Source organism: Mycobacterium sp. NPDC004974 (assembly GCF_053600815.1).
In genome coordinates this window covers 1-109,885 of sequence record NZ_JBSGAQ010000016.1, presented here as the reverse complement: position 1 = coordinate 109,885, position 109,885 = coordinate 1, and the positions used below count along the sequence as shown (strand labels likewise).

The 109,885-nt window shown below is 66.5% G+C and carries 121 protein-coding genes, 5 tRNA genes, 1 other RNA gene and 3 pseudogenes (1 of these 130 cut by a window edge); 61 read left to right on the top strand and 69 right to left on the bottom strand.

Annotated features, from left to right (window positions below; genetic code table 11):
- Positions 1–53, bottom strand: partial view of a DNA polymerase III subunits gamma/tau gene (locus ACWEFV_RS27910; RefSeq protein ID WP_450072547.1) — the 5' end (the start) only. The gene continues 2,059 nt to the left of window position 1, outside the view; the window shows 53 of its 2,112 coding nt (coding positions 1–53); it begins with the start codon at positions 51–53; its stop codon lies off the left edge, out of view.
- Positions 54–133: 80 nt separating this feature from the next.
- Between ACWEFV_RS27910 and ACWEFV_RS27905 the strand changes: the two genes are divergently transcribed.
- Positions 134–781: an MmpS family transport accessory protein gene (locus ACWEFV_RS27905; protein WP_450072546.1), complete on the top strand. Its 648-nt coding sequence runs from the start codon at positions 134–136 to the stop codon at positions 779–781.
- Positions 782–802: 21 nt separating this feature from the next.
- On the opposite strand, the gene ACWEFV_RS27900 is transcribed toward ACWEFV_RS27905, so the two are convergent.
- Both ACWEFV_RS27900 and ffs read right to left on the bottom strand, forming a co-directional pair.
- The gene (locus ACWEFV_RS27900) at positions 803–2,086 is read right to left on the bottom strand and encodes an aminotransferase class I/II-fold pyridoxal phosphate-dependent enzyme (RefSeq protein ID WP_450072545.1); all 1,284 of its coding nucleotides are present in this window, start codon (positions 2,084–2,086) and stop codon (positions 803–805) included.
- 35 nt (positions 2,087–2,121) lie between these two features.
- Positions 2,122–2,216, bottom strand: an RNA gene (gene ffs / locus ACWEFV_RS27895) — signal recognition particle sRNA small type.
- Positions 2,217–2,286: 70 nt separating this feature from the next.
- Between ffs and ACWEFV_RS27890 the strand changes: the two genes are divergently transcribed.
- The 8 genes from ACWEFV_RS27890 to ACWEFV_RS27855 all read left to right on the top strand — a co-directional run bounded on the left by ACWEFV_RS27890 (position 2,287) and on the right by ACWEFV_RS27855 (position 10,795).
- Positions 2,287–2,372, top strand: a tRNA-Ser gene (locus ACWEFV_RS27890).
- A gap of 83 nt (positions 2,373–2,455) precedes the next feature.
- Entirely contained in the window at positions 2,456–3,217 is a 762-nt protein-coding gene (locus tag ACWEFV_RS27885) for a hypothetical protein (protein ID WP_450072544.1), read from the top strand.
- 52 nt (positions 3,218–3,269) lie between these two features.
- Entirely contained in the window at positions 3,270–4,292 is a 1,023-nt protein-coding gene (locus tag ACWEFV_RS27880; protein WP_135459335.1) for a S1C family serine protease, read from the top strand.
- 3 nt (positions 4,293–4,295) lie between these two features.
- Entirely contained in the window at positions 4,296–5,831 is a 1,536-nt protein-coding gene (locus tag ACWEFV_RS27875; RefSeq protein ID WP_450072543.1) for a PucR family transcriptional regulator, read from the top strand.
- A gap of 74 nt (positions 5,832–5,905) precedes the next feature.
- Positions 5,906–7,156, top strand: a complete 1,251-nt coding sequence (locus ACWEFV_RS27870) for an NAD(P)/FAD-dependent oxidoreductase (RefSeq protein ID WP_450072542.1) — start codon at positions 5,906–5,908, stop codon at positions 7,154–7,156.
- A gap of 97 nt (positions 7,157–7,253) precedes the next feature.
- A complete protein-coding gene (locus ACWEFV_RS27865) occupies positions 7,254–7,718 on the top strand; it encodes a GreA/GreB family elongation factor (protein WP_450072541.1) in 465 nt (154 codons plus the stop codon).
- 25 nt (positions 7,719–7,743) lie between these two features.
- Positions 7,744–8,319: a TetR/AcrR family transcriptional regulator gene (locus ACWEFV_RS27860; protein WP_135459339.1), complete on the top strand. Its 576-nt coding sequence runs from the start codon at positions 7,744–7,746 to the stop codon at positions 8,317–8,319.
- Positions 8,320–8,692: 373 nt separating this feature from the next.
- Entirely contained in the window at positions 8,693–10,795 is a 2,103-nt protein-coding gene (locus ACWEFV_RS27855) for a P-loop ATPase, Sll1717 family (RefSeq protein ID WP_450072540.1), read from the top strand.
- A gap of 284 nt (positions 10,796–11,079) precedes the next feature.
- On the opposite strand, the gene ligD is transcribed toward ACWEFV_RS27855, so the two are convergent.
- Complete coding sequence (gene ligD, locus ACWEFV_RS27850; RefSeq protein WP_450072539.1) at positions 11,080–12,123, bottom strand: non-homologous end-joining DNA ligase; 1,044 nt, start codon at positions 12,121–12,123, stop codon at positions 11,080–11,082.
- 1 nt (position 12,124) lies between these two features.
- A complete protein-coding gene (locus tag ACWEFV_RS27845; protein WP_450072538.1) occupies positions 12,125–13,183 on the bottom strand; it encodes an ATP-dependent DNA ligase in 1,059 nt (352 codons plus the stop codon).
- A gap of 230 nt (positions 13,184–13,413) precedes the next feature.
- Between ACWEFV_RS27845 and ACWEFV_RS27840 the strand changes: the two genes are divergently transcribed.
- The gene (locus ACWEFV_RS27840) at positions 13,414–14,487 is read left to right on the top strand and encodes an ATP-dependent DNA ligase (RefSeq protein WP_450072537.1); all 1,074 of its coding nucleotides are present in this window, start codon (positions 13,414–13,416) and stop codon (positions 14,485–14,487) included.
- Here the strand turns inward: ACWEFV_RS27840 and ACWEFV_RS27835 are convergent.
- The 3 genes and pseudogenes from ACWEFV_RS27835 to ACWEFV_RS27825 form a co-directional block, all read right to left on the bottom strand.
- On the bottom strand, positions 14,484–15,338 hold the full coding sequence (locus ACWEFV_RS27835) for a hypothetical protein (RefSeq protein ID WP_135459343.1): 855 nt from the start codon (positions 15,336–15,338) through the stop codon (positions 14,484–14,486). The two genes, ACWEFV_RS27840 and ACWEFV_RS27835, sit on opposite strands and share 4 nt — an antisense overlap.
- Positions 15,339–15,390: 52 nt before the next feature.
- Positions 15,391–15,534: pseudogene (locus ACWEFV_RS27830) on the bottom strand (helix-turn-helix domain-containing protein); the annotation flags it as partial.
- A gap of 230 nt (positions 15,535–15,764) precedes the next feature.
- Complete coding sequence (locus ACWEFV_RS27825) at positions 15,765–17,066, bottom strand: carboxylesterase family protein (protein ID WP_450072536.1); 1,302 nt, start codon at positions 17,064–17,066, stop codon at positions 15,765–15,767.
- A gap of 70 nt (positions 17,067–17,136) precedes the next feature.
- Between ACWEFV_RS27825 and ACWEFV_RS27820 the strand changes: the two genes are divergently transcribed.
- From ACWEFV_RS27820 to ACWEFV_RS27795, 6 genes are all read left to right on the top strand, one after another.
- Entirely contained in the window at positions 17,137–18,309 is a 1,173-nt protein-coding gene (locus ACWEFV_RS27820) for a flavohemoglobin expression-modulating QEGLA motif protein (RefSeq protein ID WP_450072535.1), read from the top strand.
- On the top strand, positions 18,306–19,298 hold the full coding sequence (locus ACWEFV_RS27815; RefSeq protein ID WP_450072534.1) for an ATP-grasp domain-containing protein: 993 nt from the start codon (positions 18,306–18,308) through the stop codon (positions 19,296–19,298). The genes ACWEFV_RS27820 and ACWEFV_RS27815 overlap by 4 nt, the downstream gene beginning before the upstream one ends.
- A 51-nt stretch (positions 19,299–19,349) precedes the next feature.
- Complete coding sequence (gene gluQRS, locus ACWEFV_RS27810) at positions 19,350–20,231, top strand: tRNA glutamyl-Q(34) synthetase GluQRS (protein WP_450072533.1); 882 nt, start codon at positions 19,350–19,352, stop codon at positions 20,229–20,231.
- Positions 20,232–20,275: 44 nt separating this feature from the next.
- Positions 20,276–21,748, top strand: a complete 1,473-nt coding sequence (locus tag ACWEFV_RS27805) for an ABC transporter permease subunit (protein ID WP_450072532.1) — start codon at positions 20,276–20,278, stop codon at positions 21,746–21,748.
- Positions 21,745–22,509, top strand: coding sequence for an amino acid ABC transporter ATP-binding protein (locus ACWEFV_RS27800; RefSeq protein ID WP_450072531.1), 765 nt, complete (start codon positions 21,745–21,747; stop codon positions 22,507–22,509). The genes ACWEFV_RS27805 and ACWEFV_RS27800 overlap by 4 nt, the downstream gene beginning before the upstream one ends.
- A gap of 123 nt (positions 22,510–22,632) precedes the next feature.
- A complete protein-coding gene (locus ACWEFV_RS27795) occupies positions 22,633–23,778 on the top strand; it encodes an MFS transporter (protein WP_450072530.1) in 1,146 nt (381 codons plus the stop codon).
- Here ACWEFV_RS27795 and ACWEFV_RS27790 read toward each other — a convergent pair.
- From ACWEFV_RS27790 to tgt, 3 genes are all read right to left on the bottom strand, one after another.
- The gene (locus ACWEFV_RS27790; RefSeq protein WP_450072529.1) at positions 23,746–24,957 is read right to left on the bottom strand and encodes a saccharopine dehydrogenase C-terminal domain-containing protein; all 1,212 of its coding nucleotides are present in this window, start codon (positions 24,955–24,957) and stop codon (positions 23,746–23,748) included. The two genes, ACWEFV_RS27795 and ACWEFV_RS27790, sit on opposite strands and share 33 nt — an antisense overlap.
- 76 nt (positions 24,958–25,033) lie before the next feature.
- Positions 25,034–26,266 (bottom strand): cytochrome P450, encoded by a 1,233-nt coding sequence (locus tag ACWEFV_RS27785; protein WP_450072528.1) that lies wholly within the window; start codon positions 26,264–26,266, stop codon positions 25,034–25,036.
- 34 nt (positions 26,267–26,300) lie between these two features.
- Positions 26,301–27,545 carry a tRNA guanosine(34) transglycosylase Tgt gene (tgt, locus tag ACWEFV_RS27780; RefSeq protein WP_450072527.1) on the bottom strand — a complete coding sequence of 415 codons (1,245 nt, stop codon included), beginning with the start codon at positions 27,543–27,545 and terminating at the stop codon, positions 26,301–26,303.
- 66 nt (positions 27,546–27,611) lie between these two features.
- On the opposite strand from tgt, the gene ACWEFV_RS27775 reads away from it, so the two are divergent.
- Entirely contained in the window at positions 27,612–28,061 is a 450-nt protein-coding gene (locus ACWEFV_RS27775) for a lipoprotein LpqH (RefSeq protein WP_135459352.1), read from the top strand.
- On the opposite strand, the gene ACWEFV_RS27770 is transcribed toward ACWEFV_RS27775, so the two are convergent.
- On the bottom strand, positions 28,048–28,971 hold the full coding sequence (locus tag ACWEFV_RS27770) for a haloalkane dehalogenase (RefSeq protein ID WP_450072526.1): 924 nt from the start codon (positions 28,969–28,971) through the stop codon (positions 28,048–28,050). The two genes, ACWEFV_RS27775 and ACWEFV_RS27770, sit on opposite strands and share 14 nt — an antisense overlap.
- Before the next feature lie 137 nt (positions 28,972–29,108).
- On the opposite strand from ACWEFV_RS27770, the gene ACWEFV_RS27765 reads away from it, so the two are divergent.
- From ACWEFV_RS27765 to ACWEFV_RS27755, 3 genes are all read left to right on the top strand, one after another.
- The gene (locus tag ACWEFV_RS27765) at positions 29,109–29,603 is read left to right on the top strand and encodes a lipoprotein LpqH (protein WP_450072525.1); all 495 of its coding nucleotides are present in this window, start codon (positions 29,109–29,111) and stop codon (positions 29,601–29,603) included.
- Between the two features lie 106 nt (positions 29,604–29,709).
- The gene (locus ACWEFV_RS27760; protein ID WP_450072524.1) at positions 29,710–31,044 is read left to right on the top strand and encodes a PE-PPE domain-containing protein; all 1,335 of its coding nucleotides are present in this window, start codon (positions 29,710–29,712) and stop codon (positions 31,042–31,044) included.
- Between the two features lie 23 nt (positions 31,045–31,067).
- Positions 31,068–32,834 (top strand): penicillin-binding transpeptidase domain-containing protein, encoded by a 1,767-nt coding sequence (locus ACWEFV_RS27755; RefSeq protein WP_450072523.1) that lies wholly within the window; start codon positions 31,068–31,070, stop codon positions 32,832–32,834.
- On the opposite strand, the gene ACWEFV_RS27750 is transcribed toward ACWEFV_RS27755, so the two are convergent.
- From ACWEFV_RS27750 to ACWEFV_RS27740, 3 genes are read right to left on the bottom strand one after another with little or no spacing between them, the layout of a single operon-like run.
- Positions 32,831–34,537, bottom strand: coding sequence for a diol dehydratase reactivase ATPase-like domain-containing protein (locus ACWEFV_RS27750; protein ID WP_450072522.1), 1,707 nt, complete (start codon positions 34,535–34,537; stop codon positions 32,831–32,833). The two genes, ACWEFV_RS27755 and ACWEFV_RS27750, sit on opposite strands and share 4 nt — an antisense overlap.
- The gene (locus ACWEFV_RS27745) at positions 34,534–34,878 is read right to left on the bottom strand and encodes a diol dehydratase small subunit (protein ID WP_135459359.1); all 345 of its coding nucleotides are present in this window, start codon (positions 34,876–34,878) and stop codon (positions 34,534–34,536) included. The genes ACWEFV_RS27750 and ACWEFV_RS27745 overlap by 4 nt, the downstream gene beginning before the upstream one ends.
- Positions 34,875–37,094, bottom strand: a complete 2,220-nt coding sequence (locus ACWEFV_RS27740; RefSeq protein ID WP_450072595.1) for a propanediol/glycerol family dehydratase large subunit — start codon at positions 37,092–37,094, stop codon at positions 34,875–34,877. The genes ACWEFV_RS27745 and ACWEFV_RS27740 overlap by 4 nt, the downstream gene beginning before the upstream one ends.
- A 168-nt stretch (positions 37,095–37,262) precedes the next feature.
- On the opposite strand from ACWEFV_RS27740, the gene ACWEFV_RS27735 reads away from it, so the two are divergent.
- The 3 genes and pseudogenes from ACWEFV_RS27735 to ACWEFV_RS27725 form a co-directional block, all read left to right on the top strand.
- A complete protein-coding gene (locus ACWEFV_RS27735; RefSeq protein ID WP_450072521.1) occupies positions 37,263–37,697 on the top strand; it encodes a hypothetical protein in 435 nt (144 codons plus the stop codon).
- Positions 37,633–39,441 carry a peroxidase family protein gene (locus tag ACWEFV_RS27730; RefSeq protein ID WP_450072520.1) on the top strand — a complete coding sequence of 603 codons (1,809 nt, stop codon included), beginning with the start codon at positions 37,633–37,635 and terminating at the stop codon, positions 39,439–39,441. The genes ACWEFV_RS27735 and ACWEFV_RS27730 overlap by 65 nt, the downstream gene beginning before the upstream one ends.
- A 9-nt stretch (positions 39,442–39,450) precedes the next feature.
- Positions 39,451–39,789: pseudogene (locus ACWEFV_RS27725) on the top strand (nitroreductase/quinone reductase family protein); the annotation flags it as partial.
- A 238-nt stretch (positions 39,790–40,027) separates the two neighbouring features.
- Here the strand turns inward: ACWEFV_RS27725 and ACWEFV_RS27720 are convergent.
- The 3 genes from ACWEFV_RS27720 to ACWEFV_RS27710 form a co-directional block, all read right to left on the bottom strand.
- Positions 40,028–40,118: transfer RNA gene (locus ACWEFV_RS27720), tRNA-Ser, on the bottom strand.
- Positions 40,119–40,280: 162 nt separating this feature from the next.
- Entirely contained in the window at positions 40,281–40,736 is a 456-nt protein-coding gene (locus ACWEFV_RS27715; protein WP_135459363.1) for a nucleoside deaminase, read from the bottom strand.
- Positions 40,733–41,239: a tRNA adenosine deaminase-associated protein gene (locus ACWEFV_RS27710; RefSeq protein WP_135459364.1), complete on the bottom strand. Its 507-nt coding sequence runs from the start codon at positions 41,237–41,239 to the stop codon at positions 40,733–40,735. The genes ACWEFV_RS27715 and ACWEFV_RS27710 overlap by 4 nt, the downstream gene beginning before the upstream one ends.
- A 98-nt stretch (positions 41,240–41,337) precedes the next feature.
- Between ACWEFV_RS27710 and ACWEFV_RS27705 the strand changes: the two genes are divergently transcribed.
- Complete coding sequence (locus ACWEFV_RS27705; RefSeq protein ID WP_450072594.1) at positions 41,338–42,282, top strand: prephenate dehydrogenase; 945 nt, start codon at positions 41,338–41,340, stop codon at positions 42,280–42,282.
- Here the strand turns inward: ACWEFV_RS27705 and ACWEFV_RS27700 are convergent.
- Genes ACWEFV_RS27700 through ACWEFV_RS27680 form a run of 5 tightly spaced genes read right to left on the bottom strand, consistent with a single transcriptional unit; the run spans position 42,245 to position 46,306 of the window.
- Entirely contained in the window at positions 42,245–42,832 is a 588-nt protein-coding gene (locus ACWEFV_RS27700) for a putative glycolipid-binding domain-containing protein (RefSeq protein WP_135459365.1), read from the bottom strand. The two genes, ACWEFV_RS27705 and ACWEFV_RS27700, sit on opposite strands and share 38 nt — an antisense overlap.
- Positions 42,829–43,623: an ABC transporter permease gene (locus tag ACWEFV_RS27695; protein ID WP_450072519.1), complete on the bottom strand. Its 795-nt coding sequence runs from the start codon at positions 43,621–43,623 to the stop codon at positions 42,829–42,831. The genes ACWEFV_RS27700 and ACWEFV_RS27695 overlap by 4 nt, the downstream gene beginning before the upstream one ends.
- Entirely contained in the window at positions 43,620–44,285 is a 666-nt protein-coding gene (locus ACWEFV_RS27690) for an ABC transporter permease (RefSeq protein WP_450072518.1), read from the bottom strand. The genes ACWEFV_RS27695 and ACWEFV_RS27690 overlap by 4 nt, the downstream gene beginning before the upstream one ends.
- Before the next feature lie 3 nt (positions 44,286–44,288).
- Entirely contained in the window at positions 44,289–45,395 is a 1,107-nt protein-coding gene (locus tag ACWEFV_RS27685) for an ABC transporter ATP-binding protein (RefSeq protein WP_450072517.1), read from the bottom strand.
- A complete protein-coding gene (locus ACWEFV_RS27680; RefSeq protein ID WP_135460322.1) occupies positions 45,392–46,306 on the bottom strand; it encodes an ABC transporter substrate-binding protein in 915 nt (304 codons plus the stop codon). Before ACWEFV_RS27680 ends, ACWEFV_RS27685 begins: the two co-directional genes overlap by 4 nt.
- 155 nt (positions 46,307–46,461) lie before the next feature.
- Here ACWEFV_RS27680 and ACWEFV_RS27675 point away from each other — a divergent pair, with 155 nt between their 5' ends.
- On the top strand, positions 46,462–46,866 hold the full coding sequence (locus ACWEFV_RS27675) for a LapA family protein (protein ID WP_135459369.1): 405 nt from the start codon (positions 46,462–46,464) through the stop codon (positions 46,864–46,866).
- A gap of 3 nt (positions 46,867–46,869) precedes the next feature.
- On the opposite strand, the gene ACWEFV_RS27670 is transcribed toward ACWEFV_RS27675, so the two are convergent.
- A complete protein-coding gene (locus ACWEFV_RS27670) occupies positions 46,870–47,892 on the bottom strand; it encodes a phosphotransferase family protein (protein ID WP_135459370.1) in 1,023 nt (340 codons plus the stop codon).
- Between the two features lie 9 nt (positions 47,893–47,901).
- Positions 47,902–48,510: a histidine phosphatase family protein gene (locus ACWEFV_RS27665; protein WP_135459371.1), complete on the bottom strand. Its 609-nt coding sequence runs from the start codon at positions 48,508–48,510 to the stop codon at positions 47,902–47,904.
- A gap of 48 nt (positions 48,511–48,558) precedes the next feature.
- On the opposite strand from ACWEFV_RS27665, the gene ACWEFV_RS27660 reads away from it, so the two are divergent.
- Entirely contained in the window at positions 48,559–49,314 is a 756-nt protein-coding gene (locus ACWEFV_RS27660; protein ID WP_450072593.1) for an SDR family NAD(P)-dependent oxidoreductase, read from the top strand.
- A gap of 399 nt (positions 49,315–49,713) precedes the next feature.
- Here ACWEFV_RS27660 and ACWEFV_RS27655 read toward each other — a convergent pair whose 3' ends face one another.
- From ACWEFV_RS27655 to ACWEFV_RS27645, 3 genes are all read right to left on the bottom strand, one after another.
- Positions 49,714–49,920 carry a hypothetical protein gene (locus tag ACWEFV_RS27655; RefSeq protein ID WP_450072516.1) on the bottom strand — a complete coding sequence of 69 codons (207 nt, stop codon included), beginning with the start codon at positions 49,918–49,920 and terminating at the stop codon, positions 49,714–49,716.
- A gap of 364 nt (positions 49,921–50,284) precedes the next feature.
- Entirely contained in the window at positions 50,285–51,049 is a 765-nt protein-coding gene (locus tag ACWEFV_RS27650; protein WP_450072515.1) for an alpha/beta fold hydrolase, read from the bottom strand.
- Between the two features lie 38 nt (positions 51,050–51,087).
- Positions 51,088–52,284, bottom strand: a complete 1,197-nt coding sequence (locus ACWEFV_RS27645; protein ID WP_450072514.1) for a saccharopine dehydrogenase family protein — start codon at positions 52,282–52,284, stop codon at positions 51,088–51,090.
- Positions 52,285–52,394: 110 nt separating this feature from the next.
- Between ACWEFV_RS27645 and ACWEFV_RS27640 the strand changes: the two genes are divergently transcribed.
- Positions 52,395–53,975: a flavin-containing monooxygenase gene (locus tag ACWEFV_RS27640; RefSeq protein ID WP_450072513.1), complete on the top strand. Its 1,581-nt coding sequence runs from the start codon at positions 52,395–52,397 to the stop codon at positions 53,973–53,975.
- Positions 53,976–54,003: 28 nt separating this feature from the next.
- Positions 54,004–54,450 (top strand): hypothetical protein, encoded by a 447-nt coding sequence (locus ACWEFV_RS27635; RefSeq protein WP_450072512.1) that lies wholly within the window; start codon positions 54,004–54,006, stop codon positions 54,448–54,450.
- Here ACWEFV_RS27635 and ACWEFV_RS27630 read toward each other — a convergent pair.
- The 4 genes from ACWEFV_RS27630 to ACWEFV_RS27615 all read right to left on the bottom strand — a co-directional run bounded on the left by ACWEFV_RS27630 (position 54,404) and on the right by ACWEFV_RS27615 (position 59,032).
- On the bottom strand, positions 54,404–55,246 hold the full coding sequence (locus tag ACWEFV_RS27630) for a PaaX family transcriptional regulator C-terminal domain-containing protein (RefSeq protein WP_450072592.1): 843 nt from the start codon (positions 55,244–55,246) through the stop codon (positions 54,404–54,406). The genes ACWEFV_RS27635 and ACWEFV_RS27630 overlap by 47 nt on opposite strands.
- Positions 55,247–55,391: 145 nt before the next feature.
- Positions 55,392–57,269: an alkyl/aryl-sulfatase gene (locus tag ACWEFV_RS27625; RefSeq protein WP_450072511.1), complete on the bottom strand. Its 1,878-nt coding sequence runs from the start codon at positions 57,267–57,269 to the stop codon at positions 55,392–55,394.
- Positions 57,270–57,287: 18 nt separating this feature from the next.
- Entirely contained in the window at positions 57,288–58,160 is an 873-nt protein-coding gene (locus tag ACWEFV_RS27620) for an NAD(P)-dependent oxidoreductase (RefSeq protein ID WP_450072510.1), read from the bottom strand.
- Positions 58,157–59,032 (bottom strand): NAD(P)-dependent oxidoreductase, encoded by an 876-nt coding sequence (locus ACWEFV_RS27615; RefSeq protein WP_450072509.1) that lies wholly within the window; start codon positions 59,030–59,032, stop codon positions 58,157–58,159. Before ACWEFV_RS27615 ends, ACWEFV_RS27620 begins: the two co-directional genes overlap by 4 nt.
- A gap of 103 nt (positions 59,033–59,135) precedes the next feature.
- On the opposite strand from ACWEFV_RS27615, the gene ACWEFV_RS27610 reads away from it, so the two are divergent.
- On the top strand, positions 59,136–59,474 hold the full coding sequence (locus ACWEFV_RS27610) for a winged helix-turn-helix transcriptional regulator (RefSeq protein WP_450072508.1): 339 nt from the start codon (positions 59,136–59,138) through the stop codon (positions 59,472–59,474).
- A gap of 13 nt (positions 59,475–59,487) precedes the next feature.
- Here ACWEFV_RS27610 and ACWEFV_RS27605 read toward each other — a convergent pair whose 3' ends face one another.
- Positions 59,488–59,988 (bottom strand): metallophosphoesterase family protein, encoded by a 501-nt coding sequence (locus tag ACWEFV_RS27605; protein WP_135459379.1) that lies wholly within the window; start codon positions 59,986–59,988, stop codon positions 59,488–59,490.
- Between the two features lie 93 nt (positions 59,989–60,081).
- On the opposite strand from ACWEFV_RS27605, the gene ACWEFV_RS27600 reads away from it, so the two are divergent.
- Together ACWEFV_RS27600 and ACWEFV_RS27595 are read left to right on the top strand one after the other, a co-directional pair.
- A complete protein-coding gene (locus tag ACWEFV_RS27600) occupies positions 60,082–60,438 on the top strand; it encodes a Fe-S protein (RefSeq protein ID WP_450072507.1) in 357 nt (118 codons plus the stop codon).
- Positions 60,439–60,539: 101 nt separating this feature from the next.
- Positions 60,540–60,953 (top strand): hypothetical protein, encoded by a 414-nt coding sequence (locus ACWEFV_RS27595; RefSeq protein ID WP_450072506.1) that lies wholly within the window; start codon positions 60,540–60,542, stop codon positions 60,951–60,953.
- A 146-nt stretch (positions 60,954–61,099) separates the two neighbouring features.
- Here ACWEFV_RS27595 and ACWEFV_RS27590 read toward each other — a convergent pair.
- A tRNA-Arg gene (locus ACWEFV_RS27590) sits at positions 61,100–61,172 on the bottom strand.
- 37 nt (positions 61,173–61,209) lie between these two features.
- Positions 61,210–61,301: transfer RNA gene (locus ACWEFV_RS27585), tRNA-Ser, on the bottom strand.
- Positions 61,302–61,389: 88 nt separating this feature from the next.
- Between ACWEFV_RS27585 and hisC the strand changes: the two genes are divergently transcribed.
- The gene (gene hisC / locus ACWEFV_RS27580; RefSeq protein ID WP_450072505.1) at positions 61,390–62,475 is read left to right on the top strand and encodes a histidinol-phosphate transaminase; all 1,086 of its coding nucleotides are present in this window, start codon (positions 61,390–61,392) and stop codon (positions 62,473–62,475) included.
- Positions 62,472–62,933, top strand: a complete 462-nt coding sequence (locus ACWEFV_RS27575) for a DUF4334 domain-containing protein (protein WP_450072504.1) — start codon at positions 62,472–62,474, stop codon at positions 62,931–62,933. Before hisC ends, ACWEFV_RS27575 begins: the two co-directional genes overlap by 4 nt.
- Here the strand turns inward: ACWEFV_RS27575 and ACWEFV_RS27570 are convergent.
- On the bottom strand, positions 62,930–63,475 hold the full coding sequence (locus tag ACWEFV_RS27570) for a TIGR03086 family metal-binding protein (protein ID WP_450072503.1): 546 nt from the start codon (positions 63,473–63,475) through the stop codon (positions 62,930–62,932). The genes ACWEFV_RS27575 and ACWEFV_RS27570 overlap by 4 nt on opposite strands.
- Before the next feature lie 19 nt (positions 63,476–63,494).
- On the opposite strand from ACWEFV_RS27570, the gene ACWEFV_RS27565 reads away from it, so the two are divergent.
- Positions 63,495–64,310, top strand: a complete 816-nt coding sequence (locus ACWEFV_RS27565; RefSeq protein WP_450072502.1) for a crotonase/enoyl-CoA hydratase family protein — start codon at positions 63,495–63,497, stop codon at positions 64,308–64,310.
- Here ACWEFV_RS27565 and ACWEFV_RS27560 read toward each other — a convergent pair.
- Together ACWEFV_RS27560 and ACWEFV_RS27555 are read right to left on the bottom strand one after the other, a co-directional pair.
- Positions 64,297–65,205, bottom strand: coding sequence for an NAD-dependent epimerase/dehydratase family protein (locus tag ACWEFV_RS27560; protein WP_135459386.1), 909 nt, complete (start codon positions 65,203–65,205; stop codon positions 64,297–64,299). The genes ACWEFV_RS27565 and ACWEFV_RS27560 overlap by 14 nt on opposite strands.
- Positions 65,206–65,628 (bottom strand): hypothetical protein, encoded by a 423-nt coding sequence (locus ACWEFV_RS27555; RefSeq protein ID WP_450072501.1) that lies wholly within the window; start codon positions 65,626–65,628, stop codon positions 65,206–65,208.
- 46 nt (positions 65,629–65,674) lie between these two features.
- Between ACWEFV_RS27555 and pdxR the strand changes: the two genes are divergently transcribed.
- Positions 65,675–67,057, top strand: coding sequence for a MocR-like pyridoxine biosynthesis transcription factor PdxR (gene pdxR, locus ACWEFV_RS27550; protein WP_450072500.1), 1,383 nt, complete (start codon positions 65,675–65,677; stop codon positions 67,055–67,057).
- A 39-nt stretch (positions 67,058–67,096) separates the two neighbouring features.
- Here pdxR and ACWEFV_RS27545 read toward each other — a convergent pair whose 3' ends face one another.
- The 4 genes from ACWEFV_RS27545 to ACWEFV_RS27530 all read right to left on the bottom strand — a co-directional run bounded on the left by ACWEFV_RS27545 (position 67,097) and on the right by ACWEFV_RS27530 (position 69,700).
- A complete protein-coding gene (locus tag ACWEFV_RS27545; protein ID WP_135459389.1) occupies positions 67,097–67,585 on the bottom strand; it encodes a DUF1877 family protein in 489 nt (162 codons plus the stop codon).
- Between the two features lie 124 nt (positions 67,586–67,709).
- Complete coding sequence (locus ACWEFV_RS27540) at positions 67,710–67,859, bottom strand: hypothetical protein (protein WP_167858029.1); 150 nt, start codon at positions 67,857–67,859, stop codon at positions 67,710–67,712.
- Positions 67,860–67,919: 60 nt separating this feature from the next.
- On the bottom strand, positions 67,920–68,645 hold the full coding sequence (locus ACWEFV_RS27535; protein ID WP_135459390.1) for a cutinase family protein: 726 nt from the start codon (positions 68,643–68,645) through the stop codon (positions 67,920–67,922).
- 137 nt (positions 68,646–68,782) lie between these two features.
- The gene (locus ACWEFV_RS27530) at positions 68,783–69,700 is read right to left on the bottom strand and encodes an acyl-ACP desaturase (protein WP_450072499.1); all 918 of its coding nucleotides are present in this window, start codon (positions 69,698–69,700) and stop codon (positions 68,783–68,785) included.
- A gap of 245 nt (positions 69,701–69,945) precedes the next feature.
- Between ACWEFV_RS27530 and ACWEFV_RS27525 the strand changes: the two genes are divergently transcribed.
- Complete coding sequence (locus ACWEFV_RS27525; protein WP_450072498.1) at positions 69,946–70,965, top strand: linear amide C-N hydrolase; 1,020 nt, start codon at positions 69,946–69,948, stop codon at positions 70,963–70,965.
- Here the strand turns inward: ACWEFV_RS27525 and ACWEFV_RS27520 are convergent.
- The 3 genes from ACWEFV_RS27520 to ACWEFV_RS27510 form a co-directional block, all read right to left on the bottom strand.
- Complete coding sequence (locus tag ACWEFV_RS27520) at positions 70,962–71,795, bottom strand: MerR family transcriptional regulator (protein ID WP_450072497.1); 834 nt, start codon at positions 71,793–71,795, stop codon at positions 70,962–70,964. The two genes, ACWEFV_RS27525 and ACWEFV_RS27520, sit on opposite strands and share 4 nt — an antisense overlap.
- Before the next feature lie 73 nt (positions 71,796–71,868).
- A complete protein-coding gene (locus ACWEFV_RS27515) occupies positions 71,869–72,501 on the bottom strand; it encodes a hypothetical protein (RefSeq protein WP_450072496.1) in 633 nt (210 codons plus the stop codon).
- 102 nt (positions 72,502–72,603) lie between these two features.
- On the bottom strand, positions 72,604–73,620 hold the full coding sequence (locus ACWEFV_RS27510; RefSeq protein WP_450072495.1) for an AraC family transcriptional regulator ligand-binding domain-containing protein: 1,017 nt from the start codon (positions 73,618–73,620) through the stop codon (positions 72,604–72,606).
- A gap of 175 nt (positions 73,621–73,795) precedes the next feature.
- Here ACWEFV_RS27510 and ACWEFV_RS27505 point away from each other — a divergent pair, with 175 nt between their 5' ends.
- The 8 genes from ACWEFV_RS27505 to ACWEFV_RS27470 all read left to right on the top strand — a co-directional run bounded on the left by ACWEFV_RS27505 (position 73,796) and on the right by ACWEFV_RS27470 (position 79,076).
- Positions 73,796–74,053, top strand: coding sequence for a hypothetical protein (locus ACWEFV_RS27505; RefSeq protein ID WP_450072591.1), 258 nt, complete (start codon positions 73,796–73,798; stop codon positions 74,051–74,053).
- A 146-nt stretch (positions 74,054–74,199) separates the two neighbouring features.
- Positions 74,200–74,976: an SDR family oxidoreductase gene (locus ACWEFV_RS27500; protein ID WP_450072494.1), complete on the top strand. Its 777-nt coding sequence runs from the start codon at positions 74,200–74,202 to the stop codon at positions 74,974–74,976.
- On the top strand, positions 74,969–75,379 hold the full coding sequence (locus ACWEFV_RS27495) for a GlcG/HbpS family heme-binding protein (RefSeq protein WP_450072493.1): 411 nt from the start codon (positions 74,969–74,971) through the stop codon (positions 75,377–75,379). Before ACWEFV_RS27500 ends, ACWEFV_RS27495 begins: the two co-directional genes overlap by 8 nt.
- 225 nt (positions 75,380–75,604) lie before the next feature.
- Positions 75,605–75,913: a hypothetical protein gene (locus ACWEFV_RS27490; protein WP_450072492.1), complete on the top strand. Its 309-nt coding sequence runs from the start codon at positions 75,605–75,607 to the stop codon at positions 75,911–75,913.
- A 190-nt stretch (positions 75,914–76,103) separates the two neighbouring features.
- Positions 76,104–76,382 carry a hypothetical protein gene (locus tag ACWEFV_RS27485; RefSeq protein WP_450072491.1) on the top strand — a complete coding sequence of 93 codons (279 nt, stop codon included), beginning with the start codon at positions 76,104–76,106 and terminating at the stop codon, positions 76,380–76,382.
- A gap of 199 nt (positions 76,383–76,581) precedes the next feature.
- Positions 76,582–77,259 (top strand): hypothetical protein, encoded by a 678-nt coding sequence (locus ACWEFV_RS27480; protein WP_450072490.1) that lies wholly within the window; start codon positions 76,582–76,584, stop codon positions 77,257–77,259.
- On the top strand, positions 77,229–77,810 hold the full coding sequence (locus tag ACWEFV_RS27475; protein ID WP_450072489.1) for a hypothetical protein: 582 nt from the start codon (positions 77,229–77,231) through the stop codon (positions 77,808–77,810). Before ACWEFV_RS27480 ends, ACWEFV_RS27475 begins: the two co-directional genes overlap by 31 nt.
- Positions 77,811–78,560: 750 nt before the next feature.
- Positions 78,561–79,076, top strand: a complete 516-nt coding sequence (locus ACWEFV_RS27470; RefSeq protein WP_450072488.1) for a hypothetical protein — start codon at positions 78,561–78,563, stop codon at positions 79,074–79,076.
- A 409-nt stretch (positions 79,077–79,485) separates the two neighbouring features.
- Here ACWEFV_RS27470 and ACWEFV_RS27465 read toward each other — a convergent pair whose 3' ends face one another.
- Positions 79,486–79,653 (bottom strand): hypothetical protein, encoded by a 168-nt coding sequence (locus tag ACWEFV_RS27465; protein ID WP_450072487.1) that lies wholly within the window; start codon positions 79,651–79,653, stop codon positions 79,486–79,488.
- Between the two features lie 113 nt (positions 79,654–79,766).
- On the opposite strand from ACWEFV_RS27465, the pseudogene ACWEFV_RS27460 reads away from it, so the two are divergent.
- From ACWEFV_RS27460 to ACWEFV_RS27450, 3 genes and pseudogenes are all read left to right on the top strand, one after another.
- Positions 79,767–79,895 (top strand): annotated as a pseudogene (locus ACWEFV_RS27460) (hypothetical protein); the annotation flags it as partial.
- 230 nt (positions 79,896–80,125) lie between these two features.
- Positions 80,126–80,332 carry a helix-turn-helix domain-containing protein gene (locus tag ACWEFV_RS27455; RefSeq protein ID WP_450072486.1) on the top strand — a complete coding sequence of 69 codons (207 nt, stop codon included), beginning with the start codon at positions 80,126–80,128 and terminating at the stop codon, positions 80,330–80,332.
- A 72-nt stretch (positions 80,333–80,404) separates the two neighbouring features.
- The gene (locus tag ACWEFV_RS27450) at positions 80,405–80,731 is read left to right on the top strand and encodes a helix-turn-helix domain-containing protein (RefSeq protein ID WP_450072485.1); all 327 of its coding nucleotides are present in this window, start codon (positions 80,405–80,407) and stop codon (positions 80,729–80,731) included.
- A gap of 22 nt (positions 80,732–80,753) precedes the next feature.
- Here the strand turns inward: ACWEFV_RS27450 and ACWEFV_RS27445 are convergent, their stop codons facing one another.
- The 3 genes from ACWEFV_RS27445 to ACWEFV_RS27435 form a co-directional block, all read right to left on the bottom strand.
- Complete coding sequence (locus ACWEFV_RS27445; RefSeq protein WP_450072484.1) at positions 80,754–81,395, bottom strand: VOC family protein; 642 nt, start codon at positions 81,393–81,395, stop codon at positions 80,754–80,756.
- Positions 81,396–81,465: 70 nt separating this feature from the next.
- Positions 81,466–82,080, bottom strand: a complete 615-nt coding sequence (locus ACWEFV_RS27440; RefSeq protein WP_450072483.1) for a hypothetical protein — start codon at positions 82,078–82,080, stop codon at positions 81,466–81,468.
- Positions 82,077–82,547, bottom strand: a complete 471-nt coding sequence (locus ACWEFV_RS27435) for a hypothetical protein (protein ID WP_450072482.1) — start codon at positions 82,545–82,547, stop codon at positions 82,077–82,079. Before ACWEFV_RS27435 ends, ACWEFV_RS27440 begins: the two co-directional genes overlap by 4 nt.
- A 67-nt stretch (positions 82,548–82,614) precedes the next feature.
- On the opposite strand from ACWEFV_RS27435, the gene ACWEFV_RS27430 reads away from it, so the two are divergent.
- Together ACWEFV_RS27430 and ACWEFV_RS27425 are read left to right on the top strand one after the other, a co-directional pair.
- On the top strand, positions 82,615–82,794 hold the full coding sequence (locus ACWEFV_RS27430; protein ID WP_450072481.1) for a hypothetical protein: 180 nt from the start codon (positions 82,615–82,617) through the stop codon (positions 82,792–82,794).
- Complete coding sequence (locus tag ACWEFV_RS27425) at positions 82,788–83,102, top strand: VOC family protein (RefSeq protein WP_450072480.1); 315 nt, start codon at positions 82,788–82,790, stop codon at positions 83,100–83,102. The genes ACWEFV_RS27430 and ACWEFV_RS27425 overlap by 7 nt, the downstream gene beginning before the upstream one ends.
- A 285-nt stretch (positions 83,103–83,387) precedes the next feature.
- Here ACWEFV_RS27425 and ACWEFV_RS27420 read toward each other — a convergent pair whose 3' ends face one another.
- The 3 genes from ACWEFV_RS27420 to ACWEFV_RS27410 form a co-directional block, all read right to left on the bottom strand.
- Positions 83,388–84,071 (bottom strand): hypothetical protein, encoded by a 684-nt coding sequence (locus tag ACWEFV_RS27420; RefSeq protein ID WP_450072479.1) that lies wholly within the window; start codon positions 84,069–84,071, stop codon positions 83,388–83,390.
- 292 nt (positions 84,072–84,363) lie between these two features.
- On the bottom strand, positions 84,364–84,960 hold the full coding sequence (locus ACWEFV_RS27415; RefSeq protein ID WP_450072478.1) for a hypothetical protein: 597 nt from the start codon (positions 84,958–84,960) through the stop codon (positions 84,364–84,366).
- 6 nt (positions 84,961–84,966) lie between these two features.
- Positions 84,967–85,290 carry a hypothetical protein gene (locus ACWEFV_RS27410; protein WP_450072477.1) on the bottom strand — a complete coding sequence of 108 codons (324 nt, stop codon included), beginning with the start codon at positions 85,288–85,290 and terminating at the stop codon, positions 84,967–84,969.
- A 160-nt stretch (positions 85,291–85,450) separates the two neighbouring features.
- Here ACWEFV_RS27410 and ACWEFV_RS27405 point away from each other — a divergent pair, with 160 nt between their 5' ends.
- Both ACWEFV_RS27405 and ACWEFV_RS27400 read left to right on the top strand, forming a co-directional pair.
- A complete protein-coding gene (locus ACWEFV_RS27405; protein ID WP_450072476.1) occupies positions 85,451–85,870 on the top strand; it encodes a VOC family protein in 420 nt (139 codons plus the stop codon).
- 297 nt (positions 85,871–86,167) lie between these two features.
- Complete coding sequence (locus ACWEFV_RS27400) at positions 86,168–86,290, top strand: hypothetical protein (RefSeq protein ID WP_450072475.1); 123 nt, start codon at positions 86,168–86,170, stop codon at positions 86,288–86,290.
- Between the two features lie 117 nt (positions 86,291–86,407).
- On the opposite strand, the gene ACWEFV_RS27395 is transcribed toward ACWEFV_RS27400, so the two are convergent.
- The 9 genes from ACWEFV_RS27395 to ACWEFV_RS27355 all read right to left on the bottom strand — a co-directional run bounded on the left by ACWEFV_RS27395 (position 86,408) and on the right by ACWEFV_RS27355 (position 94,532).
- Positions 86,408–87,652: an AlbA family DNA-binding domain-containing protein gene (locus tag ACWEFV_RS27395; protein WP_450072474.1), complete on the bottom strand. Its 1,245-nt coding sequence runs from the start codon at positions 87,650–87,652 to the stop codon at positions 86,408–86,410.
- Positions 87,653–88,369: 717 nt separating this feature from the next.
- Positions 88,370–88,732: a hypothetical protein gene (locus ACWEFV_RS27390; RefSeq protein ID WP_450072473.1), complete on the bottom strand. Its 363-nt coding sequence runs from the start codon at positions 88,730–88,732 to the stop codon at positions 88,370–88,372.
- Positions 88,733–89,177: 445 nt separating this feature from the next.
- Positions 89,178–91,616: a hypothetical protein gene (locus ACWEFV_RS27385; RefSeq protein ID WP_450072472.1), complete on the bottom strand. Its 2,439-nt coding sequence runs from the start codon at positions 91,614–91,616 to the stop codon at positions 89,178–89,180.
- On the bottom strand, positions 91,609–91,791 hold the full coding sequence (locus tag ACWEFV_RS27380; protein WP_450072471.1) for a helix-turn-helix domain-containing protein: 183 nt from the start codon (positions 91,789–91,791) through the stop codon (positions 91,609–91,611). Before ACWEFV_RS27380 ends, ACWEFV_RS27385 begins: the two co-directional genes overlap by 8 nt.
- Before the next feature lie 83 nt (positions 91,792–91,874).
- A complete protein-coding gene (locus tag ACWEFV_RS27375; protein ID WP_450072470.1) occupies positions 91,875–92,171 on the bottom strand; it encodes a helix-turn-helix domain-containing protein in 297 nt (98 codons plus the stop codon).
- A gap of 65 nt (positions 92,172–92,236) precedes the next feature.
- Positions 92,237–92,755 (bottom strand): hypothetical protein, encoded by a 519-nt coding sequence (locus ACWEFV_RS27370; protein ID WP_450072469.1) that lies wholly within the window; start codon positions 92,753–92,755, stop codon positions 92,237–92,239.
- A 75-nt stretch (positions 92,756–92,830) separates the two neighbouring features.
- A complete protein-coding gene (locus ACWEFV_RS27365) occupies positions 92,831–93,607 on the bottom strand; it encodes a hypothetical protein (protein WP_450072468.1) in 777 nt (258 codons plus the stop codon).
- A 138-nt stretch (positions 93,608–93,745) separates the two neighbouring features.
- On the bottom strand, positions 93,746–94,069 hold the full coding sequence (locus ACWEFV_RS27360; RefSeq protein WP_450072467.1) for a hypothetical protein: 324 nt from the start codon (positions 94,067–94,069) through the stop codon (positions 93,746–93,748).
- Between the two features lie 100 nt (positions 94,070–94,169).
- Complete coding sequence (locus ACWEFV_RS27355; RefSeq protein ID WP_450072466.1) at positions 94,170–94,532, bottom strand: hypothetical protein; 363 nt, start codon at positions 94,530–94,532, stop codon at positions 94,170–94,172.
- A gap of 352 nt (positions 94,533–94,884) precedes the next feature.
- Here ACWEFV_RS27355 and ACWEFV_RS27350 point away from each other — a divergent pair, with 352 nt between their 5' ends.
- The 4 genes from ACWEFV_RS27350 (at position 94,885) to ACWEFV_RS27335 (ending at position 98,371) form a co-directional block, all read left to right on the top strand.
- Positions 94,885–95,610, top strand: coding sequence for a recombinase family protein (locus ACWEFV_RS27350; protein ID WP_450072465.1), 726 nt, complete (start codon positions 94,885–94,887; stop codon positions 95,608–95,610).
- A complete protein-coding gene (locus ACWEFV_RS27345; RefSeq protein WP_450072464.1) occupies positions 95,607–96,077 on the top strand; it encodes a helix-turn-helix domain-containing protein in 471 nt (156 codons plus the stop codon). Before ACWEFV_RS27350 ends, ACWEFV_RS27345 begins: the two co-directional genes overlap by 4 nt.
- Before the next feature lie 242 nt (positions 96,078–96,319).
- Entirely contained in the window at positions 96,320–97,789 is a 1,470-nt protein-coding gene (locus ACWEFV_RS27340) for a hypothetical protein (protein ID WP_450072463.1), read from the top strand.
- Between the two features lie 72 nt (positions 97,790–97,861).
- Positions 97,862–98,371, top strand: coding sequence for a hypothetical protein (locus tag ACWEFV_RS27335; protein WP_450072462.1), 510 nt, complete (start codon positions 97,862–97,864; stop codon positions 98,369–98,371).
- Here the strand turns inward: ACWEFV_RS27335 and ACWEFV_RS27330 are convergent.
- The 5 genes from ACWEFV_RS27330 to ACWEFV_RS27310 all read right to left on the bottom strand — a co-directional run bounded on the left by ACWEFV_RS27330 (position 98,368) and on the right by ACWEFV_RS27310 (position 101,636).
- A complete protein-coding gene (locus tag ACWEFV_RS27330; protein WP_450072461.1) occupies positions 98,368–99,786 on the bottom strand; it encodes a hypothetical protein in 1,419 nt (472 codons plus the stop codon). The two genes, ACWEFV_RS27335 and ACWEFV_RS27330, sit on opposite strands and share 4 nt — an antisense overlap.
- Positions 99,783–100,061: a hypothetical protein gene (locus ACWEFV_RS27325; protein WP_450072460.1), complete on the bottom strand. Its 279-nt coding sequence runs from the start codon at positions 100,059–100,061 to the stop codon at positions 99,783–99,785. Before ACWEFV_RS27325 ends, ACWEFV_RS27330 begins: the two co-directional genes overlap by 4 nt.
- A 182-nt stretch (positions 100,062–100,243) precedes the next feature.
- The gene (locus ACWEFV_RS27320) at positions 100,244–100,840 is read right to left on the bottom strand and encodes a hypothetical protein (protein WP_450072459.1); all 597 of its coding nucleotides are present in this window, start codon (positions 100,838–100,840) and stop codon (positions 100,244–100,246) included.
- A gap of 174 nt (positions 100,841–101,014) precedes the next feature.
- Positions 101,015–101,104: transfer RNA gene (locus ACWEFV_RS27315), tRNA-Ser, on the bottom strand.
- A gap of 19 nt (positions 101,105–101,123) precedes the next feature.
- Entirely contained in the window at positions 101,124–101,636 is a 513-nt protein-coding gene (locus ACWEFV_RS27310) for a MarR family winged helix-turn-helix transcriptional regulator (protein ID WP_135459397.1), read from the bottom strand.
- A gap of 67 nt (positions 101,637–101,703) precedes the next feature.
- On the opposite strand from ACWEFV_RS27310, the gene ACWEFV_RS27305 reads away from it, so the two are divergent.
- Positions 101,704–102,681, top strand: coding sequence for an NAD(P)H-quinone oxidoreductase (locus tag ACWEFV_RS27305; protein WP_450072458.1), 978 nt, complete (start codon positions 101,704–101,706; stop codon positions 102,679–102,681).
- On the opposite strand, the gene ACWEFV_RS27300 is transcribed toward ACWEFV_RS27305, so the two are convergent.
- The gene (locus ACWEFV_RS27300; RefSeq protein ID WP_450072457.1) at positions 102,678–103,874 is read right to left on the bottom strand and encodes a cysteine desulfurase-like protein; all 1,197 of its coding nucleotides are present in this window, start codon (positions 103,872–103,874) and stop codon (positions 102,678–102,680) included. The two genes, ACWEFV_RS27305 and ACWEFV_RS27300, sit on opposite strands and share 4 nt — an antisense overlap.
- 124 nt (positions 103,875–103,998) lie before the next feature.
- Between ACWEFV_RS27300 and ACWEFV_RS27295 the strand changes: the two genes are divergently transcribed.
- The 5 genes from ACWEFV_RS27295 to wzm are packed head-to-tail and all read left to right on the top strand — an operon-like array spanning position 103,999 to position 109,028.
- Positions 103,999–105,960 carry a DUF6541 family protein gene (locus tag ACWEFV_RS27295; RefSeq protein WP_450072456.1) on the top strand — a complete coding sequence of 654 codons (1,962 nt, stop codon included), beginning with the start codon at positions 103,999–104,001 and terminating at the stop codon, positions 105,958–105,960.
- A gap of 35 nt (positions 105,961–105,995) precedes the next feature.
- Complete coding sequence (locus ACWEFV_RS27290) at positions 105,996–106,511, top strand: bacterial proteasome activator family protein (RefSeq protein ID WP_450072455.1); 516 nt, start codon at positions 105,996–105,998, stop codon at positions 106,509–106,511.
- Between the two features lie 6 nt (positions 106,512–106,517).
- Positions 106,518–107,315 (top strand): galactan export ABC transporter ATP-binding subunit Wzt/RfbE, encoded by a 798-nt coding sequence (gene wzt / locus ACWEFV_RS27285; RefSeq protein ID WP_450072454.1) that lies wholly within the window; start codon positions 106,518–106,520, stop codon positions 107,313–107,315.
- Positions 107,305–108,201: a galactofuranosyltransferase GlfT1 gene (gene glfT1, locus ACWEFV_RS27280; protein WP_450072453.1), complete on the top strand. Its 897-nt coding sequence runs from the start codon at positions 107,305–107,307 to the stop codon at positions 108,199–108,201. The genes wzt and glfT1 overlap by 11 nt, the downstream gene beginning before the upstream one ends.
- Positions 108,198–109,028: a galactan export ABC transporter permease subunit Wzm/RfbD gene (gene wzm / locus ACWEFV_RS27275; RefSeq protein WP_135459404.1), complete on the top strand. Its 831-nt coding sequence runs from the start codon at positions 108,198–108,200 to the stop codon at positions 109,026–109,028. The genes glfT1 and wzm overlap by 4 nt, the downstream gene beginning before the upstream one ends.
- Positions 109,029–109,031: 3 nt before the next feature.
- On the opposite strand, the gene ACWEFV_RS27270 is transcribed toward wzm, so the two are convergent.
- On the bottom strand, positions 109,032–109,451 hold the full coding sequence (locus ACWEFV_RS27270) for a pyridoxamine 5'-phosphate oxidase family protein (RefSeq protein WP_135459405.1): 420 nt from the start codon (positions 109,449–109,451) through the stop codon (positions 109,032–109,034).
- Between the two features lie 83 nt (positions 109,452–109,534).
- Positions 109,535–109,885: MspA family porin (locus ACWEFV_RS27265; RefSeq protein ID WP_450072452.1), on the bottom strand; the 351-nt coding region annotated here is incomplete at its 5' end.

The window sequence follows — 109,885 nt, the reverse complement described above, 5'->3', positions numbered from 1 at the left end:
TGGCCAACGACTTCCGCGAAGCTTGCTGGCCGGTATTTGCGGTAAAGAGCCACGGGAGAAGGCTACCGACTCGCTCTGACGCAGCGTGTCGGCGCCTGCCCGCCCGGCGTTGTTACGCTCACCCCCATCGTCGATGCCCTTGGGGGGGATTCCAGTGAGCTACCCGCAGCCGCCCTATGTGCAACCGCCGTACGGCTACCCGATGCCGCCGACCGGGTACCCACCGGCCCCGCCGCCAACCAACAGCACAGCGATCGCTGCCCTCGTCTTCTCGCTGCTCATCTCGCCCGTCGGGCTCGTCCTCGGCTATGTCGCCCGTGGTCAGATCCGGCGCAACCACGAGGGCGGCGCCGGCCTGGCCATGGCTGCCATCATCATCGGCTGGATATGCACGCTGGCCTCGATCGCGATCGTGGGCGGCATGATCGTCGTGAGCGCGACCCGCACCGACACCTCCCCCGGTGCCGCTTCGGCCGGGACCAAGTCCAAGCACCCCGAGACGGGCATCCGCCAGCGGATCACTTACGAGGTCTGGGGCAACGGTTCCTCCGTCGACATCAACTACCTCGATCAGGACGCCACTCCGCAGCGCATCGACGGCGCGGCCCTGCCGTGGACGCTGACGCTGGAGTCCACCGGCCCCTCGGTCCTCCCCAACATCGTGGCCCAGAGCGACGGTGACTCAATCGGCTGCCGAATCACCATCGACGACAAGATCAAGGATGAGCGAACCAGCGACGGCGCCCACGCCCAGACCTTCTGCCTGGTGAAGCCCGGATAGTCTGCCGCGGCTTCGACCCCCCTAGTCGTCCAGCAGTGACTCGGTCGCCGCCAGCAGCGCGCAGGTGGCCAGGCCGTCGATCGCCTCACGCACGTCGGACAGCGACGGGAACGTCGGCGCGATGCGGATGTTCTTGTCCTCGGGGTCCTTGCGGTACGGGAAGGCCGAACCCGCCTCGGTGACCGCGATCCCGGCGTCCTTGGCCAGCGCGACGGTCCGCCTGGCAGTGCCGGGCCACACGTCGAGACTCACGAAGTAGCCGCCCTTCGGGTCGGTCCACGACGCGATCTTCGACTCCCCCAACCGGTCCTCAAGGATCTCGGCGACCAGGGCGAATTTGGGGGCGATCAGCTCGCGTTGGCGCTGCATCTGCAGGCGCACGCCGTCGGCGTCGCCGAAGAAGCGACTGTGGCGCAGCTGGTTGATCTTGTCCGGCCCGATCGTCTTCTTGCCCGCGTGCTGCAGGTACCAGGCGATGTTGCCCAGCGAGCCGCCCAGGAAGCTGACCCCCGCCCCGGCGAAGGTGATCTTGGAGGTCGAGGCGAATACCAGCGGACGGTTCGGGTTGCCGGCCGCTTCGGCCAGGCCCAGCACGTCGACCTGACGGATGAACTCGCCGGTCAGGGTGTGAACCGCGTAGGCGTTGTCCCACATCAACCGGAAATCGTTTGCTGCCGTTTGCATTTGGACGAGGCGCCGGACAACTTCCCAGGAATAGGTGGCCCCGGTGGGATTGCCGTACACCGGAACGCACCACATGCCCTTGATCGCCGGGTCGGCCGCGACGAGTTCCTCGATCAGGTCGACGTCGGGACCGTCCTCGCGCATCGGCACCGCGATCATCTCGATTCCCAAGGACTCGGTGATCGCGAAGTGGCGGTCGTAGCCGGGCGACGGGCAGAGAAATTTGATGACGGGTTCTTGCACCCAGGGCCGCACCGAGTCCACCCCGCCGTACAGCAGCGAGAACACGATGGCGTCGTGCATCATCTCCAGGCTCGCGTTGTTGCCCGCAATGAGGTTCTGCACCGGGATTCCGAGCAGCTCGCCGAAGATCTCCCGGAGTTCGGGCAGACCGTGCAGGCCGCCGTAGTTGCGGGTATCGGTGCCTTCGCGGTCACGGAAGGAGTCTTTTTCCGAGCCGGGCAGCGACAGCAGCGCGTTGGACAGGTCCAACTGCTCGGGGGCCGGCTTGCCGCGGGTCAGGTCCAGGTTCAGCTTTTTGGCCTGGAGCTCTGCGTAGTTGCGCTGTTGGAGTTCGTGCTGCGCGAGCAGATCGTCGCGGCCGAGGGACTGGAACGACACCGCGCGCCTTTCACAGAAGCTGAATGAACTGGAACGTAAGGGGACCCCGCGCACCCGCCAGAGCCCATTGACCCTTGCTGCCTTCCGGCCCTGGGGGAGTTCACAGGATGGACGCCGCGCGGGGTCCACAGCGAGTGTAATACCCGCCCCTATCCCCGGCGCGTACGGGACCGGTCCGGGCGTCAGTTAGGATTGCCGACGGAGGATTCGCCTAGTGGCCTATGGCGCTCGCCTGGAACGCGGGTTGGGTTAACAGCCCTCAGGGGTTCAAATCCCCTATCCTCCGCGCTCGGGTCCGGGGTGCGAACTGCTGAATCAACCCTGATCAGCAGTTCGCACCCCGGCCCAATTAAGTACCCGAGGAGGAGTATGGGCCGCACCGTCGCGGTGATCTGGCACGTGTCGTTTTCGATCGTGGCCGCCGGCCTGTTCTTCTTCTTCGTTCTTCCGCGATGGCCCGAACTGATGGGTCAGACCTCGCCGACGCTCGGGCTGATCCTGCGCATCGTCACCGGGGTGCTGATCGGTCTCGCGGCCCTGCCCGTGGTGTTCACCCTGCAGCGGACCAAGCGTCCCGAGTTGGCCACCCCGGAGTTGGCGCTGCGCCTGCGGACCGCCTCGATCTCCCTGCACGTCGCGGCGGCAGTGCTGATCGTCGGCACCGCGGTCTCCGAGATCTGGTTGTCACTGGACAGCTTCGGACCGTGGCTGTTCGGGATATACGGCGCCGCCGCAGCGATCGCCCTGCTCGGCATCTTCAGCTTCTACCTGGCGTTTGTCGCCGAACTGCCGCCCCCGCCGCCGAAGCCGGTCAAGACCCGCGAGAAGGCCGAGCGCCGCGGGCGCACGAAGGCCGGCGCCGAGGCCGAGGCTGATACCGATGAGGCTGCCGACGCGGACGAGGTCGAGGAGACCGAAGAGGCTCCCGCAGCTGACGCTGACGCAGAAGAGACCGAGGCTGAGCCAGAGGCTGAAGAAGGCGAAGCTTCCGAAGAGGCCGAAGAGGCCGAAGAGGCCACCGAGGACGAGGAGCCGGCAGGCGCATCTCTGCGTAACCGGCGGCCGTCCAGCAAGAGCGGCACCAAGCGGCGGGGCTTGCGCTCGCGCGGCGAAGTCGCCACCGAAGACTGACACACACACCAATCGCGTCGACATCGGGTTCTTGCCCAGCCAAGATGGGTACATGAGCAAAGTGGGCTCACATTCGTTCAAAGTGATTGTCGCGGCGGCCCTTGCCGCCGCGGCTGCCGTCGTCGCCCCGTCAGCACCTGCCGGTGCCGCACCCGGTGACCCGGAGGCCGTGGCCACCCAGATCGAACCATCGGTGGCGCGCATCGACACCCGAGTGGATTACCAGCAGGCCTACGGCATCGGCACCGGCATCGTGCTGTCCCCGAGCGGCGAGGTGCTGACCAACTATCACGTCGTCCAAGGGGCCAACTCGATCAGCGCCACGGTCGGCGGCCAGAGTTTCCCCGCCGACCTGGTCGGCTACGACCGTCAGAACGACATCGCGGTGCTGCAGCTGCACGGAGCAGCCGGGCTGCCACCGGCCCCGATCGGCGATTCGAGGGTGCTGGCACCGGGTCAGCCGGTGGTCGCACTCGGCAATGCCGGGGGCAGCGGCGCGCCGCTGACCCGCGAGATCGGCACCGTCAGCGCGTTCAACCGGACCGTCAACGCCGAAGACGAGCTGACCGGCACCAGCGATGAGATCAACGGGCTGTTCGAGTTCGCCGCACCGGTACGCGCCGGCGATTCAGGTGGCCCGGTCGTCAACGATGCCGGCCAGGTCGTCGGCATGACGACAGCCGCGTCGGTGAACTTCCGAATGGGTCCCGGCGGCAAGGGATTCGCGATCCCGATCAATGACGCGATGGGCATCGCCGGACAGATCCGCGCCCGCATCCCGTCACCCTCGGTGCACATCGGACCGCCGACCATGCTCGGCGTCGGGGTGCGCACCGCACAGCGCCAGAACGGCGGCGTGATCGTCCAGGACGTCATTCCCGGCGGTCCGGCAGAAGCGGCCGGCCTGATCCCGGGCGATCTGCTCACCAACATCGAGGGAGCCCGGCTGGATTCGGCCCGCACCCTGACGCTGGTTCTCGATCAGCACTACCCGGGCGACGTCGTGGGCCTGACGTGGCTGGACCAGGCCGGCCAGCAACGCACCGGCAAGGCCACGCTCGCCGCTGGGCCGTAATCCGTGGTCACACTGGACCGCCTGATCAACGTCTTGGGCGGCTACGGGGTGCGGCTGCGCGCCCCGGCAAATGGAACCTCCCCGGCGCCGCGCTCGACCGAGTTGCGCAGCGTCGTGATGCACGAACCCGGCCAGGTGATCGGCGACGTCCTGCTGGCGGTCGGGGCCTCCTCGGTCGCCGAGGCGGTGCAGTGGGCCTCGGCGGCGCGCGCCGTGGTGGTGCTGGTTCGCGGTGCGCACACCCCCGACGACGACGAGCCGGTCGCCGACGACCGCATCGCGGTGATGACGGTGGAACCCGAAGTCTCCTGGAGCGAGCTGGCGGCCGTGGTCTACGGCGTGGTACTGGAGGGCCGGGAGACCGAATCCGGGCGCGGCCCAACCGATTTGTTCGCGCTGGCCGACAGCCTGGCCGATGCGGTGGGCGGCTCGGTCACCATCGAGGACCGGCGCAGTTCGGTGCTGGCGTACTCGCGGCTGCAACAGCACGCCGATCCGGCCCGCGCCGAGACGATCCTGAGCCGCGGGGCACCGGAACGGCTCCGCGCCCTGTTCGAAGCCCGCGGGGTGTTCCGGCATCTGGCCGAATCCGACGAGCCGATATTCGTCGAAGGCGACGACGAACGCGGCCTGACTGGCCGGATGGTGGTGGCCGCCCGTGCCGGTCGCGAACTACTCGGCTCGATCTGGGTGACGTGTGCCGAGCCGTTGCCCGACGCGCGCCGGGCTGCACTGGCCGACGGCGCTCGCATGGTCGCCCTGCACCTACTGCGTTCACGCGCCAGCGCCGACCTGGAACGTCAGGTGGAGTCGGAACTCGTCATCCGCCTACTCGAGGGTGCCGCCGACGCCACCACGGCGGCCAGCCGGCTCGGTCTGCCGCAGACGCCGCTCCGCGTGATCGCGCTGCGGGCCCAGACCACCGACGAGCGGCACGCCGCGCTGCTGCTGGCATTCGAGCGAGCGACCGCCGGCTTCGGCTGGTCACGTCCCGGCCGCAGCGCCCTGGCCGGCAACACCGTCTACACCGTGCTGCCCGGCGCCGAGGCCGAGGCCGCCAGCAACTGGGTGACGGGATTACGCGCCGCGCTGCCCGAGCGGGTGACCGTACTGGCCGGGATCAGTGGTCCCGCCATCGCTGCTGAGCTGGCGCTGGCCCGCAGCGAGGCCGACGAGTGCCTGGCGTTGCACGAAGTGCGGCGTGAGGGTCCGGCGCCGGTCTACGACGAGGCCTGGGACGAGATCCTGCTGCAACGGCTTCGGATCGCGGCCCGCTCCGGCCGTGCCCCGCAGCGCGGTCCGGTCGCCGAGTTGCGGGCCCACGACCAGGCCCACGGCACGCAGTACGCGGGGACGCTACGGGCCTGGCTGGAGGCCCAGGGCGATCTGGCCGAGGCCGGCCGCGCACTCGGCGTCCACGAGAACACCGTGCGCTACCGGCTGCGCAAGATGGTCGAGCTGACCCAGCTCGACCTGGACGACGCCCGCAAGCGGTTGGCGATGATGATCGAACTGGCCGCCACTGAAGAATTGTCGTAGTTCGACAATCACACCCCTACTGTTTGTCGAGATCCTGCAAACGCGAAACGCCTGGTCGGCCTCACCATGGGGGCATGGATGGGCTGGAGCGTATTGACGGCGGACCGCGATCAGCGGTCGTCGTGGGTGCGGGCATCGTCGGCCTGTCCACGGCATGGTTTCTGCAGGAACGCGGGGTCGAGGTCACCGTTGTCGACCGCCGCGGCGTGGCGGCAGGCGCGTCGTGGGGCAATGCCGGCTGGGTTTCTCCGACGCTGACCATCCCGCTCAACGACCCGGCCGTGCTGCGCGATGGCCTGCGGTCACTGTTCGATCCGACCGCGCCCCTGCATATCCCGCTGACCTCGGGGCCCCGACTGCTGGCATTCCTGGCCCGGTTCGCCATGAATTGCCGGCTCTCGACGTGGACCAGGGTCGCGAAAGCCAATGTGCCGCTCAACGAGGAGTGCCTCGAGGCTTACGACGTACTGACATCCAACGGGGTATCGGTACCCACCACCGACGGCCCGATCACGGCACTGTTCGAAACCGCCCAACAGGCCGAACATCTCATGACCGAGCTGCGCCGGATGGCCGCGGTCGGACAGACCGTGACCGTGACCGGCCTGTCCGGTGAAACGCTGCGCCAGCATGTGCCGGTGGCATCGGCGGCGATCACCGCGGGCATCAACGTGGAGGGCCAGCGCTTCGTGGACCCGGGCCGGTTCGTGCAGGCCCTCGGCGATGCCGTCGTCGACAGGGGCGCCGAGTTGGTCATCGGCGAGGTCACCGACGTTCGGGCCGAGGGCGCCGGCGTGAACGTGGATATGGCGGATCGTTCCCTGTGGGCCGACACCGCGGTGATCGCCACCGGCGCATGGCTGTCGAAACTGGCCAAGCCCTGGGTCCGCACGCCGGTGCAGGCGGGACGCGGCTACTCGTTCACAGTGCCGGTCCACCACCCGATTCTCGGGCCCATCTACCTGCCTGACGCGCGCGTGGCCTGCACGCCGTACCAGGGCGGGCTTCGGGTGGCCGGAACCATGGAATTCCGTTCCCCCGACGATCCGCTGCAACCGCCCCGGGTCGACGCGATCGTCGCTTCCGCTGCCCCACTGCTCGACGGCGTGGACTGGGAGGCCCGCACCGACGTCTGGGTGGGCCCGCGTCCGGTCACCCCGGACGGGCGCCCGCTGATCGGTGAAGTGGCACAAGGCATCTACGTGGCGGGTGGCCACGGCATGTGGGGCCTGGCCCACGGCCCGGTCACCGGCCGGCTACTTGCCGAACACATCACCACCGGAAAACAACCCGAAGCCTTACGGGAATTCGACCCGCTGCGCTGACGGCCCACGACATTGCCCTGACGGGCCAACAAGCCGTCAGGGGCGGCGCGCAAGCCCGCCCCTGACGGCATATCCGCCTCATCGGAAGGAAACCACAATGACTGTCAGCCAACGTATTTGGTTGTCCCCACAGGCCTACGAGCGCCTGCAGACCGAGTTGTCGGCGCTGCGGGACCTGATCTCGACCGAAGCCCCGTCCGACTCGGACGAGAACCAAGTGGCTGTCCAGCGGGCCCGCCAGACCCGCATCCAGCAGATCCATGATCAGCTGCTCAACGCTGTGGTGGGCGAGACGCCGCCCGACGACGGGGTGGCCGAGCCGGGCATGGTGCTGACCGTGCGCTACGACGAGACCAACGAGGTCGAGACGTTCCTGCTGGGCATCCGCGGCGCCGAATACGGCGATCTGGAGGTCTATTCGGTGAACTCACCGCTTGGTGAGGCCATCGTCGGCGCGCGCCCCGGCGAGCAGCGCCACTACCCGGTACCCAGCGGCGAGGCTGTGCCCGTCACCCTGATCAGGGCGGTGCCGTTCGGGATGCACCTGTCAACCGCGGGGTAGGGTGCGCGCGCCTTACTCTGTCCGAATGGCAGGCGAACGCAAGGGCACGCCCGGCAGCTTGACCGCCGATGACTGGATCCAGGCCGGGTACGCCCTGCTCGCCTCCGACGGGATGCGGGCGCTGAAGATCGAGCGGCTCTGCGAGCAGATCGGCGCCACCAGGGGCAGCTTCTACTGGCACTTCACCGACATGAAGGGCTACCGGGCCGCCCTGGTGGCGTCGTGGAATGCGTTCCTGGAGCAGGACCGTCGCTCGCTGGCCGAACTCGAAGATCTGCCGCCGCGCGAACGGCTGTCGCAAATGATGAAGCAACTGCTCAGCCCGCAGCATTGGACCTTGGAACGCGCGATGCGGGAGTGGGCCAGGTCCGACGACGTCGCCGCGGCCAACGTGCGGGCGGCCGATCACCGGGTCCTGGTCGCCGTCACGAAGGCCTACCTCGACTACGGGTTCAGCCCCGAGGACGCGGCCCTGCGCGGCCAGGCCACTTTCGCGACGGGTATCGGGGTGCTGCATCTCATGGACTCAGCCGATGCCCTGACCGCCGCCGACCGCTCCGAACGATTCCTGGACCTCATGCTGGGGACACCCACGGCCTGAGGTCCACTACTTGGGATTCCCATCCTCGTCCCAGTTCTCGGCGACCTTCTTGCTCGGCTGCACCCGCGGCGGCTCGCCCGGCATCTTGGGATAGTTCGGTCACTTGAGCGTTGCACTGTACAGCAAGAATGCAGGTCGCCTACGCGCGTTGTGGGCAAGGTTATCTGCCCAGTCCTCAGCGACACGACACGCGACAAGTGCCTTCTGCAGGCATCCGTTCCCGGCGGGGCCCGCGCGTCCGGTACAGCATCGCGACCGTTTCAGACCCCGCTTCTCCTGGCCTCCCCTCCACTGCAGCGCATATCCACCGCAAGCGAATCCGCCACCGATTGAAATCGAGGCGAATAATCGGATTCTGAGATAAATTGCACGGATGGCGAAGAGGGCGCGATCGACAGACAGTAGAAGTCCTCGGCCGACATACTCTAGCAATACGGCCGGACCAGTTAACTTGCCTCGCAAGGCGTTGGACCGCATCCATCTTGGGCAATCATTCGCAGAGTACGACACCTATCTAACAAATCCCCAAGTGTACGTACAGACTGCCGCTCTGAAGGCTGCCTCCGATCACGACAACCCGCACTGTTTTTTCGTAGGCCGGCGAGGAACCGGAAAGACTGCAACTACACGCTATCTGCAAGACCGCGTGCAAAATCTGCGCCTAATCCGTCCGGAGATTTTCAGTCCGAGCAGTTTAACTCTACCGCTGCACGACTTCGCCGATGCGAACCAAAAGCCATTCCGTTCACTCATAGCCGCATTTAAGCGGGCCTTAGTAGACGAAATCCTGTTAGATCATTTTGGAAAGCCTTCGGAATCCCGCTCCATCCCTGATTTCGCCCGTAAAGAACGTGAGCGTTACGGCGACATGGATTTCGACATCCGCGTGCTTCACTTCATCGCCTCCTATACACGCGGTCTGCAGACCGAAGATGACATCGCATGGCTCACAGAAATGTCCGCAACGAAAAGCGCATTAAAGGCGGTGAATAATGCGCACATCCATAGCCCTTACACGATAGTTCTGGACGCCATCGACGACTTCTGGGATGGCAGCCAGCAGGCTGTCCTATACCTAACAGCATTAATGCACGCAGCACTCGAGGTGAACACACAGGCGGCAGCAGCCCGAGTCTTAATCTTCTTGCGCGAAAATATATTTGAGCGTGTCCGCGTTTTCGACAGCGAATTCTCACGGCTGGAAACTTGTGTCGTCGGGCTAGATTGGACACCCGCACAACTAGTGGAGATGATCGAGCGCAGGATAAACGCTCCCCTCAATAGTAAGCTCGCACTGGGGGGTACCACTTGGAACGCATTCTTCGAAGACGGCGATCACGCGAAGGAACTCATACTCGAATATTGCCAGCATCGACCTCGCGACGTGCTGACATATTGCACCCTGGCTCTTGACAACGCTCAAGGTAGCAAGCATTCCCAGGTGATGATCGAAGACCTGCAGGACGCTCGCCGGCGATTTTCGGACAGTAGGCTCAAAGACTTAAGCGATGAATATCAGGAAAACTATCCACAGATTGCGGTGGTACTCGAAAGCTTCTATGGCCTCGGCACCACATTTACGATCAATGCGATGGAGGACTTCCTCAATAAACTTCTGGACGATACTCAAGTCGTCTCTTCATGCAAAGAGTGGATTTACGAATACTCTACTGTCGATCGATTTACGCGCCTCCTCTACGACATCGGCTTCGCTGGCATTTTAGATAAGAAGTCCACACGACACAAAGCAGAGCCGATTTTCCGTTCACTGGGGCCGCGAGATACCACCCCCCCTCCGATTTCGATAGGCACAGAAGTCCGTATCCATCCGTCGTATTACGAGGCGCTCGATTTACAAGATGTGCTTGTCAGCAGTTTCACGGAAGGTCAGAAGCTACGTCGATCAGGAATGATCTTGGAGTTGCCTGGAGCACTCAATCCCGAAGAATACCGGGACAAGGTTAATGGATTGATCGAGACCCTTAAGTCGCTCCCACACGGGCGCGAAGGCGCGGACGCATTCGAAGATCTTGTCGGCGAAGTTCTTAGGCTCTGCTTCTACCGCCCCCTCTGTAATATAGAGGCTCAAGTCCGAGAAATTGATGGTACGATCCGGCGCGACTGGATGGCATCCAACCGGGCGAGCTTCGGATTTTGGGAAATGGCAAGGACGCGCTACAACGCCACGCAAGTAATCTTCGAATGCAAGAATTACTCAGAATTACAAGCCAGCGATTTTCAACAAGCCGCGTACTACCTGAACGACACAACTGGAAGATTCATTGTCATTGTGTTCAGGGGTGAACTGAAAAAGCATTATATGGAGCATATAAAGCGCACGGCCGGAAATAACGGAGTTATGCTGGTCCTGAATGAAAAGGACCTCAACGTCTTCCTGCGTCAAGCACGCAACGGAGTCACCAAGGACGACCACATACAGGATCGCTACGACCACACCGTTCGGGCAATCTCGTAGAAGCTGGCCTGGCGGAATCCCGAAGCGACGTGAGACATACGCCCTAGCTAGAGGGCCTGGCAATTGCACAATCGGCAAACGCTTGTCCGGCTCGTTCCAAGGAAAGAGGACGCTGGCAGTTCGAGGCGAGGCAGAGCGCGCCGGAGGGCGCACCCCAGGGGCGTCACTGTGCGGTCCGCCTTTCCTTCCACCCGAAGGGAGCGGTAGAAGCTACTCCGCACGATTCCAGCGTCTGAGGCACCGCCAGAAGTTATCGTGGGAGTGAGCATTGTGCTAGTCGGTCACTACTTGCGATTACCACTATCATCCCAGTTGGCCGCGACTTTCTTGCTCGGCTGCACCCGCGGCGGCTCACCCGGCATCTTGGGATAGTTCGGCGGGTACGGCAGATCCCCCAGGCCACGTTCCTCATCGGCGGCCACCAGGTCCAGCAGGGGCTGCAGCGACTGCTTCTTGTCGTCGATGCCGGCCCACGGATCAGCCCGTCCGGCAAGGAAATCCACTGCGGTGGTGATCGTGTAGTCGTCGGGGTCGGCGTCGCGCAGCTCATCCCACGACAACGGCATCGAGACCGTGGCGATCGGGGTCTTGCGGGCCGAATAGGCCGAGGCGAACGTGCGGTCGCGGGCGTTCTGGTTGTAGTCGATGAACAGCCGCTCGCCCCGCTCCTCCTTCCACCACGAGGTGGTCACCGCATCGGGGGCCCGGCGTTCCACCTCACGGGCCAGGGCGATCCCGGCCCGGCGCACCGCGATGAAGTCCCAGTCGGTCAAGATCGGCAGGAAGATGTGGACGCCGCGGCCGCCTGATGTTTTCGGATAGCCGACCAGGCCCAGTTCGTCGAGCAGCGGCTTGAGCACATCGCAGGCCACGCCGGCGGCCTCGGCGAACCCGGTGCCCGGCTGCGGATCCAGGTCGATGCGCAGCTCGTCGGGGTGCTCGGTGTCCGGGCACCGAACCTGCCAGGGGTGCAAAGTGATCGTGCCCATCTGCGCGGCCCACGCGATCGCGGCGGGGTGAGTCACCTTGAGGGCATCGGCGGTTCGGCCGGACGGGAAGGTGACGACGCAGGTCTCCAGGTAGTCGGGATGCTTCTGCGGGACCCGCTTCTGATAGATCTCCTCACCCTCGATGCCGTCAGGAAACCGTTGCAGATGCGTCGGCCGGTCCTTCAACAGCGCCACCATCCGGTCGGCGACGTGCAGGTAGTACTCCATCAGCTTGCCCTTGGTCCCGGCGGATCCGAGCTTCGGGTAATACACCTTGTCCGGGTTGGTGAACCGGACCTTGATCCCGTCGACATCGAGTTCGGTTGCCGGCGTTGCCATCTCAGCTGTCTCCCTCTAGGACGTCGTACAGGTCGTAGTTCAGCGGCACGTCGAGCTGGTCGAACGTGCAGCTCGCCGGTTCCCGGTCCGGGCGCCAGCGCAGGAACTTCACCGCGTGCCGGAAGCGTTGCCCGTGAACGGTGTTGCCTTCCATCTGGTCATAGGCCACCTCGCACACGCGCTCGGGGCGCACCGGAATCCAGCGCTTGTCGGCGGCCGAGTTCCAGCGGCTCGGGTCGCCCTCGCGGACTTCATCGCCCTCCCGCAGCGGCTCCAGGTCGGCCAGCAGCTTGACCCGGTCCTTCACACTGAACGAGGCTGCGCCACCAACCATCTGCAGCTCACCGTCGGCGCGGTAGAGACCGAGCAGGATCGAGCCGACGCCCTCGCCGCTCTTGTGGATGCGGTAACCGATCGCCACACAGTCGGCGTCGCGGTGGTGCTTGACCTTCACCATCTCCCGCTTGCCCGGCAGGTAGGGCCCGTCGAGCTTCTTGGCGATCACCCCGTCGAGCCCGGCCCCCTCGAAGGTCTGCAACCACTGAGCACCGAGTTCGGGATCGGTGGTGGTCCGCGTGACATGGCACCACTGCTTGGCGTTGACGGCGTCCATCAGCACCTCGCGGCGCACCCGGAAGGGCTCCTCGAGCAAGGCCCGGTCACCGGTGGCCAGGGCGTCGAATCCGATGAAGTGCGCGGGGGTCTGTTCGGCGAGCATCCGCACCCTCGACTCCGCCGGGTGGATGCGCTGCGACAACGACTCCCAGTCCAGGCGTACCCGGCCGTCGATCTCGCGGGGCACCACCACCTCGCCGTCGAGGACACAGCGGTCGGCGAGTTCGTCACGCAGCGCGTCGAGCAGTTCGGGGAAGTAGCGCCCGAGTTCCTTCCCGCTGCGGGACTGCAGCACCACCTCGTCGCCGTCACGGAAGGCCAGCGCGCGGAACCCGTCCCATTTCGGTTCGTAGGACCACACCCCGGCCTCATCGGGCACCTTTACCTGGGCTTTGGCGAGCATCGGTTCGATCGGCGGCACTACGGGTAGGTCCACGGGCTCCATCCTGGTTCATCGGGGTGTCATGGATCTAGACCGCCGCGCCGCCGCCAACTCATCGCACGGATCTGCGGAACAGTCCGGCGGCGGTTGGGACCAGTCACGCTCTGCTTGACGCATACCCGAAGGGGCCGCCTGAAACCCGGTACTCCCGCTCTTGCCTCGCGACTTGGCCGGACTGCGTAGCGCATACTGAATAGCCGCAAACTGAAAAGTTCACACCCAGATCCGGATCCATGCTGCTACCCGTGATGCCGCCCGTCTCGCCGATGCTGGCCAAGCCGGCAACGGTGATTCCCCCGGATGCGTCCTACGAACCCAAATGGGACGGGTTCCGCGCGCTGGTGTTCCGCGACGGTGACGAAGTCGAGCTGGGCAGCCGCAACGAGCGGCCGATGACCAGATACTTCCCCGAACTGGTCGAGGCAGCCAAAGCCGAACTGCCACCGCGGTGTGTCGTCGACGGCGAGATCGTCCTGCCCACCGACCGTGGCCTGGATTTCGAGGCCCTGCAACTGCGTCTGCACCCGGCGGCATCCCGAGTGCGCCTGCTGGCCGCACAGACACCGGCCTGCTTCATCGCCTTCGACCTGCTCGCCCTGGGTAACGACGACCTCACCGGGCGCCCGTTCATGCAACGCCGAGCCGCCCTTGTCGACGCGCTGGGTTCGGGTCCGTCCTTCCATGTCACCCCGGCCACCACCGATCTGCCGACCGCGCGGCGCTGGTTCGACGAATTCGAGGGAGCCGGGCTCGACGGGCTGATCGCCAAGCCGCTCACGCTCACCTACCAGCCGGACAAACGGGTCATGGTGAAGATCAAGCACCAGCGGACCGCCGACTGTGTGGTCGCCGGCTATCGGCTCCACAAGTCGGGCCCGGATGCGGTCGGATCGCTGCTGCTCGGGCTGTACACCGATGACGGTGAGCTGGCATCCGTCGGCGTCATCGGCGCCTTCCCGATGGAGCGACGCCGCGCCCTGTTCACCGAATTGCAGCCCCTGGTCACCGGTTTCGAGAACCACCCGTGGAACTGGGCCGCTCAGGTGGCCGCCGACCCGGATCTCGCGCGGCGATACGGCGGCGGCTCGCGCTGGAACGCCGGCAAGGACCTGTCCTTCGTGCCGCTACGACCCGCACGTGTGGTCGAGGTCCGCTACGACCACATGGAAGGCAGACGGTTCCGGCACACCGCCCAGTTCAACCGCTGGCGGCCCGACCGGGACCCGCGGTCGTGCACCTACGCCCAACTTGACCAGCCAGTCACCTTCCGGCTCAACGACATCGTCCCGGGCCTACTTCCCGACTAGTGGTGATCCGGTGGCTGCAGCCAGGTGGCGAGATTGCGGACGTAATCCTTGAACACCCCGAGAAGCGATGGATCGGACCTGATCTGCCAACCGGGCCGATCGGTGACGAACGACGGTGCCCCGCGGTCCAGGTCCCAGTTGTAATCGGCGAAATGGTGGAAGGTCGACTCCGCCACAGCCCGGCCCATCGGTCTGCCGTCGGGCGTGCGCTCACCGTCGAGCGCGACCGCGAGATTGAACCGCCTGCCGGTCGCGGCGCTGCGTCCCCGGGCCACCACCGTGGCGCACGGCACCCGGGCCGAGACCGAACCCTCATGGGGGTGAGCCGGGAACCACTCGATGCGGCCGCTGGCGGTCCGGGCCGTGCGCAGCAGCTGGTGCCCCGGCTCCTCGGCCAGCACCGGCTGATAGTCACCGTTGGAGCCCGAGTGATAGTTGGGCCACGAGATGTCCGGATTGTCCTGGTCGTCGCAGCGGGACACCGGGTCCACGCTGTCGTCGTGGAATTCGTTGACCTGCCCCAACGACCCCAGCCCCCGCAGGCAGCTGCCCAGGTCCTGATGATCGCGCGCGGTGAGCACCCCGCCGCCGAGCCCGCGGAACCGGCCGATCGCCGCACATTCGTCAGGCGTGAGTCCGTTGCCGACGTCGACGGCCAGCAGCCACAGCTGGTCGAACCCTAGCTCGTCGAGATTGCGGAGCACCGGATCCTGCGCAACGCCATCGGCCCGATTACGGGCAAGCACATCGTGCCCGTCCGCCCGTAACTCGGCGGCCAGCAGCGAGAAACGGCTGACGTCCCAATCGTCGGGATTCGCTGTGATCGTGGTTTGCAGCAGGATCGTCGCCATCCGATGAGCCTGGCTGCTCCGATGATGCTTCGGACCCTTGAAAACCCGTGGTTCAACCGGTCCAGGACACGGATCGCAGCTGCCTGCGTGACCGGACACCGAGCTTGACGAAGACGTTGCGCAAGTGCCATTCGACAGTGTGGGTGCTGATGAACAACTGCGCACCGATCTCCTGGTTGGTCAGCCCGTCACGGGCCGGATCGGCGGACAGGATCGAGCTCGGGGTCGGTGGCAACCGCCAACGTACGGTGCACTTCCCGGCGGTCGGCCGTGTCCGCCGCCCGGTAGGCAGCCGACCGGACCAGGGTTCGAAGTGCCGCGCATTCGCTGACGCGGCCACGCAGGGACGGGACTGCGCCCATAATCGCCGTCACACCACCGCGTCCGAATTTTGCCGGAACCCTACCAAGGGCTGTCTGTTCCGGCTCAGCCGAACCGCAACGACGGCGCGGGCAGTGATTCGACGCCATGATGAGCGAATTGCGTCCAGCGAGTGCGCATCTCGGTAGACAGCTGACTGTCGATTGTCCGCTGTGGGCCGAGCATCGGGGCGTCCGCCCAGGTCTGCGGTGAGCCGAACAGGAACGGCAACTCCATGCAATGGCAGGCGCCCAACGGGGCGTTGACCGGTGTCCAGTCGAATCGATAGGTGCCCACCCGGCCGCCGTGCGTCCGCCAGGCCTCGGCCAGTCGCTCAGCGGGGCTGGAGAACGCCTGTTTCGTGATCACCGCCGACCCCGCCCGCACGGCGAGACGCCCGAGGACCGGTACCCGGTTGAGCCTGGCCACCCGAGGGTCCATCGCCACGAACGGTGCGGCGTCGTCCTTGGTGTAGCCGATCAGCAGCTCGATGCGGCCCGCGGCGGCGGCGATGGCGGCGGGTACATCGGCGGGTGCCGGCAGCGGCCCCCGACCGAGCCGTGGTGCGAACGCAAGTCCACCAAGCAGGCCGTAACCCTGCGCGGCGGCGACCGCGGCGCCTTCCGCGGCGAGCAGTTGTTCGATGCTCGCCTCGACCGGATCGGCACCGGCGAGGGAGGTGGCCATCGCCGAGCCCATGGCATGGGCCATATCGTCACGCCCGTCGTCCAACTCCAGCGGGGCGCTCTGCAGGATCGCGCGGTGGAAGAGACCGATCGCGTCCTCACACAACATGAGCGACAGGACCGAATGCGCGCCGGCCGATTGACCGAACGCGGTGACATTGGTCGCGTCACCACCGAACGCCGCGATGTTGTCTTGCACCCAGCGCAGCGCCAGGATCTGATCGCGCAGTCCCAGGTTGTCCTCACCGGTCCCGGGTGGCGCCAGATAACCGAAGATGCCGAGCCGGTAGCTCACGTTGACCACGACCACGTTGCCGGCACGGGCCAGGGCACCGGGGTCGTACTTGGCCGACTCCCCGCTGCCCGCGACGTACGCACCGCCGTGAAACCACACCATGACCGGCAGCCGGTGCGCGTCGGCCGGGGCGGTGACGGTCAGCACGAGGCAGTTCTCGTTCGTCGTCAGGCCCGCGAGTGCGTCGCCCGCGACCCAGCTCAAACGCGACGGCCGTTGCGGGCAGGCCGGACCTGATTGCGTCGCGTCCCGAACCCCCGACCAGGCCGCGGGCGGCTCGGCGACCGCGAATCGCCTGACGGTGCCGTAGCGCACGCCCCGCGCGCGCACCAGCCCGTCTTGGTGTTCAACCTGGATCGTGCCGCCGGCGATTCTCCGCTCTGCCATTTCCTGAACGTTAGCGGGAACAGCTTCGAACACCGGATTGACCACGTCGCCAATTGGGTATCGATAGCAAGTGGGTCGAACTTCGCCCCTTTCGCAGGAAGCCCTGGACGTCGATGCACGTCTGACGGAGATCGATCGCGAGCTCAACCTCATGCTCAACGTCACTCCGATCAATGGAGCCGAGGCATGGCGGGGTTTCGCGCGCTCGGGGTTCGAGTCATTACCCGCCCTGCAGTCGAGACCGCTGGACTTCGACCCGGATCTGGTCAAGCGCGACCTCTACGACGTCGAGATCGAGCGAGTGGAGAACCCGGCACTCAACTCTCTCTTCCGTGGAAAACGCGACGAGATTGCCCGGCGGATCACCTTGCTCGAGGACCGCGGCACGTCGCGGTTCAGGTACGGCGCGCTGCAGCTCTACGGAGAACCGGACGACTCGCTGTGCACGACGGCTCGCTCATTGCTCGAGCTCATCGATCCGCCACCGATCACGTCGACCAGCGTCACCGCCACGGCATTCGCGGAGACGGCACGCGCGGAACTGGAGTCGGCCTATCCGCAGTTTCCCGTAGCGGTCGAAGTGCGGGACGACGTCGCCGATCTGATGGTGTCGTTCGGGAGGCTCTATATTCCTGCCACTGCCTCCTTCCGCGCGAACCGCGTAGAGCCACTGATCCAGCACGAGGTCGGGACCCACGTGCTCACCTATCGCAACGGCGAGGCGCAGCCCTTGGGTCTCCTGGCCGTCGGGCTCCCACTGTACGAGGAGACGCAGGAAGGCCTGGCGGTGCTGGCCGAGTACGTCGTAGGGGGGCTCGATCCCCGACGCATGCGCGTGCTCGCCGCGAGGGTCGTTGCCGCATCGATGATGCTGGCTCACGCGGAGTTCGTCGAGATCTTCAATCACCTGACCGACGCCCATGGCTTCGCACCCCGCACCGCGTGGTCGGTGACGAGCCGCGCAACATTCGGCGGAGGTTCGACGAAGGACATCATCTATCTGCGCGGTATCGAACGAGTCCTCGGGTACTTCGCCGAAGGACGCAGCATCGAGCCCCTTCTCGCCGGCAAGCTCTCGCTCGACCATGCGCCGCTCGTGGAGGAGTTGATTCAGCAAGGGGTTCTGGAACCGCCGCGGGCGCGCCCACGCTGGCTGTCCGCGCCCGGGGCGCAAGTGCGGCTCGAACGCATGCGCGGCGGCATGAGCCCCGCGGACCTACTCGAAATGGATGTGGCCGCATGAGGATTGCATTCCTGGTCAATCGCGCGGAGACCGAGGTCGACGAATACGCGACCACCCGCCTCGCGAAGGCGGCCGCCCTGATGGGCCACGAGGTCTGGTACGTCGGGCTGGGCGACGTCAGTATCGGCGAGCCCGACGGTCAGATCGGGGCGCACGCACGTCCCGGCATCGCCCGGGGTGAGGACACGCTGACCGCGTTCGTCGATCGCATGAAGGAGAGTTCGGCCGAGCGCATACGCATGAACGAGCTCGACGCCGTGTTTCTGAGGAACGACTCGGTCGAGGATCGGCAGGATCGGCCGTGGGCCAGCAGCTTGGGTTCCATGTTCGGTCAGCTGCTCGTGGCGCACGGCGTCACCGTGGTCAATGACCCCGCGGTGCTCATGCGTGCGGCGTTGAAGGTATACCTCGACGAGTTTCCGGCGCAGATCCGCCAGCGATCCCTGGTGACGCAAAACGTGGACGACGTCCGGACCTTCATCTCATCCGTGGGACGCTCCATCATCAAACCGCTGTGCGGCGCGCAGGGACGCAACGTGTTCATGATCGTCAGCGACGACGAGCCCAACTTGAACCAGATGATGGAGTCGGTGCTGGAAGACGGCTACATCTACGCCCAGGGATACGTCGAGGGCGCCGAGGACGGCGACATGCGGATCTTCCTGCTCGACGGAGAGCTCATCGAGGTCGACGGACATCCCGCCGCTTTCCGGCGGGTGCCGGAGGGGAACGACCCGCGAGCCAACATCTGCAAGGGCGGCACAGTTCAACCCGAAGAGGTCACCGAGAAGCAGCGCGCGGTGATCGAGGCGATGCGCGACAAACTCGCGCAAGATGGGATGTTCTTCGTCGGCATCGACATGATCGGCGACAAAGTCATCGAGATCAACGCCGAGAGTCCGGGCGGTCTGCAGGCGATGGAGCATCTGTACGGAGTCGACATCTGCCCGGTCGTGATCGAAGCGCTGGAGCGTCGGAGTAGTGCGTGAGTGGCGAAGGGCGACATCGGCCCTGGGAGCGCGATTAGCTAGATTGCGGGCGTGAGCCTCACCCCCGCCGGGCGGTTCGCGCCGAGCCCGTCGGCCGACCTGCACATCGGCAACCTGCGCACCGCGATGCTGGCCTGGTTGTTCGCCCGGTCCACCGGGCGGCGGTTCCTGCTGCGGGTCGAGGACCTCGATGACCGCACGTTCGCCGAGATCGGTACGCGGCAAGTGGCCGACCTGGCCGCGATCGGGCTGACGTGGGATGAGCCGGTGGAATGGCAGACGGGTCACCAGGACCGCTACGACGCCGTGATCGAGCAGTTGCGGGCGGGCGGACTGCTGTACGAATGCTATTGCAGCCGAAGGGATATCGCCCAGGCGCCGCGCGCACCACATGCCCCGGAAGGCGCGTACCCGGGCACCTGCCGGGACCTGACCGACACCGAACGCGCACAGCGCCGCGCCGAAACCGATCGCCCACCTGCGCTACGGCTACGCACCGACACGTTCGTCGGCACCGTCACCGACCTGCTGCACGGCAGCTACACCGGGATCATCGACGACTTCGTGGTACGCCGCGGTGACGGCGTGCCCGCCTACAACCTGGCCGTGGTGGTCGATGACGCGGCGAGCGGCGTCGACCAGGTGGTGCGGGGCGACGACCTGTTGAGCTCGTCCCCGCGCCAGGCGTACCTGGCCCGGCTGCTGGACTACCCCGAGCCGACGTATGCGCACGTGCCGCTGGTGCTCAACGAGGACGGCGCCCGGCTGGCCAAACGCGACGGCGCGGTCACCCTGGCCGAGATCGGGATCGAGCGGGCATTGGAGCAGATCAGCGCATCGCTGGGCTGGCCGGCCCTGGGCCTCGACGGCATGCTCGACCGATTCGACCCGGCCGCTCTGCCGCGGCATCCGTGGATATATCAGCCGGGCTGAGCAGAAACCTGCAGAACCTCCCGCACCCCTGTTAGCGTCCGGCGGTGCGCTCCCGACGAATTCCACTGCTGGGACTCCTGCTGATCTTCGCGACACTGATCGCCGCGTGTGGACCGAAGGCACCAGAGGCCGGCGGACCGTTGCAGGCCGGCGTGCTGCGGGTCGGCACCGAGGGGGTGTACGCACCGTTCAGCTATCACGACCCCGCCTCCGGCCAACTCGTCGGATACGACGTCGACGTCGCCCGCGCAGTCGCCGACAAACTCGGAGTCAGAGTCGAATTCGTCGAGACACCATGGGACTCGATCTTCGCCGCGCTCGAGGCCAACCGCTTCGACGTGGTCGCCAACGAGGTCACCATCAATGATGAGCGCAAGGCGAAATATGACCTGTCCGAACCGTATTCGGTGGGCGAGGGAGTCATCGTCACCCGCGCCGACGACGATTCGATCAAGACCCTCACCGATCTGAAAGGCAAGGTCGCCGCCGAGAACGCGACCAGCAACTGGTCGGAGATCGCCCGCAAGGCCGGGGCCCGGGTGGAAGCGGTCGAAGGATTCACCCAGGCCATCAAGCTCCTCAACCAGGGCCGGGTCGACGTCGTGGTCAACGACAGCATCGCCGTCTACGCCTACCTCGCCGAGACCGGCGACAAGTCGGTCAAGATCGCCGGGAACGTCGGGGCGAAGAGCGAACAGGGCTTCGCCGCCCGAAAGAACAGTGGGCTGTTGCCCGACCTCGACAAGGCCCTGGACGAGCTGCGCGCCGACGGTACGTTGGCCGCGATCTCACAGAAGTACCTCAAGGCCGACGCCTCCGGCACACCCACGGGATCCCAGGAGCTCAAGCAGCCGAAGTCGACGTGGGAGCTGATCCTGGACAGCCTCGGCCCGCTGGCCAAGGCCGCGATCACCATGACGATCCCGCTCACAATCGTCAGCTTCATCATCGGCCTGGTGATCGCCCTGGCAGTCGCGCTGGCCCGGTTGTCGTCGAACCGGGTGCTGAGCAACATCGCCCGGTTCTACATCTCGATCATCCGCGGGACACCGCTCCTGGTGCAGCTGTTCATCGTGTTCTTCGCGCTGCCCGAGTTCGGGGTGAAGATCGATCCGTTCCCGGCCGCGGTGATCGCGTTCAGCCTCAACGTCGGCGGCTACGCCGCCGAGATCATCCGCTCGGCGATCCAGAGCATCCCGAAGGGACAGTGGGAGGCGGCCGAGACGATCGGGCTGAACTACACCGGCACGCTGCGGCGCATCATCCTGCCGCAGGCCGCCCGGGTGGCGGTACCGCCGCTGTCGAACACCTTGATCTCCCTGGTCAAAGACACGTCGCTGGCTTCGACCATCCTGGTGACCGAACTGCTGCGCCAAGCCCAGATCATCGCGGCGCCGACATTCGAGTTCTTCGCCCTCTACGGCACGGCCGCGATCTACTACTGGGTGATCTGCCTGGTGCTGTCGTTCGGCCAGAGTCGCCTGGAACGCCGACTGGAAAGGCACATTGCGCGATGACCACAGAACGCGACGACCGGATCGTCGCCACCGATGTGCACAAGGCGTTCGGCGACTTCCAGGTGCTCAAGGGCGTGTCGTTCAGGGTGCCGCGGGGCACCGCGACCACCGTGATCGGCCCGTCGGGTTCCGGCAAGACCACGCTGTTGCGCACGCTGAACGCCCTCGATGTGGCCGACTCCGGGGTGATCCGGGTCGGTGACACCGAAATCGACTTCGCCAAGCCGGTTCCCAAGGAACAGCTGCGCGGCTACCGGGCGCAGAGCGGCTTTGTGTTCCAGTCCCACAACCTGTTCCCGCACAAGACGGTGCTGCAGAACGTCACCGAGGGCCCGCTGGTGGTGCAGAAGCGCCCGCGTGACGAGGTGGTGGCCGAGGCCACCGAGCTACTGGGGCAGGTGGGCCTGGCCGACCAGCAGGACAAGTATCCGTATCAGCTCTCGGGCGGCCAGCAGCAGCGCGTCGGAATCGCTCGGGCACTGGCGCTGAAACCCAAAGTGGTGCTGTTCGACGAGCCGACATCGGCGCTCGATCCGGAACTGGTCGGCGAGGTGCTCGCGGTGATCCGCGACCTGGCCGTCGAAGGCTGGACGCTGGTGATCGTGACGCACGAAATCCAGTTCGCCAGACAGGTTTCCGATCAGGTGCTGTTCACCGATCGCGGGGTGATCCTGGAGCAGGGTCCGCCCGCCGCGGTGATCGGCGACCCGAAAGAAGAGCGCACCCGCCAGTTCCTGCAGCGGATCCTGAACCCGCTCTAGCGGCCTGTTCGGCCACTCTCCCACACCGCGTGGTCCGATTTCCGCCAGCACCCCGGCGCGCGTGCTCATACCGTCACCGACATGACACCGCAGGCCGAAATACACCGAACCACCGTGTGGTTCATGACGATTGCCGCAGCGCTCGGCACCGCCGCCATCTACCCACTGCAACCGGCGATATCCGATGTCGCTGACAGCCTTGACATCTCGGTCGCCCAGGTCGGGATCGCCCTGGCGTGCGGTCCGGTCGGCTACTTGTTGGGGCTCGCGATGCTGGTGCCGCTCGTCGACCGGTTTCCGCCGAAATACATACTCGCAGCGCAGTTCGGCGCCTTGGCCGCGGCGTTGGCCGCCAACGCCGCAGCCGGTGCCGTGTGGATCCTTGGGCTCACGGTCGGGGTGATCGGTGCCTGCTCCACCGTCGGTGCGCAGTTGAGTTCGATCACCGCGCGCTTCGTCCCGGACGGCCGTCGGGCCACCGCGCTGGGCATTGTGACAGCGGGCATCTCGGCCGGGATCATCGGCGGCCGCATCGCCGGTGGGTGGCTGACCGACGTGTTGGGATGGCGGGGCGGCTTGGTCGTGTTCGCACTCGCGTGCGTCGTCGCCGCACTCGTCACATTGCGGACCCTGCCCGCCACCGCCGGTTCCGCCACGAGCGGCTACCTGGCGACGCTTCGCAGCCTGCCGGGCCTGTACCTGCGATTCCCGACGTTGCGCATCGCCGCGGTACGCGGCGCGCTCTGGTTTTTCGCATTCTGCGCGGTGTGGGCCGGCCTGGCCGTCGCGCTGGCTCAGCCGCCGTACTCATACTCAGCCGAGCGGATCGGCCTGTACGCCCTCGCCGGTCTATTGGGCATTGTCGCCACGCGCATCGCCGGGGTGTGGACCGACCGTGTGGGCGCACGACGAGTCATGATGGTCGGGTTGCTCATCGCCGCCTTCGGCGCGATCGCCCTCGGCGGGTGCCTGTCGAACCCGGTGGCCACCCTCGTCTGCCTGGCCGTGTTCGATGCCGGGCTGTTCGCCGCTCAAGTGGCCAATCAGAGCACGGTTCTGGCCATCGACCCGGCCGCGCCGGCACGGTTCAACAGCGCTTACATGGTGGTGTACTTCGTGGGCGGCAGCCTGGGTACCGCATTCGGCGCCGCCGCCGTCGGGTGGCTGGGCTGGCCGGTGACCGCGGCCGTCACCGCTGCGGCGATCGTGCTCGCGATACTGCTGACCGCCACCGGGCTACGGCGCGAGCTCCTTGAGGCCCCACGGTGAGCCGTAGTCCTTCAACAGATCCAGGAACGGCACCGCGTCGAACGCCTCCGGGCCCAGCACGCCGGCGCCGCTCCAGGTTCCGTTGGCCAGGAGTTCCAGCGCCACAACGGGATTGATCGCGGTCTGCCACACCACGCACTGATGCCCGTACTCGGCCATCGACCATTGGTTGTCGACGACGTGGTACAGGTACGTCGAGCGCGGGTTACCGTCCTTCCCGGTGCCCGTCACCCACAGCCCCGCACAGGTCTTGCCGTGCATCTGCGGGCCGAGCGTCGCCGGGTTGGGCAGGCAGGCCGCGACCACGTCGCGGGGACTGACCTGGACGGGGCCGACCGTGACATTGTCGGTGCGGTCGAGCCCCACCTTGTGCAGAGCCTTGAGCACATCGATGAACTCGGTGCCGAGGCCGTACTTGAACGTGGCGCGCTTGCAGTCCACCCATCGTGGCATCAACAGCACTTCCTCGTGCTCGACGTTGACGCATTCGACCGCGCCGATGCCTTCGGGAAAGTCGAAAACCTCTGGCTCACTGAATGGTTCGGTGACGAACCAGCCGCGGTCGGCCTCCCAGATCACCGGCGGGTTCAGGCATTCCTCGATCGTGGTCCAGATCGAGAACGACGGCGCGAAGTCGTAACCGTCGACGGTGAGGTTGGACCCGTCGCGGGTGCCGAGCTCGTCGATCTCGGAGAACAAATGATCGGCGGCGTAGCGCGCGAAGACATCGGAGAGCCCGGGTTCCACACCGATGCCGACCAGGGCCAGCCTGCCCGCGGCCTGCCAGTCGTCGGCAACCGCGAACTGTTCGTCACCGAGCTTGACCCCGGTGAGCTCGTAGGGCCTGTCGGGATGACGATGCGACAGGCTCATCGCCATGTCGAGGTAGTCGGCGCCACCGGCCAGGGCACCGTTGAAGATCGGCATCACGAACCGGGGATCGACGGCGTTCATCACGTGGGTGATGTTGTGTTGCCGGACCAGTGCGGCGACGGCCTCGGCCGAGCTCGCGTCCACCTGGGCGGCGCTGAACCGCGGGTCGCCGACCTCGTCGACCGCCGTGGCGGCCCGGGCCTCGTCGTAATCGCACACCACTATCTGCTCGAAGAAGCCGCGCCGGGCCGCGATCGCACAGAACGCGGCACCCACGCCGCCGGCACCGACCAAGAGGATCCGCATGCCGAAGAACCGTACCTACAGATTGCGGTTTTCGTCAGTGTTGGACGATTTCTTCGATGAATCCGTGGCAGATCGTCTAAATCTCCACGGATAACGTCGACATCCCTCGCAAGGTCAGGTTCGCCTTGTACACCGGGTCGGCAGCCAGGCGGGCCTGCGGGAACCGCGCGGTGACCGCCGACAGCGCCACCGACGCCTCCAACCGGGCCAGCGGTGCGCCCAGGCAGAAATGCGGGCCCTTGCCGAACCCAATGTGCCGGATGTTCTCGCGGTCCGGATCGAACTCGCCGGGCCGCTCACTGGCCGCCGGGTCACGGTGCGCGGCGGCCAGCAACAGCAGCATGGTGTCGCCGGCCGGGATCGTGATGTCACCAATTGTCATGTCATCACCGGCAATTCGGCCCACCAGTTGCACCGGCGGGTCGTACCGCATGGTCTCTTCGATGATCGCGGCCACCCGCGAGGCGTCCGCCCCGAGCGCGGCCCACTGGGCCGGATGGCGCAGCATCGCCAGCGTCGCGTTGGCGATCAGGTTGACCGTCGTCTCGTGTCCGGCGACGAGCAGCAGATTGCACGTCGCGACGATCTCGTCCTCGGTGAGCTGGTCCCCCGATTCCTCGACCGCGATCAGCCCGGACATCAGGTCCTCACCGGGAACACTGCGGCGGGCATCGATGAGCTCGCGCAGATAGTCGCCCAGCCATATCCCGGCCTTCATCTGCTCATCGAACAGATCCGAGGTATGACCGGTCAGGGCCAGGAACGGGTCCAGCGAGGCGGCCAGCAATCCCGAGGCGTGACTGAATTTCGGCTCGTCCTCGACGGGCACGCCGAGCAGGCGGCAGATCACCGCCACCGGCAGCGGGTAGGCCAGGTCGTCGATGGCGTCAAAACTCCCCCGCCTCTCGACGCCGTCGAGCAGGCCGTTCACCAGGTCGGTGATGTCGGGTTCGAGGGCCTTGACCACCTTCGGCACGAAGGCCTTGCTGACCAGCTTGCGCAGTCGAGTGTGATCGGGAGGGTCGAGGAACAGGAAATTCGTCGCGCCGCTGGGACGCGGCCCAGGCTGGGACTCGAGCTGCCGCTGGGCGATGGTGGAGTTGGTCCGGTCGCTGCGCGACGCCGGGTGTCGCAGCACCTCGTCACAGTCGGCGAACGACGTAAACACCGTGAGGTTGGACTCGGGTAGGTGCAGGGGTCCGAGCTCACGGATCCGGTTGTACGTCGGGTAAGGATCGGCCCGGCAGGCCGGGTCGAGCAGCTGCATCAGCAGGGCCTGCGGGGCTTGATCGTCGGTGACGGTCACCATCTACTTATTGTGCACGCGTAGAAGAAGCCGCAGTTCAACTAATGGGCACCCCGTAGTACCGCCCCAGCACGTGCGCCCGCAGCTCATCGAACTCACCGGCCACGATCGACGCCCGGATCTGGTCGACCAGCCGGATCACGAACCGCTCGTTGTGGATCGTGCACAGCGTCGCCGACAGCATCTCCTTGGCCTTGAACAGATGCCGGATGTAGGCGCGTGAATAGTTGGCGCAGGTGTAGCAATCGCATTCGGCGTCGATCGGGGTGAAGTCCCGCTTGTACCGGGCCCCGGTGATGTTGAACCGCCCCGTCGCCGAGTACACCGCCGCATTGCGCGCCACCCGCGACGGCGATACGCAGTCGAAGGTGTCGGCTCCGGCGGCCACCGCATCGAACAGGTCATCGGGCTCGCTGATCCCGAGCAGGTGGCGCGGCTTGTCCGCGGGCAGCTCACTGCTGACCCAGCCGACGATGGTCGCCAGATTCTGCTTCTCCAGCGCGCCGCCGATGCCGTAGCCGTCAAAGCTCAGCCCCTCGGCGGGCCCGGCCTCCTGCCCGATCGAGGCCAGCCCGCTCGCGGCCTGCCTGCGCAGATCCTCGTACTGGGCGCCCTGCACCACGCCGAACAGCGCCTGCCGCGGCCGCTCCGGCGACAGCCCCTGCAGCCGGTGATGCTCGACCAGACACCGCACCGCCCACTCATGGGTGCGCTGTACCGAGCTTTCCTGGTAGGCGCGGGTGTTGACCAGGGTGGTGAGCTCGTCGAACGCGAAGATGATGTCGGCGCCGAGCTTGTTCTGGATGCCGATCGACACCTCCGGGGTGAACCGGTGTTTCGAGCCGTCCAGATGCGAGCGGAACGTGACGCCGTCGTCGTCCACGACGGCCAGCCGTTCTTTGCCCTTGGCGATGATGTCGTCTTTCTGCAGCCGCTCGGTGTCCATGGCCAGGACCTTCTTGAACCCGACACCCAGCGACATCACCTGGAAGCCGCCGCTGTCGGTGAAGGTCGGGCCGGGCCAGTTCATGAACGCCCCCAGCCCGCCGGCCTCGGCCACGACGTCCGGGCCCGGCTGCAGGTACAGGTGATAGGCATTGGCCAGGACCGCTTGAGCACCAAGCTGTTTCATGGTCTCGGGAAGAACCGATTTCACGGTGGCCGCAGTGCCGACCGCGATGAACGCCGGAGTCTGGATATCGCCGTGCGGAGTGTGAATGGTCCCGACCCGACCGAGTCGGCCGGGCAACTCGGCCTCCACGGTGAAATACGGCTGGTCCACACCAGGTATTCAACCGGATGCTCGTCCGATTTCCGTCACGGGGGCGGACGCGACCATACTGCGGACGTGAATTTGGTCATGCGCCGCCCCATTGTCATTGCCACCGGATTTGCTGTGTGTCTGGCTGCCGTCGCCGGATGTTCGTCGCAGGAGTCGGGTTCTTCAGGTAAGTCCGGCCAGGGCCGGGTCACCTTCGGTCCCAACGACGCAGGCCCGGTCACCAGTGTCAGCTGCGAGACCAAGGACGGCCTGACCACGATCAGCATCGAGGGCAAGATGCCGGCCTCCATCGCGCTGACCGACGGTGAGGCCCCGGTGGTGCAGTCGGTGAACATCGGTGACGTGAACGGCGAGGGTTCGTCGCTGACCTATCTCTCCGGCCTGTCGGGTGCCCCGGTGGTGGCGGCGCGCGACGGCAAGGGCTACACCATCACAGGCACCGGCATGGGCATCGATCCCAACGAACCGAGCTCGCCGGTGGACATGCCGTTCGACATCGCGGTCACCTGCCCGTAGGTGAACGGCCGGCCAGGAACTCGACGATCGCCTCAGCGAGTTCCTCGCCGGCATCCTCCTGCAGGAAATGACCAGCATCGCGGATCACCGGATGGTCGATCCCCTGCGCGCCGCGCATCTCCCGCTTGAAGATGGGCGCCATGCCGCCGGTGATCGGATCACCATCACTGAACGCCACCAGCATCGGAGTCTGGCTGGCCGACAACACCTTCCATGCCGACCGGTTGGCGGCCGAGGCCGGATCGTCGGGCGAGGTGGGCACCAGGCCGGGCATCGCCCGCGGGCCCGCGCAGTAGGAGTCGTCGGGGAACGGCGCGTCGTAGGGCGCACGGACCTCATCGCTGACCGGGCGCCGACAGCCTGCCGCCACGAACCGCCCGACGTCGATCGTGGGCAAGTTCTGGATCGCGGTGCGGAACTGCCACCAGATTTCGGGCATCGGGATGTCGCCGGTGGGCAGCCCGGTGTTGGCGACAACGATGTTGGAGAACCGGTCGGGGTGTTCAGCAGCCAACCGCAGCCCGATCAGGCCACCCCAGTCCTGACAGACCAGGGTCACCCGCCGCAGGTCCAGCACGTCGAAGACCAGCGCCCGCATCCACTCGACATGGCGCGCGTAACTGTGGTCCTCGATGCGGGTGGGTTTGTCCGAGCGGCCGAAGCCGACCAGGTCTGGGCAGACGACCCGATGCCCCGCCCCGGCCAGTACCGGAATCATCCGACGGTAGAGAAACGACCACGATGGTTCCCCATGCAACAACAGGACCGGATCGGCATCGGGTGGGCCGTCCTGGACCCAGGCCACCCGCAGATGACCGCCATCCGCGTCATCGACATCGGAATACTCTGGCAGGTAAGCAAATTCAGGCAGATCGCAGAAACGGTCTTCCGGTGTGCGCAACGTCTGCATGACGCTGAACTTACGACCGCCCCGTCCCCATGGCGAACAATTCGCTCAAACCCACGCCCACGACCTGCACAAACTCCATACTTCTGCCTGACAGCCCGCCACTCATGACGGGCTGCGCAACCGTGAGGAGAGCAGTGGTGAAGCGTGAGTTCCTGGTGGCTGTAGGCGGCGCCGCGATCGTCGTCGCAGGCCTGTCTGGCTGTTCGTCGAGCGACAAGAAAGACACTTCCAGCGACACGAAAGCGACCGCGTCGGCGACCGCGTCGGTCGAGGCCGGCGGTGCCACGGCGACAACGGGCACGGGCACCGCCCGCGTCTCCATCGACGGCAAAGAGCAGAAGCTGGAGGGCACAGTCGTGTGTGCCACGGTCGCAGGCAATGTCAGCCTGTCCGTCGGACAAGGCATGTCCGGAGTCACCGCCACGCTCAGCGAGGGCGACAAGCCATCGGTGACCGCCGTGGCGTTGGGCAATATCGACGGCGTCAGCCTCGGCTACACCCCCGGCGTTCCCGGCGGCAGCGCAGAAGCCACCAAGGATGGCAACACCTACACGATCAAGGGCGAAGCGACCGGCGCCGGTGGAACGGGCATGGTTACCAAGCCTTTTGAGCTCGAAGTGTCCTGCCCCTAGCAGTTTCGTCATAACTAGCAAACATCTGGCATAGTGTGGGCCCGGACTGACCCCGGGCCCACGCTCCGTTCTCAGTCGTTTCCACCCGCACGATCTGAGGAGCACCGTGGCCACTCACCGTAAGCGCGCGCGTTCATCCGCTGCCGTGGTGGCCGGTGCCACCGCCGGCTTGGCGGCAGTCCTCACGTTCGGACAGGTCGCCGACGCGCTCGCGGCCACCCTGCCGGGCAACAACGCTGTCGTAGGGGTGGGCGGGGCAAGCGACACCAAGAGTGCGCGGATCCAGGACAAGTTTCTCGGCGAGTACGTTCCGTACAACAACAAGTTCGTCAGCGTCGATGACGACCAATACAAGGCCGTCGAATATTCGGCCTCGCTGCCGATCGATTCGGGTGTGGCTGACGGGCGCGCGCCGCTGATCCAGCAAGTGGGCGTCGCCCGCACCCAGGTCGGCCCCAACGGGACGGTCTACATCGTCGGCTACTCCGAGGGGTCCCTCGTCGCCGAGAATTACAAGCGCGAACTGAATGCCGGAACGGTGGATCCCGGCGGGAACATTGAATTCGTCTACATCGCGGCACCGACGGTTCCCAACGGCGGAATCTATGCCCGCTTCCCGGATCTGGGGCCGCTCGGACTCCTCGGGTTCACCAGCACCGGCGCGGCAGCGTCCACCCCCTACAGCCAAACCTTCGTCACCATCGAGTACGACCCGATCGGTGACTTCCCGGCCTATGCCAACCCGCTGTCACTGGCCAATGCCGCCGCGGGGTTCTTCTATCTGCACGGTGATCCGACCCCGGATGCCACCGGTCTGAACGACGCGGACGGGCTGTTGGTCAAGACCGTCCAGAAGCCCGGCGGGGCCACCGACACCTACATCCTGGTCAAGACCGAGCATCTGCCCTTGCTGCAGCCCATCCGGGACGTATCCACCGCGCTGAACACCACAGCATTCACCGAGCCGGTGCTCGGCGCGATCGAGCCGACACTCAAGCTCGGCGTCGATATGGGCTACACCGACCGTCACTACCAGAATGCCGACACGCCGACCCGCTTCTCGTTGATCACCCCACCCAAGCGGATTGCCGAGACCATCAACCAGCTGCCCGACGCCTTGCAGCAGGGCGCGGACAACTTCAGGAACGGATTGCCTTCTACCACATCGCCTTCGACGACGTCGGGACCCACCGAACGCAACGCGGAGAAGAAGGACATCCCCAAGGTCGTTGAGCCGAAAGTCGAGACCAAGGACGGGGCCTATGTCCCCAGGAAGCCGGTCAAACGCACCCCCGTACAGCGGCGCGACGACGTGGGCAACGCGGTGTCGGACGTGACGACGAACGTCAGGGATTCGTTCAAGCCGAAGCCAAAGCCGAAACAGGAGGCCAAGCCCAAGGCCGGGTCGGACCACGAGTCAGGCACCGACAAGGCCGCCTGACTCGCTGATGTCATGCTGGGAGCATGACTCAACGGCGCGCCTTGCTCTTGCTGCTGTGCCTGTTTCTCCCGATCGTGGGATGTTCCTCCTCTCCCGACCCGGCTGACCGCTTCGCCGCCTTCGCCGATGCCCTGCAGCGTAAAGACGCCGGCGGAGCAGCCGCACAGACCACCGACCCCGCATCCGCCGAGCCGGCAATCAAGTCGATGTTCGACGGCATGGGCGATGCCGCCGCGGTCAAGGTCAGCGCCGAACCCGAGGACGGCAACGAGTCCGGCGCGACGCTGAAGTATCAGTGGTCTTGGGGCGAAGGCCACGATTTTGCCTACGACACCACGGGTACCGCCACCAAGACCGGTGACGACTGGCGTATCTCCTGGACGCCGACGCTGTTGCACCGAGATCTGCGGGACGGCTTGAGGTTTCAATACAGCACCGACAGCGACCTGCAGACCCCGGTGCTCGACCGGACCGGTCAGCCGTTGATGACGTGGCAGACCGTGGGGGTGATCTCCCTGGACCGCGCCCACCTGGATTCGGCCGCCCCACTGGCCGCGCTGCTGGCCCCCTTCGATGCCACCACCACCGCGGAATCCATCGGCGCACAGTTCGCGTCGAACTCCGATGACCGGGTGACGGTGATGAAGTTGCGCGAAGACGACCTCTCAGCGGTGCGCGACCAACTGACCCAGGTTCCGGGTGTGACGGTGGCCGAGCAGGGTGAGCTGCTGACAGCCGACCGCCAGTTGTCCTCACCCGCCATCGGCGGGCTGGCGCAGCTGTGGCACGACCGGATCACCAAAGCCGCCGGGTGGTCGGTCTATCTGGTCGACGGGAAGGGCGCAGCCGCTCAGCGGCTGACCGCGCAACCACCGGCGCCGACCGACCCGATGCGCACCACGCTGGACCTGCGGCTGCAACTGCTTGCTCAACACGCGGTCGCCCAGGAGGCCCGGCCCGCCGTGGTGGTCGCGATCTCCGGCTCGACGGGCGGCATCCTGGCCGCCGCGCAGAACACCGCCGCAGATCCGCAAGGCGCCATTGCCTTTTCGGGTCTCTATCCGCCGGGCTCGACGTTCAAGACCATCACCACCGCTGCCGCTCTGGAAGCCAACCTGGCGACCCCGGACACCCCGGTGGCCTGCCCCGGCCGGTTGACGATCGAGAACCGCACCATTCCCAACGACGACGACTTCGACCTGGGGACGGTGCCGTTGGCGTCGGCGTTCTCGCATTCGTGCAACACCAGCATGGCCGCCCTGTCGGACAAGCTGCCGCCTGACGCACTGACCAAGACCGCCCGAGCCTTCGGCATCGGGGTGGACTTCACCATCCCGGGGCTCACCACGGTGACCGGCCGGGTTCCCAACGCGGACACCGCCGCCCAGCGGGTCGAGAACGGTATCGGCCAGGGAACCGTGACGGTCAGCCCGTTCGGCCTCGCGGTCGCCGAGGCGAGCCTGGCGCACGGCTCGACCATCCTGCCCACCCTGGTCGACGGCGACAAGGTGACCGCCGATACCCCCTCGGAGTCGCTGCCGGCCGCCGTCACCGGGGCACTGCGGGACATGATGCGCAAGACCGTGACCGAGGGCACCGCAAGCCAATTGAGCGATATCCCCGATCTCGGTGGCAAGACCGGCACCGCCGAGTTCGGCGACAACACGCACTCGCACGGATGGTTCGCCGGTATCGCCGGTGACATCGCGTTCGCCACCCTGGTGGTGGGCGGTGACTCGTCGACGCCGGCGGTGAAGATCTCCGGAGACTTCCTGCGGGCTACCGGTTAGCCGGCCGACAGGTGGACGAGGCCCGAGGCGACCGCAAACCGCGGGCCGTGCACCCCGTCGATGTTGGCCCGCCCCACCACAACTCCCAGGCTGCGCAGGGATTCGCCGACCGTGCGCAGCAGTTCGTCGTCGAGTGCTCCACCGCCGGCCAACACCAACGCGGTCGGTGGTTTCTCGAATGCGGCCAGGCAGCGGGCGATGTTGGCCGCCACGGTCTCCTGCTTGATCGCCAGCCGTAGACTGCGCCATTCCTCGGCCGCCAGCTTGGTGGAGAACGGCACCAACCCGGCGGTGCCGCGGGTGCACAGCCGGCCGATCGCGTCGGCCGGGGCCGGTGCGCCGAGGAACAGGCGTCGGCCGTCCTCCTCGTGCGCGACATGGGGCCCCTCGACCCGGATCGCCGGGGTGCGCTTGACCCGCTCGGCCAGTGCCCGCGGGATGTTCAGCATGCGTGCCACCGCGACGGTGATGGTCTCCCCCGCCCCCGCCGCCGTGACCGTGCGATCCGGGCCGATCAGATCGATGGTGCCGCCGCCGATATCGCACACCACCGAATCCGGCGGCAGCCCCGGTGTGGTGCGTGCACCCCGCGCGGCGGCCTCCGGCTCTCCTGCGATCGTGTGGGCCGGACGCCCGGTCAGCGCGGCAAGTGTCGTCGCGGCATCCTCGACATGATCGGCCGCCAGCAGTGCCACCACCGTGCCGCGGGCATCCGCCACGCCACGGCGCAGCCACGTTCCGCTGTCGAGGGCGGCGAGGTCGGTGAAAAAGGCGTCGTCGAGGGCGATCTCATGATCGGCGGTCGGGATGGAGCGCAACCGGATCCGCACCACACTGCCCGGCAGTTCGCGACGCAGGATCGCGTGGGCCTGCGCAGGCGAATAGCGCACAACTCGCCCATCGATCCGAAACTCGACGTAATCGTCGTCCACCGCAGGCGGTTCCGGCGCCTCGGTGCGCGCCGTCACGGCGATGGCCGGGGAATCCGAAAGTTCCCTGGTGAATTCGGCGACGTCGTGGATCTGCTCGTGGCCGAGTTCCAAAGCCGCACACAGCGCGATCGGATCTGCCAGGGCCCGGTAGGCGCGCCCCTCGGCCACCACCTCCACCGCGACGAGCACACCGGAGGCCAACCCGTCGAGCATCACCTCGTCGACCACCGGAAGGTCGAGCGGAATCCGGTTGCGGATCAACACCGCATCGTCCTGGGCGGCCAGTACGCCCTCGATGGTCCAACCCCGGGACACCGCGGCGGTGATCGCAGCCGCGGCGACCTCGAAATCGGTGTCGCCGTCAACCGAGACGATCACCGGACCGGCCTGCGGTTCATAAACCAGTTCCCGCAGCGGCACGTGCCGGCCGACGGCGTACCCCGTACCGGCCGGGGTGCTGGCATCGGGCTTGCGCAAGCTGCGCACCGGTGAGCGCGGCGACGGCGCCGGGGCCAGCGGGGCGGTTTCGGTGTCGACCGGCCGGATCGCCGAGAGCGCCAACTCATCGGCCCGAACCGAAGCGTCGACCTCGATGCGGTGCAGCAGCGCCGCCGCTCCCTCCAAGGAGTCCCGAGATCCCTTGCGGCCCCGGGTCGGCGTCTGGCCGTGGGCGATCGGCTCGACGGTGCCGTCGATGATTCGGGCCAGGACGATCTCGGTGGTGTGGTTGCCGACGTCGATGCCGGCCACGACGCGGGGAACCGACGTCACCGCAACAGACCCCGCCTGGCGTACACCACGGCGGCCTGCCGCACCAGCTCGGCACAGCGCGCCGCGCCGCGGGTCTCCAGTGACGCCTGCAACGCGTCGAGTTCGGCGGCCGTGGAGCGGTGCGGGCGCAGCGCCTCGTACAGGCCCATCACCTCTTCATCGTCGATGGTCGCCAATTCGGCTGCACGCAGGAAGTTCTCGGCGAGCTGCGGGTTGCCGTTCTCCTCGGCGACGACAGCCTGGTGCGCGAGCGTGGCCGGGTCCATCCGCAGATCCGACAGGTCCAGCTTGCCGTCGACGGCTGCTGCGACTGAAAACTTCTGGGCGGACTCCTCACTCATGCCCGCGTCACCTCCACCGTAACGGGCGCCTGGCCCGGTTCACTGGCCTCACGTTCCAATGCCACCAGGGCCACCGCGCGGGCGTGGTAGCGCGCCGATATCGACTCGTCGGTGCCGCCGGTCAGGATCGGCACCGGCGCCATACCCTTGGCGTGACGGGCGGCATTGCGGCCCAGCTCGCGATAGTTCCGCGCGGTCAACAGCGGAGCCACGCTGAACAGCTCCAGGTTGGCCAGCGGCGCCAGATCCCGCCGATGAATGAGCGCAGTGCCCTTGCCCTGCAATCCGATTCCGATGCCCGACCCGGACAGCTTGGCCGCGGTCAGGCCGATCAGGCCGACGTCGATGGTGGAACGCACCCGCACGAACCGCGGCACACAGCCCTCCTCCTCCAGCCCGGCGGAGAGTTGGCGGATCACCTCGCCGATCGGCAGGCCGCACAGGCTCAGCCACACACTGCGGCCCAACGCCGGGGACAACCCGATGACCACCTCGCGGGGATCGCTGCCCTGCCGGGCCGGTTCGAGGTCGGTGACGGTGATGTGGCCGGCATGCGCGGCCTGGTCGGCGGTGAGCTCGGCGCCGTTGCGCTGCTGACGGATGTTGTCGATCTCGGCCCGGCGCTCATCGGTCGGCGTGTAACCCGTTCCGGGACCGGTGTAGTCATTCGGGTCGGTGATCTTGGACAGCACCCGGAACTGCTCGTCGAAGATCGCCGAGGTCTGCAACTGGTCACCACGCAGACGCTCGGACGTGAGCCGCATGACGGCCTCGGCCTCCTCGTCGTAACCGGTGCGCTTCAGGGAGGCGACCACGTCGAATACCGTGAGCTGCCTGGCCTCGATGGCGTTGGCCGCTTCCGCGACGGCCTTCGGATCGCCGGGCGGCAGATCGCGTGACCCGTTGGCGACCACCACCTCCTCGATGTGGCTGTCGTCGAAATCCGCCAGACCCAGATCGCGGTACACCGCCTGCACGGCCGTCGCCGCCCTTCGACGGACTGCGGCCAGGTGCTCGGGCGATACCGTGCGCAGGCCGCCGTCGGCACCCCAATCCCGTTGCAAGACCAGGAAATCGTCCATGTCGTCGGAGTTGAAGTTGGACAGCGCGAACGCGTTGTCGTAGCGCGGGATCGAGCCGAAACCGGAGAAGATGAAGTCCGCGCCGGCCAGCAGCACCGGCAGGGTGTGGGCGCTGCGGCGGATGTCGGACTCGGAGATCAGGTTGTCATTGCCCGCGCACGACTCCAGATCCCGCATCATCACCATCAGGTTCTCGGCGAGCAGCTCCTTCATGCCCTCGGGCACCGAGGCCACCACACCGACCCCGTCGATGCCGCCGTTCTGCACACCTTGGGAACCCAGCGCCCGGGCCAGCGACACGCACCGCGATTCCAGGTACAGGATCGAGCATTTCTCGGCCGCACCCATCAGCACCTCGGCACCGCCGCCGCTGGTGACCCTCATCTTGAGCCCGCGCGACGCGTAGGCACTCGTCAGGATCGCCTTCGAGAACGGCGTGTCATCGCCGTCGACGAACACCTGCTCGGTGCCGTAGATGGAAATGGTCTCGGCGTAGCTGGTCAGCCCGCGCATACCGAGGCGCAGTTCCAGCGCCTCCTCGATCGCACACTGCGCCATCGCGCCCGGAGTCCCGACCTGTGAACCGATCAGCAGCGCAACGGCATTCGAGGACGCATCCCCGAGCACCGGCACCGTGGTCTCGACCTCGCGGAACCCGTAGGCCACCGCGCTGGCCGCGTCGGCGGCGATCAGCATCGGATCGTCGAGCTGGTTGGTGACGTGGGCCTGATTGCTCGGGGTGCGCCGGGCCCGCATCTTGGCCATCGCCATCTGGATCTCGACCGGCGTCAGTACGGCGATGACCCTCGCGAGTTTGGCCGGCGTGGTGCCGCCGATCAGCCGGACCACCTCGGCGCGCGGCACGTTGAGGTCGACGGTCTTGCGGGCCAGTTCGGCGTCGGACATGGCCATGGCCTCGGGCGCGGCGTCGAGGTCGAGGCCGTATCGGGCGATGAACTCGTCGATCACGTCGAAGTCGGCGGCGGCTTTGCCGTCCATCTCGATGACCTGGCCGTCACGCAGCACCAGCGACGGTTCCGGATCATGCGGGCTGCGCATCGCGACCAGGCCCAGCTCCGGGTTGGCCACACTGAACCCGTCGAGGTTCACCGGTTTCGCATCGAGGATCCGCATCCTGCCGAGGTAGGCACCGCCGTCATCCGCCACGCCGACCATTTTGCGTGACGAACGCTATTTGGTCTACCCATTACGCCTTTTGGTGTCAGACCCTCGACGAAGACATCGCAAAACAAGTAGCCGACTACTCATGCACCGGCGCCGGCGAACACCCAAGATCTAGACATGCTGAGCCCGACAGCAGCACGCACCGCACTCGCGGTGATCCGGATCATCAATGGCGCGACCGCCCTTGTGGCGCCCGAAAGACTGCTCACCCGACTGGGAGTCGACACCACCCGCGACCGTTCGGCGAGCTATCCGTTCCGGATGTTCGGCATCAGGACCGTGCTGATCGGGCTGGATCTGTTCCTACTGCGAGGCAGCGAACTGCGTCGGGCCGAGAACCTCGCCGTCCTGATCCATGCCACCGACACACTGTCGGCCGCCGTCACCACAGCCCGCGGCGATCTGCCGCGCCGTCACGGCGTGACGGCCACCGTCATCTCCGCAATCAACACCGCTCTCGCCATCGTCGTATGGAAAGGACGCCCCGATGTCACCTTGGACGCCACCCCCGAAGCCGTCACTGCCCACCAGGCTGTTCCTCAAGGCCACTGAGCTGATCGACCGCCGGATCGGCTGGGACAAACTGCCTCCGATACTGGGGATCTCGGTGCTGGTCGGGATCCGAGACGCGTTGCGCGAACACAACCTGTTCGACACCTATCAGGGCCGGCCACCGGAGGCACCGGCGCTGGTCCCGACCGAATACCTGACCGTCCGGACGGCCAACGGCTCCTACAACGACATTGCCGCCCCGTCGATGGGCATGGCCAACACCCGATTCGGACGCAATGTGCCGCTGAAGGAGGGCCGCGCCGAGCATATGCCGCAGCTGATGGATCCCAATCCCCGACTGATCAGCACAAAGCTGTTGCAACGCCGTGAATTCCGGCCGGCCACCACGCTCAACGTGCTGGCCGCGGCCTGGCTGCAGTTCGAGACCCGGGACTGGTTCAGCCACGGCACCGACGCCAATCGAATGCTGGAGATTCCCCGACCCGACGGTGACGACTGGCCCGAGGACACCATCAAGATCCCCGCCACGACCGCCGACCCCACGGCGGAGCGGAACGACACGACCTGCACGACTTTCCTGAACACCGAGACCCACTGGTGGGATGCCTCGCAGATCTACGGCAGCAACCAACAGTTCCAGGACTCCGTCCGCACCCATCGGGACGGCAAGGTGCGCATCGACGCCGACGGGTTCATCGACATCGACCCGGCCCTGATCGGCGCTGCCGGCGGCGCGGACGGGTGGTGGCTGGGCATGGAGCTCATGGGCACGATCTTCATGCGCGAGCACAACGCGATCTGCGACCGTCTGAAGGCGTCGTACTCGCACTGGTCCGACGATCAGCTGTTCAACAAGGCGCGGCTGATCAATGCCGCACTGATCGCCAAGATCCACACCATCGAATGGACCCCGGCGATCCTCGGCCATCCGACCCTGCAGATCGGCATGCGGGCCAACTGGTTCGGTTTGGCCGGAGAGCATGTCAAGGACTTGTTCGGCCGACTGAGTTCCAGCGATGTGCTCAGCGGCATCCCTGGTTCGACGACCGACCACCACACCGCGCCGTACTCGATCACCGAGGACTTCGTCACTGTCTACCGGATGCATCCGCTGGTTCCCGACGACTACGAATTCCTCAGCCTCACAACCGGAGTCGAGCCGCGCATGCTCACCTTCGGTGACATCCACGGCGGTGCGAACTCCCGCGGGGTACTCAAGAGCATGGGTGTGGCCGAAAGCCTGTACTCCCTGGGCGTCGCCCATCCCGGTGCGGTCACCCTGCACAACAGCCCGACCTTCATGCGGGACTTCCAGCGCACCGACGAGCACACGCTCGACATGATCGCCACCGACATCCTGCGTTCCCGCGAACGTGGGGTCCCGCGCTACAACGACTTCCGCCGCGCACTACGGCTGAATCCGGTGACGAGTTTCGATCAGATCAGCGGCGGCGACGCCGAGACGGCCGCCACGATGGCCGAGATCTACGGGGGCGACATCGAGAAGGTCGACACCACGGTCGGCATGTTCGGCGAGAAGCTGCCCGAGGGATTCGGATTCAGCGACACCGCATTCCGCATCTTCGTATTGATGGCGACCCGACGCCTGAAGAGCGACCGCTTCTTCACCGTGGACTTCACGCCGCGCGTCTACACCCCCGAAGGTATGGACTGGATCGACCGCAACGACATGACCTCGGTGCTGCTGCGTCACTATCCCGAGCTCGAGCCCTCGCTGCGGGGGCAACGCAACGCCTTCGCGCCGTGGACGCGGATCGAGTAGGGCTGCACCATGTCCGGCTCGCTCAACGGAATCCCCCGGGTCAACCTGGAGATCCGACCGCTGTGGAAGCGGGAGTTCTTCTGGTTGATCGGGGGCAAGCTGTTCACCACCGAGCGGGCCGCGGCGGTGTGGCGGCGGTTCGTCGTGTCGCTGGAGGCCCCGGTGCTGAACGCGAGCCGTGGGCGGATGCGGTTGAGCCAGGGCGTCCCCGTGCTCGTACTGACCTCGACCGGCGCACGCAGCGGCAAGAAGTTCGAAACCCCACTGGCCTACTTCACCGATGGCGATGACGTGATGTTGATCGCCTCCAACTACGGGCGTGACCGCCACCCCGGCTGGTATCACAACCTGCTCGCCCATCCGGAATGCGAGCTGCACATCGGTCAGCGGGTCAGACCGCGACCGGCTCTACACCCTGGCCACCGACCGGCTCAACAAAGGCTGGGGCGTGTACAAAAGGCGCACCGACGGAATCAGGACCATCCCGGTGCTGCGGTTGTCTCCCGATGGGCGGGCACTGTGACGACTGTGCAAGGGGACCCGAAACCAAAAACCCGCCACCTGCGTAAGCAGGAGGCGGGGCTTATGGCGGTGGCGGAGGGATTTGAACCCTCGGACGGGGGTTACCCGTCACACGCTTTCGAGGCGTGCTCCTTAGGCCGCTCGGACACGCCACCGTGTGGCAGCTTACCGGGCGAGCGCCGCAAGCCCTAATCGTGGCCGGCACGGGTGCTGATACGCGCTCTCAACCGGCGAGAGTGGATCTGTTGCGAAGAATCGGCCGAAAACTCGCAACCAATCCACACTCGGCGCGAGTTCGGGGCGCCACCGACACCCACTCACCGCTGGGCCGCGAAGAACTCCTCCAGCAGGGCCGCGCACTCGTCGGCCAGGACTCCGCCGACCACCTCGGGACGGTGGTTGAGCCTGCGGTCGCGCACCACGTCCCACAGCGAGCCGACCGCCCCGGTCTTGGGTTCCCACGCGCCGAACACCACCCGCGCCACCCGGGCCAGCACCAGAGCACCCGCGCACATCGTGCACGGCTCGACGGTCACCGCCAGCGTCGCGCCTTCCAGCCGCCAGCCATCGCCGAGCACCCGGGCGGCCTCGCGCATCGCCACGATCTCGGCATGCCCGGCAGGGTCCCCGGTGGCCTCACGGACATTGGCGGCGCGGGCCAGCTCGGTGCCGTCGGCGGCGAACACCACCGCGCCGATCGGCACATCGCGAGGACCGGCCGTCCGGGCAGCCTCCAGCGCCGCGCGGATCAGGGCGTCGTCAGAGGCACTCACCGACCGAGCCGGTCGAGCACCGCCGACAGCTCATCGGCGAAACCCATCTCGCGGGCGATCCGGCCGATCTGCTCGTCGGCGTACAGGTCGGTCTCGGACAGGATCACGCCGAGCACGTCCTCGTGCAGACCGATGTCGGACAGCACCGACAGGTCGCCCTCCTCGAACGGATCCGAGTCCTCGAGATCCTCTTGTTCGAGGTCCGCATCCAGGCTTTCCAGCGCCTCGGCGGCGATGTCGTAGTCCAGCGCAGCCGTCGCATCCGACAACAGCAACCGCGTTCCCGCAGGTGCCGGCCGCACGATCACAAAGAATTCGTCATCCACGTCGAGCAGCCCGAAGACCGCCCCGGCACTGCGCAGCTCACACAGCTCGGTCTCGGCCGCGGTCAGGCTCTTCAACGAGGACGAACGCATAGGGGCGCACCGCCACTTGCCGTCCTCCCGGACAACGGCCACTCCGAAGCCATCGGGCAGGTCTGCCGGCGCACGCTGTGCTCCCATGCCCGCCTACGGTAGTCGCCGACCAGCAATTTTGACAGGGATCACCTTCGGCCCCGGCACAGCCCGTATGCCAATCTTGATGCGTGACGAACACACCGGTGTGCGTGGTGGGCCTCGGCCTGATCGGTGGATCGCTGATGCGTGCCGCCGCCGGGACCGGCCGCGAGGTCTTCGGCTACAACCGGTCGATGGAGACCGTCGCCGCGGCAAAGTTCGACGGGTTCGACGCCACCGAGAACCTCGACGAGGCCCTGGGCCGGGCCGCTGACCGCAACGCGCTGATCGTGCTTGCGGTACCGATGCCGGCCATGCCGCAGATGCTCGACCACATCCGGCAGACCGCGCCGCTGTGCCCGCTGACCGACGTGACCAGCGTGAAGGGCGCGGTGCTCGACGAAGTGCGGCGGGCCGGCTTGTTGCCGAACTTCGTCGGCGGTCATCCGATGGCAGGCACCGCCCACTCGGGCTGGTCGGCCGGGGACGCCGCACTGTTCACCGGGGCCCCGTGGGTGGTCAGCGTGGACGATCACGTCGACGCTCGGGTCTGGTCCCTGGTCACCCAGCTGGCACTGGACTGCCACGCCGTCGTGGTACCGGCCCGCTCCGATGAGCACGACGCCGCCGCGGCCGCCATCTCCCACCTGCCACACCTGTTCGCCGAAACCCTGGCCCTGACCGCCGGCGAGATCCCGTTGGCCTTCGCCCTGGCGGCCGGGTCGTTCCGGGACGGCACCCGGGTAGCGGCCACCGCACCGGACCTGGTGCGGGCCATGTGTGAGGCCAACGCAGACCAGCTGCTACCCGCCCTCGAGCACGGCATCGAACTGCTGACCCGCGCCAAGGAAACGCTGGCAGCCACGGGTTCGGTGGCCGACCTGGTCGAGACCGGCCATGCCGCTCGGATGCGTTACGACAGCTTCAGCCGCCCCGAGATCATGACCACCGTGGTGGGCACGGACAACTGGCGGGCCGAGCTCGCGGCCGCCGGACGAGCCGGCGGGGTGATCAGATCCGCTCTGCCAGTCCTGGGTAATCAAGGATGAAGCCGTCGGGATCCACCGTGATGGTGGTGTCGGCGACCGGCGAGTGCAGCTTCACCGGGGCTCCGGGACCGGAGCTGCTGTAGCTGATGCTGGCGGTCTCCACCGAGAAGTCCGGCAACCGCACGTAGACCACCGGCAGGGTCATCGACTCAGCCCGCTCATGCAGGCCGGTCCGCCGGATCGGCAGCGCGTTGAAGAACGGGCTGAAGACGACGTCGACATCGAGCGCGCCGCCGAAGTCCGAGCGCTTGGTCTGGGTGTGGTCCTGCACCAGCCACATGTTCTCCTCGTCGCGCGCGATGGAGAGCTGGCGTTCCCGCTCGGCCAGCGTGACGCTGAGCGACAACCGCTTGGTGGCCCCGGTCTCGTCGGTGACCAGGTCATAGGAGGCCGAGAAAGCCGGGTGCGACGCGGTGGCGGCGGCCACAATCCGGCCGTAGGCCTTGATTCGCTTGCCCGACAGCTGAACCCGAACGGACTCCATCCGGGATACATCGTGCGCCCGCCACGTCAACACTGCTGGCCAGGCACGGTCCTTCTGGTCACTCACCCGTCTACCGTATGCGACGACACGCGGCCTTTGTAGCCGAGTCCGGAACTCCCGGCCGGACGCGACTCGAGTGCGATCTCGTCACCGAGCAACGGCTGGGGTAGGCGTCGCCCACCGATATTGCCGAACCCCAACCGGCCACTACCGGGCACCGACAACCACACCGCGAAGGCCAACGCGGCATCGAGAATCAAGGCCAGCGCCGTGACCATGAGCGCACCCACCAGCGCGATGTGGAACTGCCGCACCTTGATGCCGTCGATCAGATACCGGCCCAGACCCCCGAGGCTCGCGTACGCGGCGACCGTCGCCGTCGCCACGATCTGAAGCGTCGCGGTGCGCAGGCCGCCCACGATCAACGGCAGCGCGTTGGGCACCTCGACCCCGAACAGCACCCGGCGCTCGGTCATGCCCATCGACCGCGCCGCATCCACTACGGCAGGATCCACGTTCGCGATGCCGGCATAGGTCCCGGCCAGCAGCGGCGGGATGCCCAACAGCATCAACGCGACCGTCGGCGGCACCAGACCCAGCCCCCACAACAGCACCCCGAGCAGCAGCACGCCGAGCGTGGGCAGGGCGCGCAGGGCGTTGACGCCGGTGACGACGAGGAAGGTGCCGCGCCCGGTGTGCCCGATGAGCAGGCCGATCGGGATCGCGATCACCGCCGAGGCCAGCACCGCGACCACGGTGTACTGCAGGTGTTCGACGATGCGGGCGGCCAGGCCGGCGGGCCCGCCCCAGTTGGCGGCGGTGAAGATGAAGTCCAGTGCCTGCTGTAGGAAGTTCATGCGGCCGCCTTGATGCGCCGGGGCTTGCGGGCTACCCGAGTCCACGGCGTGATGACCTTGCCCATCAGCATGATCAGGCTGTCGATGACGACGGCCAGCACGAAGATCGCGATGATCCCGGCGATGATCTGGTCACTCTTGTTCGACTGGTAGCCCTCGGTGAACCAGGTACCCAAGCCGCCGATACCGATCACCGAGCCCACCGACACCATCGAGATATTGGTGACGGCGACGACCCGCAGTCCCGCGATCAACACCGGGATGGCGAGCGGAAGTTCCACCTTGAGCATCCGTACCAGCGGCCGGTACCCGATCGCCGTCGCCGCGTCACGCACCTGCTCGGGCACCGCGTCGAGCGCTTCGGGCACCGCCCGCACCAACAGGGCGGTGGTGTAAAGCGTCAGCGCCACAATGACATTGGCCTCATCCAGGATGCGGGTCGGGATGATCAGCGGTAGCACCACGAACAGCGCCAGCGACGGGATGGTGAAGATGACGCTCGCGGTCAGCGTGGTCATCCGCCGCAGTGCGGTGGTGCGCTGAACCGCTGCTCCCAGCGGGACGGCGATCAGCAGGCCCAGCACGATCGGCACCAACGACAACCGCAGGTGCACGACGGTCAGCACCCACAGGTCGTCGAGATGGTTGAGCAGGTATCGCATGGGCTACCCCAGCTCCGGGACGCGGCGCTGCTCCTTGAGTGCCTCGAGCACGTCGTCGGCGCGCACACCCCCGACGAGCTTGCCGTCCTCGTCGACCGCCACACCGAGCCCGCTCGGTGAGGACAGTGCGGAGTCCAGCGCCTGCCGCAGATTGCCGTCCGGCGGGAAGAAGGACCCACCACCGATGGTGCTGTCGTAGAGCTCATTGCCCTTGCGGTGCACCTCGACACCCTCGGCGTTGATCCACGCGAACGGTGTGCCGCATTTGATGACAAGCCGCCACTCTCCCGGGCTCAGGTTCAGCGCATCGATGCCGTCCTCGTCGACGTGCTTGATCTCGTGCAGTGGCAGCCCGCTGGCGTGGAAGAACTGCAGCCCGCGGTAACCGCGGTCGGCACCGACGAATCCCGACACGAGTTCGTTGGCCGGATTCGACAGGACGAACGCGGGATCGGCGTACTGCAGTAGGGCTCCGCCGCGGCCGAACACCGCAACCTTGTCCCCGAGCTTGACCGCCTCGTCGATGTCGTGCGTGACGAAGACGATGGTCTTGCGCAATTCGCTTTGCAATCGCAGGATTTCGGCCTGCAGATCCTCGCGGACCACCGGGTCTACCGCACTGAACGGCTCGTCCATCAACAGGATCGGCGGGTCCGCGGCCAGTGCGCGGGCCACCCCGACGCGCTGCTGCTGCCCGCCGGACAGCTGCGCCGGGTAGCGGTCGGCCAGTTTCGGGTCGAGCCCGACCCGTTCCATCACGCCGATCGCGGCCTTGCGGGCGCTGCGCCGGGATTCACCCCGCAGCACCGGCACCGTCGCGACGTTGTCGACCACCCGCAGATGCGGCATCAGCCCGGCACTCTGGATGACGTAGCCGATGCCGAGCCGCAGCTTGACCGGGTCGACCGTGCTGATGTCTTCCCCGTTGACCGTGAGGGTGCCCGAGGTGGGGTCGATCATTCGGTTGATCATTCGCATCGACGTGGTCTTGCCGCAGCCCGACGGGCCGACGAACACTGTCAGCGTGCCTTGCGGCACTTTCAGATTGAGGTTGTCGACGGCGACCGTGCCGTCGGGGTACTGCTTGGTGACGTTCTCGAAGGTGATCATTTGGTCACCGGCTTGTCGAATCCGTTTTCCTTGATCCATTTTTCGGCCGCCTCGTCGGGATCAACGCCGGCATTGCCCTCCACCGCGGTGTTCAACTCGATCAGGGCTTCGGTGGTGAGCTTGGCCGATACCGCGTCGAGCACGGTCTTGAGTTCATCGGACATCTTCTGCGAGGCCACCAAGGGAACGACATTGGCGGCCAGGAATACATTCTCGGGATCCTCCAGCGGCACCAGGTGGTACTGCTCGATCGCCGGTGAGGTGCTGAAGATGTTCGCGGCCGTGACGGCGCCACTGTTCAGCGCCTGCACGGTGGCCGGCCCGCCACCGTCACTGATCGCGACGAAGTTGACCGGCGCGATGTCCAGCCCGTACCGGGACTTCAGGCCGACCAGCCCCGTCTGGCGGGTCTGAAACTCCGATGGTGCACCGACTTTCACCTCGGCCGAATGCGCGGCCAGGTCCGCGACGGTCTTCAGGTTCCAGCGCTGGGCGGTCTCGGCGGTGACGGCGAGGGTGTCCTTGTCCTCGGCCGGGGACGGATACAGGATCGACAGGTCACCGGGCACGGCCTTCAGCAGCGCGATCAACACCTGGTCGGAGGTCGTGGCTGTCGCTTCAGCATCGAAGTACTGCAGGAGATTTCCGGTGTACTCGGGAATCAGGTCGATCGAGTGATCCTGCACCGCAGGCACATACGTCTCGCGGCTGCCGATTCCGAACTGCCTGCGGATCTGAAAGTCATTGGCCTCCAGAGCCTGGGCATAGATCTCGGCGATGATCTTGGACTCCGGGAAGTCAGCGGATCCGACCGTGATCGATTTCAGATCACCCGAGATAGGTCCGCCGCCCAGCGGATTGGAGCTTCCGCACGCCACCGCCAGCGGCACGATCAGGGCGAGCAGGGTCATCGCGATTGCCAGGGTTTTGCGCTGCACAGGCGCATCCTTTCGGCGACGGCGGCTGGACGATCAGCCTCTGACGACCCTAACGGCACACCCGACATGCCGCCGCGCTTTACCTCATGGTGGTTTGCATTGAGGCTTTGACGGGCAAAGATGTCAGTATGACCAGCGATCCGTCTGCATCGCCCGATTTGCCTGAGCCGACGCCGAATGTGCCGGTGCCACCGTCTCCCGACCCAGGCAAAGTCCCCGATGCCGGCAAGCCCGCCGCCAAGACAGGCAAGTCGGGTAAGGCCACCGAGCCCAAACTGACCCGCGCCGGGGCGCTGTGGTCAGCATTGATCCTGGGTTTCCTGGTGCTGATCGTGCTGCTGATCTTCATCGCGCAGAACACAGCCGCGGTCCCGCTCACCTTCCTGAGCTGGCATTGGTCGTTGCCGACGGGCGTGGCCATCCTGGGTGCCGCGGTGGCCGGTGGTCTGCTGACCGTCGCCGCCGGGTCGGCACGGATCTTCCAGTTGCGCCGCGCTGCCAAGAAGAACTTCAAGGCCGCCCAGCGCAGCTGACGCTCAACCCAGGGCGCGCAGTCCCGAAGCGATCGCCGGGGCCACCGCCGCGCCGACGCTTGAACTCCCCGGCGCTTCGGAACCCTGGCGGGCGCGGAAGTCGATACCGGCGGCGATGATCGCCGCCTTGAAATAGGCCAGCGCCATGTAGAAGTCCCAGTGCGCCAGCTCCTGGCCGGACTGCACCGAATAGCGGTTGGCCAGATCGTCGGCCGACGGCATCTGCGGTGAACTCCACGCCGCTTCCATGCTCAGGATCAGGTTGAACATCGGGTCGCGGTACACGCACATCAGCGCGGCGTCGCTCAGCGGGTCACCCAGGGTGGAGAGCTCCCAGTCCAGCACTGCGAGGACCTTCGTCGGGTCCTGCGCGTCCAGAATGGTGTTGTCGATGCGGTAGTCGCCGTGCACGATCGAGTTGCGGCTCTGCGCCGGAACCGAATCCGCCAGGGCCTGATGAAGGCGCTTGACGTCGTCATCCCGGGGATCGTCGGGCAGACGGACCAGGTCCCACTGCGAACCCCAGCGGCGCACCTGGCGTTCCAGATAGCCGGCGGGCTTGCCGAAGTCGCCGAGACCGACGGCGTCGGGGTCAACCGCGTGCAGGTCCGCCAGCACCCGGATCAGGGCGTCGACGCTGCTGCTGATCACCTGCTCGTCTCCCAGGGCGGCAAGCTCGTCGGCGCTGCGGACCACCTGGCCGTCGACGTTCTCGACCATCTGGAACGGCGCGCCGAGCACCGAGTCGTCGTTGCTCATCGTCACCGCGCGGGCGACCGGGACCGGGGTGCCGGCCAGCGCCGCCACCACCTTGTACTCGCGCGCCATGTCGTGCGCGGACGGGGTCAGACCGTGCAGCGGCGGACGCCGCAGCACCCACGCCGAGGCGTCGTCGGACACCCGGAAGGTGAGGTTGGAGCGGCCACCGGCGATGAGTTCGGCGCGGAGCTCACCGCTGCGGGCAATGCCCTCGGAACGCAGGTGCCGGTCCAGCGCGGCGAGGTCGAGGCCCTCCAGATTCGTCACGGTCACTGTTTACCACCGCACGTTTCGCGGCAGCAGGTCCCATACGTGCTCGGTGCCGTTCACCGAGGCGACGGCCAGCTTGCCCGAGCGGGACGACAGCAGCCGGGTGACCGAGGCGTAGTCGACGTGGAAGGACAGCAGCCGCTCGGTGCCCAGGATCTCGTGGAGCAGCACGTTGATCACGCCGCCGTGGCTGAACACCGCGACGGTGCCGTCATGGTCACCGGCGGCCACCAGGTCCTCGACGGCGGCATTGATGCGCGCCATGAAGGCGTTCTCGTCCACGCTGCTGGGCAGGTGCCCGCTCACCAGGCGGGCCAGCTCCTCGGGGTTCTCCTTCGCGATCTCCTCGATCGGCACGTAGTGCGACATGTCGCGGTCGTACTCGGCGAGCCGTTCGTCGACCTCGACCTGCAGCCCCAGCTCGGCGGCGAGCGGTCCCGCGGTCTGGATCGCGCGCCGCTGCGGGCTGCTGACGAGCCGGCTGACGGGGAACCGGGACAAGGCGGCGGGCAGGCGCTCCGCCTGCGCGATGCCTTCCTCGGACAGATCGGGATCGGACCCTTGACCGGGCTCACTGCGGAGCGGTAGAGCATGACGGACGAGAAGCAGTTGCACCGTGCCACCATAGGGCCGCGGTGCAGGACGGCCGGAGAGGGCTGCGACATGGGCTATGCCGACGAACTGTTCGACCTCACCGATCGCGTGGTGCTGGTCACCGGCGGCAGCCGCGGGCTGGGCCGGGAGATCGCGATGGGAGCCGCGCGCTGCGGGGCCGACGTGGTGATCGCCAGCCGCAACATGGATTCCTGTGTGGCCGCGGCCGAGGAGATCACCGCGGCCACCGGTCGCGCCGCCCTGCCTTATCAGGTGCACGTGGGCCGGTGGGATCAACTCGACGGTCTGGTTGAGGCCGCCTACGAGCGGTTCGGCATGGTCGACGTGCTGGTCAACAACGCCGGCATGTCACCGTTGTACGAGTCGCTCGGTTCGGTCACCGAGAAACTCTTCGACTCGGTGTTCAACCTGAATCTCAAAGGGCCGTTCCGACTCTCGGCGCTGCTCGGGGAACGTATGGCGGCCGACGGCGGAGGCGCCATCGTCAACGTCAGCTCGTCCGGGTCGCTGCGCCCCGACCAGTACATGCTTCCCTACGCCGCGGCCAAGGCCGGGCTGAACGCCATGACCGAAGGGCTGGCCAAGGCGTTCGGTCCGACCGTGCGGGTCAACACCCTGATGGCCGGGCCGTTTCTCACCGACATCAGCAAGGCCTGGGACATGGCCGGTGAGCCCTTCAGCCACCTGGCCCTTGGGCGGGCCGGCAATCCGCCCGAGATCGTCGGCGCCGCACTGTTTCTGATGTCGGATGCGTCCAGCTTCACAACCGGTTCGATCCTGCGGGTGGATGGCGGCCTGCCCTGAGGCGTGATGACCTCACCGTGAGTTGTCAGTCGCCACTCCGAAAGCAACCCAACTAAGTCGACTTTTTCGGGGGAACCTCACTCACGCAAGGCGGTTCAACGAGGCGACCACCTCGACCCGACCCTTCCCCAGCCCGGCGACCAGCGTCGACATATTACTACCGGTCGGGTACCCCGCCGAGGTCATGGGCCCAGAGCTTGCACTTCCGCCGTCGCACTATACGAACGTATTTCATACGGTCGTTTCTGCTACGATCGATTATGTTATGAACTATTGCCACATGGAGAACATGGGACCTCGCCCGAGAACGGAACAGACAATGACCGCAACATGTCGAACCACCGCGCCGCAGCATGCCGCCGACACGCCTTCCGGAGGACAACGCCGAGCAGACCAAGATCACCCCGTAGCGGCGGTAAACGACAGGAAGGTCCGAACCAGGATCCCCGCGGTCTTGCTGGCGACTCTCTGCAGCACGATGTTGGCCTCCGCGGCCTTGACGGCGGCACCGACAGCGGCCTCGGCCCCTTGCACCTTGGATCCGATCACCGGGGTCTGCTGGTCGGAGAATAGCCCGAGCAACAGTTTCGGAGGGTCGGCCAACATCCCCTGCCTGCCAGGGCGTTTGGGGCTGTGTATGGGCGCTCTCCAGAACACGCCGGTTCCAGGTTCTGCGCTGCAGACGCATCCTCCAGCCGGGCCGGCGCCGCGATCGGGACCTAATGGCAGCGGGCCGTAGCGAGGCGGACGCTGCCGGCTCCGCAACTCCGGACATACAACAATCGCCGCAACCTCTACAAGGAGAGTGTTGCGGCGTTTGTGTCAGCTATAGGAGTGATCAGTGCTGATCGTTGGAGTCAAGGGACAGTGGGGTTTTCCCGCGCGGACCGCCAACAAAATTGAGAAGTTTGCAGCACACGGCGTGGACGAAGTGATCAATCAAACCCGTGAGATCCCTGTCTGCATGGCATCATTCAAGCACCGCCGACGTCCAATGCAGAACGATGCGGGCGATCAGGCCCGGGTCGTCCAGCATCGGTACGTGCCCCACGTCACCGACGAACCTCCACGTGGCGTCCGGAACCAGCTGCCGCCAACCGAGTCCGTGCGGTCGGAGCGGAATGACCCGGTCTTCGGTGGGCCAGACGATCAGTACCGGCGCCATGCCCCGCGGGTACGGTTGTGCGACCGCGACGTCACGGAAGTGCTCGAACAGCGTTGAGTCCGCGGTGTCCAGAACGGACGCGGCAGCGTCCTCGGGGCTCAGATGAGCGCCGCGCCGGGCGATGTCACCGAAAGCGATCTGCCGGAGCAGGGGAACCCGCATCGCAGTCGGGACAACCGGCCGCAGTCGTTCGGCCAAGCGTCGGCCGGTGGCGACCGCGGCCGCCACCGCCGCGCCCCCTTCTGGCGTCCACCCGCCCGCGGGCGAAATCGCGACGACCGAACTGGCGCGCCCGCGACGGGCCAACTCCATCGCCACCAGCCCACCCAGGGAGTTGCCTGCGAGGTGCGCGGCCGAGACGGCGTTCCCGTCCATCACCGATTCGACCCAATCGACGAGGTCGTCCAGTGTCATGGTGGCGCCCGTGGCCGGGGTTCCGCTGTGCCCGGGCAGCGTCGGAGCGATCACCGTGTGATGCCGGGTGAGTTCCGGCAGGAGCCGATCCCACACCCGTGCCGACATCGTCGCACCGTGCAGCAGCACGAGCGGCTCACCGGTTCCCCCGACCACAAAACTTCCCGCAGGTCGTCGGTACACGTTGCGGTCACCTACTTTTCGATGATGACGGCGTCGATTCCCGGACCGTCCCCGACGCTGTCGGCCAGGTCGACGAAGAACCGGTCGAGGTCGACGACTGCATCCGGCGCGTGGACACCCGGACGTGTGATGGTTCCGTCGACCACCTGGGACAGGCCGAGTGCCAACGGGGTTCCGGTCGCGCGCGCCATGTCCGAGGTCAACGACGCCATGCCCGCCGATTCGTCGGTCAGGCGCGCCAGGACGGTGCGGGCTTCGCCATCCTTCGTCCCGATCGCGGCGGCGAAGAAGTGCGGCAGGTTGCCGGGCGACTTGAATTTGGCCGACCGCGCCATGGAACGAATTCCTCGACGCCATGACGGGCCGGCGAGATCCACCGCCGCGGATTCGTTGGTGAGTACTCCCTTGTCGATATCGGTCCGCAGCACGTCGAGGTAGGCCACGACGCCCGGCGAGATGATCATCAGGTTCGCCGAATCGCCCGTGACACCCAGCGTGCGCCGCAGGGTCAACGGCTCTGGATGGCCGACCGTGTACGCGGTCCCGGCCCGTCCGCCGGGCAGCGACAACGCGACCGGACGCAGTGGCGGTTCCTGCACGACCTGGCCCGCTCGAACGGTCGCCACGGTCCCGCTGATCTGCTGCATCCAGTGCACGGCAGCGGCAGTGGGCCGACCGTCCTGCCCCACCAGCAGATCGTTGTCCCTGTCGTCGTCCCCCTTGACGGGCCAGGCCGTGTAGACGTCGTCGACGCGATCGAGTTCCCGCGCCGCCATGGCGGCGAGCAGGTTGCTGACGCCGGGGCTGGCTCCCATCCCGACGATCGCGCATACCCCCGCCTGACGAGCCGACTCGTCGAGCTCGAGCATCGGCAACGTCGGCTCCCAGTCGTCGCAGATGTCGAGATAGTGCGTCCGCGTCTCGATCGCGGCCCGCAGCACCGCAAGACCGAATCGGAAATACGGGCCCACCGTGTTGAGCACTACGTCCGCGGACTCGAGGGCGCTGCGCAGGCTGTCCTCGTCTGTCACGTCGACGCGGCGCGCCGACACCGGGACACCGGAACTGGTGAGTTCGCGTGCCAGGCGTTCGGCGGCCGCGTGATCACGATCGGCGATCACCACCTCCGATACTCCGGCTATCCCGACCGCCATCCGCGTGGCGACCACACCCATTGCGCCCGGGCCACCCAAAGCGACTACCTTCATCCTCCAGCCTTTCGAACGATTTCATATCGGTCGTTTACTATACGATCGAACCTATCATGAACTATCGCCATGCGGAGACCGAGCGACTTCGCCGGAGAACGGAACAGTCAATGACCGAAACACATCGCCGAACCATCGAGGCGCAGCGCGCCGTCGACGCGCCTTCCTCCGGAGGGCACCAGGACGCCCTCGCGGACAAGCACACTCAAGTACTGGTCGTGGGTGCCGGCTTCGCCGGTATAGGCGCGGCCATTCGGCTTCTGCAAGAGGGCTTCAAGGACGTCCTGGTCATCGAGCGCGAATCGGAGGTGGGGGGTACCTGGCGCGACAACACCTACCCCGGCTGCGCCTGCGATGTTCCCTCCGACCTGTACTCCTTCTCCTTCGCGCCGAATCCCGACTGGGGCAAGAGGTTTGCCCCGCAATCCGAGATCGCGGAGTACCTCCGTCGATGCGCGGACCGATTCGGGGTCCGACCCCGGCTCCGGTTGGGATGCGAACTCACCAGCGCGCGATGGGACACCGACGGGCAGCTGTGGCAGGTCGGGACCAGTAGGGGACCGCTCACTGCCGACATCCTGGTCATGGCGCAGGGTCCGCTCTCGGAACCGGCGATACCCCGGATACCGGGAATGGAGCAGTTCGAGGGGGAATCGTTCCACTCGGCACGGTGGGACCACTCGCTGGACCTGTCCGGACTTCGAGTCGGAGTCATCGGCACCGGAGCGAGCGCCGTGCAGTTCGTTCCCGAGATTCAGCGAAATGCCGCTCATCTGACGGTCTTTCAGCGAACCCCGTCGTGGATCACACCGCGCCATGACTGGACGGTCCCGAACTGGCGGAAGTCGCTGTTCCGCCGGTTTCCGGTGCTCCAGCGCATCTCGCGCAGTCTGGAGTACCTTTCGCGCGAGGTGTCGGTGCCGGCGCTGATGGGGAATTCGTTGCTGCGCAAGGTGGGACAGCAGTCGGCAGAGTCACACCTCAAACGTCAAGTCCAGGATCCCGTGCTCCGCGCGAAGCTCACCCCCGACTACGACCTCGGATGCAAGCGGGTGCTGCTCTCCGACAACTACTATCCCGCGCTGACCCAGCCGAACGTGTCGGTCGTGACCGACCGATTGGACAGCATCGGTGCCCGTTCGGTGCGGACCACATCATCGAGCGGCGACGAGATGGACCACGACATCGACGTCCTTGTCTTCAGCACCGGATTCCGCGTGACCGATGGATCCCACACTCGCGTCGTGGTCGGCGCCGACGGACGGTCCCTCGATGAAGTGTGGGGCGGAAGCCCCAACGCCTACCTCGGGACCACCGTCGCCGGGTTCCCCAACCTGTTCTTGATGGCGGGGCCCAACACCGGCCTGGGACACAACAGTCTGATCTACATGATCGAATCGCAGATCGGCTACCTATTGAGTTGCCTGACGTTCATGCGCGATCTCCGCGTGCGAGCGGTGGAGGTCACGGCGTCCGTCCAGCAGCGGTACAACGACGAACTCCAGCGGCGGCTGGCCCCGTCGGTGTGGGCGAGCGGCGGTTGCTCCAGTTGGTACAAGGACGCAACCGGTCGCATCACGACGATCTGGCCCGGGCAGACATGGGAGTACCGGGACCGAACCGCGACGTTCGACCCGGAGGCCTACGAGGTGACGGTGGATGAAAGACCCTCTGTCTCGACCCTCGTCTGAATCCGTGGCGCGGGGTTGGTCACGGATCGTGGTCGATATCTTGCAGATCCGCCCGGCTCGCCGGCTGGTCGCCATCGAGGCGTCCGGCGCCATCCTATTCGCGGCGGTGACGCTGCCATTCACGCAGTTCGATGCCGACCGCGTTCCGGACTGGACGCAGCTGCTGGGGCTGGTGCTGCTGCTCACCGTGTTCGGGGTGAACCTGCACACGTGGTGCAAGGTTGTCAGCGGAGGGCTGGCCGCCTACGGCTCCCAGGCTCTGGCGCGGGCATCCCGCTTCGAAGACCAGCTCGCAGACGAGAAGCGCCTGCGGGTCGTCGCGATGATGTACGTGGTCAGCCCCGTTCTACTCATCCCGATCCCCTCCAACTGGGTGCGGTTCTGGTTCGGGTTCACGGTGGTGACCGCTGTCCTGGCGACCGTGTCGCTCATTGCTCTCGTTCGAAGTGAGATCCGGAGAGGGCATCGGAGATGACATCGGCATAGGCACGGAACAGACGGGGCCTGGCGGTCTGCGGTTCGAGGGTCCGCAGGATCGACCAGCATTCGGCGACAAGGGTCCGCGCTTCCGTGCCGGGCCACGGACTCGGCAGCAGTTCCGGTGGTAGCAGCGGATCGGGCTTCATGGCCCGTGTGAACTCGGCCGCGAGTTCGATTGCAATGGTGAGTAATTCCGCTTCGTCCAGGCGTTCGGCGCCGCGCAACCGCGCGAGGCGGGTGCGCGCGACCGAGGCGAGGCGGAGATGCCCCTCCGCGATGGTGTCCAGCGGCCACATGCGGGCGGCGATCTCCCTGGGATCATCGGTACCGCCCGTCCTCAGGTTCGTCGTCGTGAAGCAGGTGAAGTGGTCGGAGACACCGAGTTTCGACGCCAGATCGGCGATGTGGGACTCCCACGAGTTGGCTGCGACGTACAACCCTCCCTGGATCGGCGCGCCGCCGAGGTAAATGATGCCGTCCCGCATTGCATCTCGAGACTGACGCATCGTCTCCGGTATCGCGAATGCCACAATGTGCCAGATCCCGTCCCACGGAGCCTCGCCTCGGTCCTGCGCGAACATCAGGCGCACGAAGTCTGCGTCGGGCACGATATTGGTGTCCGCATTCGCTGTCGCACGCAATTCCGCGCGACGACCCCGGCCGTACTGCGTGAATTGCCCGTCCGATACCAGCCGCCGAATACAAAGGCGCACTTGCTGATCGGTCATCCCGAGAGCATTTGCCACCGCATAGAGTTCACCGGCGTCGATGGTGCCGTCCTCGCACACCATGCTCTCCACAAGCACGCGGGTCGGCACCTCGACCACATGATCGGACGCCTCGTCCAAGGGGCACCTCTCTGTACGCGTAGCAATAATGGCCAGGATCCAACACTATCGTTTTTGCGCGATAGTTACCCATCTGTGCGTCATGGCGTCACGGCGTCACGATGTCGAAGTTCGGATCAGGCCGATCCAGCGCCGCCAACAGCGACGGCAGGGCCTCGGCGTCACCGGCGACCTCCAACCCAGGTGAGGTCGTATCGCCCGCGGCGAAGGCCAGCAGCCGCAGCTTGTTCGCAAGCTTCACGGTGGCCTGCGCACTCGCCTCGTCGGCATCGGCCTCGCGGTAGACCAGCACCCCGTTGCGCACGGTGAGCCGGTAGTTGACCGCCACATCGAGGAACGTCACGTCGATGGCCAGGTCGAGATCCCAGGCCCGCGGACCGTTCACGTTGATCGCGAAGGTGTCGAAGATCTGCTCAGGGGTGAGCTGCCCGAGCAGCGAGGGCGACGCCGAGGTGGTCGGGGTTCCGAAGTTTCCCTCCCGCAGTTCGGTGGCACCGCTCAGGAAGAAATTGCGCCACGTGGCGTTCTCCGCGCCGTAGGCCAGCTGCTCGAGCACGTCGGCGTAGAGTGCGCGGGCTCGCGCGTGGTTTTCATCGGTGAAGATCACGTGGTCGAGAAGCGTTGCCGCCCAGCGGAAATCACCGTCCTCGAAGGCTTTCTGAGCCAGCTCGACCACGCGGTCGGCACCGCCCATGGCCTCGACGTAGCGGGGGCCGAGCGCCTCGGGCGGGTGCGGCCACAACCGGGCCGGGTTGCCGTCGAACCAGCCCATGTAGCGCTGGTAGACCGCCTTGACGTTGTGGCTCACCGAACCGTAGTAGCCGTGGGCATGCCAGGCCTTCTCCAGGGCCGGCGGCAGCTGGAAGGCCTCCGCGATCTCGACCCCGGTGTAACCCTGGTTGAGCTGACGCAACGTCTGGTCGTGCAGGTAGGCGTACAGATCCCGTTGCAGCGAAAGGAATTCGACAATCCGTTCGCGACCCCAGGTGGGCCAGTGGTGCGAGGCGAACACCACGTCGGCGCGGTCGGAGAACGTGTCGATGGCCTCGGTCAGATAACCCGCCCAACCGTGCGGATCACGTACCAACGCACCACGCAGGGTCAGCAGGTTGTGCAGATTGTGGGTGGCGTTCTCGGCCATGCACAGCGCCCGGAGTTTCGGGAAGTAGAAGTGCATCTCGGCGGGCGCCTCGGTACCCGGCGCCATCTGAAACTCGATCTCGACACCGTCGATGGTGTGGGTCTCCCCGGTTTCGCGAATGTCGAGGGTCGGCACGATCAGCGCCACCTCGCCCGTCGAGCCGACCTGCCCCAGCCCACAGCCGACCTGGCCCTGCGGGCTACGGTCCAGCGCCGCGCCGTACATGTAACCGGCCCGGCGCGCCATCGCGGTGCCGGCATAGACGTTCTCCTGCACGGCGTGCTCGGTGAAGTGTTCCGGCGCGATGATGACGACCTTGCCCGCGTCGACGTCGGCCTGGTTGGTCACCCCCAGCACGCCGCCGAAATGGTCGGCGTGGCTGTGGGTGTAGATGACCGCGACCACCTCACGATCTCCCCGGTGCGCCCGGTACAGCGCCAGCGCGGCGGCCGCGGTCTCGGTGGAGATCAGCGGATCGATGACGATGACGCCGGTATCGCCCTCGATGAAGCTGATGTTCGACAGGTCCAGGCCGCGCACCTGATAGATGCCCTCGACCACCTCGTAGAGGCCTTGCTTGGCGCACAGTTGCGACTGGCGCCACAGGCTGGGATGCACCGACGTCGGCGCATCACCTCTCAGGAAGTCATAGGCATCGTTGTCCCACACCCCCCTGCCATCGGCGGCCTTCACCACACACGGTTCGAGCGCGGCGATGAAGCCCCGGTCAGCGTCCTCGAAATCCCTGGCGTCCTCGAACGGCAGGTTATTCAGATGCGCGCGGTTGGCTGCCTCGATGACTGCGGTAGGTGGCTTCTGCTCCATACCGAAGAGCCTGCCACCTCAGGGTGACGGCAGGGTCACGCTTGCCGGGGTGATCCGGCTGATCTCGTCGGCACCGTGCCCGGCGGCGACCGCGGCGTCCACATAACCCCGGAATGCTTCCAGGGCGCCCGCGTCCAGACCCACCGAACCCGAGGCCGCAATCAGATGCCGGACCGAGGCGGCCACCGAGGACACCGAGGCACTGGGGTCGCCGTGACGGTCGGCTTCGGTACGTTCGGCGATCTCGCCGAAGATCGGCGGCAGGATCGCGGCGATGTTGCTCGCATGCGGCAACAGCTCGGTCGCAGCGATGCCGTGGGCACCGGCCATCGCGAGTGCGTGCACGAAACCACTCACCGAGGTCCAGAACACATCGAGCAGTGCCATGTCGAAGGCCGCGGCGCGGCCGATGTCCTCGCCGACCCAGCTGACCGTCGCGAGCACATCGAACACGGCCCGGTGTTCGCCGAACAGGCCCTTCGGGCCGGCGAAAAGAATGCTGGCGCCAGGGGTTCCGATGGTGTCGGTCGGAGTCATGATGGCCCCGTCGAGGTACCGTCCGCCACGCGCGGTCACCAGCTCCTCCGTACGGCGCGCCGAATCGGGAATGTCCGAGGACAACCCCACGACCACCCGACCGGCGATCGCATCGCCCGCGGCGTCCAACACTGCGTCCGCGGCCGCCTGATCGACGACGTTGACCAGGATGAGTTCGCCGGCCGCCACCGCCTCCGCGGGCGAACCGGCCCACACCGCACCGCGGGCGCGCAGCGGGTCGGCCTTGGCAGGTGTCCGATTCCACACGGTGGTAGGAAGTTTCGCCGCCACCAATGCCCCGGCCAGGGCCTGTCCCATCGGTCCCAGGCCGAGCACGCTCACGGTCGTGCTCACGCGGCCTCTCCGTTCCTGATGCCCTCGATGACCCGCGCGAAGCCGTCGTCGCCGTGGCCCGCATCGATCTGCCGGTGGATCAGCCGCTGCACCACGTCGACGACTTCGGTGCTGATGCCCTGGTCCCGGCTGGCGTTGACGATGTCACTGATGTCGGAGAAGAACAGGCTCTGCTGGCCGGGGACGGAGTAGTCCCCTCCGTCGATGACCGTCGCGTACTCAGCGATCGCGGGCATCAGCGCCGGCAGCCACGCGGCGGTGCGGGCAGCGAACTCCTTCGCGGGCACTCCGGCCGCGCCGACCATCGCGGCGCCGTGGAAGAAGCCGGCGAACATCACGTACATGGCCGACAGAAGTGCCAGGTCGTACAACGACGCCATGCCGGCATCGTCGCCGAAGTACTCGGCGCCACCCCAGATTTCGAAGAATGTCCGATGATCCTCGAACAACACGGCCGAGCCGCTGTAGAGGATGGCCGACTGCGGCGTCGCGATCATCTCCGGCGTCGCCATGATGCCGCCATCGAGATAGGCGGCCCCGTGGCCGGCAGCCCACCGGGCCAACTCGCGCGCCCCCTCCGGTGACGTCGTGGTCAGGTTCACCAGCCGGCGCCCGGCCAGCAGGTGGGCCACCGGGTCGAGAACCTCGTGCACCGACGCCTGGTCGAACAGGCAGACCACGATGAGGTCCGCGCCGAGAGCCCCAGCCGCATCGACCGCGGCGGTGGCGCCCTCATCGACCAGCGCTGCGGCCCGGGCGGCGGTGCGGTTCCAGACGACGGTCGGGTGCCCCGCTTTGAGGGCTGTGCGGGCCAGCGCCGCGCCCATCGCGCCCAGACCGAGAAAACTGACCGAATGGCGTGTGGTTGTCATGCCACCATCGTTGGAGAGACACTGACTATCCGACAAGTACCCACTAAAAAATGGGATACTTACCTTTTTGAAACTATTGGCCCTGAACTGCAAGGATTCGGTCATGACCCAGCTGGGAAAGTACACCTGCGGACTCGATGCGGCGTTCGCCGTGGTGGACGGAAAGTGGAAACCGCTCATCCTCTGGGAGCTTCAAGGCGGACCGAAGCGGTTCAACGCCCTGCACCGCAGCCTGCCCGGGGTGTCCCAGAAGATGCTGACCCAGCACCTCAAGGAGCTCCAGCGTCATGGCGTGGTGCACCGGGAGAGCTATCACGAGGTACCGCCGCGCGTGGAGTACTCCATGACCCCCGCGGGCAAGGAGTTGCTCGAATCCCTTGAACCGCTCGGCGATTGGGCTACCAAGCACATCGGTCTGATATGCGAGGGTGAAGCAGGCTAGCCGTCGAGGGCGTTCATGGCCGGTCCAGCGTGTGCAGGCTGACGTCGGACAGCACCCCCGCGGCGATGCGCGCCGTCATGTACGTGCAGTACGGCTGACGCCGACGGTCGGTCGGCGACCCCGGATTCAGCAGGCGCAGACCGGTTTTCGCGGTGGTATCCCACGGGATGTGGCTGTGCCCGAAGACCAGGACGTCGGTTCCCGGGTAGTCCCGGGCCATCCGGGCCTCCCGCCCGGTGGCCGCACCGGTCTCGTGGACGACAGTGAACCGCAGACCGTCCAGTGTCACGTCGGCGCGCTCGGGCAACCTCCGGCGCAATTCGGCGCCATCGTTGTTGCCCCAACAGCCGACGAGATGCGCCGCGCGTGAACTGAGCGCGTCGAGCAGTGCGGGATCGACCCAATCACCGGCGTGGACAACGACATCGGCCTGGTCCACCTCGTCCCACACCTGTGCCGGGAGGTCCTTGGCGCGCTTGGGTACGTGGGTATCGGCGATAAGCAGCAGCCGCATCCAGCCGAGCCTACGTGACGGATGCCGACGGCCCCTGGAAGCACTTCGGCGGGTTCGGGCGTCCGGCGCTGTCGCGCCGCTTACACTCCGACCATGGATCTACTACGCAACGTAGTTGTTTATGCGCATCTCATCGGTTTCGCAGTCATGGTCGGCGCCTGGATCGCCGAGGCCGCGGCCCGACGCTTTCTGATCACCCCCGTGATGACCTACGGCATGACGCTGTCACTCATAACCGGCGTGGCCCTGGCCGCGCCCTGGCCGGCCGGCATCGTGCTGAACTACCCCAAGATCGGCACCAAGCTGGTCATCCTGGTGGCGCTCGGAGCGGTGCTGGGCATCGGCACCGCGCGCCAGCGCCGCACAGGCGGCCAACCGGTCATGGGCCTGTTCATCGCCGCGGGCGTGCTGCCCCTGCTCGCGTCGGCAATCGCGGTGCTGTGGACCTGAGGCCCAGGCCGAATCTGAGCTGAACCTGAGACGTTCCCGTAAAGTTAACTGGCAAACAACTTTTGTCGGCAGGTACGGGAACGATGAGTCACAGACACGCGATGGCAACCGCCAAGGTCATGCGCACGGCGGCATTCACCGGATGCGATTCACCGCACGGTGACATGCACGTACGGGCGAGGACGCGCCCTGCGGTTTCCGCGCGTCAAACCCACCACGGCGTGTTCGAGCAGCCGCGGCGACGCCGCTACATCGGACAGCTGAAGACCTCGACATCCACGGTGGCCGACCGGTCACCGTGGATGAACGATCGCGTCACCGCGCTGCGCGGGTTCCTGACCGATCTGCACGGGCTGCACCTCTCGCCCGACATGGCCCGGGTCCAGGTGGCCGGCCATATCGAGCTCCTGGTCTCCGTGCTGCGGCTGGACCGCCAGACCGCGCGTCAGTTCGTGACCGACGACGTACTGCGCGAGATGGCCATCGACATCGCTACAGCCGTCGCTTCCGACTGACCCCTCGGGGACTTAGTCAACGCCGAGATCTACGCCTGGGTCGTTGTTTCGCACGAATCACAGCCCTGGTGTCGATCTCGATGCATCAACCCCAACCGAAAAAAATCGAGGCGCGGTCTGCTGACCGAGCCTCGATTTTTCTAGAGTGCGCCCGAAGGGATTCGAACCCCTAACCTTCTGATCCGTAGTCAGATGCTCTATCCGTTGAGCTACGGGCGCCTAGCGTTATTCAGTTGTGCGGTTGACGAGTCAACCTTGGCGGAGGCGAGAGGATTTGAACCTCCGGTCCCCTGTAAGGGGGACAACTCATTAGCAGTGAGTCCCATTCGGCCGCTCTGGCACGCCTCCTTTGAACTTCTGTGAGGGTACCGGACTCCGTCCTGTCGCCCGAAACCGCCGAGGGCAGACAGTACACACACTCCCCTATCCTGGCCAAATGAGTATCCGTTTGCGCCCCGAAATGGCTGACCTTCCCGCGTACGCACCAGGGAAAACAGTTCCGGGCGCAATCAAGATCGCGAGCAATGAAACCGTGTTCCCGCCGCTTCCCAGCGTGCGTGAGGCGATCCTGCAAGCCAGCGAGAACATCAACCGCTACCCCGACAACGGGTATCTTGACCTGCGCGAACACCTGGCGAAGCACGTCAACTTCGCGCCGGAGAACATCGCCGTCGGCTGCGGTTCGGTGAGCCTGTGCCAGCAGTTGATACAAATCACATCCGCTGTCGGCGACGAAGTCGTGTTCGGATGGCGCAGTTTCGAGATCTATCCGCTGCAGATCCGCACCGCCGGCGCGACAGGCGTGCCGGTCCCGTTACGTGACGAGACTCACGATCTCGACGCCATGCTCGCCGCGATCACCGACCGCACCCGGTTGATCTTCGTCTGCAACCCGAACAACCCGACTTCCACCGTGGTCGAGCCCGAGGCACTCGCCCGGTTCGTGGCGGCGGTGCCCTCGGACATCCTGATCGTGCTCGACGAGGCCTACGTGGAATACATCCGCGACGGGTTGGTGCCCGACAGCCTCGGGCTGGTCCGGGCCCACCGCAACGTCGTTGTGCTGCGCACCTTCTCGAAGGCCTACGGGCTGGCCGGCCTGCGCGTCGGGTACGCCGTGGCCGACCCGGAGATCATCACCGCACTGGGCAAGGTCTACGTGCCCTTCAGCGCGACGAGCGTGTCCCAGGCGGCGGCCATCGCCAGCCTGGAGGCCGCCGACGAACTGCTGGCCCGCACCGACGCCGTCGTCGCCGAGCGCATCCGCGTCAGCGCGGCGCTGCGCGAGGCCGGATACGAGCTCCCGCCCACGCAGGCGAACTTCGTCTGGCTGCCGCTGGCCGAACGCACTCTCGACTTCGTCGCCAGGGCCGCCGACAACCGCATCATCGTGCGCCCGTACGGTGAGGACGGCGTGCGGGTCACCATCGGGGCCCCGCACGAAAACGACGCCTTCCTGGAATTCGCCACGCGCTGGAATGCGCCCGGCGGCACCGGGACCCGGACAGGGGAGACGAAGTGAACGGTGCACGCGGCACGTTCGACGGATTCGTCAGCCGCGAGGGGCAGATCCCCGACGCCGAACTAGACGCCTTCTGGGCGCTGCTGCGGCCCGCCAGCATCGACTTCATGCTCGGCGAGTGGAAGGGCGGCGAGTTCCAGACCGGGCACAAGGCCAACGGATTCATGAACAAGCTCAACTGGTTCGGCAAGACGTTCCACTCGGCGGCCGAGGCCCAGCCGCTGGTGTGCCTGGACGCCGAGGGCAACAAGTTCTCCAACACCGAGGCCATGAACGGCGAGGCCAGCCTGTGGCTGGAGGAGTTCCGCGGCGAGGTGACCGCGACCATGGTCTACGACGGCCGCCCCGTGCACGACCACTTCAAGGTGGTCGACGACAACACCGTGGTCGGCATCATGAACGGCAAGGCCGCCGTGGTTGACGGCCGTTACCTGTACTTCTACCTGCAGCGCGTCTAGCCCGCCGGCCGGCGGCCGGTGAAGGCCAGCAACCGGTCCAGCGACTGTGCGCCCGCGCCGATCTCGACCGGATCGTCGAAACCAGCGCGCACACGTCCGTCGGGCGTGATGATCTCCCGCGCCCACCCCAGGACGCACTCCGGTTGCTCATCCGGCACGTCGACCGTCTGCCCCGTGGCCACGGCGTAATCCCAGGCGTGCACGAGGAATTCCAGCGACAGGATCCGGGCCATCATCTGTGCCGGCGCCTCGCCCTGCCCGAACGGCACCGTGCCGTCGACCCCGCGTCGGCGCCAAGCCGCCACGGCAGGCCGCGCCGCACTGAGCACCTGACCCTCCACCGAGGCGGCGGGATCGCGTTCGGGAATCTGCGCACCGGCCGCCGAGCCGATCAGGGTGATCGAGTTCAGGAGGTGGTCCGTCAGCCCCGCCACGTCGAACTCGCGACAAGGGGTCGGACGGGACAGATCATCCGCGGTGACACCGTGCAGCACGCGTTGCAGCACGTCGAGCGTGGCCTCGGCGCCTTCGAGTTCATCCATACTCGGTAGTGTCCACTCCATGTCTGACACGTACGAGTCCGTTTCCGTCGAGATCAAGGACCACGTCGCCCAGGTGACGCTGCTCGGTCCCGGCAAGGGCAACGCGATGGGTCCGGCGTTCTGGGCCGAGATGCCGGACGTCTTCGGCACCCTCGACGCCGACCCGGACGTTCGCGCGATCGTGCTGACCGGCTCGGGCAAGAACTTCAGCTACGGCCTCGACCTGCCCGCGATGGGCGCCGAGATGCCCGGCCTCGACGCCGGAGCCGGTGACCGCGCGGCCTTCCACAAGCGGCTGCAGAAGATGCAGGGCGCCATCACCGCCGTCGCCGACTGCCGGACCCCCACCATCGCCTCGATCCACGGCTGGTGCATCGGCGGCGGCGTCGACCTGATCAGCGCCGTGGACATCCGCTACGCCAGCGCCGACGCCAAGTTCTCGGTGCGCGAGACCAAGCTGGCCATCGTCGCCGACGTGGGCAGCCTGGCCCGGCTGCCGCTGATCCTGTCCGATGGACATCTGCGTGAGCTGGTCCTCACCGGCCGAGATGTGGATGCATCGCATGCCGCGCGCATCGGTCTGGTCAACGACGTGCACGCCGACGCCGACGCATCGCTGGCGGCCGCACACGCCACCGCCGCTGAGATCGCCGCCAACCCGCCGCTGACCGTCGCCGGGGTGAAGGACGTGCTCGACCAACAGCGCACCGCCAGAGTGGCCGAGAGCCTGCGTTACGTGGCCGCGTGGAATTCGGCCTTCCTGCCGTCGAAGGATCTGGCCGAGGCGGTCACCGCGATGTTCCAGAAGCGCCCGCCCCAGTTCACCGGGGAATAGGCGTCCAGGCGAGTTCGGCTTTGGCTTTCGCGTTCGACAGCGGAAGCCAGGCCGAGCCGAATGCGGTGGCCGGGTACGGGGCCACGAGACCGACGAGCCGATGCGAGATCGGCCAGGGCCGCGGCCGGCCCAGCTTCGCGTTCAGTTCCCGAACGTAGTCGCCGAAGGACTGCGGCCGGTCGTCGACGATGTTGTAGATCTGCCCGCCCCGCCCCTTGTCGAGTGCGTCGGCCGTGGCCCGGGCGACGTCATCGATGTGCACCCACGACAGCACCCCGGTGCCGGTCATCGCAGGCAGTGCCCACCACTTGGCCAGCCGGCGGAACAGATCGTCGTGGGTGACGCCGGGACCGTAGAAAATCCCGTAGCGCAACACGATTCCCTCGGTCTTGCTGCGCTCCCCCGACGTCAGCACGTTACGTTCCATCGCCCGCAGCGCGGCCAGCATCCGTCCGCCACCGGGCGGAGGCGGACCCAAGTCGGGCTCGGTCTCCTCGATCAGATCCGGCCCCGTCGACGCGTATCCGTAGCCGAAGATCACCGATTCGGCGACGACGCGGCGCACCCCGGCCCGTTGGGCGGCGGCCACCAGATTGCCCGCACCACGGCTCCACAGCTCGATCGCCGGCTCGAAGTCCTTGATCCGTTTGGGCCCCAGTTTCGGCAGCGTGGTCAGCAGGCTCACCACCGCCTCGGGGACGAATTCGCCCAGCACGGAGTCGATCTGGCCCGCATCGAGCACGTCTGCCACCACTGGCTTGGCCCCGGCCGCCGAGATCTGGGCGGTCTTGCCCGGTGAACGCGTCACCCCGATGACCTCGTGGCCGCGCCTGTTGAGTTCACGCAACAGCGGGATTCCGGGGACACTGGTCGCACCGGCCACCAGGACGCGCATCTACGGTTCCCCTGCCTTGTCGTCGGACATGCTGATACGCAATGCAATTGCCAGCAGGACGGTGGTCACCACCAGGCCCGCGGCTTCCAGCCAACCGACCCAGGTGCCGGCGGCATGGTTCGTGTCGATCAGGTGGCTCATCGAATGCAGGGCCCAGTGTGCGGTGGCGAAGGCCAGCGCGGGCACCCGCCACCGCGGCCACTTCAGAGCGGCCAACATCATCAATCCGAGCGGCAGCTCGAAGGACGCGTTGTCGAGGATGTAGTGATCGTTGCGGGTGCCGAAGGCGCCGATCGTGTCGTAGAACGTGCCCGGTGCCAGCAGCATGAACAGACCGAGGCTCACCGAGTAGACGCCGAACACGGCGAGGACCACTTCCGGGTAGCGCCGGGTTTGCCTCGCCGGGGGCGCAGCATTGGCCATGCCATCACGCTAACGCCGCAGTGGTCTCCGAGTAGGCTCCAATTTCATGGCAAATCCGGGTACCAGTTCCGGTCCGGAACTGCTGGTCGAACTGGACCGGGACAGCAGGCGGCCATTGCATCGCCAACTCGCCGACGGGCTGCGCGACGCGGTCCGGTCCGGCCGATTGACCCCCGGCTCCCGCATGCCGTCCACCCGCGTGCTGTCCGCTGACCTCGGCGTGTCGCGCCGGCTGGTGGTCGAGGCCTACGGCCAGTTGACCGCCGAAGGGTTTCTGCGCAGCAGCCAGGGCGGCTGCACCCGCGTCGCCGCCGTCGACGTCGTCCCGTCAAGCCGCATTCAATCCGACCGTGACCGTCCCCGCTTCGACATCGACTTCGCCCCCGGCTCACCGGATCTCGCGAGCTTCCCGCGTCAGGCCTGGCTGCGGGCCATGCGTCAGGGCCTGGCCGAGATCGAGTCCAGCGCATTCGGGTACGTGGCCCCACACGGCTTGCCGGCCGCCCGTACCGCCGTGGCCGACTACCTGCGGCGCACCCGCGGTGTGGTCGCCGACCCACGGCTGGTGGTGTTGTGCTCGGGCGCAACGCAAGCCGTCGCGCTGCTGGCCCGATGCCTGGACGGGCCGGTGGCGACAGAGGATCCGGGATTCTGGCTCCATCGAATGGTTCTGCGGCACAACGGTATCGAACCGCTGCCCATCCCGGTGGACGGCAACGGAATCGACGTCGCGGCTCTGACCGCCAGTGGCGCGGCCACGGTGCTGACCACCCCGGCCCACCAGTCGCCGACCGGGGTGGTGCTCTCGGCCACCCGGCGCACCGAACTACTCGAATGGGCCCAACCCGGGCGGTTGATCATCGAAGACGACTACGACGCCGAGTACCGGTACGACCGGGCCCCCGTGGGCGCACTGCAGGGGGTGGCACCCGACCGGGTGGTGTACCTCGGCTCGAGCAGCAAGACCCTCGCGCCGGGACTGCGGATCGGATGGATGGTGGTGCCCGCCCATCTGATCGAGCGGGTCAGAACCGCCAAAAGCCTTGCCGAAGCCGGTAGTTCGGTGATGGACCAGATCGCGTTCAGCCAGTTCCTGACCTCCGGCGGCTACGACCGCCACCTGCGGCAGATGCGCCGCCGCTACCCGGCCCGTCGCACAGCGCTGCTGACCGCACTGTCGCGCCATCTACCGCAGGCCGAGGTTCTGGGCGCGGCCGCCGGCGTGCACCTGACCGTGCGGTTCCCGGCCGGCTTCCCCATCGAGGAGTTCACCCGCCGGGCCGCCGAGTCACGCATCCGACTGGAGCCTCTGGCCCCCTGTTACGCCGACCCCGACACCGCGCCACCCGGGCTGATCCTCGGCTACGCCAACCTCACCGAGTCCCAGATCGCCACCGGCGTGGAACTACTCGGCAAGGCTGCGCACTGAGCCTCCGACCACCGGAGAGCATGGGCTGAGGCGCGTGCCCTACCCCCACACCGTGAACACGACGTGCTGCCGCTCGGCTGCAGCCGATGCGAAGAACTCGCGTAGGTCCGCGAGCATCGCGAGGGCGTAGACCTGTTCGTCGTCGCCGTACTCGGGATTGCGCAACTCGGGTGGCATGAGCCCGTAGGCGCCGACGAACGCCTCGTCGTCGAGCGTCGCAAGATACGCGGCGACCTCGGCGGCCTCGGCCGGGTTGAGATGGGTGACCCAGCACTCCTCGTCGTCCTGCTGCAACGCACGAGCGCCGCCGATCACACCGCGGGCCGGCCACTCGCCGTCGTCGCCCGCCGGCGCCAGCGCGCACGCGATCGGGTCCCAGGCCTTGTCGGTCTCGCATGCCTGCGCCCAGACCTCGTCGTCGGCTTCGAGGGCACCGATCACTTCATGCAGGCGTTCATCGTCGCCGGCAACGCCGAGCACGCGCTCGGCCTCGGCGTCGCGTAGACGGAAGTGAACTCCGAGCTCCATGGTCCCCCGATCGTTCGCGCACGGCGCGCGTGCTCGCCAATCTACCGGGCGCACACCTGAGCGAGCGGATCAGAACCGCCAAAAGCCTTGCCGACAACGGCAGTTCGGTGACCCCGAGGCCGCGTCAGCCTGCTTGTTTGGCCGACTTCCGCTCCGCCAGCTTGTACTTCACAAGAGCGACCAGCGCCTTGGGATTGCGCGCGAACGCGCCTGCGGCCTGAACGTACAGCTTGGCCTTCTGCCCAAACGTCAGCTGCTGCTCTTGATCCGTCACTGACCCTCCCCTGTCCGAGAAAACGTGCTCGAACAATAGCGCGCGCCGCCTAGAGGATTCCTACCGCCCGGAGGCCTGGTCGACACTCCGGTCCGCCCGCTGACCGCCCAAGCGGGAGACCACGTAATCGGCCGCCTGATCCGTCAGCCCGTTGACCGCGTACAGGTTGTGCGCGTTGTTGTCGCTGCCGGTCGGCGAGCACACCGGATCCTCCGGGATGCACAGGTCATCGGTCTTGGCGGCGTATCGGCCACCGACCGTGATCGGCGGTGCGCCGGTGTAGATCATCTGCAGGAACCCGCTCGACGGTTTACCGAACAACGCCACCGCGGCGACATGATCGGCCACCCCCGCAGGAAGCGGCCCGGTGATGCTCGGCGGCAACGCGAAGCCCTGTGGCACGGAGTCCTCGGTGAGGTAGGCGGCCACCGCCGCCCCCTGCGAGAAGCCGCCCAGCACGATTTTGCTGTCGGGGCAGGCCGCGACCGTGGCCTGGACCTTGTTACTCGCGTCGGCGACGCCGTCGGCGGCAGTCGCGAAGTCAAGTGATGCCGGGTAGTTCACCGCGTAGACGTCGACGGACTTGCCACCGGCCTTGGCCCTCAACGCATCCGTGAACGCCTCCCCGACGCCACCCACGCCCGGCGGCTCGAACGTGCCCCGCGCGAACACGACCTGCACATCCGCGCAGGAATCCGCAGATGCCTGACCGGCAGCGGCTATGCAACCACCCGCCACGAACACCGCCGACCCCACCGCACTCAACCAACGACCGATCCGGTTCATTCTCGACCCCACTCGTTTCGACCCACCACAACGTTCCGTGCCAACTACTCCTCGATACCCAAGATCAACGCGGTGCGAACTCTGGGGAGTGTGTGATCTGCGACACGTTCAGCGGGCGAAGCGGGGCCTGCGAGTTGCTACGAGGCCACCCCGACGCGCTGGCGCTCGCGCTTCTCCTCGTAGAACCGGGCCCGTTCATCGACCGCGTCCAGGAACTGGGCGAGCTCCTCGCGAGCCTTTTCACCCTCGGGCCCGAAATCGGTTCGGTCGAAGATCCGCCAGAATCGCAGCACCGGCTGCACCACGTCGTCGTGATGGACGCGCAGGTCATAGATACCGGCTTTGGCGATGGTGATCGCGTTCTGCGCGAAATCGGCCATCCCCTGACCCGGCATCGCGAAATTCACCACCTCGTCGCGGATGGCCTTCATCGAGGCGTCGGGCGCGATGTCCAGTGCCGCGGCCATCAGGTTGCGATAGAACACCATGTGCAGGTTCTCGTCGGCGGCTATCCGCGCGAGCAACTGGTCGGCGATGGGGCAACCGGACGCGCGCCCGGTGTTGCGATGAGATACCCGGGTAGCCAGCTCCTGGAACGACACATAGGCCATCGCCGCCAGCGGCGTCTTGTCACCGGAGTCGTACCCGGCGACGGTATGCGCCATGCGAAGACGCTCCAGCGCAACGGGATCCACCCCGCGGGTGACGACGAGATAGTCGCGCAACGCGATGCTGTGGCGGCCTTCTTCCGCCGTCCACTGCCCCACCCAGGTGCCCCACGCACCGTCGCGGGAGAACCGCGTGGCGATCTCGCGGTGGTAGGACGGCAGATTGTCCTCGGTCAGCAAGTTGACCGTCATGGCCACCTTGGCGACCTGGTCCAACGGTGAATCCTCGGGCTGCCAGTCTTCCCCGTCCAGGAAAGCGAAGTCGCGACCTCTGCTCCACGGGACGTAGTCGTGCGGAAACCATTCCCGCGCCATCGACAGATGACGGTCGAGATTGCTCGCGACAACCGGTTCCAGTTCGTGGAGCACTCCGTTTTGGGCGTCCATGGGCGTCCTCCCAACATCTTCGGCAGGCGTCGGCGTCAGCGTGCCGTTCGTAACCTACGGTAGCGTAGGTTACGGGACCGTAGGTTACTTTCCGGTGAAATAAAAGCCTCCGGACGGCGCCCCATTAGCTGAAGCGAACCCCAACCGGTTGCATTTCGACACAAGCGCACGCGAAACAGCCAGTCGCACTGGATGTTTCGATGAGTGTGAGCCCAGCGGCAGGGTCCGACACTAGGCTCGCTCGAATGTGCACGCGAGTTATGTGGCCCGAAGCGGGCGATGCGGTCCTGGTCGGTAGGAACATGGACTTCCACAAAGACCTGATGACCAACCTGTGGACCCAGCCCCGCGGCATCGAACGCGACGACGCGGTTGCGGGCAAGCTCACCTGGACCTCGAAGTACGGCAGCGTGGTCGCCGCCGCCTTCGACATCATCTCCGTTGACGGAATGAACGAGGCCGGCCTGGCGGGGCACATCCTGTGGCTGGCCGAATCCAGCTATGGCGAGCCCGACGCCTCGCGCACCCAGCTCGGCCAGGCCATCTGGCTGCAGTATTTCCTGGACAACTTCGCCACCGTCGCCGAGGCGACCGCGTGGATCGCGGAGACCGACGTGCAGGTGGTGCAGATGGACGACCCCACCGGCGGTGTCCGCCCCGGACTGCACCTCGCCCTCGACGACGCGACCGGGGACTCGGCGATCATCGAGTACGTCGACGGCCACGCCCGGGTGTATCACGCGAAGGACTACACGGTGATGACCAATTCACCGACCTTCGACCAGCAGCTGGAGCTGGTGAAGTCGTTCACCGGGCTCGGTGGCGACCAGCCGATCCCGGGCTCGACCCTGGCCAGCGACCGCTTCGCCCGGGCGAGCTACTACGCCGGCCGGCTGCCCAAGCCGTCCAGCCAGGTGGAGGCCATCGCGGGCATGTTCTCGGTGATCCGCAACGCCGCGCAGCCCTTCCGCATCCCCGACCCGGGCAAGCCCGATGCCTCGCAGACCATCTGGCAGGTGGTGCTCGACCTCACCAACAAGCGGTACGTCTACGAATCCACCACCCGCCCCAACATCGTGTGGGTCGACCTCGCGGATCTCGATTTCTCCGAGGGCAGCCCGCAGCTCAAGCTCGACCTGATCGGCAAGCTCGCGGTGCAGGGCGGAATCGCCGGCAACGTGGCCGACAAGTTCGAGGACAAAGGCCCCATGACCTTCCTGTCCATGAAGATCATGGAGGCGCTGGAAGCAGCCGGGAAGCGTTAAGCCACCGGCACGTAGACCTTCGTCCGCAGCCGGTCCTCGGGTACCTCGCGCGGGTCGTCGAGGTACACGTTGAAGTGGTGCGTCGTGACATCGTCGACGGTGCGCGTCAGGGTCAGACCGTGCTCGGTCACGTAGGCGCCGATGAGTTCGTGCGCCCGCGGCATCGCCTCGGCGTAAGGGCCGGTGACGGTGGCCACCACGGCCCGTCGGGCAGGGGCGACGAGCACTCCGAGCGGAGCCTGGGCGGTGGAGCCGGCGGGAACCTCGAGAAACACAGACTCATCGACGTCGGATTCGCGGAACTCGTCATCGTGTTCGATGCAGCCGCCGAACTGCCCGGGCGTGATGCCCTGCTCCTGCAGAGCAGGCATGAACCGCTCCCACAGCTGCCCCTCGGCGGCGTAATTCGGCACGGTGTCGCGCAGGTAGACGGCGGTCAGGGCGGGGACGGTCTCTTCGGTGACACTGTCGGTCACGGTGAGCTCCTTCTCGGCGAGTAGGTGGTCGATGAGTTGGAGCCGCGCGTTCGCCTCTTCAGCCGCCGCGACGAGCTCGATGCGTTGAGCCGCGAGGGCCGCGTCGAACGCCGGGGTGCCTCGGACAGCGAGCAGGGCTCCGATGGCGGACACGCCGAATCCGATGTCGCGGAGCCGCCGGATCGCGGCGGCGTCGGTCAGCTGCGCCGCGGCGTACCGGCGGTAGCCGCTGACCGCGTCCACCCGCGCGGGCACCAGGACACCATGTTTGTCGTAGTGGCGCAGCATGCGAACGGAGATACGGCTCAGCGAGGAGAACCTGCCGATCGACATCAGGGACGGGGTGTCGGTCACGGACAAGAGCCTGCCGTCTCACACGGTGTGAGAGTCAAACCCGGCGGTGCGGCAACAGGTTTCGTCTGTCTCGTCAGCACCAGCAGCCGCCGAACACCGAGGTGTGTTCGTCGGTCTCGATCGATTCCTCACGCACCACGGTGGAGCCGCCCCTCGGATCGAAGTGCAACACCGAGCTCACCGGGTCGTGCCGGATCCACACGGCCACCGACAGCGGATGCCCCTGCTCGATCTCGTAGGAGACCAGTTCGATTTCACCGGGCTTCCCGACGTCGCGCACATCGGAGACCGCCGCTCGTATCCGCTGCCCCGACAGATCCGCCGCGGTGAACGCGGCCTCGCCCGCGTGCAGGTCGGCAATCGAGTCCATGTCCTGCACCTCGCCGTCGCGCACCCAGTAGTCGTGCAGCCGACCGTCGGCGGCGACCGCCTCGACAGAGACCAGATTGGAGGTCACCGTCACGCGCCGCAACGGCAGGTTGCCGAGCCGTGCGCGCACGAGGTCCAGTTCCGAGTCCAGCCGCTGCGAGGAGAACAGGTCCTCGCGTGCGACGCCGCCCAGAGCGCGAATGACCCGGCCGGGCACATCGCCGACGACCGCGACCACCGCGGCGCCGGCAACGACGACCGAGGCGGCGATGACAGCGACGTACTTCCACCGGCGGTTCGGAAGGGTTGCGCCCTGTTCTGTGTCCCGCGAACTCATGGACGGATGGTTCCACAGCGCACGGTCGGCTGAACGCCGCCGCGCGCTGCCCTGACCGCGTACACCGGAGGCACCGGCGGCCGGTATCGGGTCATCCGTGGGTCAGTTTTCCGATGCGGCGCCCGCCGTCGTGCCAAGGCGGGTCTGCTCGGGTGTGGCGCCGGTCCATCCGCGGTAGGCGCGGTAGAAGGAGCTGGTGTCCTGGTAGCCGACCAGAAGCGCGATTTGAGCGACACTGGTGTCTCCGGTGGTCAGGTAGTGCCGGGCGAGGCTTTCCCGGGTGCGGCTCAGTACGCCTTGGAAGCTGGCACCCTCCGCCTGGAGTTGGCGCTGCAGCGTGCGCGGACTCACCGCCAGCCTGCGGGACACGCTGTCAATGTCTTCTTGCCCGGCCGGCAGGGCTTCAAGGAGCACTGTGCGCACGCGTTCGGCCATCGACGAGGACCGGGGTAGTTCGGATAGCCGGGCGTGCAGTTGCGGCGAGAAGTAGGACCACATCTGAGCGTTCTCGGTCACGAACGGAAGCTCGGCGTCCTCGTTGCTGAACACGACCGCATCGGTTGGCCCGGCTTCGATGTCCACACCGAGATAGCCGCGGATCGTCGCGCTCGGCGGCGGGGGTTGTGTGGCCTGAACCCGTAGCGGTGTCACGGGCCGGCGGGTGCCCAGCCGTGCCAGAGCAACCCAGAACAGCAACTCGACGGCGGTAAGCACAGCTGGGGGTTTCGTCTCCGTCTGCCACGTGTAGCTCACCGTCGTGCCGTCGCCGGTTCGGCCCACGGTGATGACAATGGGGCCGATCAGGGGTTTGAACTGCGCGATGCGTTGCGCGGCGGTCATCAGGTTGGGGCTGCACAGAGCGGCGAAGATCGGCGGGTCGAAACTCTCGGCGCTCAACGCTCCGGCCACGGCCACAGGCAGCGCGTCTCGGTCGCTCTCCTCTTCGAGGGCACTCCAGAAGGCGAAGTACCGCGCGCTGCTGAGTTCTCCGGTTCCGCGGGAGAAGAAGTCGGTGGGGATTTGAGCGCGCCGCAAGACCGCGTCCACCGATACGCCCAGGTCGGCCAACAGTGACCGCACCGCCGGGGTCAACACGAACATGCCCGAACTGGCTTCCATCCCGGCGAGTGTACGAGAGGTTTCACCCGCTTCAGACGTGGCGTGATCAGCTACCGAATTGACGTGTTCCGCTAGTGACGGCCCCCCGAATGCACGCCTACTGTTCGACCGGTCATGTACCGCTGGACTGTGTCCATCACCGGGAAGAGGCCTCGTGAACAAACGCGTTGCGAGCATCGTTGGAGTTGTCCTGTTCGGTTCCGCGCTCAGCGGCGGCATCGCTGTGGCGCACGCCGATGACGTTGTCGTCCGCGACGCCAACGGCGTCCCGTGGAGCTGGCCGACCGAGGCGTCCTGCATCAAGGACGGACCCGACGAGCACCTCCAGCACAGCGATGACGACGCCTTCCTCAAGTACTGGTACTGCCTCCAGCACGATGACGGCCTGTGGTACCTGCACAACACGGACAGCCCGACCGAGCAGGTCGGATAGAAACCGCCTGCCGACGCAAAGACGTAGCAGCCCCGGCCGGGGGTTTCGGGGGTGTCCGTCCGCGATGTCGCCGGCTGGTGGGTGCGTGTTGAGTTACGGCCCCTTCTCGTACATGCCTACGTATAGCGACTTTCGAAAGGAAGCACATGCCCAAGAAGATCCTCATCACCGGTGCCAGCTCGGGTTTCGGTCGCGGAACCGCGATCGAGCTTGCCCGCGCCGGGCACACCGTCGTAGCTGCCGCTGAGACCTGGCCCCAGGTGCGCAGCCTGCGCGCCGACGCCGAAGCAGCGGGGGTCGAGCTCGAGGTGATCAAGCTCAACCTCCTCGATGAGATCGACATCGCCCACGCCGGGAAGTGCGACCCCGACGTGCTGGTACTCAACGCCGGCGTCATGGAGGGCGGTTCGATCGTCGACATCCCGCTCGAGCGCGTGCGGGAGTCGTTCGAGATCAACGTCTTCGGACACCTGGCACTCGTCCAGGCGATCGTGCCGAAGATGGTCGCCCGCAAGTCGGGCAAGGTGGTGTGGACGTCGTCCATGGGCGGCATCCTCGTGGTCCCGTTCGTCGGCGCGTACTGCGCGACCAAGCACGCCATTGAGGCCATCGCCGGATCGATGAAGGCCGAGCTCGCGCCGCACGGCGTGCAGGTCGCCACCGTCAACCCGGGCGTCTTCGGAACCGGCTTCAACGACACCGGCGCGGAGAGCTACGTCCAGTGGTACGACCCGGAGACCGCGGTCGTGCCCATGCCCGAGTTCGGCGACAGCCTCGCCGACCAGGCGGACCCGCAAGAGATGATCGACGCGATGGTGGAGATCATCCCCGCCGACGAGCACCTCTACCGCACCATGCGTCCCCTCGCCACGATCGACGCCGCCAAGCAGTGGCAGGAAACGGAGTGGACCCAGAATGCCTGAGATCACGCTCGAACACGCCAATCGACTGATCGCAGAAGGCATCGCGACCGCCGAGGCCCAGCGGATGAAGGCCGTCTTCGCTGTGCTCGACAAAGGTGCGAACCTCGTCGCCTTCGTTCGCATGGACGGCGCATGGCTCGCCTCCAACGAGCTCGCCATCGCGAAGGCGCGCACCTCGGTGATGTTCCAGGCGCCGACCGCCGCACTGCCAGCGCCGATGGAGATCGGGAAGCCGGCACTGCATTTCGATCACATCCACTCGCCCGGTCTTCTCCTCGTCGGCGGCGGTGTTCCGCTGTACGACGGTGCACAGAACCTGATCGGCGGGCTCGGAGTGTCTGGCGGAACGCCCGAACAAGACGCCGCGCTGGCTGAGAAGACAGCCAATTGGGCGACGCTCTAGGTGCACTCAATGTTGGCCGACGGGCGCTGGCCGGCGCCGCAGTGACAGGTGCGATCCTCGGCGAGGCACTGACCGGGCAGATATGACCACGCGAGAAGCCTTGCGGGACAGTTGCCGTCGCCGTTGCACTGGCCCTGGTGACCGCGGCAAGCATGGGAATGCACCTGTTGCAATTCGCGTAGTTCTACTGATCCGGTTGCCGGCCGCGTGCCCAACGATGGAGCCATGAGCCGCGAACTGCACCGCAACCCTGGACTGTCGATGATCGGCATCGTGGCGATGGTCATCGCATACATGTTGGCGTTCACCGTGCTCTCCGATACCGACATGGCGTCGAAGTTCGAGAATGGCGTCGCACCGCCGGGGACCGATGCGGCCGGCCTCCGTGTCGCTGCCGTCGGGAGCATCGTCGCCGCTGTAGGTGCATGGGTGTCCGTAGTCGCCGGTCGCGCCATCATCCCGATCGCGTTGGTGCTCGTGGCCTCTGCGCCGTTCGCGCTGCTGTCGCTCTTCACGTTGCAGCTTGCGTTCTGATCGACGGGGGCGCAGCCACAGCGGACACCCGGGTTCCGATGCGCTCCGCAGCGTCCCGGCAACATCACGCGCCTCACTCGAGGCACAGAAGTCGGGAGACAGCATCAAGTAGTGGGACCCGAACTTGGTCAGCAACATTGTTGCTCTCACCGAAGTGCGCCACTAGGTGCCAGAACCTACACTCCAATCCATGTTCAGCAACCGTCAGATCTTTCGCGACCCTCCCGTGGAGCTAACCACCGCGCAGGAGTCCTCGGCCAGGAACGCCGCCCGGCGAGCTGCGCGGGAGGCACGACATTCGCTGCGCACTGCTCGTGGGCAGTTCCGGCGCTACCGTGCGGTCGCGGGAGCCGCTTACCTGGACTGGACGCGGTGGAACGGGGAGTACCTCGACGAGTATCACGGTGGTGGCGGAGTCAATGAGGGTGGCCTCCAGGTCGGCACCAACGTTCCCGGCGACGCGACCTAGCTTTCGCGCCGGACACGCCGACACGAGGCAGTTACCCGCTATTGTTCATCGGCATGCGTCCCACGACGTCATTTAAGTCGCCCCTCGCTTTCGCGGCAAAGCTATGCAAAGCCATCGTCACCGCTGCGATCGGTGCCGCGCTCGTCGCAGGCTCCGCCCTGTCCGTTGCCCCGGTGGCCGGCGCCGAGCCGATGACGGTGTGCCCACCGAACCAGCCGAGCGGCTGGAACGGGCAACCGTGCTTCCCTCAACCCTGCATGCCGCCGTATGCACCGGGCATCCCACCGTGCTTCATGCCGTCGCCCTCGATCGGGCCGAACGGCGTGCCGGGGTTCGGGTGAGCCACGTCGAGCTCCCCGGGAAGCGATTCACCACCGCACGGATCGCCCGCGTCACCGGAGACGTGTCGTGGTGGGTGTTCGTGATCGCTCGGCTCGCGGCAGAGATGAACTCGTTCGGCCTACCGCGCCGCTATGCGGATTACAGCAGCGAACCGATCTTCGGAGTCGGCTTGGGCCACACCGACTTCGGCTGGACCGCCTACGAGCCGCTGACCGACCAGCCGCCGTCGCTGGTGACTGACTTCTTCTACAGCACGAACGTCGTGTCATCCATCGCGGCAGTCGCCTTGGCCGTGACCGTAACCGCGGCCGTGGTTGAAGCCGTCGCGGTCGGCAGGTGGCCGGCCGGCGTAGCAACGATTCTCACGCCAATCGCGGGTGCCGGCGTCATCCTCACCGCGCTCCACTACCGGAGCGGGTTCGCAGGCGGGCTGCAGCTGAACCCCACCGTGATGTTCGGGCTCGTGCTTCTCGGAGTGGCGATCCGCGAGGTGTGGAGCCGGGCATGGGCGCCCCGCAGGACGCGCAAGCGGTGACCCGTCTCCGGCGCCCGACACCAGGAGCGTGGATCCTCGTCGGCATCGACACCGTCTTCGTCGCGGCGGCGGCCTACCTCTGCTGGACGCTGGTGTGGTGCGGCGGCCCGTTCGAGCGCATGGGCTGGATCTTCCCCGCGTTCTTCGTCGGACCCCCACTGCTGTTGGTCGGCGCGATCTACTTCGGGGTGTGCGCCGCGCGCCGACGGCGGGTGGCGGTGCCCGTCGCTGCGACTGCCGCGGTGGCTGCGCTCTCGATGCTCCTGATCGGCACCGGCGTGCTGCAGAAGGTGCGGTGGGCGCATGCCCGCAGCTCGGTGCACGCAGTGGCGGAGCACCCGCCGGCGCGGGGCGAGACCCAGCACCGCTGGGTGGGCACCTACACTGCGACCGTCCACACGAACTCGAGTGGCACTGTGCTCATCAAGTTCGAGAACAGCTGGGACGGCCTGCTCTACGTGCCCTCCGGGATGCCCGAGCCTGACCGGGATGGCGATGTGCGGATCGGCACCGAAGTGATGCCGCGCTGGTGGTTCTACGACACCGACTGATCCGCCGCGTCGCACTTCTGTGGCGAAATAGCCTGTTCCTGAACGTGTCTGGGGCCCTATACCCACCTCACAGACTCGATGAGTGCGGGAAGGTAATTCCCGTGGGTTGCAGGGTAGGGACGGGTGAGCCCGGCCTCGTGCACCTCGTCAACGAGGTTGTGCGCCCAGCTGCTCGCTGTACGCGTCCTCGACACTGAGACCGGGCACCCGACCCCGCAGCAGGTTTTCCACCATGCGGCGGGCGGCTGATTCGGTCACGTGCGGCGCGGCCGAGATGCGTTTCGTGACCGAGCCGTTCCCGCACCGTCAGGTGACTACCCACAGCTGCATCCCGGGTATCGCGGTGCGGGCACCGTCGTCAGCTGCGCGCGTTTACGACACCGGAGTTGGGATCGGTAGCGTCGCGCCGTGTGGTCCGCTTCGTCCCGTAACGATGTAGACGACACGGGAGGACGAGATCATGTGGTGGATGATTCCGGTGGTGGTCATCGGGTTCGACCTGGCACTCTTAGCGATCTTCGCAACCGTCAAACGTCGGCGGCTCCGCGTGCTTGGGACTGCCCGTCGCGGGAGGTTCGGGTCTGATGCCGGCGCCGGCGCAGCGGCCATCTGGGCGACGGATGCGGGCTCCTCCAGTTTCGGCGACGGAGGCCACGGGGGCCACTCAGGTTGCGGTGGTGGACACAGCGGCTGCGGCGGTGGAAGCAGTTGTGGCGGGGGCGGCGGAGGTTGCGGGGGCGGTGGCTGCTGATGATCACGCTGCGAAAGCCCGGCGCTCGGTATACCGCCGACCAGGTCATCGCCGATCTGGAGTTGCCGGAGGCGGTGTTCAAGACCTGCCCCTGGCAGCCCCGTGAACTAATCGACGCCGGCCTGCGACAGTGGTTGCGATGCTGCGCGGTAGCACTGCGCGACGGTCAGACGATCGGAATGCCCTCGCGTGCAGTCGATGAGGCCTGGCACGGTCTGATCCTGTGCACCGTCCGCTACGCGGCATTCTGTAACGCCGCCTACGGGCGGTTCCTGCACCACCATCCCGAGGGCGGTGCGCCGCCGCCCGCCGCCTCAGCGGTCGGCGAGTGCATGGATGAACAATTACACCGCACCGTCATCGCTTGGTCCATGGTCGCTGAGCCGGGTGAACGGTGCGTCCTGTGGGATCTGGACTCTCGGCTCGGGCTCGATGAGCCATGGGGCATCAGTGCGCACCGGGTCTCGGACATCGACGCAGCACTGACAGGCCGCCCGCGTTTCCGTATCGGGTGATCCCCGCGGCGGCGAGGGTAGCGCCGGGAATGACCAGCCCGTAGGTGGTTTCCCATCTGACGCTCGGGACGTGAAGCAACAACGGAACCGGAGGGCGACGGGACTGCTCGGAGTGTCAGGCGCGGTGAGGACCAGCTTCGAACACCCGCCGCGAGGAGGTCGCGCCACACGGTCTTCCACCTGGCCAACATGGGGTTGATCGTGGTCCGCGACCACACGCCGCGCTCGCCGGAACCCGCTCGCAATTCGGTGATTAACGCCTCGACGTCGAGCTTCGTGAGCCTCTGCACCTTCACGTCGCCGTACCGCTCCACCACGGGAGCGAGAGCGAACTTGTAGGCGGCGGCCGTCGTCGGCTTCACGCGCGCGCACTTCGCCGCGAGCCAGTGTTCAACCGCTTCCGTCACGGTCAGGTTGCTCGGCGGGTGTGGGTACCGGATATGAGCTCGGCCGGCGCCTTGAACCTCTTCTTGTGCTGAAACCGCGAGCCGTCCGCCCGCCGGGCGTGGAGGCGTACCTCGTAGCGCACACCGTCACCGATGTCGACGCGGGTGATGTAACTGGGGAGTCGAGCCATGCAGAAATCCCATCGCGAAAATCCGATGAGACCAGCGCAGGCGAACGACACGCCGACCGGTCCGGCGGGTCAATTCCCCGCGGATTGGGTCACTTTGGGTCATCGACACGGTTCCGAGCTCCGCGGGCGAAACTCGGAAACCACCACTGATGGCGGTGGCGGAGGGATTTGAACCCCCGGACGGTGTTAGCCGTCTCTCGCTTTCAAGTCGCCGCGAACTGGGTGAACAGGATGGTAGCTGATTAACCGGGTGTGTACTGACGTGCACTCCGAGGTCACCGCGAGTGTTCTTGCGGGAGCCGATTGTGTCAGAACTGTGTCAACTTTCCCCAGCCGCGACCTGCGCGGACACCACTCCCCACGGAGATGTGTACCAGCGTCTCCTGACGCCTCTCCCGTAGTCGCATGACACGCCGAAGGCACTGGTGATGCCTCAGTGGAGGATGTCGGATCTGCAGGAGAGCATGGACGCATGAGCGAGAACGACGTGGCGGTCGCGGCCTCCGAGCCGCCGAAGCTGTACACGATGGAGGAGACCGCCGAGGTGCTGCGGGTGAGCCGGGAGTACCTGTACCGGATGAGGAAGAACGGCGACCTGGTCGTGGTGCGGTTCGGCCGACGCATCCTCGTCGAAGCGACCGAGATCGACCGTGTGATCGCCGCTGCTCGAGCTGCATAGGGATCTGGCAGCAGAGACGGCATCGATACCGGCAACGTTCCAGAAGCGTTGCCGGTCTTACGCTTCGGGTACATGACCGAATCTGACCCCATCACCGCTGCGATCACCGCGCTCGTCTCTGCCCTTCGGCAGGAGATCCGTGACCAATCGCCGCCTCCACCGCCGGAGCCGCGCAGACCCGAGGAGACAACGGCGGACACCGCGACTTCGGCTCCACGCACCCTGACCCCGGACTCACTTCTCACGGTTCAGGAGGCGATGGCCGAACTGCGTATCGGTCGGACACACCTCTACCAGCTGATGGGCCAGGGCAGGCTCCGCTCGATCAAGTTGGGCTCGCGAACCCTGATCCAGTACCGGGATCTCCTCCGGTTCATCGACGAGCTGCTGGCCGACTAGCTGGGCACTGGTTGTGTGCCGATCAGCGGCCCTCCCGTGTCAGCACCACGGCTGTGACCGGCTTACCGATCAGCGTCGGAGGCGGAACTGCACCCGCGGCGACCCCGCGTTCACCCCGCTCCGCTTGCCGCAGCGCCTCACTGACCTCCTCGTAATCGCCGAGGTAATCGTCACCACCGTGGCGGTCCAGCTGCTGCACCTCCATGCGCGTAGCTGTGAGGACTTCGCTGAAGCCGCCCTCATACCCATCGGTGAGCACCAGTGCAGTGTCGGGGAATCCGGCAAGGAACTGTCGCAGCTCCCCTACGGTAGGCGGCGGTGGGAATCCAAGCTCGCGTGCTGTGGGAAGGCTTGCCGGGTCCGGATTCTCCGCCTCGTGCAACTCGATGCGATTGCCGTCGGGGTCCAGCGCCAGCTTCCTGTGCCGCACGACGAAGCCGTTGTCACGCAGTTGCTCAGTCACTGTCTCGGCGTCGGCCACGGGGTAAAGAAGGTGGATGTGCGTAACAGGGCTGCGTCCGGCGGCGTGCAGCACGATCCAGACGTCGCCGGGCAGCCGCGCCGCTAGCTGGCTGGTCTTGCCTGCGCGGAAATCGAACCCGATGAGGCGGTAGAACAACGCGCTCCGCTCCACATCGCTGACGTACAGCGCGATCTCAATCACCGGACGCGCTCGATCACCGTACCGTCGGCGCCGCCGCCGGGTTCGATGCCGATGATGTCGCTGCCGTTCGTCACGGCTGATCCACCGTGATCGACAGCGGCTCCGCAAGGATGCGAGCGACGACGTCGAGCTGCTCCTCAGTGAGATCCTCCCGGCTGCGCTGCTCCAGGGTGAGCGCAGCCCATACGGTTTTCGCCATGGGGCAGGCCGGGCATGTGCGCGGACTAATCACGCCGAACTGTCCCATCCGCGGCGGGTAGTCCCAACCAGCTTCGTACGCCGCTGCGGGGGTGAGGATTTCGTCGCGGCCGCACACCTCGCACACGTGTCGGAGCCGCCAATGCGACAAGTCCGGCCCGCTCACCTCGCCGCTGCTGGGCATGGCCACGACGCCTGACGGCCGGCTGCTGTAGTGCGCGGCGTCCGGGACCGGAACTACGGTGACGTCGCCTACCGAGACCGACTCGCCGGCCAGCAGCGCGGTGATCTCGCTGCGGGTGACGATCACCATGCCCTCGCTGGTGTCCGTGGAGCTGCGCTCGCCGTCCTCGACGGCGCGGACCATGACGCGTCCGCACGGTGAGCCGAGGGCTCGGGCGGACTCCGGGTCGTCGAGTTTGTCCCGCAACGCATTCAGATTCCGGTTGGTGAGCTCGACGGCGTTGGTGGCCGGGTGGTACTTCACGACTCCTCGCCCTCCATCTCGCTCGCGGCCTCCAAGGCATGCCCGTTGCAGAGCGCCTGGTACCAACCGTCGGGGCGCTGTCGGATCCGCCCCGGTTGCCCGCAGCGCTCACAGGTGCGGGCCGACTGCTCCTGCGCCGCGGCGATCCGTCTGTTCACGGCGTCGGCCAGAATGGGGCCGCTCGCTTCGACCCAGACCTCGAGCACGCCGCCCTTCTGTTTCACCTGCCGTACGACATGGCCCGGATCGGTCTGGATCAAGTCATCGCGGAGTTCGGTGAGGATTTCCGCCCAGCCGTCGGCGGGATCGATCGGGGGCCAGTTGTTGGGCGCGGTCATGGCGTCAGTGTGGACGGCTTCACTGACACGCCGCGGCGGAATATCCCGATGCACGCTGCGGTGCACGTGCACCGGAATCGGCAAAGTCGACTCGACCTGCGACGACGTGTCGGCGCGATGCAGGATCACCGAATTAGACTGCGCGGCTTGAGATTCAAGATATGCGATGTCACATCGACGTGGCAGTCTTCGCAGGATGAGCAACACCGCCACAACCCGTCCTGTGATCCGTGCCAGCACCACTGACATCGCGAAGTTGGCCGAGTTCTTGTCCGCCCTCTTCGACGCTCCGGTAGTAATCACCAGCTCGGACGTCGCGGTGCCCGTCCCCGTCGAGCGGCACCTGATCATGATCGTGGCGGAGACCGGATGCTGAGCCTGGTGGTGCTGTACGTCGCCGACCTCGATGCGTCTCGACGTTTCTACTCCTTGATCGGCCTGGACTTCACCGAGGAGCGCCATGAAGGTGGACTGGTTCACCACGCCGCGACGCTGCCCACCGGGATCGTGCTGGAGCTGTACCCGGCCGGCGACGGGACCGTCACCCGCACCCGTGTGGGGTTCGCCGTGCGGGATCGGGCAGCGGTGGCGGAGGCGTCGCGCGCTGCGGGGTTCACCGTGAAGCGGCAGAGCTTGGCGATCGACCCCGACGGGAACCGGGTCGAGATCACCTCGGCGTTGTGACCGTCTGTCCCCGCGGCGCCCTACGTTCTCTCCATGGCGTGGGCGGAGCAGATGCCCGAGATATGCGAAGCGTGTGGCGAGCGCTACGCCGGGAACAGCACGTTAGTGGGCTGGCATCCGGGGAGCCCCGGATGCAGGATCTATCACTGCCGGGGCTGCGGGCACATCACGCGGGTGCCGGCCGATCAGATCGAGCTGCGGCGGGTGCAGGATCGGCCGCGGCGGCGTCGGCCGCCGTCATCAGAGAATTCCAGCTGAGGATCGTTCGCGGCATCCAAACCGCAACTAGGAGTCCTTCGTGTGCGTGGCCACCTTGATCATGGCAAGAACGTTGCGAAAATCGCCTTCCTCGTGCGACGAAAACAACACCATTGCCGCGGTGTACAGCTGGACGTTGGCTTGCATAACCCGGTCACGCTCTTCCTTTAATGACCGAGCACGCTCAAAGAAGGGGGCAGCGTTGAGCGGACCATCGTTCTCGATCGTCGTCCATTGTCCATTTAATTCGCCTGTAACCGTCTCCAGCGGATCCATCAGCTCATCAATGCCCATGGCTAAGAAGGTGAGGTTCGTGATTTCAGCCATCAACTCAGCTGTCGCCGGGTTAAGCCCTTCCGCGGTCGCTACGCATAGTTTCCTGAAGGACTTTCGAAATTCTTCCTCAGAGCAATCGCCTCTCCGCAAACGCTCGATTGTCTCGCCGTGTAGGCGGTTCGCCAACTCACACTCGGCCATTGCGGGAACGTAAGAGCGTTCGATCGCTGTCTGCAACGCGACGAGCGCTACCCGCAGCCGGTCGTTGCGCGCATCAATCCGATCCTTCTCATACTTCTGTTCTGTTCGATCGAAGGCTTGCTGAGCCAGACGGAGGTTCTTGCGCGATTGTCGCAGTGTCAAGATGTTGAAGATAGTTGAGACGACTACTGCTGCAACGCCAACTACGACCGTTGCGACTCCACCTGTACCCACGAACCAAGACTTTACGAGGTGGACTCCAGACCCTTCACAACATCTAGTTGCTCGAATCCGGCTCAATGACGCCGAGAAGCGGAATACAAAACGAAGGCATTGTCCGGCAGGTTGAATCGGGTGCTGCCGTTAGCTAATGGCGGTGGCGGTGACCAGCAAGGTTTACGCTGAGCCGGTGTCGCGACGGCCCCGGAGGATCGAGGAAGTCCCGCAGCGCTTTGCGTCCAAACGTCAACGAGCTAAACGACGTTGCTGCATAGGACGAGGGACCTAGTCGGCGAGTACACCACAATCAGGCCGGTGACCAGACGATCTGCCCAAACCTCGCTCCCGGATCGATTGCTACTACCGCCTTTTCGGCAAGCGCCCTGGCTGTCGTCGTGCGACCCTCTCGGAGGTAGCTACGCACGGCGGCGACAGGATCAGCGGAGGGAGCCACCTTGAGGGCGCGGCCGAGTAGATCGACACGCCGGCCGACGTACCTGTGATCGTCAGGGTGCCGGCCGAACTCCGAGTGGCCGAAGTCCGCCACGCCGGGGGGCCGGCGGTAGGGAAATGTGACAGCCGGATCCTCGGCGTAGAAGGTGTAGACGTCGAGATCCTTCACGCCGTTGGTGCCGTTCACGAAGTGCAGTGCGGCGCCTTGACACAGCGCGGTGAGCAGGATCCGGTGGCGGTAGACCGACAGATGCGGATTGCGGCTGAAAAAGCCCTCGCGGTCCATCTCCGCGATCTCCGCCAGGCGCCTCAGGTGCTCCTCCGTGAGCGGAGCCATCGACCGTTCGACGTTCACGATCAGCAGATCCGGTTGGTCGAGTGCAGCGCCGTAGAGGCAGCGGGCGCGGCGGAGGTAGCCGGCGATGTCCTCGCGGTAGGGGTTGTCGGTCACCGTGTCTCAGTGCCCCCGCCGCGTCCCCGGCAGCCCACCGAGCACCTCACGTCCGGCCCGCGAAAGACTCGAGCTGTGGACCATGCCTGCAGGACGGACCGAGGCGAGATCCCTTCGTTGGATTCCACGGGGATCGTTGATGCGGCGCTGCACTGCGCGTGCGCGGAGAAGAAGCGGTCGATAGGTCTCCTTGCGCGCCGCCGCGCGCTTCAGTCCGGTGACGAGCTCCTCGACTTGGCGAAGTTCCCCAGCAGTCGGCAGACGGTCGCGCGGGATTGACTCGATCTCGATCAACCGCCGGGACATCGACAGGTACTTGTTGCTCGACACCGGCAGCTCCTCATCGTCGCGGTCGGGTCAGCGTAAGTGGAGCCGCCGACGCGTCGGTGGAGTTCGCCGCATCAAGGTCGATGAGTTCCAGCCGCGCACCGGGTCTGCCCCCGTGACGGCGCCCGCTCCCGGACGCCGCGGAACGTAGGAGCCGGACACCATGATCTTCGTGAACCTGCCCGTCGCCAACATCGAGCGCTCGCGGAAGTTCTTCACCGACCTCGGCTACACCTTCAACGAGGCGTTCAGCGGTGACACCGCCGCGACGGTCGTGTTGGGTGAGAACCAGTTCGCGATGCTCATACAGCGCGACGCCTTCGACGCGCTGCACCCCGTAGAGACCGCGGACGCCTCCAAGGTGAAGGAGTGCGTCATCTGTCTGAGCGTCGATAGCCGTGAAGACGTGGACGCGTTGGTGGACCGTGCCCTCGCAGCGGGCGGCACGGCGGGAGACTCCGAGGACCACGGCTCGATGTACGGCCGCAGCTTCAACGATCCGGACGGCCACTCCTGGCAGATCTTCTGGGCGGAGCTGGACGACTCGGCGGGTGCCGAGGAGCTGGACGTGGCGGTGGGGTGACTTCCGGGTCGATCGCAGCCGATCCGTTACCGGCACTAGCAGTGGGATTCGGGACCCGGCCGGCGGCCTGGGCCGATTCACCGAGGTTCCAGATGCGCGGCGGGCCGTCACGGCGGGCGTCGGTCACGTTCATACCCCATCTCCTACTGGTCGTGCGGCCGGCAAGGCGCCCGCGGCGCGATGGGCGTCGGTCACATCCTTCGGCGAGTGGAGACGACATCGCCGCAGCTCAGGACCATTTCACCGACAGCAGTAAGATGGTCGACTCCTTGGTGTCGGCGGCGAATCCGGTCGGCTGTGGCGGACGCCCATAAGCTGCGGAACACGAACACGATCAAGTTCCCCGGCTGCCCGCCGGTGGTGGCCGGCATGGAGCGGGAGCGCACCTGGTGGGCGGGTGCGGCGCGCGGTGCCGGGTGAATAAAAGGTGAGCAAAACCCGAGTATTCTTCGCGGCGCCAACGGGTTGCGGATCGTCACGGCGAGGCCCTGCCACCCCTGTCGTCGCCCGGGTGCGCGCACACCGGCGAGGGCGGCGCTACTCCGAGTCCACCGGCTTCGTGATCACATGTAGATGCGTGATCCCGCCCTGGTTGATGCAGTCCTCCGCGAGTTCGTAAACGCGCCGGTGGAACTCCTCGTCGGAGGCTGCGGCGTTGATCGTCGACGACACCCGTGTGAACTGTCCGAGCGGGGTGGATACGCCGTCGTACGTGTACCCGGTGCCGTCGACGGTGAGGATCACCAGCGGGCGCGTGCCGGCCCACTCGATGCCGACGCTCACCTCGTACTCGTCGTGACCCGAGTGCGCCGCAACGGCCCGGATCAGACCCGTGAAGTCGGCGATCGCGGACTCAACCGCGCGAGCCTCCACCTCGTGACCCTCGAACTGCGACGAAGGCCCCGAGAGATGGGCGCCGACGGCAGCCGCCAGCGTGACGGAGCCGTCGTGGTGGGCGCTGACCCAGGCCTCCTTCCAGTGCGAGCCCTTGTTCGTGGATGCCGGCGGGGCGGTCCAGCGTTTGAGGCCAGGGCGAGGGTTCAGCCGGTCCACATGCTCCAACGGGTGCACGCCGTTGCGGTCCGAGTAGCTCAGCGCGACCCGGCCCGCCTCCTCGAAGACGGAGCGCGCTTCGTCGCGGTCCGGTCGGGCGAGGACACCCGGCACGCGTGGGTGGGCGACCGCGATCAGCCAGGCTCGCTTGTCCGTGTCCCGGCCCGCCTCCATCTCGGCGTACAGCGCATCGAGCGCTTCGCTGGACCGTCGCCGCTCGTCGAAGCGGGCGCGGTAGGCGGCCTCGATTTGCCGCTCCTTCATCCACTCGGTGTCCGCGTTGTTCCTGATCGGCGCACCGAAGAACTCGCCCTTGTAGATCAGGTGCGGCCCGTCGACACTCGCCGGGACCACCACGGCCACAGCGCGGGGATCAGTGCCGAGGCGGTAGACCTCAAGGCCGAAGACCGGCGGGGTGATGGCCGAAACCGCGACCTTGCGGTAGGTGCGCTCGTGGTTCTCGGTGAAGTCACCGGTGTCCTTCCGCCCGGTCGCGGCCTTCTCGTCCTCCTCGACCCCGTACACGATCACGCCGCCGCCACTGTTGGCCATCGCGGCGATGTCCTTGGGGACGTCAGTCGACGACAGGTTGCTGGTCTGCGGCAACCCTGACTTCCAGTCGAGGTCGTCGGTCTCGGCCACGCCAGCCGCGACGGCCTCGTCGAGCATCTCGTCGGTGATGGGGCCGGGCGGCAGGCCGAGTACACGGTGCAGAGCGGTGAAGGTCACGGGAACAACATAGGTGGGCGAGGAACGTGATCAGCGCGTCTTGCGAGGACCAGGAAGCGACCCCGACACGGCGGCAACCGCCCGGGTACGAGCAGCGGCCAGGGCCTCGGCGGCTCGGAACTGGTCTCCGCCCACCGCAGCTGCTGCTCCTGCAACTCGGTGATGTGCCGCTCAGCGGTCAGGATGTGGTGCGCGGTCTCGTTCATGCGGAGAGGTCTATCGGGGCGAGGGCTGATCGGGCGGGTGAGGCGCGGCGGGGTGCGGGCGGTCAGATTCGTGATCGTGAACCTGCACGCCGCGATGTCCGTGGGCGAAATGCCGGATTTCGGCCGCCCATCGGGGCAGGGTGACTCAAATCTCGGTCACCCGTGATCCACAAAACCATGATTGACCTGGGGTGACCGAGGTGACAGGGTGACCGAGATTCTGACGCGCTCCGTCTCAGTCACCCATCCACTCAGCGGGTGGGGCAAAGAAGCTGTGTCTGGAATTAACTACAACAAACTCAAAAAGGGTCTCTCGTATAGGGACTGAAGCTCTTGCCCGCTGTGCGCGGCGGGCGGTGACTCAGATCCAGGGTGACGGAGACTGGGTCACCCTGTCACCTCGGTCACCCCAGGTCAGAGGCACTTTTCTCGGTCACCGGTGACCCAAATCTGGATCACCTCACGAGAAAGCCCCCGAGAACCGTGTTCCCAGGGGCTTCCCGCTGTGCAGTTACGCAGCCGGGGCGATTCCGCTGATCGGCGGCGCAGCGGTGATCGCACCCGGCGCCGTCACCTTCCACTGGCGTCGATCGTTGCCGACCGCGGCCACCGTGATCCTGCCGTGCTGCACCAGTTGGTCGAAGCCCTGCTGGATGTACCCGCTGTGCCGGCTCCCGATAACCTTCGCCGCGGTGATCTGAGCGATGGTGGCGGTGCCGCCGTACCCGTAGGCGGGCTTACCGCGGACCATGGTGCCTTCCACCGGCCGTGTCAGCTTCCCGTAGATCGCCTCCGCGGCGGCCGCGACGGAGTCGGACGTCGCCTGCTCCGCGGCCGGATCGCCCGCTGCGCTGTGCGCTCGGAGGAGAACCACGCGCGCCGGAACGGCCGGCGGCTGCGAGTCGCCACGTAGGAGCCGCGGTAGATGCGCTGCCGCAGGGCCCCGGCCGGGCGGTAGCAGCACCCCGTGTCGAGATGGTGTTTGTCGACCGGCCACGGGGGCAGATCGCATGCAGCGCCGCCAGTTCCGCGGCACCGGTAGGAGTGCGAGACGGTGACGTCTCGGCGGTGGTCGTTGCACTACACCCACTCGGGACGATGGGCGTCGGTGTCGGACATCGGATTCTCGCTTCTGGCGAGCTACCTGCAGCCTCCGAACGGCTACAAGGAAGGCAGCCCATCTACAAGCCGGTCATCGCGATGCCTCCTGTCCACGGGTTGGATTCGAGCCGGACAACGTAGCACGGCGCGACGCTCGTCGACCAGGAGGAACAGAACACCCCGCCACGAACGGTGACGGGGTGTTCTCGGGCGGACCCTTACTTCACCGCGCCCGGGTCGAGTGCACCTCCACCAGTAGTCGGTCCACCAGTGCCAGTACCCGTATCCGTGGCCGCAGCGTTCGCGGGACCCGCACCAGGAGCCGCAGGCTTCGGCACTCCCGGCGTACCGGTGCTCGGCACGCCGCTGGGCGCTGCGGGCTGCTGTGTGCCCTGCGACGTGTCGGTCGGTCCCGCAGGTGCGCCCGTTGCGTTCGGCACCGGGTGCTGCACGCCGTTGGTGGCCTGCGGCGAGACCGGTCCCTGCGGCTGTGCGGGAGCCGGTGCGGCCGACGCCTGTTCCCCTGGCTGTGCGTCGGGGTTCGGATCAGCGAGGTGGAAGTAGCCAGCGCGGCCACCCATGTCCCTCGGGAGCTCATCGACTCCGACTAGCTTGTACTCCGCCAAGTCGTAGAACTTGCCCTCGCAGAGGAGCATGTACGACTTGTCGCCGGCCACCATGATGTCGCCCGGCTTCGCCTCGGCCGGCGCGACCTGCTTCCCCGGATCCTGACCGGGCACCGGCGGCGTGAGACCCGCGGCCTTAGCGGCGTCGCCGAGCGAGACCGGGTGCGTGGGATCGGCCTTCGACAGGATCTCGGCGAGCTTCGCGGTCTTGGCGTCGGGGAACACCGTCTTCTGACCCTTCACGTCCACCTCCTTGGACGGCTCGGCGGTCTGAGCTGCGTGTGCGGCGTTCTGCTGCGCGGGAGTCGGTGCCGTAGCCGCAGTCGTTCCCGGAGCGGGCACTGCCGCTGCAGGCTTGGCCTCCGCCGGGACCGCTGCCTTGGCCTGCTCAGGCTTCGGCGTCGAGAGCGACTTGTCGTCGAGCTTCTTGGGCTCCTCGGTCTTGCGGCCGCCGAGCTTGCGGTCGTCGAGCTTCTTGCCCTCGTCCTTCTTCTCCGTGGTGTCCGGCTTCGAGCTCGACAGCGGTGTGCCACCACCGGTTCCGCCTCCCGTTCCGGTGCCCAGCGGCGAACCACCACCGAGTCCGCTGTTGCCCAACGGGTTCGACACGGGCGTCGTCGGCGTCTGCGCCTTGTTACCGAGCTGGGAGAGCAGCTTGCTCAGGTCGTCGTTCTGCTTTGTGGGCGTCTCGGTCTTGGTCGGCGTCTGCACTGCGGGAGTCTGCGCAGCCGGAGTGGCGGTGACCGGGGCGACCGTCGCGGGCTTCGCCTCCTGCGGCGCAGTGCGGGTGCCCGTCGGAGCACCGCCACGGACCGCCACGATCGCGGGCGGCGTTTCGGCCCAGAGCTGCTCAATCTTGGAATTCGCAGCGGTGATCTGCGCCTGAGCCTTCTCCAGCTCGGTCCGCATCGTCGTCGCCGGACCCTGGTCCTCGAGCTTCCCCGAGTTGGCGAGCTGGCCGCGCGCAGCTCTGTTCGCGTCGGTGACCGCCTTGTACCCAGCCGCGGCGCCCTTGTCCGCTGCGGTGAGCTGGTCGGTGAGGTCCTTGACCTGCGTCTTGAGCTTGGCCATCGCAGTGAGGTGCGGCACCAGCGGCTGACGCTGCTCGTTGAACGCCTGCTCGCCGATCTGCAGCATCAGCTTGTCCATGGTCTCGAAGTGCTCGCTGATCCCGTTGATCCAGTCCGTCGCCGCGGCCACCACCTCCTGTGTGCTCAGCGTGAGCGGTGCGGGAGGCGTTGCGTCCCAGACGCTGCCGTTCGGCCCATCCTCGAACGAGAACACGCCCCGCTGAGCCTGCGTGATCTGCTGGTCGATGTCCTTGACGCCCGCGACGTCCTTGGCGTCGCGCATCAGCATGAAGGTGTTGGTGCCGTCAGGCGCCTGCCACTCTTCGTAGCGATCACCGAAACCCAGTGCATCCCAACCCAAGCTGAGGCCGAGCGCCACCCAGCCCACTGGTCCGGGAATCACGCCGAACGCGTTGAGCGCCGCGCCGACGTAGTCGCCGCTCTTGAAGTCCTTGAAGGCGGCGTAACCTGCGTAGACGCTGCCCACACCCGGCAGCAGACGCGCGGCCACCTTGATACCGCCCTTGCCCAAACCCTGCAGACCCTTATCGGCGAGCTTGGCCGTCGCCCTGTCGCCGAGCTTCCCGGCGAGGTGTTGGCCGGCGCCCCACTGCCCCTTGGCGAGCCCGCGGATGCCCTTGATCGGCTCGCCGGCCTTGATCGCGCGGACCGCCGACGGAGGCACGCCGAGCTGCGTCATCGCCTTGCCGACGGGCGGGCTGAACCGCTTCGGATCAGGCTTCGTGTCGGGCGTCTTCGTGTCGCCGGTCTTGGCGTCGGCGTCAGTGGTCTTCGTCGAGTCGGTGTCAGGCTTCGGGGCATCCGCTGCGGGTGCGGTCGTCGTGTCGGGCTTCGGCGTGGACGCAGGCTGCTGCCGTCGACCTCCGAGTCCACCCCCGTTGCCGAGACCGCCTCGGCTCCACTGCAGGTCTTCGTTGCTCACGGTCACCACGTCACTCATCTCCCAGTGCGTCGCGGTACCGCTGCACGGTGCGGGCGCTCACGCCGTACTCCGCGGCGAGCGCGGTGAGACGCTCACCCGCCTGTGCACGCTGCGCGATGATGAGGCGGGTGTCAGGGTTGGGGATCGCGTGGGGGAAGAACTTCCCGGGGATCCCGATAGTTTGCTGATTCATACCTCCAGCATGACACGCCACGTGTCATACCTGGAGTCCCGCAACGTATCCAGGGTGCATCTGGCAGGTGTACCTTCGTTTGCTCAGGCCTCGCCGAGCACCTGGCGCACGACCTCAGGCGAGTACGTGCGCTCCCATCGCCGCCGCGCACCGCGGGTGCAACCCTCGATGATCGCGGACTTCTCCCAGTCGGTCAGCACCAGCACTTTGCGCTGCGCCCCTTGCCATTCCGCCGCGTACGCGCGGACGGTGCTCTCGGATACGTTGAACTCCGCCGCGAGCTGCTCCACCGGGATTCCGGACTGTACGGCATGGGCGATGTCACGGCGGGCGGATGGGTTCGGGACGGCGTGCTGGAACGGGGTGCGCTGCTCGGTCATGCCCGAGAGGGTGCACCGTGACGGTGGAGGAGCTGGCGCGGGGCGCGAGCGGGGGCCACAGCAGGTCAGCTCAGCTGCTCGACGACAACCGTGACGACGGTATCGGCCCAGCCCTTCTTCGGGACACCTCCCGGCTCGTCGGCCTGGGTCGTTCCACCCATCGCTGAGACCATCAGGAAGTAGGTTCCGTCACGATCGCCGAGATCGTGTGTTCCGGTGCCCGGCTCATCGATGTTGATGATCGTGTCGACGCGGCTCGCCTCGTGATTCAGCCGGACATCCTGGAAGCCGATATCGGCGACGCGGCCCTGATATTCGGGGCGGTTGGGTGTGGCCGTGACGATGTAGCGCAGCCGAGACGGGCCGTGGAGTTCGAACTGTGGCGACTGATCTCGAAGCGTGTCGCCCTGGTGGCCGATGTGCTCGAACACCTTGACCCAGTTCTTCGGCGTCTCAGGCTCGGTCGAAGCCGTCGCGCTGACCGGTGCCGTCGAGGCGGCGGGGGTGTTGCCGCTCGATCCGCAAGCGCTGAGGCCGACGACCAGAACCGCAGCGGTGGATGTCGCGATGATGAGGTTCTTCACTGGATCCCCTCGACGTTGATGGAGGCCTCACCGTAGCGGTGTCGCGCGGACCTGGCCGACTTCCGGCGTGACAGGTCACTCCTTGGGAGTAGGGACCGGCGGCGACTCCCCGGTGCTTGCCATGTCTCGCAATACCTCGGCCACGAGCGACTTGATCCCCCCGAGCGCCTCGTAAGGGGTGGGCGCCAGGAACGACAGAGACGGGAATTCGGTTGCTAGGCCGACGAACTCGCCGTCCTCGTCCGACCACTGCGCCTCGTACCGGTAGTGCGCCGGCAGCCGCCCCTCGGGGCCGTGAACGTCCGGGCAATCTGCCATACAGCACCCACACCACGTGTACCGGGCGAGTGTCGAGTCGGCCGGATCCCCGCTGCGGATCGACGGTTCCGCGCATCGGCCATCCGCGGTGGCGTGCTCATCCGGGCAGGCGCACCGCTCCAGTGCGGTGGTGTCGGTCATGGTGCGGGAAGCATGGCACGGCGCACAGACAAGCGGCGAGCGAGTTTCACCCGCAGGCAGATCAGTCCCACGGTTCCCGGCGGCGCGCCACCAGGAGGCCGAGGCCCATCCGCCCCGCTCCACGGTGACCGCGCGGAACCGTTCATCGAGACGCTGCACCTTCACCCGCAGCTGGTGTGCGTGCTTGCCGCGGCGGCGGACGAGCGCTTCCAACCGCTCGCGGGAGTCATCCCAGATCCGCCCTTCACAGCACGGGCAGCCGATATCCGGTGTGTATACGTAGCCTCCCGATCGGTGAAGCCGTTCGGCGTACTCGACTTCGCGTCGCCACAGGTCGAGGTACCGCAGAGCGGCGCCGTCTTTCCGAGGGCGGCGGGGACGATGCCGGTTCACCGGCGTGGAGGGGAGAGCCCCTTCGGTTCGAGGTGTGTCATCTGCGGCGCCGTGACGTGGCGCGGCCGGTGAGGCGGGACACGAACCCGATCAGCGTACAGCGACAGCGGTTCCCGTTCGGTACAGGTGACTGCTGCGTCAGTCGCCGATGCGGTTCCAGATCTTGCCGCGGCCGACCCCGATGGAGTCGGAAAACTTCGCGAGGTCCAGTGCCGAGTCCGGGAACCGCGCCGCGATCGCTGCGATCAGATCACCGCCGAGCGCTTCTCGGAGTTGCGCCGTCTGCTCCACGCTGAACGTTTCGGTCGCCTCGTACTCGGACATGCCGAAGAACTCCTGCACTCCGGGGCCCAGGTCGTGCGTCGTGATCACCAGCGCGCCAGCATCGTTCAGGTGAGCGGCGCTGTGACGGTGGGTTCCGTCATCGTCGATCGCGTTCTCGAAGACGTGTTGATCGGGCATCGGTCTACCTAATCTCCTCCCGCGGCACGATCCGGAACTCGGCCATGTCCGGAGCATGGCAGGTGCACCGACACTTCGCGTCCGGTTTCTCGGCGCCGCGCTACTGACCGTAGGTGCGGCGAAGGTTCGCGTGGATCAGGGTGTTGATCCGCTTGCGCATATAGGCGGCAACGCTCTCGTCCGGTGCCGGCTCATCGACGGTCAGCGTCCACCGCAGGTCCGTGCCTCCGCCCGGGCCGCCTTGCCGGAGATCGAAGCGAACACGTGCGTCGGGGCGTCGCGGCCACAGCGAGGACCACACCACACGTACCGGCTCCTCGGACTCCAGCACCACGGGTGGCACCTCGTCATCGAGCAGGTGCAGCCACGGCCGGACGGGACTGCGGTTCGGCGCAGTGAGGTCCTCGAACACCGCGTGCGGCGGTGCGGGGAGGTTCCGCTGCCGGGATCCGACTTCGACCATGGACCCGAGCATGACACCACGCGGCGGAGCGAAAGCAAGTGGGGCGGCGCCTATCCCGGCCGTTCATCCGCCCTGTTATTTCAAGGGTGAGCCGGGGGCTACCGCCCCACAGGCGGGCGCATCGCCCACGTGAAACGTGGGGGCTACCCGAAGGTGATTCTAGGCATCGCAACCAGTTTCGTCCGCCGACTTTCCACGGTCACAGTGGACGCCGCAGTTGCGAACCACATACCCGCAGAGTCACCGAAACCACTCCGGATCGGCGAGTCAGGCGCATCGAACGGCGTCTCCGGCTGCGCGCTTACTGCCAAGTATTATTGCACTGCTGTTCAGGCCGTTTTAGGCTTAAGAAGTGAAGATCCTGGCCTACTTGCGGGTGTCGACTCGCGATCAACTCGATGCGTTCGGTCCCGAGCGGCAGCGCGAGGCGATCAAGGCGTGGGCCAAGCGGGAGAAGCACCGGATCGTCGGCGAGGTGCTCGAGGACATCTCCGGCACCATCGCCCCGTTCGAGCGTGACGGCTGGAACGAGGCCGTCGAGCGCTGCGCCGGGGGCGAGGCCGCCGGCGTCGTCGTCTCCGACTTGTCCCGGCTCTCCCGCGATCAGGTTCGGCTTGAGCTCACGATCGAGCAGATGACTGGCGGTGCCGCACAGCTGTTCTCTACGTCCGGCGAGGAACAGCGGATGCTCGACGACCCGAACGACCCGCAGCGGAAGCTCATCCGCACGATCCTCGCGGCGATCAACGAGTACGACAGGGCGATGATCAACGTCCGGCTCCAGGCGGGCCGACGGATCAAGAAGGCCCGCGGCGGGTATGCGGGCGGGCAGCCGCCATACGGCTGGACCGGTGACGGGAAGTCGATGTCGCTCAAGCCGGACCCGGATGAGTGGCCGACGCTGGAACGGATCCGGGAGCTCCACAAGGAGAAGTTGTCCACCCGAGCAATCGCAGCGGTTCTCAACGGGGGCGCGATGTTCAACCGCAAGGGCCGCCCGTGGACCTCGGCATCGATCGCCCGAATCGTCAAGCGTGAACAGACATCGGGTACCAATGTCGAAGGAGCGGTTGCATGAGCGCACACGACCCCGCCGCGGATGGGCTCCGCGCCCGGTTCCGGCGTGAGGAGGAAGCGCTGCACGCCGAGGGCTTCCCCACCGTCGCCGACGCCATGGAACTGCTCGGCGTCGCTCGGAACACGGTGAACCGGATGATCGGGGATGGTCGGCTGCACGCGGTGCGGCGGGAACACCGCTGGGTGACACGGCGTGAGTGGATCGAGGAGATCCCTCCTTGCGGCTTGGTTCGCAGGCAGCCAACAGAGGGCGGCCAGGCTGAGAGGCACCGCGCCGCTGCGCAGTGGCGACGCGAGCATGGCTGGCTCAGCGTGGTCGAAGCCGCCGAGCTGCTCGGCATCACGCCCGAGGCGCTGCGCACGCGCATCCGCAGGGGGAAGCAGCAGACAGTGCGCGCCGGGGCTGACATTCCTACCCCCGGGGCGTGGCTGATCCGCGTCGAGGACCTCGTGCGCCGGGTGGCGTAATCCGAAGTCTGCGGGCCGAACGGAAGAGTCGTCGAAATCCAGAGCAAATTTGCAATACCGCGTACGTAATCTACTAAATGGACGTCGTCCCGCGAACTTAAGCGATAGCGTTAACTTGCTGGGCAGGCGGCTTCCGACCACCAAGCTTTGGCAGCCTTATATACACCAACCTGTATGCAAGGTGTAAAGCCCTAACGGTTCGTCCAAACGGGGACAATAATGGCAAACCTGGGTGCAAAGACATGTTCGTCGTCGTTCAGTTTCCCATAGTCGACGGTCGAGCATTTGCCAGCGAGTCCGGTCGAGTCGATCGACCGGATTGGATGGCGCCAACTATCCCCAAATTGCTGGTCCACCGCGATTTTGTTCGAGGATTCGGGCGACTCGCTAACCGGCGAGAAGAGACGACAGCAGCGTGGATAGACGAGGTTGTCTTCGCCTACGCCAAGCAGGCGGTGAAGTTCCCGGGGCTTCGGCAAGACCGTGTCGACGGCAATAGGCGGCGCTGGTCGGTGAATTGCCGGTTCCGACGACTGCTCTGCGACGGTGAAGCGGTCGCGCGTCTGGAAATCGGCTTTTATGTCCGGGCGGTCGGACTGAGCGGGCCTGAACATGCCAAACCGCTGATTTCTCAGCTGTTAGAGCTGCCGACAGTTGTCCCTGGCGACGCCTCCAATCCGACAGCGGCGAAGGACCTGGTTATGATCGGCCCATCCGTAGCGCGCCGCTACGCGCGGGCGACGACGCGACACCTTTGCGACCCGGCGGTCACACTCGTCGCGGCCGGCGAGCCAATCACGGTCGTGATGACACAGTATTGGGAGCCGTCACCACCTTGGAGTGAGCTGATCCTTGCTGCGGGCACCGGAACCGCGCGGTACGACCCGCTTTGCCTAACCTCAACGCCGACTCGGCACGGTGACATAGAGACGTGGTACCTGATCGGCCCGCATGGGCAGCAGGGGCGCGCGGTGAGGCTGGCGCTGCTGCGTCAACACGCGCAAGAGGAAGCGCTTGACCGGATCCTGCGATGGACGACGACTGGGGCACTGAGCTATGTGCCGCAATCTCCGGAAGGCGATCGTCTAGAGAAGTACATCAACGACGCCACCAACGTGGTGAACCGGAACAGCTACCACGGCGTCCTTCACGCGCCGCTACGCGAAGCGCTGGACAAGGCAACGGCCACCGAACGCGCATCTATTCAGGCGCGACGACGCCAGCGGCTCGATGGGATGCGCAGGCAGGTGCGGGAAAAGGCGGAGCGATTCCTTGCCGAACGCGAGGCCCGAAAACCAACAATGAACATCTATGGAGGAGTGGTCATGGGCGATCAGAAGAATGAGTTTAGCGGAGTTTTTCACGGCCCGGTGGCAGGCACCGTCAACGCAAAAGTGATGCAGGACAGCTTTAACGCCTTCAGCGCGCAACAGCCAAACGATGATCTGAAGTCCGCGGTCGCCGAGCTGTACAGCCAGGTAGGGCAACTCGTAGGACGGTTGCAGGAAGAATCACCCGACGAAGCCGCCGATGTCACCGCAACCCTGAAAGACCTGACGGCGAAAACGGTCGAAGACAAACCCAACCTGGTGACACTACGTCGGCTGGGTGGCAACATCATTGAGGTCGCCAAGAAGGTTGCAGAATTTACGACGCCTGTCGCCAATGCGGTGCTCGCCGTGTTGAAAATTTTCGGCATCGCCGCGTTATAGAACGCCCATGCAGGGACTGGCGGCGTACTGCACCGTCCTCGCCCCACCCTGCGGCGGGTTAGGGTATTTGCCATGGGAGTCCCGACCCACGTGATGGTGTTCACCAGCGGCAGCGCCTCGGAGAAGGACGGTGGATCCAGCCGTCTGCAGTTTGTCAGCCCGCTGCGCCGGCTGAACGGCACTGAGCGCTGGTTCCTGCTGCTCTACCCGCTTCCACCCGGGAAGACCTACGACGATGTCCGCAAGGCGGCCACCGAGCAGTTCATCCAGGCGGCTGGAAGCGCCGACGCGATGCTGCTGGACATCCGCAAGCCCGGCGGCGACCAGTGGGGCGCGAAGTGGGTCCGCTACATCATCGGGCATGAGCACGAGGGAAATCCGCCGCTCGACGTTCCGATCGAGTTGCCCAGGGCGCCTGAGATGATCAGCCGCCCAGAGGTGTTCGAAGCCGAAGAAGCGGGGGACATCTTCTTCACCTACTACAAGACCGGCGACATCCCACCCGGCTACGTGCTGCGGCCCGTCGAGGGCTACACAGCCAATGGAGACCTCATCGACCTGCGGGACGGCGCTCGGCGCTAAGCCATGCTGTCGGGGTCGTACACGTTGCCGCCACGCTGCCGCTGCTGCTCCAGCAGCTGCTGACCGAGAACCCTCATCGCGGGGTCGTCGCTGTCGATGAGTTGTTGCGGCGTGAGATGCGTACCCCAACCCGGGAAGTGAGGAGTCGGTGTCGGCTCAGTCGGCACAGTCCCCTCAGCCTGCACACCACCGAATCCGCCAGCGCCGCGGTCGGTGAGACCCGGCGGGAGGGACGGTCCCGAAACCTTCGCCTCGGCGCCACCTGACTCGGTTCCGCTTGGCTCTGCGGTCGAATCGGCGGGCTCCTCGTCCCATCCCTCAGGCGGATGCGCCACGTCGGTACCCACGATCCTGATTTCGCGTCCGTCAACGACAGCCGTCGCGGGACTCTCCCGGGAGACCTCCTTGTCGAACCGCTTCTGGCCGGGCGTCCGGTCCACGTCCTCGTGGCTCTTGGCCTCGATGCCGACGTACTCGTCTGGGTTGTCGGTGGGCTCCAGAGCGTCGTAGTAGCGGTGCTGGGGCTTGCCGGTCTTCGGATTCTTCACATCCGGATGGGTCGCCCTCACCTGCCGCCGATCCAGCGTGATGCCCGTTTCTCTCTCGCGCTCGTCAAGGGCAGCCTTCTCGGCATCCTTGCCATCTTCGGCGTTCTCGTCGCGGTAGGTGCCGTCGTTGTTCCGGTTGGGATAGTCCTCGTTCTGGCCCTTCGGATCTTTCTCGACAGGGGTGTCGGCGTCTCCGGTCTCGGCGTCCGTATCGGGATCGTCCGCGTCTCCGGTTCCCGTGTCATCGCGGGTGTCGGTCTCGGTCTCGGGATCCTCGGTCTCGTGGTCGACGAACCGAACGGTGCCGTCGCGCCCGTCGCCCTCGCCGTCGAACCGGATGCCCTCTAGATCAGCGGCTTTCGCTTCCAGCCGGTCACCCACGAGCTTGTCGGCCTGCACCAGCTGCTGCGCGGCCCAGCGGATGTCTTCGGCGTGCTCGTTCGCTGCGGTCTGTCTCGCATTCGCGTCAGCGGAGTCGACTTCGCGTGTGTCGGTCAGCGACAGGTCTTCGGCAACACGGAACCCGTCGGCCTCGGCTGTGGTGATCGCTTCCAGGGCATCGCTCAGGGCGGCCTTGATGTCGTAGCTGCAGTTCTCAGCCAGCGTGGCGGCCTCGCGTAGGAGACTGCTCTGGCGGCCGACCACCGCGGTATCTGCGGTAACCCTGTCGAGTGCGGCGTCCTTGGCGTTGCCCTCCCATGTGGTTCCGCCGGGCGAGGAGATGTTGGCGCGGTGCTCGTCGAAGGCGTTCTCGGACCCAGCGGCCGCGCTGCGCCAGGTCGTGGCTGCGGCGGACAGGTGCGAGGTGCTCCACTCTTCGATCGCGCTACGGGTCGGCAGGGCAGCGGGCTCGGCCGCAGGGCTCACACGGACACCGTGGTGATGGCGCCGGCAGCTTCTCCGTCGCTGGTGTCATACCGGGCGCCGCTCACCGACATGTTGGCGGCCTGACCGGTGATCCGGTTGGACTGGCGCTGCCGCACCGAGGAGAGCGCCGCATTCATCGCGGCCACACCCGCGCCGCTGGGCTGTGTCGAGCGCGGAGTGTCGAAGGAGCCGCCGGTCAGCCCCGATGCGATGCCGTCACTGCCGGCAGCCGCGACCCGCAGGCCGCCCGCATCGACTTCCAATCCGTTTGCCATGCCAATCCCCCAACCGGCCGATACATCTCGGTCGTGAGCCTAACTCAGGATTTGCACCTGCATCGACGCCTGTTCAGCGGCGGCGGACTCAGCGCCTCCGATGTCCCTGCCGGTCCGGTGCCCACCGCCGCAGTCGGATCCGGTTCGCAGGCACCTGCGTGGTGTCCCGCAGACACTCCAAGTCAGTCCGCCCATTCCGGGCAGTCCTTGTCCGGCGGGTCGGAAGGGCTTCGGCACCTCTGAATGGTCACGTTCGCCGAACCGTAACCGGGTCGGTCTTCTTGTCCGAACGGTGCTCGACCGACGTGGACCAAGCCCTTCAACCAGTCGCCGCCGACGAACTTGAGCGAGTAGTTGCTCTCAGGATCAGGGATCTTGGGGGTGAAGACCATCTTGGCGACGCAATACAGCCCGTCATCAGCCTCGGGCACAACGGAGCCGCGGTATACGACCGGCCGCCGCACGACGACGGCCGTGGCTGTCGACCAGACAGCGCCCCCGTCGGTGTCACCGCGTAGCTGGACCCGCGCACCGTTGATGATGCCGGCGTTGTCGGATCGTCCGGAGCAGGTGCCGTCGGGGTGGATGTCGAAGGAGTCCGCCAACGCCAGGGTCACGTTGACCGTGCTGTCCACCGGCGGACCTGCCGGCCGCTGCTGAGCCTGATGCGAAGTAGGGGTCGGGATCGGTTGCTGCGTTGTCGTCGTGGGGGTGGGCGACGCGCAGCCGGTAAGCACGGCTCCGGCTGCGACGATGAGCGCGGACCGCAACGGGGCCATTCGTGGACGGTACCGCCGATGGAACCGTTCCGGATGCTCGTGCGTCTAAACCGTCGTGGATGAGTTCGCAGAGGATCTGCGGGGCCGCAGTTGCCGACCGCCGTGGAGGAGTACCTGACCGCCGAGCGGCAGTGGTTCCGAGCTCCGCGGGCGAAACTCGGAAACCACCACTGATGGCGGTGGCGGAGGGATTTGAACCCCCGGACGGTGTTAGCCGTCTCTCGCTTTCAAGGCGAGTGCATTAGGCCGCTCTGCCACGCCACCGCCGACAAGAGTACGGGTTTCACACCCGGCCGATGTGGGCGGGCGGCGCTCCGTTCTTCAACGCGACGCTGATGCGGCGACAGTTCTCCCCCATCGCCGCGATCTGCGGACGCGAGAGCCTGCCGAGAAAGTGCGACCGGACACCCTGCCCGTAGGTCACCATCGCCTCACGAACAGCAGCCCTGCCCTCTTCGGTGATCGTGGCGACCACCCCGCGCCCGTCGTCGGGACTGGCACACCTGGTCACCAGGTTCTGGACTTCCAGCCGCCGGATCTGCCGGGTCACCCGGCTGGGCAGTGACATCAGCCGTTCGGCCAAGTCACCCATCCGGGCCGACCCGGTCGATGACTTGTCCAAGATGTCGAGCAGGCGCACATCGTTGAGAGTCAGGTGATGTGCGTCCACCAGCGACCGGTTCAAGGTCGCATACATTCGCAAAGCCGAGTCGAGGTAGTTCTGCCATGACCTCTGCTCGGCGATGTCCAGGCCCGGCATGTCACCCGCCGTGCGCCCCGCAATCATCCCCGCCATGGGCGCAATCGTAAGGGACGTCAGTATTGCTGCGCTTGGGAAACAGCATGCTTGTAGCGTTGAAATAATGCATGCAGTTGCCGCCCCCGTTAACGGTCATCTGACCTGGGCAAACGTCGCTGATATCGAACCAGCAAACGAAGAAATTCTGATCCGGGTTCACGCCGCGGGTGTCAATCGCGCCGACTTGCTTCAGGCTGCGGGCAAGTATCCGCCCCCGCCAGGCGCCAGTGAGGTCATCGGATTGGAGGTGTCAGGCACCGTCGCCGCCCTCGGCGCAGATATTACCGACTGGTCAGTTGGGCAACCCGTGTGTGCATTGCTCGCCGGTGGCGGATACGCCGAGTACGTCGCCGTACCGGCCGCACAGGTGTTGCCATTGCCCGATGGCGTTGCTCTCAGGGAATCCGCAGGATTGCCCGAGGTGGCCTGCACGGTGTGGTCGAACCTCGTCATGACGGCGGGATTGGCGCCCGGTCAGGTCGTGCTGTTGCACGGCGGAGCCAGCGGAATCGGCACCCACGCCATTCAGGTGGCCCGCGCGCTCGGCGCCCGGGTCGCGGTGACGGCCGGCTCGGCGGACAAGCTGGCGCTGTGCCGCGAACTGGGGGCCGACATCACCATCAACTACCGCGACGAGGACTTCGTGGAGCGGATCCGGAGCGAAACCGGCGGCGCAGGGGCCGACGTGATCCTCGACATCATGGGCGCGGCCTACCTGGACCGCAACGTCGACGCCCTGGCCACCGGTGGCCGGCTGGTCATCATCGGTATGCAGGGCGGTATCAAGGCCGAACTGAACATCGCCAAGCTGCTCGGCAAGCGGGCCGGGGTCATCGCCACCTCACTGCGTCCCCGGCCGGTGCACGGGCCCGGCGGCAAGGGCGAGGTGGTGCGCGCGGTGCTCGACAATGTCTGGCCGATGATCGCCGACGGACGGGTACGTCCGATCATCGGTGCCGAACTGCCCATCCAGGAAGCCCAGCGGGCCCACGAATTGCTGGCCTCCGGTGAGGTCGCGGGGAAGATCGTGCTTACCGTCTAGCCCAGCGAGGCCAGGGCCCGCACCAGCTGATCGACCTCGGCGCCGGTCGAGTAGTGCGACAACCCGACCGTCACCGCGCCGCCGATGTCGTTGACGCCGATCACGTCGAGCACGCGCGAGCTGGCATTCGAGATCGCCAGGATGCCGTTGTCGGCCAGTCGCTGTACCACCCGCTCGGCCGGGATGTCGCGCACCACGAAGCTGAGCACCGGAATCTGCGACTCCGGCCTGCCGATCACCATCACCAACGGCAACGAGCGCAGCGAGGCCACCAGGTACTCGAACAACCGGTCCAGGTACGCGCCCGCCGACTGCATCGACACAGCCAGCCGCTCACGCCGCGAACCGCTGGCCGAATCGTCGAGGTTCGACAGGTACTCGATGCTGGCCACCACGCCACCCAGCAGTCCGTACTGGTGTACGCCCACCTCCAGCCGAGCCGGACCGGTGGCGTGCGGATCCAACGACACCGAGGCCAACGAATCGATCGTCGACGGGTCGCGGAACACCAGGGCGCCGATCGGCGGGCCGCCCCACGGCACGGCGTTGAGGGCGACCACATCGGCATCGATCTCATTGATGTCGATCAGCCGGTACGGGGCCGCCGCCGAGTGGTCGACGACGACCATGCCGCCGACCTCGTGGGTGAGCTTCGTCACCTCACCCAGGTCGGTGATGGTTCCCAGGGTCGACGAGGCCGACGAGATGGCCACCAGGCGGGTCGGCTTGTCGATCAGCCCTTCCCACTGCCAGGCCGGCAGCTCACCGGTCTCGATGTCGACCTCGGCCCACTTGACCTTGGCGCCATAGCGATTGGCGGCCCGCAACCACGGCGCGATGTTCGCCTCGTCATCCAGGCGGGTGACCACCACCTCATAGCCGAGGCCGACCCGGCTGGAGGATGCCTCGGCCAATGCGGTCAGCAACTGGGCCCGGTCCGCGCCCAGGACCACACCCCGCGGATCGGCGTTGACCAGGTCTGCCACGGCTTGGCGGGCGGCGATGAGGACGGCCGCGCTGCGGCGTGCCGATGGGTGCGGTCCGACAGCGGTGGGCATCGAGCCGCGGAAGGCGGTGGAAACCGTCGTCGCGACCGAATCGGGCACCAACATGCCGTTCTGGGCATCGAAGTGGACCCACCCATCGCCCAATGACGGGTGCAGGCCCCGCACCCGGGCGACGTCGTATGCCATGCCAGCCACCTTAGAGGGTCCGCAGATATCACAAACCGACACGATTTGGTGAGCGCCCGACCGCACGTTTGCACTTCCGAGACCATGCTCGGACCGGGTCGCCCTGGGCAGCCATACTAGTCCAGTGGGCTTCGGGTTCGGAGTGCTAATCGCACTGTTGTTGCTGGTGATCCCCGGGGCGCTGATAGCCAGGGCCGGCGGGCTGACCGTGTCGACGGCAGTTGCAGTGGGTCCAGCCTTGACCTACGGCACTGTCGCGTTGGCAATCATTCCGCTCGGGGCCATCGGCGTGCCGTGGAACGTGTGGACTGCACTGTTTGCTGTGGTCATCGTCGCCGCCATTGCGGCCGGCTTGCGGAGGGTGCTGGCCCGCTACCGTGACCGCGATGCCGAGGCCTCAGGCGCGGCGCGGCGGGCCGCCGTGGTGGTTGCGGTGGGAGTGCTGCTGGGCGCCGCGCTGATTGCTGCCGCGGCGATCGCCGGCCTGCCGCACTGGCAATCCATCCCCAGCACCTGGGATTCGGTGTGGCACGCCAACACCATCCGGTGGATCCTCGACACCGGCCAGGCCTCACCCACCCACATGGGCGAGCTGCGCAACGTCGAAACCCACGAGGCGCTCTACTACCCGTCGGCCTTCCACGCCCTGGCCGCCGTCTACTGCCAACTCACCGGTGCCGCCGCGACCACCGCGTACACCGTGAGTTCGGTCACCGCGGCGGTGTGGCTGTTCCCGGTCAGCGCCGCGGTACTGACGTGGAAGATGGTCCGCCCGCACGCCTGCGAGATGCGCACCGCCGTCGTCGCGGCCACCGCGGCAGCGCTCACCGCGTCGTTCACCGCGGTGCCCTACGTCGAATTCGATGTGGCGGCGATGCCCAACCTGGTCGCCTACGGGCTCGCGGTACCGGTGTTCGCCCTGATCGTCTCGACACCGGCACATCGCGACCGCATCGGCCTGGCCGTGCTCGCGACGGTCGGCGTCTTCTCCGTGCACCTCACCGGCGGTGTGGTGACCGTGCTGCTGGTCGGCATCTGGTGGCTGGTAGATGCGCTGTGGCACCCGGTCCGCGGCCGGCTGTCCGACTTCCTGGCGCTGGCCGCCGTCGCGGTGCCGACCCTGCTGATCATGCTTCCCCAGTTTCTCGGGGTCCTTCAGCAGGCCGACATCATCGTGGGCCACGCCTTCGTCAACCACCTCGGCAAGAAGCACTCACTGTTCTCAGCGGTCTTCCAGCACACCCGTCACCTCAACGACTTCCCCATCCAGTACGCGCTCATCGCGCTGGCCGCCATCGGCGGACTGGTCCTGCTGGTCAAGAAAATCTGGTGGCCGCTGGCGATCTGGCTGATCTTGATCACGTCGATCGTGCATTCCGGCGCACCGTTCGGCGGCCCGATCGGAGCCATCACCGGCAAGTTCAGCGACCTGTTCTACAGCGATCCGCGCCGGTTGTCGGCGGTGGTCACGATGCTCTACGCGCCGATGGCCGCGATCGGCCTATGCACGCTGGTGCTGCTCGGCGCCGCGCTGCTGCGTCGCGCCGGCGCCTCACCGGCCTGGATCCGCGCGACGGCCGCCGTCGCACTGGCCGCCACCACCGTGGGCCTGGCCTGGCACTACTTCCCCCGCCACAAGTTCCTGTTGGGCGACAAGTACGACTCGGTGATGATCGACGCCAAGGACCTCGAAGCCTTCGCCTACCTGGCCAATCTGCCCGATGCCCGCACCACGCTGATCGGTGACGCCAACACCGACGGCACCGCCTGGATGTACGCGGTCTCGGGGCTGCACCCGCTGTGGACGCACTATGACTACCCGGTGCAGCAGGGCCCGGGGTATCACCGGTTCATCTTCTGGGCCTACGCCGACGACGCGGACACCGATCCCCGCGTTGCCGAGGCAGTCGAAGCGCTCAACATCCGCTACGTGCTCACCAGCACACCGGTGGTCCGCGGGTTCGTCATGCCGGACGGACTAGTGTCGCTAGAGCACTCACGGTCGTGGGAGAAGATCTACGACAACGGTGAGGACCGCATCTACCGCTGGCACGGAGAGAACGCGGCCACCAGGGCGACGAACTGACACGACCCAGAACTGACAAGATCCAAGGGAAGGCCATGACCATCAACCCCGACGATGACAACATCGAGATCCTGGCCAGCACAGCCGACGAGACCGATGCCGAAGCTGACGGCAAGGCGCTGACAGACCTCGTCGAACAACCGGCGAAGGTCATGCGCATCGGCACCATGATCAAGCAACTGTTGGAAGAGGTGCGCGCGGCTCCGCTCGACGAAGCCAGCCGCAACCGGCTGCGCGACATCCACCGGACCAGCATCCGCGAGCTCGAGGACGGTCTGGCCCCTGAACTGCGTGAAGAACTGGAGCGGCTGACGCTCCCCTTCACCGAGGACAGCGTGCCGTCCGATGCCGAACTGCGCATCGCGCAGGCACAGTTGGTCGGCTGGTTGGAAGGCCTGTTCCACGGCATCCAGACGGCGTTGTTCGCCCAGCAGATGGCCGCCCGAGCCCAGCTCGAGCAGATGCGCCAGGGCGCTCTCCCGCCGGGCCTGCAGGTCCCGAGCGGGCAGCGCGGTGGCACCTCCCACCCCGGCACCGGCCAGTACCTGTAGGCCGCATTGTCTGATCCATATATTTCGACGCGCGAAGCTTGGGTCGAGTTCCCCATCTTCGACGCCAAGACACGCTCGCTGAAGAAGGCGTTCCTCGGTAAGGCCGGCGGCGCCATCGGGCGGAACGAGTCCAACGTCGTCGTCATCGAGGCGCTGCGCGACATCACGATGTCGCTGAAAATGGGCGACCGGGTCGGGCTGGTCGGCCACAACGGCGCGGGCAAATCCACACTGCTGCGGCTACTTTCGGGCATCTACGAGCCGACGCGGGGCTCGGCCACGGTCAGTGGCCGGGTGGCCCCGGTGTTCGACCTCGGCGTCGGGATGGACCCGGAGATCTCGGGCTTCGAGAACATCCTCATCCGCGGACTGTTCCTCGGGCAGACCCGCAAGCAGATGCTGGCCAAGGTCGACGAGATCGCGGAGTTCACCGAACTCGGCGAGTACCTGTCGATGCCGCTTCGCACCTATTCCACCGGCATGCGGGTGCGCCTGGCGATGGGCGTGGTCACCAGCATCGACCCCGAGATCCTGTTGCTCGACGAAGGCATCGGCGCCGTCGACGCGGAGTTCCTCAAGAAGGCGCAGTCTCGGCTGCAGAGTCTGGTGGAGCGGTCCGGAATCCTGGTGTTCGCAAGCCATTCCAACGAGTTCCTGGCCCGGCTGTGCAAGACGGCGATGTGGATCGACCACGGCACCGTCAAGATGACCGGCGGCATCGAAGAGGTCGTCGGCGCCTACGAGGGCCCGGACGCCGCGCGGCATGTGCGCGAGGTCCTGGAGGAAACCGCGCGTGACGCCTGAGTCTGTAATTGCGGTCATCGTGACCCACCGGCGTCCTGAACTGCTGGCCAAGTCCCTTGCCGCGGTGGTGGGACAGGACCGCAGGCCCGACCACCTGATCGTGGTCGACAACGATGACGACGACGCCGTACGCGAGCTGGTCCTCGGCCAGCCGGTGCCGGCGACCTATCTAGGATCTCGCCGAAACCTCGGCGGCGCAGGCGGTTTCGCGCTGGGCACGCTGCACGCGCTGGCCCAGGGTGCCGACTGGATCTGGCTGGCCGACGACGACGGCCGGCCCGCCGACAGCACCGTGCTGTCCACTCTGCTGGCCTGCGCCGAGCAGTACACCCTGGCCGAGGTCTCACCCATGGTGTGCAACCTCGACGATCCCGAGCGGTTGGCGTTCCCGCTGCGCCGCGGGCTGGTGTGGCGGCGGCTGGTCAGTGAATTGCGCACCGAGGGTGAGGGCGACGTCCTGCCCGGGATCGCGTCACTGTTCAACGGCGCCCTGTTCCGGGCCGCCACGGTGGAATCGGTCGGCGTGCCGGATCTGCGCCTGTTTGTCCGCGGCGACGAGGTCGAACTGCACCGCCGGCTCGTGCGCTCGGGCCTGCCGTTCGGAACCTGTTTGACCGCAAGCTATCTGCACCCGTGCGGCACCGACGAGTTCAAACCGATCCTCGGCGGCCGGATGCACACCCAGTACCCCGATGACGAGACCAAGCGGTTCTTCACGTACCGCAACCGTGGCTACCTGCTGTCCCAGCCGGGGTTGCGCAAACTCCTGCCGCAGGAGTGGGTGCGCTTCGGCTGGTACTTTCTGGTGTCCCGCCGCGACCCCGCGGGTCTGCGTGAGTGGATTCGCCTGCGGCGGTTGGGCAGACGCGAAAGGTTCCAACGATGACGTTCACTGACGCGGCGTCCGATTCCAAGACCATGGCCCGGGCCGTACGCGACCTCCGCGAGGGCTTCGGCAAACGCGAACTGTGGCTGCACCTCGGCTGGCAGGACATCAAGCAGCGCTACCGGCGCAGCGTGCTGGGCCCGTTCTGGATCACCATTGCCACCGGCACCACCGCGGTGGCCATGGGCCTGCTGTACTCGAAGCTGTTCAAGCTGCCGCTCGAGGAGCACCTGCCCTACGTAACACTCGGCCTGATCATCTGGAATCTGATCAACGCGTCGATTCTCGAGGGCTCCGAAGTGTTCATCGCCAATGAGGGCCTGATCAAACAACTTCCGACCCCTCTGTCGGTGCACGTCTACCGCTTGGTGTGGCGGCAGATGATCCTGTTCGGCCACAACATCGTGATCTTCGTGGTCATCGCGATGATCTATCCGAAACCGTGGAAATGGACTGACCTGGCGGTCATCCCGGCGCTCGGGCTGATCGTGCTCAACTGCATATGGGTGTCGATCTGTTTCGGCATCCTGGCCACCCGGTACCGCGACATCGGCCCGCTGCTGGCCTCCGTGGTGCAGTTGCTGTTCTTCATGACGCCGATCATCTGGAACGAGTCGACGCTGCGGCAACAGGGCGCCGGCTCGTGGGCCAAGATCGTCGAGCTCAACCCGCTGCTGCACTACCTGGATATCGTGCGCGCGCCGCTGCTGGGTGCCGACCAGGAGTTGCGGCACTGGCTGGTGGTGCTGGTTCTCACGGCGATCGGCTGGACGCTGGCGGCGCTGGCCATGCGCCAGTACCGCGCGCGAGTCCCCTACTGGGTCTGACGGCTACACGTCGTCGGGCACGGAGCCGAACACGAACCTGCGCCCGGAGATCTCCTTCGGCTGGATCCGCACGTAACGACGCTTCGTGGTGGCGATCCACGACAACAGCTGCCCGCGCTCGGCCTCAGCGATCTCTTCGGGAGCCTCAAGAAGCTGCGGTATGCCCCGCACGATCACACTCCACCCGCCGACAACCGTGTGATCGTCGGCCTCGAACAGCACCCGGTCGTTGAACAGGGTGCTGATCAACTTGGTGCCCTCAGCGGTCCGGAACAGCACCGTGCGGTGCTGGACGACGAAGTTGACGGGAAAGATCTCCAGCCTCGTTCCGATGGTCGAGACGAGACGGCCCAGGGTCACGCTGGACAGCAGCTGCCAGCACTCGTCCTCCCCGAGCACCGAAACCGGGCTCTGCGGCGTCATGAGGCCACCGTAGCCGCCCGAAATGGCAATCGGCGCGCCCTGCTCCTCGGAAGGAGCGGGACGCGCCGATCGGCGTCGTATGCCTAGTTCATGTTCCAGGGCTCGCCGTAGGTGGTGACGCTGTCACCGGTGGAGGCGATCAGGCGGGCGAACGGACGCAGCAGCACGCCACCGGCCGCACCGGTCACGGTGCCGTGCGCGTTGGACACCGCCACACCGCCGGCCGGACCCTTGACGTCCACCGAGAAGGTGGCCACTTCCTGGATGCCCGGGCCGTTGCCCAGATCAGCGCTGATCGACACACCCGGGAACAGGTTCGGGGTGATGACCGAGTTCAGGCCGAAGGGCGGGCCGGTGATGTCACCATCGTCGATCAGGATGTTCGGGGTGGTGTAGGAGAAGTTGATCCCGACACCCAGCGACCAGGGGAAGCC

Excerpts from the sequence above, each read along its gene's own strand:
- ACWEFV_RS27905 (WP_450072546.1), top strand. The coding sequence starts at position 134 with ATGCCCTTGGGGGGGATTCCAGTGAGCTACCCGCAGCCGCCCTATGTG.
- ACWEFV_RS27885 (WP_450072544.1), top strand. The coding sequence starts at position 2,456 with ATGGGCCGCACCGTCGCGGTGATCTGGCACGTGTCGTTTTCGATCGTG.
- ACWEFV_RS27880 (WP_135459335.1), top strand. The coding sequence starts at position 3,270 with ATGAGCAAAGTGGGCTCACATTCGTTCAAAGTGATTGTCGCGGCGGCC.
- ACWEFV_RS27870 (WP_450072542.1), top strand. The coding sequence starts at position 5,906 with ATGGATGGGCTGGAGCGTATTGACGGCGGACCGCGATCAGCGGTCGTC.
- ACWEFV_RS27865 (WP_450072541.1), top strand. The coding sequence starts at position 7,254 with ATGACTGTCAGCCAACGTATTTGGTTGTCCCCACAGGCCTACGAGCGC.
- ACWEFV_RS27860 (WP_135459339.1), top strand. The coding sequence starts at position 7,744 with ATGGCAGGCGAACGCAAGGGCACGCCCGGCAGCTTGACCGCCGATGAC.
- ACWEFV_RS27855 (WP_450072540.1), top strand. The coding sequence starts at position 8,693 with ATGGCGAAGAGGGCGCGATCGACAGACAGTAGAAGTCCTCGGCCGACA.
- ligD (WP_450072539.1), bottom strand. The coding sequence starts at position 12,123 with ATGGCAACGCCGGCAACCGAACTCGATGTCGACGGGATCAAGGTCCGG.
- ACWEFV_RS27845 (WP_450072538.1), bottom strand. The coding sequence starts at position 13,183 with ATGGAGCCCGTGGACCTACCCGTAGTGCCGCCGATCGAACCGATGCTC.
- ACWEFV_RS27840 (WP_450072537.1), top strand. The coding sequence starts at position 13,414 with ATGCTGCTACCCGTGATGCCGCCCGTCTCGCCGATGCTGGCCAAGCCG.
- ACWEFV_RS27835 (WP_135459343.1), bottom strand. The coding sequence starts at position 15,338 with ATGGCGACGATCCTGCTGCAAACCACGATCACAGCGAATCCCGACGAT.
- ACWEFV_RS27825 (WP_450072536.1), bottom strand. The coding sequence starts at position 17,066 with ATGGCAGAGCGGAGAATCGCCGGCGGCACGATCCAGGTTGAACACCAA.
- ACWEFV_RS27815 (WP_450072534.1), top strand. The coding sequence starts at position 18,306 with ATGAGGATTGCATTCCTGGTCAATCGCGCGGAGACCGAGGTCGACGAA.
- ACWEFV_RS27800 (WP_450072531.1), top strand. The coding sequence starts at position 21,745 with ATGACCACAGAACGCGACGACCGGATCGTCGCCACCGATGTGCACAAG.
- ACWEFV_RS27795 (WP_450072530.1), top strand. The coding sequence starts at position 22,633 with ATGACGATTGCCGCAGCGCTCGGCACCGCCGCCATCTACCCACTGCAA.
- ACWEFV_RS27790 (WP_450072529.1), bottom strand. The coding sequence starts at position 24,957 with ATGCGGATCCTCTTGGTCGGTGCCGGCGGCGTGGGTGCCGCGTTCTGT.
- ACWEFV_RS27785 (WP_450072528.1), bottom strand. The coding sequence starts at position 26,266 with ATGGTGACCGTCACCGACGATCAAGCCCCGCAGGCCCTGCTGATGCAG.
- ACWEFV_RS27770 (WP_450072526.1), bottom strand. The coding sequence starts at position 28,971 with ATGCAGACGTTGCGCACACCGGAAGACCGTTTCTGCGATCTGCCTGAA.
- ACWEFV_RS27755 (WP_450072523.1), top strand. The coding sequence starts at position 31,068 with ATGACTCAACGGCGCGCCTTGCTCTTGCTGCTGTGCCTGTTTCTCCCG.
- ACWEFV_RS27745 (WP_135459359.1), bottom strand. The coding sequence starts at position 34,878 with ATGAGTGAGGAGTCCGCCCAGAAGTTTTCAGTCGCAGCAGCCGTCGAC.
- ACWEFV_RS27740 (WP_450072595.1), bottom strand. The coding sequence starts at position 37,094 with ATGCGGATCCTCGATGCGAAACCGGTGAACCTCGACGGGTTCAGTGTG.
- ACWEFV_RS27735 (WP_450072521.1), top strand. The coding sequence starts at position 37,263 with ATGCTGAGCCCGACAGCAGCACGCACCGCACTCGCGGTGATCCGGATC.
- ACWEFV_RS27730 (WP_450072520.1), top strand. The coding sequence starts at position 37,633 with ATGTCACCTTGGACGCCACCCCCGAAGCCGTCACTGCCCACCAGGCTG.
- ACWEFV_RS27710 (WP_135459364.1), bottom strand. The coding sequence starts at position 41,239 with ATGGGAGCACAGCGTGCGCCGGCAGACCTGCCCGATGGCTTCGGAGTG.
- ACWEFV_RS27695 (WP_450072519.1), bottom strand. The coding sequence starts at position 43,623 with ATGAACTTCCTACAGCAGGCACTGGACTTCATCTTCACCGCCGCCAAC.
- ACWEFV_RS27690 (WP_450072518.1), bottom strand. The coding sequence starts at position 44,285 with ATGCGATACCTGCTCAACCATCTCGACGACCTGTGGGTGCTGACCGTC.
- ACWEFV_RS27685 (WP_450072517.1), bottom strand. The coding sequence starts at position 45,395 with ATGATCACCTTCGAGAACGTCACCAAGCAGTACCCCGACGGCACGGTC.
- ACWEFV_RS27680 (WP_135460322.1), bottom strand. The coding sequence starts at position 46,306 with ATGACCCTGCTCGCCCTGATCGTGCCGCTGGCGGTGGCGTGCGGAAGC.
- ACWEFV_RS27675 (WP_135459369.1), top strand. The coding sequence starts at position 46,462 with ATGACCAGCGATCCGTCTGCATCGCCCGATTTGCCTGAGCCGACGCCG.
- ACWEFV_RS27660 (WP_450072593.1), top strand. The coding sequence starts at position 48,559 with ATGGGCTATGCCGACGAACTGTTCGACCTCACCGATCGCGTGGTGCTG.
- ACWEFV_RS27655 (WP_450072516.1), bottom strand. The coding sequence starts at position 49,920 with ATGTTGGCCGACCCTCCGAAACTGTTGCTCGGGCTATTCTCCGACCAG.
- ACWEFV_RS27645 (WP_450072514.1), bottom strand. The coding sequence starts at position 52,284 with ATGAAGGTAGTCGCTTTGGGTGGCCCGGGCGCAATGGGTGTGGTCGCC.
- ACWEFV_RS27640 (WP_450072513.1), top strand. The coding sequence starts at position 52,395 with ATGACCGAAACACATCGCCGAACCATCGAGGCGCAGCGCGCCGTCGAC.
- ACWEFV_RS27630 (WP_450072592.1), bottom strand. The coding sequence starts at position 55,246 with ATGGTGTGCGAGGACGGCACCATCGACGCCGGTGAACTCTATGCGGTG.
- ACWEFV_RS27625 (WP_450072511.1), bottom strand. The coding sequence starts at position 57,269 with ATGGAGCAGAAGCCACCTACCGCAGTCATCGAGGCAGCCAACCGCGCG.
- ACWEFV_RS27615 (WP_450072509.1), bottom strand. The coding sequence starts at position 59,032 with ATGACAACCACACGCCATTCGGTCAGTTTTCTCGGTCTGGGCGCGATG.
- ACWEFV_RS27610 (WP_450072508.1), top strand. The coding sequence starts at position 59,136 with ATGACCCAGCTGGGAAAGTACACCTGCGGACTCGATGCGGCGTTCGCC.
- ACWEFV_RS27605 (WP_135459379.1), bottom strand. The coding sequence starts at position 59,988 with ATGCGGCTGCTGCTTATCGCCGATACCCACGTACCCAAGCGCGCCAAG.
- ACWEFV_RS27600 (WP_450072507.1), top strand. The coding sequence starts at position 60,082 with ATGGATCTACTACGCAACGTAGTTGTTTATGCGCATCTCATCGGTTTC.
- ACWEFV_RS27595 (WP_450072506.1), top strand. The coding sequence starts at position 60,540 with ATGGCAACCGCCAAGGTCATGCGCACGGCGGCATTCACCGGATGCGAT.
- hisC (WP_450072505.1), top strand. The coding sequence starts at position 61,390 with ATGAGTATCCGTTTGCGCCCCGAAATGGCTGACCTTCCCGCGTACGCA.
- ACWEFV_RS27570 (WP_450072503.1), bottom strand. The coding sequence starts at position 63,475 with ATGGATGAACTCGAAGGCGCCGAGGCCACGCTCGACGTGCTGCAACGC.
- ACWEFV_RS27565 (WP_450072502.1), top strand. The coding sequence starts at position 63,495 with ATGTCTGACACGTACGAGTCCGTTTCCGTCGAGATCAAGGACCACGTC.
- ACWEFV_RS27560 (WP_135459386.1), bottom strand. The coding sequence starts at position 65,205 with ATGCGCGTCCTGGTGGCCGGTGCGACCAGTGTCCCCGGAATCCCGCTG.
- ACWEFV_RS27555 (WP_450072501.1), bottom strand. The coding sequence starts at position 65,628 with ATGGCCAATGCTGCGCCCCCGGCGAGGCAAACCCGGCGCTACCCGGAA.
- pdxR (WP_450072500.1), top strand. The coding sequence starts at position 65,675 with ATGGCAAATCCGGGTACCAGTTCCGGTCCGGAACTGCTGGTCGAACTG.
- ACWEFV_RS27545 (WP_135459389.1), bottom strand. The coding sequence starts at position 67,585 with ATGGAGCTCGGAGTTCACTTCCGTCTACGCGACGCCGAGGCCGAGCGC.
- ACWEFV_RS27535 (WP_135459390.1), bottom strand. The coding sequence starts at position 68,645 with ATGAACCGGATCGGTCGTTGGTTGAGTGCGGTGGGGTCGGCGGTGTTC.
- ACWEFV_RS27530 (WP_450072499.1), bottom strand. The coding sequence starts at position 69,700 with ATGGACGCCCAAAACGGAGTGCTCCACGAACTGGAACCGGTTGTCGCG.
- ACWEFV_RS27525 (WP_450072498.1), top strand. The coding sequence starts at position 69,946 with ATGTGCACGCGAGTTATGTGGCCCGAAGCGGGCGATGCGGTCCTGGTC.
- ACWEFV_RS27515 (WP_450072496.1), bottom strand. The coding sequence starts at position 72,501 with ATGAGTTCGCGGGACACAGAACAGGGCGCAACCCTTCCGAACCGCCGG.
- ACWEFV_RS27510 (WP_450072495.1), bottom strand. The coding sequence starts at position 73,620 with ATGGAAGCCAGTTCGGGCATGTTCGTGTTGACCCCGGCGGTGCGGTCA.
- ACWEFV_RS27500 (WP_450072494.1), top strand. The coding sequence starts at position 74,200 with ATGCCCAAGAAGATCCTCATCACCGGTGCCAGCTCGGGTTTCGGTCGC.
- ACWEFV_RS27495 (WP_450072493.1), top strand. The coding sequence starts at position 74,969 with ATGCCTGAGATCACGCTCGAACACGCCAATCGACTGATCGCAGAAGGC.
- ACWEFV_RS27490 (WP_450072492.1), top strand. The coding sequence starts at position 75,605 with ATGAGCCGCGAACTGCACCGCAACCCTGGACTGTCGATGATCGGCATC.
- ACWEFV_RS27485 (WP_450072491.1), top strand. The coding sequence starts at position 76,104 with ATGTTCAGCAACCGTCAGATCTTTCGCGACCCTCCCGTGGAGCTAACC.
- ACWEFV_RS27475 (WP_450072489.1), top strand. The coding sequence starts at position 77,229 with ATGGGCGCCCCGCAGGACGCGCAAGCGGTGACCCGTCTCCGGCGCCCG.
- ACWEFV_RS27470 (WP_450072488.1), top strand. The coding sequence starts at position 78,561 with ATGATCACGCTGCGAAAGCCCGGCGCTCGGTATACCGCCGACCAGGTC.
- ACWEFV_RS27465 (WP_450072487.1), bottom strand. The coding sequence starts at position 79,653 with ATGGCTCGACTCCCCAGTTACATCACCCGCGTCGACATCGGTGACGGT.
- ACWEFV_RS27455 (WP_450072486.1), top strand. The coding sequence starts at position 80,126 with ATGAGCGAGAACGACGTGGCGGTCGCGGCCTCCGAGCCGCCGAAGCTG.
- ACWEFV_RS27450 (WP_450072485.1), top strand. The coding sequence starts at position 80,405 with ATGACCGAATCTGACCCCATCACCGCTGCGATCACCGCGCTCGTCTCT.
- ACWEFV_RS27430 (WP_450072481.1), top strand. The coding sequence starts at position 82,615 with ATGAGCAACACCGCCACAACCCGTCCTGTGATCCGTGCCAGCACCACT.
- ACWEFV_RS27425 (WP_450072480.1), top strand. The coding sequence starts at position 82,788 with ATGCTGAGCCTGGTGGTGCTGTACGTCGCCGACCTCGATGCGTCTCGA.
- ACWEFV_RS27405 (WP_450072476.1), top strand. The coding sequence starts at position 85,451 with ATGATCTTCGTGAACCTGCCCGTCGCCAACATCGAGCGCTCGCGGAAG.
- ACWEFV_RS27385 (WP_450072472.1), bottom strand. The coding sequence starts at position 91,616 with ATGAGTGACGTGGTGACCGTGAGCAACGAAGACCTGCAGTGGAGCCGA.
- ACWEFV_RS27380 (WP_450072471.1), bottom strand. The coding sequence starts at position 91,791 with ATGAATCAGCAAACTATCGGGATCCCCGGGAAGTTCTTCCCCCACGCG.
- ACWEFV_RS27375 (WP_450072470.1), bottom strand. The coding sequence starts at position 92,171 with ATGACCGAGCAGCGCACCCCGTTCCAGCACGCCGTCCCGAACCCATCC.
- ACWEFV_RS27360 (WP_450072467.1), bottom strand. The coding sequence starts at position 94,069 with ATGCCCGATCAACACGTCTTCGAGAACGCGATCGACGATGACGGAACC.
- ACWEFV_RS27355 (WP_450072466.1), bottom strand. The coding sequence starts at position 94,532 with ATGGTCGAAGTCGGATCCCGGCAGCGGAACCTCCCCGCACCGCCGCAC.
- ACWEFV_RS27345 (WP_450072464.1), top strand. The coding sequence starts at position 95,607 with ATGAGCGCACACGACCCCGCCGCGGATGGGCTCCGCGCCCGGTTCCGG.
- ACWEFV_RS27340 (WP_450072463.1), top strand. The coding sequence starts at position 96,320 with ATGTTCGTCGTCGTTCAGTTTCCCATAGTCGACGGTCGAGCATTTGCC.
- ACWEFV_RS27335 (WP_450072462.1), top strand. The coding sequence starts at position 97,862 with ATGGGAGTCCCGACCCACGTGATGGTGTTCACCAGCGGCAGCGCCTCG.
- ACWEFV_RS27325 (WP_450072460.1), bottom strand. The coding sequence starts at position 100,061 with ATGGCAAACGGATTGGAAGTCGATGCGGGCGGCCTGCGGGTCGCGGCT.
- ACWEFV_RS27320 (WP_450072459.1), bottom strand. The coding sequence starts at position 100,840 with ATGGCCCCGTTGCGGTCCGCGCTCATCGTCGCAGCCGGAGCCGTGCTT.
- ACWEFV_RS27310 (WP_135459397.1), bottom strand. The coding sequence starts at position 101,636 with ATGGCGGGGATGATTGCGGGGCGCACGGCGGGTGACATGCCGGGCCTG.
- ACWEFV_RS27305 (WP_450072458.1), top strand. The coding sequence starts at position 101,704 with ATGCATGCAGTTGCCGCCCCCGTTAACGGTCATCTGACCTGGGCAAAC.
- ACWEFV_RS27300 (WP_450072457.1), bottom strand. The coding sequence starts at position 103,874 with ATGGCATACGACGTCGCCCGGGTGCGGGGCCTGCACCCGTCATTGGGC.
- ACWEFV_RS27290 (WP_450072455.1), top strand. The coding sequence starts at position 105,996 with ATGACCATCAACCCCGACGATGACAACATCGAGATCCTGGCCAGCACA.
- wzm (WP_135459404.1), top strand. The coding sequence starts at position 108,198 with ATGACGTTCACTGACGCGGCGTCCGATTCCAAGACCATGGCCCGGGCC.
- ACWEFV_RS27270 (WP_135459405.1), bottom strand. The coding sequence starts at position 109,451 with ATGACGCCGCAGAGCCCGGTTTCGGTGCTCGGGGAGGACGAGTGCTGG.